This is a genomic window from Acidovorax sp. ST3 (assembly GCF_003231145.1).
GTDB lineage: Bacteria > Pseudomonadota > Gammaproteobacteria > Burkholderiales > Burkholderiaceae_C > Acidovorax.
The window spans coordinates 1-115,343 of sequence record NZ_QKVP01000003.1; the positions used below are offsets into that span (position 1 = coordinate 1).

At 65.8% G+C, this 115,343-nt stretch carries 95 protein-coding genes and 1 pseudogene (1 of these 96 running past the window's edge); 58 read left to right on the top strand and 38 right to left on the bottom strand.

The features are described 5' to 3' along the window. The 4 genes and pseudogenes from DNK89_RS09300 to DNK89_RS09315 form a co-directional block, all read right to left on the bottom strand. A pseudogene (locus DNK89_RS09300) lies at positions 1-145 on the bottom strand (electron transfer flavoprotein subunit beta/FixA family protein); the annotation flags it as partial. A 225-nt stretch (positions 146-370) separates the two neighbouring features. After that, positions 371-1,699, bottom strand: coding sequence for a mechanosensitive ion channel family protein (locus DNK89_RS09305; protein ID WP_110959866.1), 1,329 nt, complete (start codon positions 1,697-1,699; stop codon positions 371-373). An 11-nt stretch (positions 1,700-1,710) separates the two neighbouring features. Beyond that, entirely contained in the window at positions 1,711-2,496 is a 786-nt protein-coding gene (locus DNK89_RS09310; RefSeq protein WP_203422238.1) for an enoyl-CoA hydratase, read from the bottom strand. Positions 2,497-2,608: 112 nt separating this feature from the next. Continuing rightward, positions 2,609-3,562: a histone deacetylase family protein gene (locus DNK89_RS09315; protein WP_015015122.1), complete on the bottom strand. Its 954-nt coding sequence runs from the start codon at positions 3,560-3,562 to the stop codon at positions 2,609-2,611. 53 nt (positions 3,563-3,615) lie between these two features. Between DNK89_RS09315 and DNK89_RS09320 the strand changes: the two genes are divergently transcribed. The 6 genes from DNK89_RS09320 to DNK89_RS09345 all read left to right on the top strand — a co-directional run bounded on the left by DNK89_RS09320 (position 3,616) and on the right by DNK89_RS09345 (position 10,928). Then, positions 3,616-4,536, top strand: a complete 921-nt coding sequence (locus DNK89_RS09320) for a MoxR family ATPase (protein ID WP_015015123.1) — start codon at positions 3,616-3,618, stop codon at positions 4,534-4,536. Positions 4,537-4,539: 3 nt separating this feature from the next. Then, positions 4,540-5,583 carry a DUF58 domain-containing protein gene (locus tag DNK89_RS09325; protein ID WP_110959868.1) on the top strand — a complete coding sequence of 348 codons (1,044 nt, stop codon included), beginning with the start codon at positions 4,540-4,542 and terminating at the stop codon, positions 5,581-5,583. Between the two features lie 115 nt (positions 5,584-5,698). Beyond that, entirely contained in the window at positions 5,699-7,738 is a 2,040-nt protein-coding gene (locus DNK89_RS09330) for a DUF3488 and transglutaminase-like domain-containing protein (protein WP_110959869.1), read from the top strand. A 141-nt stretch (positions 7,739-7,879) separates the two neighbouring features. Continuing rightward, positions 7,880-8,992 carry a lytic murein transglycosylase B gene (gene mltB / locus DNK89_RS09335; protein WP_110959870.1) on the top strand — a complete coding sequence of 371 codons (1,113 nt, stop codon included), beginning with the start codon at positions 7,880-7,882 and terminating at the stop codon, positions 8,990-8,992. A gap of 176 nt (positions 8,993-9,168) precedes the next feature. Beyond that, positions 9,169-10,161, top strand: coding sequence for an ABC transporter ATP-binding protein (locus tag DNK89_RS09340; protein WP_110959871.1), 993 nt, complete (start codon positions 9,169-9,171; stop codon positions 10,159-10,161). Between the two features lie 5 nt (positions 10,162-10,166). Then, positions 10,167-10,928, top strand: coding sequence for an ABC transporter permease (locus DNK89_RS09345; RefSeq protein ID WP_110960358.1), 762 nt, complete (start codon positions 10,167-10,169; stop codon positions 10,926-10,928). Between the two features lie 60 nt (positions 10,929-10,988). Here the strand turns inward: DNK89_RS09345 and DNK89_RS09350 are convergent, their stop codons facing one another. Continuing rightward, the gene (locus DNK89_RS09350) at positions 10,989-12,332 is read right to left on the bottom strand and encodes a branched-chain amino acid ABC transporter substrate-binding protein (protein WP_110959872.1); all 1,344 of its coding nucleotides are present in this window, start codon (positions 12,330-12,332) and stop codon (positions 10,989-10,991) included. A 92-nt stretch (positions 12,333-12,424) separates the two neighbouring features. Between DNK89_RS09350 and DNK89_RS09355 the strand changes: the two genes are divergently transcribed. Further along, on the top strand, positions 12,425-12,814 hold the full coding sequence (locus tag DNK89_RS09355) for an Hsp20/alpha crystallin family protein (protein WP_099730807.1): 390 nt from the start codon (positions 12,425-12,427) through the stop codon (positions 12,812-12,814). A 156-nt stretch (positions 12,815-12,970) separates the two neighbouring features. Here DNK89_RS09355 and DNK89_RS09360 read toward each other — a convergent pair whose 3' ends face one another. The 5 genes from DNK89_RS09360 to DNK89_RS09380 form a co-directional block, all read right to left on the bottom strand. Continuing rightward, the gene (locus DNK89_RS09360; RefSeq protein WP_110959873.1) at positions 12,971-14,176 is read right to left on the bottom strand and encodes an ABC transporter permease; all 1,206 of its coding nucleotides are present in this window, start codon (positions 14,174-14,176) and stop codon (positions 12,971-12,973) included. Beyond that, entirely contained in the window at positions 14,176-14,955 is a 780-nt protein-coding gene (locus DNK89_RS09365) for an ABC transporter ATP-binding protein (RefSeq protein WP_110959874.1), read from the bottom strand. Before DNK89_RS09365 ends, DNK89_RS09360 begins: the two co-directional genes overlap by 1 nt. Further along, positions 14,952-16,349 carry an efflux RND transporter periplasmic adaptor subunit gene (locus tag DNK89_RS09370; protein WP_110959875.1) on the bottom strand — a complete coding sequence of 466 codons (1,398 nt, stop codon included), beginning with the start codon at positions 16,347-16,349 and terminating at the stop codon, positions 14,952-14,954. Before DNK89_RS09370 ends, DNK89_RS09365 begins: the two co-directional genes overlap by 4 nt. Before the next feature lie 54 nt (positions 16,350-16,403). Further along, positions 16,404-17,762, bottom strand: a complete 1,359-nt coding sequence (locus tag DNK89_RS09375; protein ID WP_203422239.1) for an efflux transporter outer membrane subunit — start codon at positions 17,760-17,762, stop codon at positions 16,404-16,406. Between the two features lie 296 nt (positions 17,763-18,058). Continuing rightward, positions 18,059-19,054: a helix-turn-helix domain-containing protein gene (locus tag DNK89_RS09380; protein WP_110959877.1), complete on the bottom strand. Its 996-nt coding sequence runs from the start codon at positions 19,052-19,054 to the stop codon at positions 18,059-18,061. Positions 19,055-19,273: 219 nt separating this feature from the next. Here DNK89_RS09380 and DNK89_RS09385 point away from each other — a divergent pair, with 219 nt between their 5' ends. From DNK89_RS09385 to DNK89_RS09410, 6 genes are read left to right on the top strand one after another with little or no spacing between them, the layout of a single operon-like run. After that, positions 19,274-20,482, top strand: coding sequence for an amino acid ABC transporter substrate-binding protein (locus DNK89_RS09385; RefSeq protein WP_110959878.1), 1,209 nt, complete (start codon positions 19,274-19,276; stop codon positions 20,480-20,482). A 4-nt stretch (positions 20,483-20,486) separates the two neighbouring features. Continuing rightward, complete coding sequence (locus DNK89_RS09390) at positions 20,487-21,365, top strand: branched-chain amino acid ABC transporter permease (RefSeq protein ID WP_110959879.1); 879 nt, start codon at positions 20,487-20,489, stop codon at positions 21,363-21,365. Next, positions 21,362-22,294, top strand: coding sequence for a branched-chain amino acid ABC transporter permease (locus tag DNK89_RS09395; protein ID WP_110959880.1), 933 nt, complete (start codon positions 21,362-21,364; stop codon positions 22,292-22,294). The genes DNK89_RS09390 and DNK89_RS09395 overlap by 4 nt, the downstream gene beginning before the upstream one ends. Further along, a complete protein-coding gene (locus DNK89_RS09400; protein ID WP_110959881.1) occupies positions 22,287-23,045 on the top strand; it encodes an ABC transporter ATP-binding protein in 759 nt (252 codons plus the stop codon). The genes DNK89_RS09395 and DNK89_RS09400 overlap by 8 nt, the downstream gene beginning before the upstream one ends. Further along, a complete protein-coding gene (locus tag DNK89_RS09405; RefSeq protein ID WP_110959882.1) occupies positions 23,042-23,752 on the top strand; it encodes an ABC transporter ATP-binding protein in 711 nt (236 codons plus the stop codon). The genes DNK89_RS09400 and DNK89_RS09405 overlap by 4 nt, the downstream gene beginning before the upstream one ends. A 51-nt stretch (positions 23,753-23,803) precedes the next feature. After that, the gene (locus DNK89_RS09410) at positions 23,804-25,255 is read left to right on the top strand and encodes an aldehyde dehydrogenase (RefSeq protein WP_110959883.1); all 1,452 of its coding nucleotides are present in this window, start codon (positions 23,804-23,806) and stop codon (positions 25,253-25,255) included. Between the two features lie 64 nt (positions 25,256-25,319). Here the strand turns inward: DNK89_RS09410 and tsaD are convergent, their stop codons facing one another. Beyond that, complete coding sequence (gene tsaD, locus DNK89_RS09415) at positions 25,320-26,360, bottom strand: tRNA (adenosine(37)-N6)-threonylcarbamoyltransferase complex transferase subunit TsaD (RefSeq protein WP_110959884.1); 1,041 nt, start codon at positions 26,358-26,360, stop codon at positions 25,320-25,322. 45 nt (positions 26,361-26,405) lie between these two features. Continuing rightward, entirely contained in the window at positions 26,406-27,566 is a 1,161-nt protein-coding gene (locus tag DNK89_RS09420) for a branched-chain amino acid ABC transporter substrate-binding protein (protein ID WP_060986569.1), read from the bottom strand. Positions 27,567-27,822: 256 nt separating this feature from the next. Here DNK89_RS09420 and DNK89_RS09425 point away from each other — a divergent pair, with 256 nt between their 5' ends. The 4 genes from DNK89_RS09425 (at position 27,823) to DNK89_RS09440 (ending at position 32,186) form a co-directional block, all read left to right on the top strand. Further along, positions 27,823-28,449, top strand: a complete 627-nt coding sequence (locus tag DNK89_RS09425) for an ANTAR domain-containing response regulator (protein WP_015015144.1) — start codon at positions 27,823-27,825, stop codon at positions 28,447-28,449. Between the two features lie 546 nt (positions 28,450-28,995). Further along, a complete protein-coding gene (locus DNK89_RS09430; protein WP_110959885.1) occupies positions 28,996-30,240 on the top strand; it encodes a CmpA/NrtA family ABC transporter substrate-binding protein in 1,245 nt (414 codons plus the stop codon). A gap of 63 nt (positions 30,241-30,303) precedes the next feature. Next, a complete protein-coding gene (ntrB, locus tag DNK89_RS09435) occupies positions 30,304-31,266 on the top strand; it encodes a nitrate ABC transporter permease (protein WP_110959886.1) in 963 nt (320 codons plus the stop codon). A 107-nt stretch (positions 31,267-31,373) separates the two neighbouring features. Next, positions 31,374-32,186 (top strand): ABC transporter ATP-binding protein, encoded by an 813-nt coding sequence (locus DNK89_RS09440; RefSeq protein WP_110959887.1) that lies wholly within the window; start codon positions 31,374-31,376, stop codon positions 32,184-32,186. Between the two features lie 203 nt (positions 32,187-32,389). On the opposite strand, the gene DNK89_RS09445 is transcribed toward DNK89_RS09440, so the two are convergent. After that, positions 32,390-32,827: a CBS domain-containing protein gene (locus DNK89_RS09445; protein ID WP_060985047.1), complete on the bottom strand. Its 438-nt coding sequence runs from the start codon at positions 32,825-32,827 to the stop codon at positions 32,390-32,392. Between the two features lie 538 nt (positions 32,828-33,365). Here DNK89_RS09445 and DNK89_RS09450 point away from each other — a divergent pair. Together DNK89_RS09450 and DNK89_RS09455 are read left to right on the top strand one after the other, a co-directional pair. Next, the gene (locus DNK89_RS09450; RefSeq protein WP_015015149.1) at positions 33,366-33,656 is read left to right on the top strand and encodes a DUF4148 domain-containing protein; all 291 of its coding nucleotides are present in this window, start codon (positions 33,366-33,368) and stop codon (positions 33,654-33,656) included. Between the two features lie 85 nt (positions 33,657-33,741). Beyond that, complete coding sequence (locus tag DNK89_RS09455; RefSeq protein ID WP_060984433.1) at positions 33,742-34,035, top strand: hypothetical protein; 294 nt, start codon at positions 33,742-33,744, stop codon at positions 34,033-34,035. A gap of 158 nt (positions 34,036-34,193) precedes the next feature. Here DNK89_RS09455 and DNK89_RS09460 read toward each other — a convergent pair whose 3' ends face one another. From DNK89_RS09460 to DNK89_RS09475, 4 genes are read right to left on the bottom strand one after another with little or no spacing between them, the layout of a single operon-like run. Beyond that, on the bottom strand, positions 34,194-35,213 hold the full coding sequence (locus tag DNK89_RS09460; protein ID WP_110959888.1) for a TRAP transporter substrate-binding protein: 1,020 nt from the start codon (positions 35,211-35,213) through the stop codon (positions 34,194-34,196). Between the two features lie 55 nt (positions 35,214-35,268). Continuing rightward, positions 35,269-36,570 carry a TRAP transporter large permease gene (locus DNK89_RS09465; protein ID WP_110959889.1) on the bottom strand — a complete coding sequence of 434 codons (1,302 nt, stop codon included), beginning with the start codon at positions 36,568-36,570 and terminating at the stop codon, positions 35,269-35,271. Then, complete coding sequence (locus DNK89_RS09470) at positions 36,570-37,082, bottom strand: TRAP transporter small permease (RefSeq protein WP_110959890.1); 513 nt, start codon at positions 37,080-37,082, stop codon at positions 36,570-36,572. Before DNK89_RS09470 ends, DNK89_RS09465 begins: the two co-directional genes overlap by 1 nt. Beyond that, positions 37,079-37,600, bottom strand: coding sequence for a gluconokinase (locus DNK89_RS09475; protein ID WP_238990753.1), 522 nt, complete (start codon positions 37,598-37,600; stop codon positions 37,079-37,081). Before DNK89_RS09475 ends, DNK89_RS09470 begins: the two co-directional genes overlap by 4 nt. 168 nt (positions 37,601-37,768) lie before the next feature. Here DNK89_RS09475 and DNK89_RS09480 point away from each other — a divergent pair, with 168 nt between their 5' ends. The 7 genes from DNK89_RS09480 (at position 37,769) to DNK89_RS09510 (ending at position 45,670) form a co-directional block, all read left to right on the top strand. Then, positions 37,769-38,806, top strand: a complete 1,038-nt coding sequence (locus DNK89_RS09480; protein WP_110959892.1) for a LacI family DNA-binding transcriptional regulator — start codon at positions 37,769-37,771, stop codon at positions 38,804-38,806. Between the two features lie 536 nt (positions 38,807-39,342). Then, positions 39,343-40,110 (top strand): 2-hydroxycyclohexanecarboxyl-CoA dehydrogenase, encoded by a 768-nt coding sequence (badH, locus tag DNK89_RS09485; RefSeq protein ID WP_110959893.1) that lies wholly within the window; start codon positions 39,343-39,345, stop codon positions 40,108-40,110. A gap of 37 nt (positions 40,111-40,147) precedes the next feature. After that, positions 40,148-40,930 (top strand): 2-ketocyclohexanecarboxyl-CoA hydrolase, encoded by a 783-nt coding sequence (gene badI, locus DNK89_RS09490; RefSeq protein ID WP_110959894.1) that lies wholly within the window; start codon positions 40,148-40,150, stop codon positions 40,928-40,930. Between the two features lie 20 nt (positions 40,931-40,950). Continuing rightward, complete coding sequence (aliB, locus tag DNK89_RS09495) at positions 40,951-42,108, top strand: cyclohexanecarboxyl-CoA dehydrogenase (RefSeq protein WP_110959895.1); 1,158 nt, start codon at positions 40,951-40,953, stop codon at positions 42,106-42,108. 68 nt (positions 42,109-42,176) lie between these two features. Next, positions 42,177-43,820 carry a cyclohexanecarboxylate-CoA ligase gene (gene aliA, locus DNK89_RS09500; protein WP_110959896.1) on the top strand — a complete coding sequence of 548 codons (1,644 nt, stop codon included), beginning with the start codon at positions 42,177-42,179 and terminating at the stop codon, positions 43,818-43,820. 57 nt (positions 43,821-43,877) lie between these two features. Then, positions 43,878-44,870, top strand: coding sequence for a tripartite tricarboxylate transporter substrate binding protein (locus DNK89_RS09505; RefSeq protein ID WP_110959897.1), 993 nt, complete (start codon positions 43,878-43,880; stop codon positions 44,868-44,870). Positions 44,871-44,893: 23 nt separating this feature from the next. Then, positions 44,894-45,670 carry an enoyl-CoA hydratase-related protein gene (locus tag DNK89_RS09510; protein WP_110959898.1) on the top strand — a complete coding sequence of 259 codons (777 nt, stop codon included), beginning with the start codon at positions 44,894-44,896 and terminating at the stop codon, positions 45,668-45,670. Between the two features lie 50 nt (positions 45,671-45,720). Here DNK89_RS09510 and DNK89_RS09515 read toward each other — a convergent pair whose 3' ends face one another. Beyond that, positions 45,721-46,218 carry a MarR family winged helix-turn-helix transcriptional regulator gene (locus tag DNK89_RS09515; RefSeq protein ID WP_110959899.1) on the bottom strand — a complete coding sequence of 166 codons (498 nt, stop codon included), beginning with the start codon at positions 46,216-46,218 and terminating at the stop codon, positions 45,721-45,723. Between the two features lie 316 nt (positions 46,219-46,534). Further along, on the bottom strand, positions 46,535-48,184 hold the full coding sequence (locus tag DNK89_RS09525) for a methyl-accepting chemotaxis protein (protein WP_110959901.1): 1,650 nt from the start codon (positions 48,182-48,184) through the stop codon (positions 46,535-46,537). Positions 48,185-48,672: 488 nt separating this feature from the next. On the opposite strand from DNK89_RS09525, the gene DNK89_RS09530 reads away from it, so the two are divergent. Beyond that, on the top strand, positions 48,673-49,887 hold the full coding sequence (locus DNK89_RS09530; RefSeq protein WP_110959902.1) for a nitrate/nitrite transporter: 1,215 nt from the start codon (positions 48,673-48,675) through the stop codon (positions 49,885-49,887). Between the two features lie 113 nt (positions 49,888-50,000). Here the strand turns inward: DNK89_RS09530 and DNK89_RS09535 are convergent, their stop codons facing one another. Continuing rightward, positions 50,001-51,758 carry a bifunctional protein-serine/threonine kinase/phosphatase gene (locus DNK89_RS09535; protein ID WP_110959903.1) on the bottom strand — a complete coding sequence of 586 codons (1,758 nt, stop codon included), beginning with the start codon at positions 51,756-51,758 and terminating at the stop codon, positions 50,001-50,003. A 333-nt stretch (positions 51,759-52,091) separates the two neighbouring features. On the opposite strand from DNK89_RS09535, the gene nirB reads away from it, so the two are divergent. The 7 genes from nirB (at position 52,092) to DNK89_RS09570 (ending at position 61,860) form a co-directional block, all read left to right on the top strand. Beyond that, positions 52,092-54,539: a nitrite reductase large subunit NirB gene (gene nirB, locus DNK89_RS09540; protein ID WP_110959904.1), complete on the top strand. Its 2,448-nt coding sequence runs from the start codon at positions 52,092-52,094 to the stop codon at positions 54,537-54,539. Between the two features lie 20 nt (positions 54,540-54,559). Beyond that, entirely contained in the window at positions 54,560-55,372 is an 813-nt protein-coding gene (locus DNK89_RS09545; protein WP_110959905.1) for a type IV pili methyl-accepting chemotaxis transducer N-terminal domain-containing protein, read from the top strand. A gap of 68 nt (positions 55,373-55,440) precedes the next feature. Then, the gene (gene nirD, locus DNK89_RS09550; protein ID WP_110959906.1) at positions 55,441-55,842 is read left to right on the top strand and encodes a nitrite reductase small subunit NirD; all 402 of its coding nucleotides are present in this window, start codon (positions 55,441-55,443) and stop codon (positions 55,840-55,842) included. Positions 55,843-55,969: 127 nt separating this feature from the next. After that, entirely contained in the window at positions 55,970-58,831 is a 2,862-nt protein-coding gene (locus DNK89_RS09555; protein WP_110959907.1) for a nitrate reductase, read from the top strand. 329 nt (positions 58,832-59,160) lie between these two features. Further along, the gene (gene ybiB / locus DNK89_RS09560) at positions 59,161-60,084 is read left to right on the top strand and encodes a DNA-binding protein YbiB (protein WP_110959908.1); all 924 of its coding nucleotides are present in this window, start codon (positions 59,161-59,163) and stop codon (positions 60,082-60,084) included. Next, the gene (gene cobA, locus DNK89_RS09565; protein ID WP_110959909.1) at positions 60,081-60,914 is read left to right on the top strand and encodes a uroporphyrinogen-III C-methyltransferase; all 834 of its coding nucleotides are present in this window, start codon (positions 60,081-60,083) and stop codon (positions 60,912-60,914) included. Before ybiB ends, cobA begins: the two co-directional genes overlap by 4 nt. 241 nt (positions 60,915-61,155) lie before the next feature. Then, the gene (locus DNK89_RS09570; RefSeq protein ID WP_110959910.1) at positions 61,156-61,860 is read left to right on the top strand and encodes a type IV pili methyl-accepting chemotaxis transducer N-terminal domain-containing protein; all 705 of its coding nucleotides are present in this window, start codon (positions 61,156-61,158) and stop codon (positions 61,858-61,860) included. A gap of 90 nt (positions 61,861-61,950) precedes the next feature. Here the strand turns inward: DNK89_RS09570 and DNK89_RS09575 are convergent, their stop codons facing one another. After that, a complete protein-coding gene (locus DNK89_RS09575) occupies positions 61,951-62,439 on the bottom strand; it encodes an acyl-CoA thioesterase (protein WP_015015165.1) in 489 nt (162 codons plus the stop codon). A gap of 118 nt (positions 62,440-62,557) precedes the next feature. On the opposite strand from DNK89_RS09575, the gene DNK89_RS09580 reads away from it, so the two are divergent. Beyond that, complete coding sequence (locus tag DNK89_RS09580) at positions 62,558-63,691, top strand: sterol desaturase family protein (RefSeq protein WP_015015166.1); 1,134 nt, start codon at positions 62,558-62,560, stop codon at positions 63,689-63,691. A 27-nt stretch (positions 63,692-63,718) separates the two neighbouring features. Here DNK89_RS09580 and DNK89_RS09585 read toward each other — a convergent pair whose 3' ends face one another. Then, positions 63,719-64,201: a DUF4124 domain-containing protein gene (locus DNK89_RS09585; RefSeq protein ID WP_110960359.1), complete on the bottom strand. Its 483-nt coding sequence runs from the start codon at positions 64,199-64,201 to the stop codon at positions 63,719-63,721. Between the two features lie 222 nt (positions 64,202-64,423). On the opposite strand from DNK89_RS09585, the gene DNK89_RS09590 reads away from it, so the two are divergent. The 3 genes from DNK89_RS09590 (at position 64,424) to DNK89_RS09600 (ending at position 69,546) form a co-directional block, all read left to right on the top strand. After that, positions 64,424-65,608 carry an ABC transporter substrate-binding protein gene (locus DNK89_RS09590; protein WP_110959911.1) on the top strand — a complete coding sequence of 395 codons (1,185 nt, stop codon included), beginning with the start codon at positions 64,424-64,426 and terminating at the stop codon, positions 65,606-65,608. A 314-nt stretch (positions 65,609-65,922) separates the two neighbouring features. Continuing rightward, positions 65,923-68,145, top strand: coding sequence for a TonB-dependent siderophore receptor (locus tag DNK89_RS09595; RefSeq protein WP_110959912.1), 2,223 nt, complete (start codon positions 65,923-65,925; stop codon positions 68,143-68,145). A 132-nt stretch (positions 68,146-68,277) separates the two neighbouring features. Further along, entirely contained in the window at positions 68,278-69,546 is a 1,269-nt protein-coding gene (locus tag DNK89_RS09600; RefSeq protein ID WP_110959913.1) for an NAD(P)/FAD-dependent oxidoreductase, read from the top strand. Between the two features lie 18 nt (positions 69,547-69,564). Here DNK89_RS09600 and DNK89_RS09605 read toward each other — a convergent pair whose 3' ends face one another. Then, a complete protein-coding gene (locus DNK89_RS09605) occupies positions 69,565-72,825 on the bottom strand; it encodes an EAL domain-containing protein (RefSeq protein ID WP_110959914.1) in 3,261 nt (1,086 codons plus the stop codon). A gap of 309 nt (positions 72,826-73,134) precedes the next feature. Between DNK89_RS09605 and rpsU the strand changes: the two genes are divergently transcribed. Both rpsU and DNK89_RS09615 read left to right on the top strand, forming a co-directional pair. Continuing rightward, entirely contained in the window at positions 73,135-73,347 is a 213-nt protein-coding gene (gene rpsU / locus DNK89_RS09610; protein WP_007833691.1) for a 30S ribosomal protein S21, read from the top strand. A gap of 213 nt (positions 73,348-73,560) precedes the next feature. Continuing rightward, complete coding sequence (locus DNK89_RS09615) at positions 73,561-74,007, top strand: GatB/YqeY domain-containing protein (protein ID WP_015015172.1); 447 nt, start codon at positions 73,561-73,563, stop codon at positions 74,005-74,007. Positions 74,008-74,096: 89 nt separating this feature from the next. Here the strand turns inward: DNK89_RS09615 and DNK89_RS09620 are convergent, their stop codons facing one another. Further along, on the bottom strand, positions 74,097-75,041 hold the full coding sequence (locus DNK89_RS09620) for a LysR substrate-binding domain-containing protein (protein ID WP_203422240.1): 945 nt from the start codon (positions 75,039-75,041) through the stop codon (positions 74,097-74,099). A gap of 124 nt (positions 75,042-75,165) precedes the next feature. Here DNK89_RS09620 and DNK89_RS09625 point away from each other — a divergent pair, with 124 nt between their 5' ends. Then, a complete protein-coding gene (locus tag DNK89_RS09625; RefSeq protein WP_110959916.1) occupies positions 75,166-76,275 on the top strand; it encodes a tartrate dehydrogenase in 1,110 nt (369 codons plus the stop codon). A gap of 86 nt (positions 76,276-76,361) precedes the next feature. Here the strand turns inward: DNK89_RS09625 and DNK89_RS24250 are convergent, their stop codons facing one another. Beyond that, positions 76,362-76,586, bottom strand: a complete 225-nt coding sequence (locus DNK89_RS24250; protein ID WP_153064276.1) for a hypothetical protein — start codon at positions 76,584-76,586, stop codon at positions 76,362-76,364. 73 nt (positions 76,587-76,659) lie between these two features. Here DNK89_RS24250 and DNK89_RS09630 point away from each other — a divergent pair, with 73 nt between their 5' ends. Next, on the top strand, positions 76,660-77,556 hold the full coding sequence (locus DNK89_RS09630; protein WP_110959917.1) for a LysR family transcriptional regulator: 897 nt from the start codon (positions 76,660-76,662) through the stop codon (positions 77,554-77,556). A 22-nt stretch (positions 77,557-77,578) separates the two neighbouring features. Here DNK89_RS09630 and DNK89_RS09635 read toward each other — a convergent pair whose 3' ends face one another. From DNK89_RS09635 to DNK89_RS09645, 3 genes are all read right to left on the bottom strand, one after another. Further along, positions 77,579-77,719 carry a hypothetical protein gene (locus DNK89_RS09635; RefSeq protein WP_238990754.1) on the bottom strand — a complete coding sequence of 47 codons (141 nt, stop codon included), beginning with the start codon at positions 77,717-77,719 and terminating at the stop codon, positions 77,579-77,581. A 382-nt stretch (positions 77,720-78,101) separates the two neighbouring features. Then, positions 78,102-78,527 carry a VOC family protein gene (locus tag DNK89_RS09640; RefSeq protein WP_110959919.1) on the bottom strand — a complete coding sequence of 142 codons (426 nt, stop codon included), beginning with the start codon at positions 78,525-78,527 and terminating at the stop codon, positions 78,102-78,104. Continuing rightward, positions 78,527-79,060 carry a helix-turn-helix domain-containing protein gene (locus DNK89_RS09645; protein ID WP_110959920.1) on the bottom strand — a complete coding sequence of 178 codons (534 nt, stop codon included), beginning with the start codon at positions 79,058-79,060 and terminating at the stop codon, positions 78,527-78,529. The genes DNK89_RS09640 and DNK89_RS09645 overlap by 1 nt, the downstream gene beginning before the upstream one ends. 242 nt (positions 79,061-79,302) lie before the next feature. On the opposite strand from DNK89_RS09645, the gene DNK89_RS09650 reads away from it, so the two are divergent. Beyond that, positions 79,303-80,064: an NAD(P)-dependent oxidoreductase gene (locus DNK89_RS09650; RefSeq protein WP_110959921.1), complete on the top strand. Its 762-nt coding sequence runs from the start codon at positions 79,303-79,305 to the stop codon at positions 80,062-80,064. A 116-nt stretch (positions 80,065-80,180) separates the two neighbouring features. Here DNK89_RS09650 and pmbA read toward each other — a convergent pair whose 3' ends face one another. Then, positions 80,181-81,623, bottom strand: a complete 1,443-nt coding sequence (pmbA, locus tag DNK89_RS09655; protein ID WP_110959922.1) for a metalloprotease PmbA — start codon at positions 81,621-81,623, stop codon at positions 80,181-80,183. 66 nt (positions 81,624-81,689) lie between these two features. On the opposite strand from pmbA, the gene yjgA reads away from it, so the two are divergent. From yjgA to DNK89_RS09670, 3 genes are all read left to right on the top strand, one after another. Beyond that, positions 81,690-82,361, top strand: coding sequence for a ribosome biogenesis factor YjgA (yjgA, locus tag DNK89_RS09660; RefSeq protein WP_015015181.1), 672 nt, complete (start codon positions 81,690-81,692; stop codon positions 82,359-82,361). Continuing rightward, entirely contained in the window at positions 82,354-82,959 is a 606-nt protein-coding gene (gene mog, locus DNK89_RS09665) for a molybdopterin adenylyltransferase (protein WP_110959923.1), read from the top strand. Before yjgA ends, mog begins: the two co-directional genes overlap by 8 nt. Positions 82,960-83,029: 70 nt before the next feature. Then, complete coding sequence (locus tag DNK89_RS09670; RefSeq protein WP_110959924.1) at positions 83,030-84,058, top strand: hypothetical protein; 1,029 nt, start codon at positions 83,030-83,032, stop codon at positions 84,056-84,058. A 42-nt stretch (positions 84,059-84,100) separates the two neighbouring features. Here the strand turns inward: DNK89_RS09670 and cysE are convergent, their stop codons facing one another. Both cysE and DNK89_RS09680 read right to left on the bottom strand, forming a co-directional pair. Next, positions 84,101-84,883, bottom strand: coding sequence for a serine O-acetyltransferase (gene cysE, locus DNK89_RS09675; RefSeq protein ID WP_110959925.1), 783 nt, complete (start codon positions 84,881-84,883; stop codon positions 84,101-84,103). A 36-nt stretch (positions 84,884-84,919) separates the two neighbouring features. Further along, positions 84,920-85,732 carry an RNA methyltransferase gene (locus DNK89_RS09680; RefSeq protein ID WP_110959926.1) on the bottom strand — a complete coding sequence of 271 codons (813 nt, stop codon included), beginning with the start codon at positions 85,730-85,732 and terminating at the stop codon, positions 84,920-84,922. A gap of 175 nt (positions 85,733-85,907) precedes the next feature. Between DNK89_RS09680 and DNK89_RS09685 the strand changes: the two genes are divergently transcribed. Next, the gene (locus DNK89_RS09685; protein ID WP_043565586.1) at positions 85,908-86,861 is read left to right on the top strand and encodes an inositol monophosphatase family protein; all 954 of its coding nucleotides are present in this window, start codon (positions 85,908-85,910) and stop codon (positions 86,859-86,861) included. 32 nt (positions 86,862-86,893) lie between these two features. On the opposite strand, the gene DNK89_RS09690 is transcribed toward DNK89_RS09685, so the two are convergent. The 3 genes from DNK89_RS09690 to DNK89_RS09700 are packed head-to-tail and all read right to left on the bottom strand — an operon-like array spanning position 86,894 to position 95,518. Next, positions 86,894-88,024: a two-component system response regulator gene (locus tag DNK89_RS09690; RefSeq protein WP_110959927.1), complete on the bottom strand. Its 1,131-nt coding sequence runs from the start codon at positions 88,022-88,024 to the stop codon at positions 86,894-86,896. Positions 88,025-88,048: 24 nt separating this feature from the next. Further along, the gene (locus tag DNK89_RS09695) at positions 88,049-92,923 is read right to left on the bottom strand and encodes a PAS domain S-box protein (RefSeq protein ID WP_110959928.1); all 4,875 of its coding nucleotides are present in this window, start codon (positions 92,921-92,923) and stop codon (positions 88,049-88,051) included. 48 nt (positions 92,924-92,971) lie between these two features. Further along, entirely contained in the window at positions 92,972-95,518 is a 2,547-nt protein-coding gene (locus DNK89_RS09700; RefSeq protein ID WP_238990756.1) for a bifunctional diguanylate cyclase/phosphodiesterase, read from the bottom strand. 200 nt (positions 95,519-95,718) lie between these two features. Between DNK89_RS09700 and mutS the strand changes: the two genes are divergently transcribed. After that, the gene (gene mutS / locus DNK89_RS09705; protein ID WP_110959929.1) at positions 95,719-98,337 is read left to right on the top strand and encodes a DNA mismatch repair protein MutS; all 2,619 of its coding nucleotides are present in this window, start codon (positions 95,719-95,721) and stop codon (positions 98,335-98,337) included. A 51-nt stretch (positions 98,338-98,388) separates the two neighbouring features. On the opposite strand, the gene DNK89_RS09710 is transcribed toward mutS, so the two are convergent. Beyond that, entirely contained in the window at positions 98,389-99,411 is a 1,023-nt protein-coding gene (locus tag DNK89_RS09710) for a S9 family peptidase (RefSeq protein WP_238990758.1), read from the bottom strand. Between the two features lie 486 nt (positions 99,412-99,897). Between DNK89_RS09710 and DNK89_RS09715 the strand changes: the two genes are divergently transcribed. The 8 genes from DNK89_RS09715 (at position 99,898) to DNK89_RS09750 (ending at position 111,154) form a co-directional block, all read left to right on the top strand. Then, positions 99,898-100,725 (top strand): proteasome-type protease, encoded by an 828-nt coding sequence (locus DNK89_RS09715; protein WP_015015191.1) that lies wholly within the window; start codon positions 99,898-99,900, stop codon positions 100,723-100,725. 84 nt (positions 100,726-100,809) lie between these two features. Continuing rightward, positions 100,810-101,631, top strand: a complete 822-nt coding sequence (locus tag DNK89_RS09720; protein ID WP_110959931.1) for an alpha/beta fold hydrolase — start codon at positions 100,810-100,812, stop codon at positions 101,629-101,631. Positions 101,632-101,816: 185 nt separating this feature from the next. Then, positions 101,817-102,638 carry a carotenoid biosynthesis protein gene (locus DNK89_RS09725; RefSeq protein ID WP_110959932.1) on the top strand — a complete coding sequence of 274 codons (822 nt, stop codon included), beginning with the start codon at positions 101,817-101,819 and terminating at the stop codon, positions 102,636-102,638. Further along, positions 102,635-104,158, top strand: a complete 1,524-nt coding sequence (locus tag DNK89_RS09730; RefSeq protein WP_110959933.1) for an oxygenase MpaB family protein — start codon at positions 102,635-102,637, stop codon at positions 104,156-104,158. Before DNK89_RS09725 ends, DNK89_RS09730 begins: the two co-directional genes overlap by 4 nt. A gap of 11 nt (positions 104,159-104,169) precedes the next feature. Next, on the top strand, positions 104,170-105,951 hold the full coding sequence (locus DNK89_RS09735; RefSeq protein ID WP_110959934.1) for a diguanylate cyclase: 1,782 nt from the start codon (positions 104,170-104,172) through the stop codon (positions 105,949-105,951). Positions 105,952-105,956: 5 nt separating this feature from the next. Beyond that, positions 105,957-107,750 (top strand): diguanylate cyclase, encoded by a 1,794-nt coding sequence (locus DNK89_RS24960; protein ID WP_110959935.1) that lies wholly within the window; start codon positions 105,957-105,959, stop codon positions 107,748-107,750. Beyond that, the gene (locus tag DNK89_RS09745) at positions 107,747-109,546 is read left to right on the top strand and encodes a diguanylate cyclase (protein ID WP_110959936.1); all 1,800 of its coding nucleotides are present in this window, start codon (positions 107,747-107,749) and stop codon (positions 109,544-109,546) included. Before DNK89_RS24960 ends, DNK89_RS09745 begins: the two co-directional genes overlap by 4 nt. Before the next feature lie 120 nt (positions 109,547-109,666). After that, positions 109,667-111,154 carry an FAD-binding oxidoreductase gene (locus DNK89_RS09750; protein ID WP_110959937.1) on the top strand — a complete coding sequence of 496 codons (1,488 nt, stop codon included), beginning with the start codon at positions 109,667-109,669 and terminating at the stop codon, positions 111,152-111,154. A gap of 69 nt (positions 111,155-111,223) precedes the next feature. Here DNK89_RS09750 and DNK89_RS09755 read toward each other — a convergent pair whose 3' ends face one another. The 3 genes from DNK89_RS09755 to DNK89_RS09765 all read right to left on the bottom strand — a co-directional run bounded on the left by DNK89_RS09755 (position 111,224) and on the right by DNK89_RS09765 (position 114,458). Further along, entirely contained in the window at positions 111,224-112,549 is a 1,326-nt protein-coding gene (locus tag DNK89_RS09755; RefSeq protein ID WP_110959938.1) for a diguanylate cyclase domain-containing protein, read from the bottom strand. A 180-nt stretch (positions 112,550-112,729) separates the two neighbouring features. Further along, the gene (locus DNK89_RS09760) at positions 112,730-113,623 is read right to left on the bottom strand and encodes a MipA/OmpV family protein (RefSeq protein WP_110959939.1); all 894 of its coding nucleotides are present in this window, start codon (positions 113,621-113,623) and stop codon (positions 112,730-112,732) included. A 10-nt stretch (positions 113,624-113,633) separates the two neighbouring features. Beyond that, positions 113,634-114,458 carry an undecaprenyl-diphosphate phosphatase gene (locus tag DNK89_RS09765; protein WP_056067100.1) on the bottom strand — a complete coding sequence of 275 codons (825 nt, stop codon included), beginning with the start codon at positions 114,456-114,458 and terminating at the stop codon, positions 113,634-113,636. 230 nt (positions 114,459-114,688) lie between these two features. On the opposite strand from DNK89_RS09765, the gene DNK89_RS09770 reads away from it, so the two are divergent. Further along, the gene (locus tag DNK89_RS09770) at positions 114,689-115,099 is read left to right on the top strand and encodes a DUF2306 domain-containing protein (RefSeq protein ID WP_015015202.1); all 411 of its coding nucleotides are present in this window, start codon (positions 114,689-114,691) and stop codon (positions 115,097-115,099) included. Between the two features lie 39 nt (positions 115,100-115,138). After that, positions 115,139-115,343, top strand: the 5' portion of a protein-coding gene (locus DNK89_RS09775; protein ID WP_060985379.1) for a DUF6622 family protein. 365 nt of this gene lie beyond the right edge of the window; the window shows 205 of its 570 coding nt (coding positions 1-205); it begins with the start codon at positions 115,139-115,141; its stop codon lies beyond the right edge, outside the window.

The following is a 115,343-nucleotide window of genomic DNA, read 5'->3' on the forward strand; positions in this document are numbered from 1 at the left end:
GGCGCACGGCCTCTTCAACGGCGATTTCGTCAAAGGGGTTCATGCTCATCTTCACGTTGGCGATGTCCACACCCGTGTTGTCCGACTTCACGCGGACCTTCACGTTGTAGTCCACCACGCGCTTGACAGGGACCAAGACCTTCATTGCTGCGGCTCCTAGAGAGTTGGTTGAATTGACGTTTACGTAAACTAGAACATTCTATGTCGCACTGCAGCGAAAGCGCTACGGAGCCACCACACAGACTGCACAATCACAAAAAAGAACGATCGTGCTTTTTGTGGATTATAGGCGAGTGCACAAGGCCAGTGTCTAGAGTGGGCTGTCGCCTGCGCTACCGGCCTCCCACCGGGACATCGGCGTGCCCCCGGCTCAGCCCGCAGAAGCGGGTGCTGGCGCGGGAGTCCCGCCCGGCGACATCGCAGCCGGGACTGCGCCATCGACCTGGACATGCATGACCCGCTGCGGGTAAGGGATTTCGATCTGGTGGGCCCGCAGCGCACTCAGGATGGCCCGGTTGATATCCGAACGCAGTCCCAACGACCCGTTTTCAGGGTCCGCAATCCAGAACCCCACGGTGAACTCCAGCCCATCGGCCCCAAAGGCCGATAGCGCCGCGCTGGGGGCCGGGTCGCGCAGCACGCGCGGGCTGACCAGGGCGGCATTGGTGAGCAACTGGGCCACCTGGTCCACATCGCTCTCATAGGCAACGCTGACCACGGTGGACATCCACACCCGGGGGTCGCTGAGCGACAGGTTCTCTATCCGTTGGGTAATGAGCATCTCGTTGGGCACGATGGACTCCCGGCCAGACGATGAGCGGATGACGGTGTAGCGGGCGTTGATCTGCGTGATGCGCCCCTCGAAGTTGTCGAGCTTGACGTTGTCACCAATGCGCATGCTGCGCTCAGCCAGGATCACAAAGCCACTGACATAGTTGGCAGCCAGCTTCTGCAGGCCAAAGCCAATGCCCACGCCGACCGCACCACCCAGCACCGACAGCGCAGTCAGGTCGATGCCCACCGACGACAGGGCCACCAGCAAGCCCACAAATACCAGCAGCGCCCGTACCGCATTGCTGACTGCCTTGCGCAGCGACAGCTCGGCCCCCGTGGCCGAGCGCAGCAGGCGCGACTCGATGGCCGCCGAGATCCACAAGGCAATCAGCAGCACCGCTGCGGCGGTGACCGCCCCTTCGATGATGGTGCGCACCGACAGCGTCGCCCCGCCCACCTTCCAGTGAATCTGGTCCAGCTCGTCCAGCACCAGCGGCAGCAGCCCGGTGACCCACAGCACCATGCCCAGCCACGCCATCCAGGAGATGGAGCGCTCGATGGGCCGCACCCAGGCAGCATCCGGATAGGCCACCTGCAGCACCTTCACGCCGATGCGAATGACCACCAGCGCTACCAGCACGGGGATCGCAATCTTGAACGCGGCCAGCGCCACCCAGTGGTGCAGCAGGGTGCGCGCGATGTAGGCCAGACTCAGTAGCACCAGCGGGAACAGCGCGCCATCCACAATCCGCACCCCAAAGAGGATGGAGCGCGGGTCGCCCCGGCGCAGGCCGCGCTGCAGCAGCGCCACCAGCCCCCAGGCCAGGCCCACGCAGACGACCAGAACGGCCAGCTCCACCAGCACCGTGGGGCTGAGAAAGGCCTGCACCCACAGGCCCACGTCGTCGAGCATCGGCTTGTCCATCGTGCCGTGCCTCAACGCTTCCAGGCGGGCTGGCGCTTCTCGGCAAACGCACGGGCGCCCTCCTGGGCGGCCTCGTCCATCATGTTGGTGGCCATGGTCTGGCCGGCCAGCTGGTAGGCTGCATCGATGCCCAGCTCGCGCTGCTGGTACACCAGCGCCTTGCCCATGGCCACAGCCACGCGCGGCTTCTGCAGGATAGATTGCACCAGTTGCTCGACCTCGGCATCCAGCGCATCGGCGGGCACGACGCGGTTCACCAGCCCTTGCGCCAGCGCGGTGGGCGCATCGATGAAATCACCGGTGAGCAGCATTTCCATCGCCCGCTTGGCAGGCAAGTTGCGCACCAGCGGCACACTGGGCGTGGCACAGAAAAGGCCGTAATGAATGCCGCTGGTGGCAAAGCTCGCGCTGTCGGCCGCCACGGCCAGATCACACTGCGCCACCAGCTGGCACCCCGCAGCCGTCGCCATGCCCTGCACCCGCGCAATGACGGGCACGCTGAGCTTGTGGATGGTCAGCATCATGCGGCTGCACTGCGCAAAGAGCTTCTGGTAGTAAGCCAGCTCTGGGTGGGCCGCCATGTCCTTGAGGTTGTGGCCCGCGCAAAACGCCTTGCCGGCTGCCGCCAGCACCACCACACGCACCGATTCGTCGCGGCCCGCATCGTCGAGCGCCTGCTGCAGTGCTGTGAGCATCTCGCTGCCCAGCGCGTTGAAGCGGGTGGGGTCGTTCAGGGTCAGGGTGACCACGCCGCGTGTGTCGCGGGCAATATGCAGCAGCTCATGGGAATTCGTCATCATTCTTCTCCAGTGTTTTGCACGACCGGCACCGCCGAGACTGGCGCGTCTCCAGGCCATCGCCACCAAGCAGGCGGCCTGTCAGAGCGCAGGTGCTCCAGGCTGAGAGGGCTTACAAGTCGGCTAGAACCCGCAGATGCGCCTCCACGCTGCGCGCCAGCGGGCCCATCACGTAGCCCCCCTCCAGGCAAGACACGATGCGCCCCTTGGAGTAGCGCCGAGCCACATCCTTCACGCGCTGGGTGATCCAGGTGTAGTCCTGCTCGGTCAGGCCCAGCTGGCCCATGTCGTCCTCGCGGTGGCCGTCAAAGCCAGCACTCACAAAAATCATCTCGGGCTTGAAGGCCTCCAGCCGGGGCATCCACATCATCTCGATGATCTCCCGGATGTCCATGCCGCGCGTGTACGCGGGCACCGGCACGTTGACCATGTTGGGGGCCGGGTCGTGGTCGCCGCTGTAGGGGTAGAACGGGTGCTGGAAGATGCTGACCATCAGCGCGCGCGGGTCATTGGCCAGGATGTCTTCGGTGCCATTGCCGTGGTGCACGTCAAAGTCCACCACCGCCACCCGCTGCAGGTTGTAGCGCTGCAGCGCATATTTGACCGCCACCGCCACGTTGTTGAAAAAACAAAAGCCCATCGCCTTGTCGCGGCAGGCATGGTGCCCCGGGGGGCGCACGGAACAGAATGCGTTTTCGACCTCGCCCGCCATCACCGCATCGGTGGCGGCCAGCGCGGCACCTGCGGCGCGCAAGGATGCCTTCCAGGTATGGGCGTTGATGGAGGTGTCGGTGTCGATCTGCGCGTAGCTCGGGCCGCCGGCCATCAGCTCTTCATTCAGCCGGTCGGACAGGCCGCGCAGCGCCGCAATGTGCATGCGGCCATGGGCCAGTTCGATGTCGGCCAGTGAGGCTTCGGGCGCCTCGTAGCGCTCCAGCGCATCCCCCACGCCGGTGACCAGCAAACGGTCTTCAATCGCATCCAGCCGCTCGGGGCATTCGGGGTGGCCCGGGCCCATCTCGTGCTTCCAACAATCCCGGTGGGTGAAATAGCCCGTCTTGCTCACAGTCTTGTCCCCGCGTCTCGCATTTTTTGCCGTTTTTCGGATAACGTCGTGCCATGAATGCACAGCACAAGATCAAATCGCTCCTGGATCAGCTTAACACGGTGATCGTGGGCAAAAAGGCCCAGGTTCAGGACTGCGTGGCCTGCCTGCTGGCGGGGGGGCACCTGCTCATCGAAGACGTGCCCGGCGTGGGCAAGACCACCCTGGCGCACGCGCTGTCACACACCTTCGGGCTGCAGTTCTCGCGCGTCCAGTTCACTGCTGACCTGATGCCCAGCGACCTGACCGGCGTGTCGGTGTACGAACGAGGCAAGGAAGCCTTTGTGTTTCACCCCGGCCCGGTGTTTGCCCAGGTGCTGCTGGCCGACGAGATCAACCGCGCCAGTCCCAAAACGCAGAGCGCCCTGCTCGAAGCCATGGAAGAAAAGCAGGTCTCGGTCGAGGGCGAAACCCGCGCACTGCCCCACCCGTTCTTCGTGATCGCTACCCAGAACCCGCACGACCAGCTCGGCACCTTTGCGCTGCCCGAGTCGCAGCTTGACCGCTTCTTGATGCGCATCTCCATCGGCTACCCCGACCGCGCCGCCGAGCGCCTGCTGTTGTCGGGCGACGACCGGCGCGACATGGTGAGCAGCCTGCTGCCGCTGCTTTCGGCCGAGGAGCTGACCGAGCTGCAGCGCCAGGTGCAGGCCGTGCACACCGCCGATCCGCTGCTCAACTATGTGCAGGACCTGATCGCCGCCACCCGCTCGGGCCGCTGGTTCTTGCAGGGCCTGTCGCCTCGCGCGGGCATTGCCCTGCTGCGCGCGGCCAAGGCCCAGGCCCTCATCAGCGGACGCGACTATGTGGCGCCCGACGATGTGCAGGCCGTGCTGCCGCAGACCATTGCCCACCGCCTGGTGCCCGTGGGCGACGCCGGGCGCGGCGCAGTCGAGCAGGTGCGCGCCATGGTCGATGCCGTGCCGCTGCCCTGACAGATGGAATCCGCCGCCCACCCTTCCCTCACCACGCCCACGGGCTGGCGCGGCCTGGCCGCGCGGCTCAGCCCCGCGGCACGCCTTCGCAGGCGATTCCAGCGCTGGTGGCAGGCACGCCTGCCGCTGTCCGACACGCTGCAGCTCACCCAGCGCAATGTCTACATACTGCCTACCAGCTCGGGCTGGATGCTGGCGCTCACGCTCGTGGTGCTGCTGGTGGCCTCCATCAACTACCAGCTCAACCTGGGCTACCTGCTGACCTTTTTGCTGGCCGGCAGCGCGGTGGTGGGTATGCACATTTGCCACGCCAACCTGCGCGGGCTGACGCTGCACCTGAAGGCCCCTGAGCCACATTTTCTGGGCACCAGCACGGCGTTTGAGATCCAGTTGTCCAGTGATCGCAAGTCGCCGCGTTATGGCATTGCCCTGGCCGTGCACGGCACCGGCAAGGCCGAGCACCACTGGGCCTGGACCGACGTGCCCGCTCAAGGCCAGGCCAGCGTGCAGGTGGCCTTCCAGCCCGGGCGCCGGGGGCTGCACCGCGTGCCCACCCTGACGGCCGAGACGCGGTTTCCGCTGGGCACCTTCCGCGTATGGACCTATTGGCGCCCCGCTGCCGAGGTGCTGGTGTACCCCGCGCCCGAGGTGCCGCCACAACCCCTGCCGCCGGGCGAGCCCCGCGCCGGGGGCACGGGTCATGCGCCGTCGCAGGGCATTGGCGAATTCGACGGCGTGCGGGCCTACCGGCGGGGCGACCCGCTCAAACTGGTGGTCTGGAAGAAGGCCGCCAAGTCGCTGGCCACTGGCACCGACGACCTGGTGAGCCGCGATGCGCAGCAGGCCCAGCGGCACGAGCTGTGGCTGGATCTGGCCCACGCCGCGCTGCCCAACCACGAGGCACGCGTGTCGCGCCTGACGGCCTGGGTGCTGCAGGCCGACCGCCTGGGCCTGGACTATGGCCTGCGCCTGCCCGGCACCGAGATCGCACCCGACACCGGGGCAACCCACCGCAGGCGCTGCCTGGAGGCCTTGGCGCTGTGTTAACCCGCCGCCGCTTATTTCAGTCCATATTGGCCTCAAGCGCATGTTCATATTGCCTCAGAAGCTATCAAATACATAGCAAAATGAAATCCATCGCCCTCCACCCCGCCGCGCAGCCATGAGCCTGCGCCAGACGCTCCACGCACTGCCGCGCGACGCGCGCGACACGCTGTTTCTGCTCGTCGTGATTGCGTGGGTCATCGCCCCGCAGGTCAACGTTTTGCCCGCATGGGCAAGCCTGCTGGCGGCCGGGCTGATGCTGTGGCGCGGCTGGCTGGCCTTCAAGGGCCGCCCACTGCCGACGCGCTGGGTGCTGGCCGTTCCGCTGGTGATCGCGGTGGCGGGCACGCTGTACACCCACCGCACCATCCTGGGCCGCGATGCCGGGGTGACGCTGATCGTGATGCTGCTGGCGCTCAAGATGCTGGAGCTGCGCGCACGGCGCGATGCGCTGGTGGTGTTCTTCCTGGGCTTCTTCACGATGCTCAGCAACTTCTTCTTCTCGCAGTCGCTGTTCACGGCCGCTGCCATGCTGGTGGCCCTGCTGGGGCTGCTCACGGCCCTGGTCAACGCACACATGCCCGTGGGGCGCCCTCCGCTGTCGCAGGCACTGCGCACCGCAGGCACCATGGCCCTGCTGGGCGCGCCCATCATGGCGGCGCTGTTCATGCTGTTCCCGCGCATGGCGCCCCTGTGGGGCATGCCCAGCGACACCATGAGCGGGCGCAGCGGCCTGTCCGGCGTGATGAAGGTGGGCAACATTGCCGAGCTGGCGCTGGACGACACGGTGGCCATGCGCGTGCGGTTTGACACCCCTGACGGCGCCGCGCCACCGCAGAGCGACCTGTACTTCCGTGGCCCGGTGTTCGGCACCTTCGATGGTGTCGAATGGCACCCGGTGTCGCCCCGCCCGGGCGATTATTCGCAGGCACGCGCCAACACTGTCGCCAATCTGCGCGTGCAAGGCCAGCCCGTGCGCTACGAGGTCACGCTGGAGCCTCACCAGCGCCCCTGGCTGCTGCTGCTGGATGCTGCGGTGGACAAGCCCGCCGTGGCCGGCATGGACACCTTCATGACGCAGGACCTGCAGTGGCTGACCACCCGCGCCGTGACGGATGTGGTGCGCTACAAGGCCGAAAGCTACACGCAGTTTGCCCACGGCCCCAGCACCCCCAACGCCGCTCTGCGCACCTACACCGAGCTGCCCACCGGTTTCAACCCCCGCACGCTGGCACTGGCCCAGCAAATGCGCAACGACCCCGCACTCAACCCCAACCCGGCGCAGGACAACACCGAGGCGCTGGTCAATGCCGCCCTGACCCGCCTGCGTACCGGCGGATATGTCTACACGCTGGAGCCCGGCGCGTACGGCCAGCACACGGCCGACGAGTTCTGGTTTGACCGCAAGGAAGGGTTTTGCGAGCACATTTCCTCGGCCTTTGTGGTGCTGATGCGTGCGCTCGACATCCCAGCTCGCATCGTCACCGGCTACCAGGGTGGCGACCGCAACCCCGTGGACGGCATATGGACCGTGCGCCAAAGCGATGCCCACGCCTGGGCCGAAGTCTGGCTGGCCGGCCGGGGCTGGGTGCGGGTGGACCCCACGGGTGCCGTGTCGCCCGGCCGCACCGGGGCCTTTCAGCGGCTGCGCGCTCCCCAGGGGGCCTTTGCCACCGCCATGGGCACGGTCATCAGCCCGGGCCTGGCGCAGAACCTGCGCGCCGTGTGGGAGGCCGTCAACAACAGCTGGAACCAGTGGGTACTCAACTACACGCAAAGCCGCCAGCTGGACCTGCTCAAGTCCCTGGGCTTTGAGTCGCCCAGCTGGCAGGACCTGACCATGGTGCTGGGCATCCTGATCATCGTGGCGGCCCTCGGGGGCATGGGCTGGAGCCTGTGGGAGCGCAGCCAGCACGACCCCTGGCTGCGTCTGCTGGCACGCGCGCGCCAGCGCCTGGCCCGCGCCGGGCTGGTGGTGCCCGACACCTTGCCGCCCCGGGCCATGGCCGAGCGGGTACAGGCACAATTCGGCGCACCCGCTGCGGCGGTGGCCGACTGGCTGCTGCGGCTGGAGCGCGTGCGCTATGCCCCCCACCCGGAGGCCGCGCTGGGCGACTTGCGTCGGGAGTTCCGCAGCATCGCCTGGCCGAAGCAGTGAATCATCCCCGGAGCGGCTGCGCCGCTTCCCCCCAAGGGGGACGATGCCCTCGATGAGGGGCGGCCCTTGCTTGGCATTCCTGGTCTTGGAGCGCGCCGGTATCGGGCGCTACAGGGAGCCACAACATGACGAACCATTGACATGAAGAAGACAGCACCATGGACCGCAGCAGCTATTTTTTTGATAGCTGCCTGTGCATTACCCGTCAGCGCAAAGCCCGAAAAACAACCCAAATCAGCAGCCCAAAAGGCTCACGCCAAAGCCGGCCAGGCCCCCCAGGGGCGGGCCAGTGCCAAGGCACCGGTGCTCTACGCATCGCGCCCCGAGGCCATGGAGTTTGCCGACGACCTGGCCACGCGCCGCGACCTGGACCGCGAATGGGTGCGTCAGGCCATCGGCCAGGCGCATTTTCTGCCCCAGGTGCCACGCCTCATGCTGCCGCCGGCCAAGGGAACGGCCAAGAACTGGCGCGTTTACCGCAGCCGCTTCATCGACCCCATCCGCATCCGTGCAGGCGTGCGCTTCTGGCAAGAGAACCAGGCCACGCTGGAGCGTGCCGAACGCGAGTTTGGCGTGCCCGCCGAGATCATCGTGGGCATCATCGGGGTGGAGACCATCTACGGCCAGCAGATGGGCACCTTCCGCGTGATGGACGCGCTGGCCACCCTGGCGTTCGACTTCCCCTCCGCCCACCCGCGCGCCAAGGAGCGCACCGAATTCTTCCGCCGCGAGCTGGAGCAGTTCCTGAGCCTCACCAACCGCAGCAACACCGACCCGTTTGAGCCACGCGGCAGCTACGCGGGCGCCATGGGTCTGGGCCAGTTCATGCCATCGAGCTGGGTGCGCTACGCGGTGGACTTCGACGGCGACGGCCGCGTGGACCTGTTCAAGAGCCCGGCCGATGCCATTGGCTCGGTGGCCAACTACTTCCGCGGCCACGGCTGGACGCCCGGCATGCCCACGCACTTTGGGGTGCAGTTCGACAATGCGCGCCTGCAGCTGGACGACCTGCTCGCCCCCGACATCCTGCCCACCTTCAGTGCCGCCAGCATGTTGGCCAAGGGCGCTGTGCTGGATGCCCAGGGCGTGCAGCACACGGGCCCGCTGGCGCTGGTGGAACTGCAAAACGGCAACGATGCGCCCAGCTACGTGGCGGGCACCGAGAACTTCTACGCCATCACCCGCTACAACTGGTCCAGCTACTACGCCATGGCGGTGATCGAGCTGGGCCGCGAGGTGGCGGCAGCGCGCTGATGGCGAACCCCTGCGCTGCTAACCAAACACCTACCGGCTGAACCCGGAGGTTTCTGCGGGCACGGAGCCCCTGCCCTGCACGCTTGCGCAAGTCAGTCCACAATGCCCGACTCCGACCGCTTGCACAGCGGCCCGGCCACGGCGGAACGCCCTGGCCCTCCAAGAGAACCTTCCCCATGCCTGCATCACCTTCTCCAGCACCCGACACGGACGCCATCGTCCGCGTACGCGGCCTGAGCAAAACCTACGCCGGCGGCTTTCAGGCACTCAAGAACATCGACCTGGACATCCGGCGCGGCGAGATCTTTGCCCTGCTGGGGCCCAATGGCGCGGGCAAGACCACGCTGATCAGCGTGATTTGCGGCATGAGCAATGCCACGGCGGGCACCGTCACGGCAGATGGGCACGACACGGTACGCGACTACCGCGCAGCCCGTGCTGCGATTGGCCTGGTGCCCCAGGAGCTTCACACCGACTCGTTCGAGACCGTGTGGGCCACGGTGAACTTCAGCCGAGGGCTGTTTGGCAAGGCCCCCAACCCTGCATACATCGAGAAGATCCTCAAAGACCTGTCGCTGTGGGACAAGAAGGACAACAAGATCCTTGCGCTGTCGGGCGGCATGAAACGCCGCGTGCTGATCGCCAAGGCGCTGTCGCATGAGCCCAAGATTCTGTTCCTCGACGAACCCAGCGCGGGCGTGGATGTGGAGCTGCGCCACGACATGTGGCGCCTGGTGCGGGCGCTGCGCGACGCGGGCACCACCATCATCCTGACCACCCACTACCTGGAAGAAGCCGAGGACATGGCCGACCGCATCGGCGTGATCCGCAAGGGCGAGTTGATCGTGGTGGAAGATAAGGCCGTGCTGATGCGCAAGCTGGGCAAGAAAGCGCTGGCCATCACGCTGCAGCAGCCTATGGAGCAGGTGCCCGCATCGCTCGCCCGCTGGCCCCTGGCGCTGAGCCAGGGTGGCACCGTGCTGACCTACACCTTCGACACGCAGCGGGAAGACACCGGCATCGCCGCCCTGCTGCGCGCCCTGACGGAGCACGGCATCGACTTCAAGGACCTGCATTCCAGCGAGAGCTCGCTCGAAGACATCTTCGTGAGCCTGGTGCACCAGGACATGGCCCCCACCCCTTCGGCCCAGAAAGCGATTCCTGCATGACCGGTGTGAACCTGCATGGCGTGCGCGCCATCTACCGCTTTGAGATGAACCGAGCCTTCCGCACCTGGATGCAGAGCCTCATTGCGCCCGTGCTGACTACCGCGCTGTACTTCATCGTCTTCGGCTCCGCCATCGGCTCGCGCATGGGTGACATCGGCGGGGTGAGCTATGGCGCCTACATCATCCCCGGCCTGCTCATGCTGTCACTGCTCTCCGAGAGCATTTCCAACTCGGCCTTCGGCATCTACATGCCCAAGTGGTCAGGCACCATCTACGAGCTGCTGAGCGCGCCGGTCAACTGGGTGGAGGTGCTGCTGGGCTATGTGGGCGCAGCGGCCAGCAAGTCGCTGCTGGTGTCGGTGCTCATCCTGTCCACCGCCCGGGTGTTCGTTCCGTACGAGGTGGCGCACCCGGTGTGGATGGTGGGCTTTCTGGTGCTTACGGCCGTCGCGTTCTGCCTGTTCGGCTTCCTGATCGGCCTGTGGGCCGACAGCTTTCAGAAGCTGCAGGTGATCCCGCTGCTGGTGATCACGCCGCTCACCTTTCTGGGCGGAGCGTTTTACAGCATCAGCATGCTGCCGCCGTTCTGGCAGACCGTCTCGTTGTTCAACCCGGTGGTGTATCTCATCAGCGGGCTGCGGTGGGCGTTCTACGGCCACGCCGATGTGCACATCGCGGTGAGCACCAGCATGACGCTGGTGTTCATGGCCCTGTGCCTCACCGTAGTGTGGTGGGTGTTCAAGACAGGCCACCGCATCCGGCGCTGAGCGCGATCACCCCAGTCGGCCCGGCCGCCCGGGGCGGACCCACGCATCAGTAGCGCTGCATCAATAACGCTGCATTTGGCAGCTGTGCGGCTGCTGCGCCTTCGCCGCTGCAATCTGCCGCACCACGCGGAAGCCGTAGCCCGAGCCTTCCACGTCGAACTTCACGCCGGGCGCGCCCTTCTTGTCCATCACGCCCACCGCCAGGGCCTGCTGGAACTGGTGGTCGGCCGCGCGCATGGTGCCGCCCTGGCCGGCCAGCTGCACGTTGGCCGATTCCATCTGGCGCGCAATGGCCACCACATCAGTGCTGCCCGCACGCTCGATGGACTGGGCCAGTGCCTCCACCATCAGTTGCATGCGCATGTGCACATAGTCGTCCTGCGGCTTGGGAAAGCGTGTACGAAAGGACTGGTAGAACGCCTCGCTCTGCGCCCCCGGCACGTTGGGCAGCCAGTCGGCCACGGCCACCACCTTGCCGACGCCGGCGTCGCCAATCGCAGCGGGCGCACCCAGCGCGTTGCCGTAGAAGGTGTAGAAGCTGCCCTCGTAGCCCACGTCCCGCGCGGCCTTGATCAGCAGCGTGAGATCGTTGCCCCAGTTGCCGGTGACCACGGCCTGTGCGCCGCTGCTCTTGATCTTGACGGCGTAGGGCGCAAAGTCCTTCACGCGGCCGATGGGGTGCAGCTCTTCGCCCACCACCGCCACATCGGGGCGCTGGGCAGCCAGCTGCTTCTTGGCCTCGCGCAGCACGGCCTGGCCAAAGCTGTAGTCCTGGCCGATGAGGTAGACGCTCTTCAAGGCCTTGTCCTCGCGCATCACCTCCATCAGCGCGGCCATGCGCATGTCGGCATGGGCATCAAAACGGAAGTGCCAGAAGCTGCACTTCTCGTTGGTGAGGATGGGGTCCACCGCCGAGTAGTTGAGGAACAGCACGCGCTTGTTCGGCTCGCGCTCGTTGTGCTTGTTGATGGCCTCGATCAGCACGGCGGCCGTGGACGACGAATTGCCCTGCAGGATGACCTGCGCACCATCGTCAATCGCGGCGCGCAGCGCGGACAAGGCCTCTTCGTTCTGGCCCTTGCTGTCGTAGCGCTCCAGCACCAGCGGGCGGGGGCCGCCGCTGCTGGCAGGCAGCTGCACGCCGCCGCGTGCGTTCACGCGCTCCATGGCCCAGTAGATATTGCGGTACACAGCCTCGCCCGTGTTGGCAAAAGGGCCCGACAGGCTTTCGATGAGCGCCAGCTTGACCGGCCTGGCCTGGGCCACGGCTGCCGAGGGCGGGGTCTGCGCTTGCGCGGCAGGCGCCAACGCCACGGCGCCTGCAAGGGCCACTGCGGCTGCCCAAACGGTGTGACGTAATGCCGCAGCGCCTGATTTCAAGCCCACAGATTGCAATTTATTCATGGCATTTTTCCCTTGAAATGCGGCGTGGCCGCACACACCTCTCTGCCATGCGGCGACCACGTCGAGAGCCGCGCAGTGTATAGGAGTTACCCATGATCTTCGCCCCCGTGATCCGCCGCGCAGCTTATGCCCAAGCCCCCCGTTCCGCCGACCTGGCGCTGCAACGTTTTCTGATGGGCGCGCTGGCACAGCCTGCCGCAGCACCCGCTGCGGGCTGCACCGTGACGCAGGACGAAAAGGCCACCACCTTGCAGCTGGACGTACCCGGCCTGGCCCGCGAACAGCTCTCGATCAGCATCGAAGGCCAGGTGGTGCAGGTGCAAAGCGTGGAAGGCGCACCGCGCAAGGTGCAGCGCGCGTGGGAGCTGCCCACCGAGATCGATGCCAGCGCCAGCACCGCCAAGCTGGAAAACGGCGTGCTGACCCTGACGCTGGTCCGCCTGGAGCCCGTGAGCAAGGCCACCACGCTGACCATTCACTGAAGCCAGCCGCTCCCAAGGCGATGGCGCATGACGGCCATCGCTATATTTTCAATAGCAATCAAGGCATGATGCACTAGCGCTTCATGCCTTTTTTGCTTGTTTTTTCTTCCAGGGCACCCGGTCAGACGCCATTCGGCAGCCAGCCCACGGCCTTGCTCACTCGTGCCGTAGCGCATCGATGGGGTCCATGCGTGCCGCGCGCCGCGCCGGGAAGTAGCCAAACACCACACCGATCCCGGCCGAAAACACAAACGACAGCAGGTTCACGCCAGGGTTGAACAGGTAGGGCACCCCCATCAGCCCCGATAGCGCCAGGGACGCGCCCGTGGCCAGCAAGATGCCGATGAGCCCACCCAGCGCGGCCAGCACCACGGCCTCAATCAGGAACTGCAGCAACACCTCGCGCTCCAGCGCGCCAATGGCCAGGCGCAGGCCAATCTCGCGCGTGCGCTCGGTCACGCTCACCAGCATGATGTTCATGATGCCGATGCCGCCCACCAGCAGGCTCACGGCTGCCACGGCGCCCAGCAGCGTGGTCAACACCTTGGTAGTGCCCGAGAGCGTGTCGGCCAGCTGCTTGGTGTCGAGCACGTTGAAGTTGTCTTCGTCCGAGTCCGACAGCTTGCGCAGCTCGCGCAGCAACTGCGTGAGGCTGGCCTTCACCCGCTCGGGGTCGCTGCCGTCCTTCATCGACACCAGCAGCGTGTTCACCCGCGTGTTGCCCGTCACGCGGCGCTGCAGCGTGCGCAGGGGCACCAGCACGGTGTCGTCCTGGTCGTTGCCAAACGCGCCCTGCCCTTTGGACGCGAGCACACCCACCACCTCGCACGAAAACGCCTTCACGCGCAGCTGGCCGCCCACGGCATCGGCGGTACCAAACAGCTCGCGCCGCACGGTCTCGCCGATCAGGCAGACGGCGGCACCCGCGCGCAATTCGGCGTCGGTAAAGACGCGGCCAGTGCGCACCGTCCAATTGCCGGTCTCCAGCCAGGCGTTGGTGCTGCCGATCACGCTGGTCGTCCAGTTGCGCCCGCCCACCACCGCCGTGGCGGCGGCACGCGCCTCGGGCGCCACGGCCAGGATGCCGCCGATCTGCTGCGCGATCATGTCGGCATCGGTGTCCTTGAAGGCCGGGGCGCCGGTGCCACCGCCGGGCCCCATGCGCTGGCCGGGGCGTACCTGCAGCAGGTTGGTGCCCAGGCCCGATATCTGGTTCTGGATGGCCAGGGTGGCGCCGTTGCCCAGCGTGACCATGGTGATCACCGCGCTCACGCCGATCACGATGCCCAGGATGGTGAGGAAGGAGCGCATGAGATTGCGCCGGATGGAGCGCAGCGCCAGCAGCAGGGTGTTGAGCAGCATCAGTGGCCTCCTGCGTCCGAACTACTGACCACAGCCGCTGCGTTCGATCCCGCGTCAGCATCCAACCCCTTGGGGTGCGGGTTGGCCGCATCGCTGTCCACCACACCATCCACAAACCGCACGATGCGCCGCGCGTACTGCGCCATGTCGGGCTCGTGCGTGACCATCAGCACGGTGATGCCGTGGTCGGAGTTCAGGCGCCACAGCAGTTCCATGATCTCGAAGCTGCGCTGGGTGTCGAGGTTGCCGGTGGGCTCGTCGGCCAGCAGCACATCGGGCTCGGTGACGATGGCGCGCGCAATAGCCACGCGCTGCTGCTGCCCGCCCGACAGCTCGGCAGGCGTGTGGTGCTCCCAGCCCTTGAGGCCCACCGCATCCAGTGCCCGGGCCGCCGCCGCGTGGCGTGCCGCTGCGGATTCGCCCCGGTACAGCAGGGGCAGCTCCACATTCTCTTGCGCCGAGGTACGCGCCAGCAGGTTGAAGCCCTGGAACACAAAGCCAAAGTAGCGCCGCCGCAGCCGCGCCCGCTCGTCGCGCGAGAGCGATTCCACGTGCACGCCTTTGAACAGATACTCGCCCGTGGTGGGCCGGTCCAGGCAGCCCAGCGTGTTCATGGCGGTGGACTTGCCCGAGCCGCTGGGGCCCATGATGGCCACAAAGTCACCCGGCGCGATGTCCAAGTCCACGCCCTTGAGCGCCTGAAAGGCCAGCGCCCCTTCGCCATAGACCTTGGTCACGCCGCGCAGGCGGATGAGGGGAGTGTCGCCCGCCACGCTCATGGCTTGGCCCCTGCCGCGCGCTGGTCGGTGATCACGGCCATGCCAGGGGTCAGGCCCTCGCCGCTGACCTCGGTATGGCGGCCGTCGCTGATGCCCACCTGCACATCGATGGGCTTGGCAGCACCGTCTTGCAGCACCCACACCTGCCGCGTCTTGCCCGCACCATCGCCTGCCTCTGCACCTGCACCCGGCTTGCGTGGACCCGAGCCCGAGCGGGGCATGCGCGGCATGAGCTGCGACATGATGCCGCCACCACTGCCGCTGCCCGATGCGGCAGGCTTGGCGCCACCCGCCCCGGGCTTCGCATCGCCCCCGGCAGCCTGAGCGGGCGTGAAGCGCAATGCCGTGTTGGGCACCAGCAGCACGTCCTTGCGCTCGGTGGACGTAATGGTGGCCGCCGCCGTCATGCCAGGGCGCAGGCTCATGTCGCTGTTGTTCACCTCCAGCCAGGTGATGTAGGTCACCACGTTGTCCGTCTTGGTGGAGCCAAACGACACGCGCGTGACCTGGGCCGGATAGCGGCGCGAGGGATAGGCGCTGACTGTGAAGCTCGCGTCCTGCCCCACCTTGACCGAGCCCACATCGGCCTCGTCCACGCTCACATCCAACCGCAGCCGCGTGAGGTCTTCGGCCACGGTGAACAAAGTCACCGCCTGCAACGATGCAGCCACTGCGTTGCCAGGCTCCACCGACCGGGTGAGCACCACGCCGTCGATGGGCGAGCGGATGGAGGCCTTGGACAGGTTGGTCTCGTCGGTGGACAGCGCAGCACGGGCGTCTTCCACCGTGGCACGTGCGCTGGTTTCGTCGGCGCGGGCGCGGTCCAGCGTGGCGCGGCCTGCGTCCAGCTCGGAGGCCGAGGGCACCTTGCCGCCGGACAGGCGGGCCACTTCTTCGAGCCGGCCCAGGTTGGCAATGGCCTCCTTGGTGGTGGCCACGGCCTGGGCCAGGCGGGCCTGCGCCGATGCCAGCGAGGCGCGCGAGCGCAGCACCTGTGCTTCGAGCTTGGCGGTGTCCAGCTCCACCAGCAGCTGCCCCTTCTTGACCTTGTCGTTCACATCCACCAGCACATTGCGCACCGTGCCCGACAACTCGCTGCCGATGGTGACCGAGCGCGTAGGCTGCAGCGTGCCGTTGGCCGACACGGTGAGTGTGAGATTGCCCCGGCGCAACTCTTCGGTGACGTAGGTGGGTGCGGTGCTGGCGCTCTGGCGCGATTGCCAGGCATACAAGCCACCACCCACTACGACAAGCGCCGCCACTCCCAGCCACACGGTGGTGCGCTGCCACCAGCGGCGGGGCCGGTCAGCGCCGAGCAAGGCGCTCAGGTCGGCGGGGGCTGCCTTGGCGGCCTTGGAGGCGGTAGAAGTCACGGAGGTTTCGGTATGGGGCATGGGATGTGATTCAGAAAATGGGGGGGCAGGCAGCGGGGCAACGGGGCGACCGGGTTACGGGGCCGGCTGCCAGCCGCCCCCCAGCGCCTTGTAGAGGCGCACATGGTCCGCCGCGACCGCAGCGGTGGTGGTGGCCACGCTCTCTTGCGTCGAAAGCAGCGTGCGCTGCGTCTCCAGCACCGCCTGAAAATCAATGAGCCCGCTGCTGTAGCGCTGCTGCGCCAGCAAGGCGGCGTTGCGGGCTGCGTCTGCGGCAGCGGTCAGGCGCTCCAGCTTTTCGCGGTCGCCGCGCAGGGCCACCAGCGCGTTCTCCACATCCTGCAGGGCCGTGAGCACCGTGGCTTCGTAGGCCACGCGGGCCTGCTCCAGCGCGGCAGACTGCACACGCAGCTGAGCGCGGGCGGCGCCCCCATCCAGCAGCGGAATGGACACGCTGCCCAGCAAGGCACTGGTCACGGCACTGCCACCCGATAACGCCCCCAGCGTGAGAGCGCGCAGGCCCAGCGAGCCGCCGAGGGAGAAGCTGGGGTAGCGCGCCGCATCGGCCTGCGACACGCGCGCCAGGGCGGCGGCAATACGCTGCTCGGCAGCGCGCACATCGGGGCGTTGGCGCAGCGTCTCCGCCGGTATCGCCAGGGCCAGCTCTGTGGTCGGTTGCGGTACCGGCGCGCTGGCGGCCAGGGTGGCGTCGAGCGCACCGGGCACCTGCCCCGTCAGCACGGCCAGGCTGTAGCGCGACTGCGCCAGGCTGGCTTCGAGCGAGGGGATCTGCGCGGCCGTCTGCTCGACCGCTGCACGGGCCTGCTCCGTGACGAGCGAGGTGGTCAGCCCGGCCTGCAGGCGCCACTGCGTGAGCTGCAGGGTCTCCTGCTGGCTGGCCAGGTTGCTGCGCGCAATGGCCAGGCGCTGCTGCAGCCCGCGCAGCTCGATGTAGTTGACGGCCACCTCGGCGGCCAGCGATACCTGCACGTCGGCCAGGCTGGCCTCTGCCGCGCGCGCATCGGCCTCGCTGGCGTTCACGCCGCTGCGCAGGCGGCCAAACACATCGGGCTCCCAGCTTGCATCGAAACCAGCCTGGAAGGTATTGCCCGTGCTGTTGCTCGCGCGGCTGCGCTGCGCCGAGGCGGATGCGCCCACGCTGGGCAGCAGCCCGGCCGATTGCACATCTACCTGCGCACGCGCCTGCTGCAGCGAAGCCTGGGCAGTGCGCACGCTGGTGTTGGCGCGCAAGGCTTGCTCGACCAGCGTGGTGAGCACTGCATCGTCAAGCCGCTGCCACCACTGGGCAAGGGATGTAGTTGCAGCCGCTTGCGAGGCACCGTTACCTCCCGAAGACCAAGCCGAAGGAACGGCCACCTGGGGCAAGGTGTCGTCGGTGGGTGCCAGGCTGGCACACCCGGTGGCGAGCAGCACGCACACAATCAGGGCCGTTTGCCTCCACGGCGCAGCGCGCACAACGTGCGCTGTGCGAGCAGTGGGAGCGCCTGGAGAGGCCGGTGGGAGAAAACGCATGGGCAATGGCTACGCAGGGGAAAACCCCATTGTGAGCAGCGATTGCGCAGCCAAGGTACCGACTGGGTCAAGCCCGCGTAAAGAATTGATGCAAGTCAACGATCACTGGGCGGCCGCGACGACGCAGCCTGCACCTCAAACACATGGGCCTGCAGTGCCGCACAACGGGCACAGCCCGCCTGTGGCCAGGTCGTCGGTCAGTGCGCGCGCAGCGACTCGTCGCGCAGCAACACCACCGGCGCAAAAGCCCGGGCCCGGTATTCGCTGGGGCTGCAGCCCACATGCGCGCGAAACGCCCGGCTGAAATGCGCGCTGTTGCTGAAGCCCCAGGACAGCGCAATGTCGGTGACCGAGCGCTGTGCGTGCGCAGGGTGGCGCAGGTCGCGCAGGCAGGCCTCCAGGCGGCGGCGCTGGATCATGGCGGCCAGGGTTTCTGCGTCGTCGGCCACCGCGTTGTACAGGTGCCGCTTGCTGCAGTTGAGCGCCTGGGCCATGCGGTCGATGGTGAGGTCTGGGTCGCCCAGATGGCGGTCGATGTACTGGCTGATGCGGTCACGCAGGGCCTCGCGCTGCGACAGCAGGCTTTGCTGGCCGTTGCGCTCCAGCAGCGACAGCTGCACCAGGTGCGTGATCACATCGGCCACACCGTCTGCGGCCGCGTCGGACATGGTGGGCAGCTCGGCAAACGCGGCGCGCATGGTGTCCCACGCGAGGCGCGACACGCCCGTGGTGCCCGAGAAGCGCTGCACCATGAGGTCGTCGAGCTTGAGCTTGCGCTCGGGCAGCTGTTCCTTGGGGATCATCAGCACCATCTGCCGCACGGCCTCGGGGTTGCTCACGGCGTAGGCGCGCGTGGTGTCGTACACGCTCCACTCGCCGGGCGACAGCCACACCTGGCGGCCGTTTTGCTCAAAGCAGGCCCGCCCTTCGAGCTGCGCCACCACCTTGATGTAGGCCCGGTCGCTGCCCCGGATGAGGCTGGGGGTGCGCACCACGCGGTGGCGGCTCACATCCAGCTGGCACAGGTTCACATAGCCCGCCTGGCCCGAGGTGATGTGGCCCGCAAAGGCATCGTCGCCAAACGCATCGGACTCCAGCCCGCCAATGAGGCGCCACACGGCATCGCCCCACAGGTGCAGGCGTTCGCGCGCGGGCACGGCGTCGGTGGATACCTCGGTCAATGATTGGGCCATGGTGTCTCCAGGCGGTTGGGCGCAAGCCGGATCGTTATGCCCCTGAATTATCCGGCGCCCCGTTACCCCGTGCCACCGAGGGAAATTCGGGTAAACCCGCTGCCGCCTGCACGCTGAGGCAAGCGTTTTGTGCACGCTCAGCGCAGCGCGCTGGGGCCCGTCTCCCTACGATTCTTGGCACGGCGTGCACCACGCACGCCCCATCCGAGGAGACACACAATGACAGCACACCAACCCTCCAAGCGCCAGTGGATCAAGGGCGCCGCCGCCACGGTCGGCACCCTGGCCGTGGCACCCCAGCTGTGGGCCCAGGGCAACAGCGCGGCATCCGTGCGCATCGGTTATGCCATTGCCCGCACCGGCCCCTGGGCGGCCGGTGCCCAGGTCAGCCAGGAGCCCAACTACCTGCTGTGGGCCGAACAGGTGAATGCAGCGGGCGGCCTGAGCGTGAAGGGCACCAAGCGCCCTATTGAACTCATCGGCTACGACGACCGCAGCGAGACCGAGACCTGTGTGCGCACCTACGAAAAGCTGATGGGCAGCGACAAGGTGGACCTGATCCTGCCGCCCTGGGGTTCGGGTGCCAACTTCGCCATCGCACCGCTGGCCAACCGCTTTGGCTACCCGCTGCTGGCGCCCACGGCGCTGTCGCGCAAGCTGATCGACATGAACCTGCCCTACTTCTTCTCGCTGCTGCAGCAGCCCGACAAGATGATGGGCGCGCTGGTGGACATGCTGGTGGCCAACAACGTCAAGACCATTGCCATCGTCTACATGGACGACCTGTTTGGCCTGGAAAACTTTGCCGCGCTGAACAACGCGCTCAAGAAGACCAGCATCCAGGTGGTGGAGCGCAAGAGCTACCCGCTGGGCGTGAAGGACCTGGCCCCCGTGCTGCGCGGCATCAAGGACCAGAACCCCGACGCGTTCATCGGCATCACCTACCCGCCCGACACCATCCTGGCCAGCCGCCAGGCGCGCGAGGTGGGGCTGAACCCCAGGTTCTTCTACGCCTCGGTGGGCACGGCCTTCCAGCTCTACAAGAACGTGATGCAGGCCAACACCGAGGGCGTGATCGGCATGGGCTCGTGGAGCGTGAAGACCAGCCCCGAGGCCAAGGCGTACTTCGACGCCCACGTGAAGAAGTTCAACAAGGAACCCGACCGCTGGGCCAGCGGCCACGCCTGGGCGGGCCTGCAGATCCTTCAGCAGGCCGTGGAAAAGGCGGGCCTGGACCGCAAAGCGCTGCGCGAGCACATCGCCAAGAACGAGTTCCAGACCATCCTGGGCGCCATCCGCTTCCAGGGCAGCGAGAACGCATCCATCCCCGGCACCGTGAGCCAGTGGCAAGGCAACGACTTTGAGGTGGTGTGGCCCAAGGACCGGGCCACGGCGCAGTTGAACACCAGTAAACCTGCGTGGAAATAACAAAGTGTCTTTGACCTCCTGGGCCGAACTGGTCGCCAGTGGCCTCATTACCGGCGGCATCTACGCGCTGGTGGCCATGGGCCTGAACCTGCAGTACGGGCTGATGCGCATCATGAACATCTCGCATGGCGAGTTCCTGATGCTCGGCGCCTTCCTCACCTGGTCGGCGCACACCCTGTGGGGCATCTCGCCGCTGCTGCTCATGCCGCTGGCCTTCATCGTGCTGTTTGCGCTGGGCGTGGTGGTGCATGCGCTGTGCTTCAAGCGCCTGGCCGCCCGCGCGCCCAATGTGGACGTGTTCGAGGCGCGCAGCCTGATGGTGGGCTTTGGCCTGATGTTCCTGGTGCAGAACACCGCTCTCTTGATCTGGGGCGGTGACCTGCGCGGGTACGAATACCTGGCCGACCCGGTGCAGATCGCGGGCATGCGCTTCACCGAGAACAAGCTGGTGCTGTTTGGCGTGGCGCTGGCGCTATCCGCAGGTTTGATCGCGCTGCTCAAGCTCACGCTGCTGGGCAAGGCCGTGCGAGCGCTGATGCAGTCGCCCACGGGCGCGCAGCTGGTGGGCATCAACACGCGGCGGCTGCACCCGATGATGTTCGGCATTGGCCTGGGCCTCTCGGGCGTGGCGGGGGCGTTGCTGTCGATGACGTATGAGATTTCTCCATCGATGGGCGAGCCCTACACCGTCACCGCGCTCATCGTCATCACGCTGGGCGGCTTTGGCAGCCTGGCGGGCAGCCTGGCTGGCGGCCTACTGCTGGGTGTGGTCGAGGCGCTGGGCATGCATTTCAGCAGCCCGTCTCTCAAGATGCTGCTGAGTTATGCAGTGTTCATCGGCGTGCTCATCTGGCGCCCCAACGGACTGTTCTCCAAAAAATGACCGCTCTCTATTCCAATAAGCCCTGGCTGGCGCTGGCTGCGGGGGTGGCGGTGGTCGCCACCCTGCCCTGGCTGGTGTCCGAGTTCATGGCATCGGTGCTGCTCAGCTGCCTGATGTACATCGCGCTGGCCACCAGCTGGTCGCTGTTCTGCGGCGCCACGCGTTACCTGTCGCTGGCCACATCGGCCTTCTTTGGTGTGGGTGCGTACACCAGCGCCATGCTGCTGGGCGTGCTGCCCTGGCCTCTGGTGATTCTGAGCGGCGCGCTGATCGCCACCGCCGTGGCCGTGGTGATGGGCGCGGCGGTGCTGCACCTGCGCGGCACCTACTTTGCGGTGCTCACCTTCGGCATGACGGAGCTGATCCGCCACGCCGTGACCTTTGTGGAAAAGCAGGTGTCCGGTACCGTGGGGCGCGTGCTCACGGTGGTGCCCAGCAACGAGACGGTGTACCTCACGGTGCTGCTGATTGCAGCGGGCGCCATTGCCACGGCGATTGCCATCCAGCGCAGCCGCTTTGGTCTGGCACTCTCGGGCATTGGTGCCGACGAGCAGCGCGCGCAAACGCTGGGCGTGGACACGCGCCTGGCCAAGATCGCGGGCTTTGGCATCACCGCCGCCTTTGCAGGCGCCGTGGGCGCAGCCATGGCGGTGCGCTGGACCTACATCGAGCCCGCAGCCGTATTCAGCCCCTTCATCGGCTTCCAGACCGTGCTGATCGCGCTGATCGGCGGCGCCACCAGCCTGGGCGGCCCCATCCTGGCGGCCATCGTGTTCAGCCTGCTGGCCGAAACGCTGCGCCTGCAGCTGCCCTATGGCTACATGATGGTGCTGGGCCTGCTGCTGATTTTGTGCGTGATGTACCTGCCCAATGGCCTGGCCACCCTGTGGCAACGGCGCAAACCTGCGGTGGAGGCACACCATGGCTGAAGCCCTGTTGACCATCGACGCCGTGACCGTGCGCTTTGGCGGCCTGACTGCCGTGGACGGCGTGAGCGCCACGCTGCACACGGGCGAACTCATCGGCATCATCGGCCCCAACGGTGCGGGCAAGACCACGTTCTTCAACGCCATCTCGGGCGTGCAGCCGCCCACATCGGGCACGCTGCACAGCGGCGCCGACAACCTCACCGGCAAGGGCCCGCACCACTACGCGGCCCACGGCATTGCGCGCACTTTTCAGACGCCGCGCGTGTTCCCCGACATGACGGTGCGCGACAACGTGCGCTTTGGCATGCAGTTCGCAGGCCGCCACCGTCAGGGGCCGGATGGCCTGCGCAGCGAAGGCGAGATCCTGGCCATGCTGGGCCTGGCCCATCTGGCCGACCGCCCGGCTGCGGACGTGACGCCTTCGCAGCAGCGCCTGCTGGAGATTGGCATGGCCCTGGGCACGCGCCCGCGCCTGCTGCTGCTCGACGAGGTGGCTGCGGGCCTGACCGAGGCCGAGGTGGACGCCATGGCCCAGCGCATCCGCCGCCTGCGCGACGACTGGGGCCTGACGGTGGTGTGGATCGAGCACGCGGTGACCACGCTGCTGAAGTACGTGGAGCGCGTGCTGGTGCTGCACCAGGGCCGCAAGATCGCCGACGGCACGCCCGCCGAGGTGGTGCGTGACCCGCACGTGATCGAAGCCTATCTGGGTGACGAAATGGCAACCCCCAGCGAAGGAGCCACGGCATGAGCGGCGCCCACCTCACCGTGCAGAACCTGACCACGGGCTACCACGGCTTTCAGGTGCTGCAAGACCTGTCGCTGCAGGCCGCACCCGGCATCACCGTCATCGTAGGCCCCAACGGCGCGGGCAAGACCACGCTGCTCAAGGCCCTGGCCGGGCTGCTGCCGCGCACGGGCACCGTGGCGCTGGACGGCACCGATCTGCCCGCGATGAACGCCACCGCCTGCGTGCAACGCGGCCTGGCACTGGTGGCCGAGGGCCGCCAGCTGTTCCCGCAAATGACGGTGACCGAGAACCTAGAGCTGGGCGGCTGGCTGGTGCCATCACGGGTGCGGGCCGAGCGGTTGCACCAGGCGTTCGAAGACTTCCCGCGCCTCAAGGAACGCGCCACGCAGCTCGCGGGCACCATGAGCGGCGGCGAGCAGCAGATGGTGGCCGTGGCCCGCGCGATGATGAGCGGCCCACGCCTTCTGATGCTGGACGAGCCCTCGCTGGGACTGGCGCCGCGCATGGTCGATGAGCTGCTGGCCATCGTGCAGCGCATTGCTGCGCAGGGCGTGACGGTGCTCATGGTCGAGCAGAACGTGCGCAAGGCCCTCCAGATCGCACAGTGCGGCTATGTGCTGGAGCGCGGACGCATCGTGGCGTCTGGCGCGGCCGCTGACCTGCTGCAGTCCGACGTGGTGCGCCAAGCCTATCTTGGCGTCGCTTGAATACCTTTCCCCCCTTCTTTTTCATCTGTTCTTCTTCAGGAGCTTTCATCCATGACTGCCATTTCCATGCTGATCAACGGCGAGCGCGTGCAAGCCACCGGCGGCGCCACGTTTGAGCGCCGCAACCCGCTCGATGGCTCGGTCGCCACCACGGCCCCCGCCGCCAGCGTGGCCGATGCCAAGGCCGCTGCCGACGCAGCCGCCAAGGCCTTCCCGGCCTGGTCCGCCCTGGGGCCCAACGCACGCCGTGCGCTGCTGCTCAAGGCCGCGCACGCGCTGGAGGCCCGCACGGCCGACTTTGCCGTGGCCATGGCGGCCGAGACGGGCGCATCCGGCATGTGGGCCGGCTTCAACGTGCACCTGGCTGCGGGTCTGCTGCAGGAAGCCGCCGCGCTGACCACGCAGATCGCGGGTGAGGTGATCCCGTCCGACGTGCCCGGCAGCCTGGCCATGGGCGTGCGCCAGGCGGCGGGCGTGGTGCTGGGTATTGCGCCGTGGAACGCTCCGGTCATCCTCGGTGTGCGTGCCATCGCCACGCCACTGGCCTGCGGCAACACGGTGATCCTGAAAGGCTCGGAGCTGTGCCCCGCCACGCACGGTCTCATCATCGAGGCGCTGCAAGAGGCTGGATTGCCCGCTGGGGTGGTGAACTTTGTGACCAACGCCCCGGCCGATGCCGGTGCGGTGGTCGAGGCCATCGTGGCCCACCCGGCAGTGCGCCGCATCAACTTCACCGGCTCCACCAAGGTGGGCCGCATCATTGCGCAGACCTGCGCCAAGTACCTCAAACCCGTGGTGCTGGAGCTGGGCGGCAAGGCCCCGCTGCTGGTGCTGGATGACGCGGACATCGACGCCGCCGTGGCGGGCACCGTGTTTGGCGCATTCGCCAACTCGGGCCAGATCTGCATGTCCACCGAACGCATCATCGTGGACAACGCCGTGGCCGACGAGTTTGTGGCCAAGCTGGGCGAGCGCGCCAAGGCCCTGCCCCTGGGCGACCCGCGCAAGGGCCCGGTGGTGCTGGGCTCGGTGGTGGACATGGCCACGGTGCACCGCTGCAACGCCCTCATCGACGACGCACTGGCCAAGGGCGCCAAGCTGGTCTGCGGCGGCAAGAGCGACAGTACCTTGATGCAGGCCACGGTGCTCGACCATGTCACGGCCGCAATGGACATCTACCGCGAAGAGTCGTTCGGACCCGTCAAGCCCGTGGTGCGCGTGAACGGCGTGGAGGAAGCCATTGCCTGCGCCAACGACAACGAGTTCGGCCTGTCGTCCGCCGTGTTCAGCCGCGATGTGGCCAAGGCCTGGAACGTGGCGGCGCGCATCGAATCGGGCATCTGCCACGTCAACGGCCCCACGGTGCACGACGAAGGCCAGATGCCCTTTGGCGGCGTGAAGAGCTCGGGCTATGGCCGCTTTGGCGGCATGGCCGGGGTGCGTGAGTTCACCGAACTGCGCTGGATCACAGTGCAGACCACTCCCCGCCACTACCCCTTCTGAAGTTCAAAAAAGATAGCTGCTAGCGCTTTCTGGACAAGCGCTAGCGGCCACTTTCACCTAAACATCAAACTGTGATCGCATCCAGCGGCCAGCGAGGCTTCACGTCAAACGCGTAGTCGGTATTGGCCTGCTGCTGCCCGGCCTGTAGGCGCATGGCTGCCGCCATGGCAATCATGGCGCCGTTGTCGGTGCACAGGTGCAGCTCGGGGTAGTGCACGCGCACCTTGGCTGCGGCGCAGGCCGCGTTGAGCTGGGCGCGCAGATGCCGGTTGGCGCCCACGCCACCGGCGACCACCACGCGCTTCAGGCCGGTCTGCTTGAGGGCGGCCAGGGTCTTCTTCACCAGCACTTCGACAATCGCGGCCTCGGTGCTCGCCGCCAGGTCGGCCTTGCGCGCTTCGAGTTCGTCGCCCAGCTTCTTGGCCTGCGTGAGCACGGCCGTCTTGAGTCCGGCAAACGAAAAATCCAGATCACCGCTGTGCAGCAAAGGCCGTGGCAGCTTGAAGGCCGTGGCACTGCCCTGCTCGGCCAGACGAGAGAGCGCTGGGCCACCCGGGTAGCCCAGGCCCATGAGCTTGGCGGACTTGTCGAATGCCTCGCCCGCAGCGTCGTCAATGGTCTCACCCAGAATCTCGTAGCGGCCCACGCCATCCACACGCATCAGCTGGGTGTGGCCGCCCGAAACGAGCAGGGCCACAAAGGGAAATTCCGGTGGGTCGGCACTGAGGAAGGGCGACAGCAAATGCCCCTCCAGGTGGTGCACCCCCAGCACCGGCTTGTTGAGCGCCGCGCCCAGCGCACAGGCCACGCCCGCGCCCACCAGTAGCGCCCCCGCTAGGCCCGGGCCGCGCGTGTAGGCCACCACGTCCACATCGGCCAGCGTCTGGCCGGACTCGGCCAGCACCTCTTTGGCCAGCGGCAGCACACGGCGAATGTGGTCGCGGCTGGCCAGCTCTGGCACCACGCCACCATAGGCCTGGTGCATCTCGATCTGGCTGTGCAGCGCGTGCGATAGCAGCGTAGGCACAGCATCGCCCGTAGAACGGACCAATGCCACGCCGGTTTCGTCGCACGAAGATTCAATACCCAGGATCAGCAAACTCATGCCCCGAGTGTAAAACCCGGGGCTGATCCGTCCTTGCAGGGCTGTTTACCAGCGGTCCGACCGCATGCGCAGTTCCCAGTTGCCGCTGCGCAGCTCGTACACCCCCACGGCGCCGTAGCGTTGCTCGCCCTTGTCGTCCCAGGTCATGGTGCCGATCACCGGGGCGTAGCCGTTGATGCTGTGCAGGGCCTTAGTGATGTCCTTGGGGTCGGCGGACTTGGCTTTCTGGATGGCGGCCGAGAGCACGTAGGTGCTGTCATAGCTGTAGTGGCCGCCGTAGGCTGGGGGCTTCTTGAAAGCGGCGATGTACTTTTCGAGGAAGGGCTTGCCGGTGGTGAACTCCTTGGCTTCCAGCACGGGCGATGTGGCGTAGAGCCCCTGCACGATGCCCGCGCCCTTGGTCATGTCGGTGGTCTTGATGGTGTCGCCACCCAGCAGGCTGACCTTGGTGTGGTCTACCTTCTTGAGCGATTCGAGCAGCGCCAGGGCCTGGAAGTCGTTGAGGGTCGAGACGATCACCTCCACATTGGCCGCCTTGAGTTCACCAGCCAGTTCGTCAAAGGCCACGGTCTTGTCGTCGAACGACTTGCGCACCACCACTTCTTTTTTCTCGGCCTTGAGCTGCGCGGCAGCACCGTCGGCCAGGCCCTTGCCGTAGGGCGTGCCATCGTCCAGCGCGGCGTAGCGATTGGCGCCCAGCTGCGTGGCGGCAAACGAGCCGATGGCGCGCGCCTGCAGGGTGTCGTTGGCCACCATGCGGAACGTGGTAGGGAACCCAAGCTGCGTGAACTTGGGGTTGGTCGAGATGGCGATCTGTGGAATGTCTTTGGCGGCATAGATGGGGGCGGTCTCGATGCTCACGCCCGAGTTGAGGTGGCCCACCACGGCCACCACGCCCGCATCCACCAGCTGCTGCGCCACAGCCTTGCCGGTGGTGGCGTCGGCCTTGTCGTCCACGGACACGACCTCCAGCGTCACGCGTTTGCCGTCCACGGTATAGCCGGACTTGTTGAGTTCATCCACCGCCAGCTTCACGCCGTTGAGCAGATCCTGCCCCAGGGCGCCCAGCGGGCCAGAGAGGGGCTGCGCTACACCAATTTTGATGGTGTCCGGCACCTTGCCGCATCCGGTCAGGAGTGCGGCAGTCGCCACTGCGGTCAAGGCCATGCTGGCCGAGAAGCGGCGCCGGTTGATGTGCTTGTTCATGCAAAAAACTCCATTTCAGTGTGACTGTGTGTGCAGATGTATATGCGACGCCCTGCTGGGCGGGCTACCGGGTATGCCCTCCCACGGTGTCAGTATTAGCAACTTTCAGGCCCTGTAACGGCGGCCAGTACCGCGAGGCGCAGCGGGCCTGTGGCCGGGATAACCCGGAGCGCAGGGGGGCTGCAAGGGCCCTCGGAGGGTGTGCACCACCCCGGCGCACCAATTTGTGGCGTAAAAATTGCTTATCCTCGCCGGTATGAATGAGGCTTTGCGCATCGTGGTGGTGGCCCCGGATCTGGCAGTCGCCGACCCTGACGACGAACACGCCGTGGAACAGGCGGAGCGGTCGCGGGCGCTGCGCATCGGGCTGCTGGAGAACAACTTCAACCTGGTGGCCACGCTGCCCGCCGATGTGTTCCTGAGCGAGCGCATCGCCCAGTTGCAGCCCGACCTGATCATCGTGGACGCCGAGAGCGAAGCCCGCGACGCGCTGGAGCATGTGGTGATGGCCACGCGCGACGAGCGCCGCCCCATCGTGATGTTCACCAACGATGAGGACACCTCGCACGTCAAGGATGCGGTGGCAGCGGGCGTGTCTGCATACATCGTGGCGGGGCTGGCACCCCAGCGCATCCGGCCCATCCTGGACGTGGCCATGGCCCGCTTCCAGCACGAACAGGCGTTGCGTGCCGAGCTGGCCGATGCCAAGACCGAGCTGCGCGACCGCAAGACCATCGACCGCGCCAAAGGCCTGCTGATGCAGCGCCAGGGCCTGACCGAACAGGCCGCCTACGAAAAGCTGCGCAAGACGGCCATGGACAAGGGCCTGAAGCTGGTGGATGTGGCGCAGCGCATGCTGGATGTGATGGATCTGCTGGGGTAAAACCAGAGAACTACCCCCTGAGCGGCTGCGCCGCTTCCCCCTTCTCTCGAATGACTGCGTCATTCGGGAAGGGGGACGATGCCCTCGCACGCAAGCAAAGCGCCGCATACGCGGCTCGGCGGCCATTGCTTGGCATCCCTCGCCTAGGCCGCGCCCAATTCCAAGGTCCCTCCCAAATGGTGCGCCGCACAAAGGCAGTGCGACCACCCTCATCGCAACACAAACGCTCCTACCGCAAGCCCCGCAGGCGTGTAGCGCTTATCGATCAAGCGCAAACAGCTATCCATTCCATAGCATCCAGCGCTCCAACATGGCGCAACACGCGCTGGCACGCGCTTTGCATTGCACAGTGCAAGACCAATGCAGGTCTGACCACTGACAGCACTGACCCAACGGCGGGCCGGTGCTGGCAAGGAGCCCCGGACCCGTTCCAAGCTCCACCACGGACAAAGGCGTCCCCACCCGCTCCCGGCGTTGCTTTGATGCAGCCAGCCAGGCGCGGTGTGAGGACGCCTTTTTTGTTTTTCACGCCACCAGGGATGCCCCATGACCGATCTGTTGAAAACCAGCCTCAACCGCCGCACCGTGCTGCAGGCCGCCACCGTGGGCGCTGTGGGTGTAAGCCCCGCGCTGCGCGCACTCGTCCACGCAGCGGGCTCCGACGCCCCCGAGAAGAAGGAAGTCAAGATCGGCTTCATCCCGCTGACCGACTGCGCCAGCGTGGTCATGGCCTCGGTGCTGGGCTTTGACAAGAAATACGGCGTGACCATCGTCCCCAACAAGGAAGCCAGCTGGGCCGGCGTGCGCGACAAGCTGGTCAACGGCGAACTGGACTTTGCCCACGTGCTCTACGGCCTGGTCTATGGCGTGCACCTGGGCACCGCCGGTCCCAAGAAGGACATGGCCGTGCTGATGAACCTGAACAACAACGGCCAAGCCATCACCCTCTCCAAAGCCCTGGCCGACAAGGGTGCGGTGGACGGCCCATCCCTGGCCAAGCTCATGGCCAGCGAGAAGCGCGAATACACGTTTGCGGGCACCTTCCCCACCGGCACCCACGCGATGTGGATGCACTACTGGCTGGCGGCTGCGGGCATCAACCCGCTGTCGGGCGCCAAGCTCATCACCGTGCCGCCGCCGCAGATGGTGGCCAACATGCGCGTGGGCAACATGGACGGCTTTTGCGTGGGCGAGCCCTGGAACCACCGCGCCATCATGGACGGCATCGGCATCACGGCCAACACCACGCAGGACATCTGGAAGGACCACCCCGAGAAGGTGCTGGGCACCACGGCCGAGTTCGTCAAGAAGTACCCCAACACCACGCGCGCCGTGATGATGGCCGTACTCGAAGCCAGCCAGTGGATCGATGCCAGCCTGTCCAACAAGATGAAGATGGCCGAGACCGTGGCCGGCAAGGCGTATGTGAACACCGGTGTGGACGCCATCAACCAGCGCATCCTGGGCCGCTACCAGAACGGCCTGGGCAAGACCTGGGACGACCCCAACCACATGAAGTTCTTCAACGACGGCGCGGTGAACTTCCCCTATCTGTCAGACGGCATGTGGTTCCTCACCCAGCACAAGCGCTGGGGCCTGCTCAAGAGCCACCCCGACTACCTGGCCGTGGCCAAGGAGGTCAATCAGGTCGATCTGTACAAGTCGGTGGCCAGCGCCATGAAGATCAGCGTGCCCAAGGATGTGCTGCGCACCAGCAAGCTCATCGACGGCGTGGTGTGGGACGGCAAGGACCCCGCCAAGTACGCCGACGGCTTCAAGATCAAGGCCTGACGGCAACCCTGCCCCAGCGCCCGCCCGGCCACCCCGCAAGCAAGCCCTGCACAGGAGAAAACCATGGTCAGTGCCGTCTTTCACTCCCCGTTGGATGCAGCCCCCGTGGCCGCACAGAATGCTATGAATACTGTAGCTGCAAGCGCAACATCCACTAGCGCAAGAAGCCCAAAAGCCGCAATATCTGCCCCCAAGGCACCTGCAGCACCCGCCACGGCGGCCACTGGCCGCGACTGGTCGGCCCTCTCGCGCAGCTTCTGGCTGGCCGTGCTGCCGCCGCTGTGTGGCCTGGGCCTGCTCGTCGGCCTGTGGGCGGTGGTCTCCACCACCACGGGCGGCAGCATCCCCAGCCCCAAGGACACCTGGCTGCAGGCGCTGGAGGTGTTCAGCAACCCCTTCTACCGCAACGGCCCCAACGACCAGGGCGTGGGCTGGAACGTGCTGATGAGCTTGCAGCGCGTGGCCATCGGCTTTGGCATGGCGGCACTGGTGGGCATTCCGGCGGGCTTCGTGATCGGGCGCTTCAGCTTTCTGTCGCGCATGTTCAACCCGCTGATCAGCCTGCTGCGCCCTGTGTCGCCCCTGGCCTGGCTGCCGATTGGCCTCTTGGTCTTCAAGGGCGCCAACCCGGCCGCCATCTGGACCATCTTCATCTGCTCCATCTGGCCCATGATCATCAACACCGCCGTGGGCGTGCAGCGCGTGCCGCAGGACTACATGAACGTGGCGCGCGTGCTAAACCTGAGCGAATGGAAGATCGCCACCAAGATCCTCTTCCCCGCCGTGCTGCCCTACATGCTGACCGGCGTGCGCCTGGCCGTGGGCACCGCGTGGCTGGTGATCGTGGCGGCCGAGATGCTGACCGGCGGCGTGGGCATCGGCTTTTGGGTGTGGGACGAGTGGAACAACCTCAACGTCAAGAACATCATCATCGCGATCTTTGTGATCGGCATCGTCGGGCTGCTGCTGGAGTACGCACTCATCAAGCTGGCCACCGCATTTACGTTCGAAGAGGTCAAAACTTGACCCACCCCTGAGCCGCGCCTGCGGCACGTCACCCCCTAAAGGGGGCACCACCCGTGGCCCGGCAAAGCCGGTTCCACGGTGGTCCTCGAAAAAACCAGGAGTTCCTAATGCATGCCTCTCTCACCACCAAGTTCATCGAGATCCACGGCGTCGAGCAGACCTTCAAGACGGCCAAGGGCTTGTTCCCGGCGCTGCGCGACATTCACCTGACGATTGCCAAGGGCGAGTTCGTCGCGCTCATCGGCCACTCGGGCTGCGGCAAGTCCACCCTGCTCAACCTGATCGCGGGCCTGACCACGCCCACCAATGGCGCGCTGCTGTGCGCCAACAAGGAAATCAAGGGCCCGGGGCCGGAGCGCGCGGTGGTGTTCCAGAACCACTCGCTGCTGCCCTGGCTCACCTGCTTTGACAACATCTACCTCGCGGTGGAGCGCGTGTTTGGCGCCAAGGAAAGCAAGGCCCAGCTCAAGGCCCGCACCGATGCCGCGCTGGCGCTGGTGGGCCTGACCCACGCGGGGCAAAAGCGCCCCGGCGAAATCTCGGGCGGCATGAAGCAGCGCGTGGGCATTGCCCGGGCCCTGAGCATGGAGCCCCAGGTGCTGCTGATGGACGAGCCCTTCGGCGCGCTCGACGCCCTCACCCGCGCCAAGCTGCAGGACGAACTGCTGGAGATCGTGGCCCGCACCCAAAGCACCGTGGTCATGGTGACCCACGATGTGGACGAGGCCGTGCTGCTGTCCGACAAGATCGTGATGATGACCAACGGCCCGGCCGCCACGATTGGCGAGGTGCTGAGCGTGGACCTGCCCCGCCCCCGCAAGCGCGTGGAACTGGCCGAAGACCCGCAGTACGTGCACTATCGCAAGGCGGTGATCGACTTTCTCTATACGCGGCAGGGCCACGTCGAAAAAGCTGCCTGAGCGGCCAGCTCAGAAACCGCGCAGACCACCAAAAGGAAAGGGCACTGACCAGATCGGTCGGTGCCCTTTTTGTTCAGGTACCCATGCCAGGGCCTTAGCACCCCCGCAAGGGGCGCCCCGTCGCGCTGGGTGCGTCCCCTTCCCGAACGGCACAACCCTTCAGAGAAGGGGCAGAAGGCGCATAGCGCCTCGGGGAGCTGCCCTCAATGGCTCCCGGTGATGTAGTTCTCCAACTGCTCAATGATGAATTTCTGCTCGGAGATGATGTCCTTGACCAGGTCGCCAATGGAAATCATGCCCACCAGCTTGCCGTTGTCCACCACGGGCAGGTGGCGCAGGCGGTTGTTGCTCATGAGCTGCATGCACTGCTCGCTGGTCTGGTCCGGGCGCACAAACATCACAGCGGTTGTCATCACATCCTTGACCTGGGTGACGGCCGACGTGCGCCCCATGAGGGCAATTTTGCGGGCGTAGTCCCGCTCGGTGAAGATGCCGACGATGGACGCGCCCTCGGTCACGATGAGCGCACCAATGCCCTTATCGGCCATGAGCTGGAGGGCATCCAGCACGGAGGCAGCAGGGCTGATGGTGTGGACGGTGGCGTCGGGTTTGGACTGAAGAATCTTGGCGACTGCGGTCATGGAAACCTCCCTCGTGAAAACGGAAACAGGCACAGAGAGATTTCAGCCCATAAGCCCCGTGGGCGCAACCCACGCAAGCCCCATGTGCGGCGCTTTTTGAGCGTGCTGTTGCGCGGCGAACGCAACGGATGTTTCCGCGCCGTTGCATAGCGCACGCCGCGAAACAAACTGAAAAGAAGCGAAACCGCGGCGAGACGACGCCCCCGGGCTGCCCCGGCACGATGGAGCCCATGTTCACCGCACCGACCACGCTCCTCTTTTCGACATCTGCCGCGTGCCAGCGCCCAGCGGTTTCCTTGGCTAGCCGCCAGGGTTCCAAAGGCCGGCAAACACGGCAGACAGCCCGAAAGATTGTTTCCAATACTGGAACAGTTAGTTCGCGACTCAGTGGTTTTTCTCTGAACAGCACCGGCGTACAGTTCATCCCATCGATGAGCCGAACCCGCAAGGCGACTCACCGAACCCGGTGCGAAGCGAGTCGTTTCTGATCTTCACCCGGTTTTTTTGAGACGCTTTTTTAACTTCAAGGATTTCCATCATGAACAACACCGCACGTTTCCTGTCTATCGCCGCTGTCGCTGCTTTCGCCTCTTTTGGCGCCCAGGCTGACGAAGCCGACGCTTCGCAATTCGCCACCCAATTCCAGACCAGCCGCACCCGCGCTGAAGTGATCGCTGAAGCCACCACCGCCGTGCAAATGCGCAGCCAAGAGCCCGCTGGCTCCCGCGTGGTGACCTACAAGTCCACGGCTGACCGCGCTGCCGTGCGTGCTGAAGCTGCTGCACAAGCCATGCGCACTGGCCGCGTGGGCCCCGCTGAAGGCGGCTGATTCAACCCGTTGAATCCACCACGTCACCCACCGCGTATTCCAGACACATCGTCCCCAATTTTTTGAATTTCACAGGAGTTTCATCATGAACAACGCTGCCCGTTTCCTCTCCATCGCTGCTGTGGCTGCTTTCGCCTCTTTTGGTGCCCAGGCTGACGAAGCCGATGCTTCGCAATTCGCCACCAAGTTCGAAACCAACCGCACCCGCGCTGAAGTGCAAGCCGAAGCCGCTACCGTGGCTCAAACACGCAGCATCGAACCCGCTGGTTCGCGTGTGGTGACCTACAAGTCCACCGCTGACCGTGCTGCTGTGCGTGCCCAGGCTGCTGAAGCCGTGCGCACCGGCCAGATCTCTTCCGGCGAAATCGGCTCCCTGTAATTGGATCGGCCTGCACTCCGGTGCAGGTGGAAGATTGCAAATGCCAAAAGGCCGAGGCCCCAACAGGGGCCTCGGCCTTTTTCATGGCGCTTCGCTACACGGATGGGTCGAAGCCCGCCATCGACAGCTCAAAGGCTGCCAATGGCGTCCACCCCGACTTACTTGCCAGCGCGCGCCTGGGCCACGGCTCCCTGCACTTCCTTCCACAAACCCTCACCCACGTTGGCGGCAATGCTGGCGTTCACAGCACTGAGCTTTTCGCGCATGCGGTTGGCTTCGGCGGCGGGCAGTTCGTTGACCTGCATGCCCTTGCCCTTGAGGTCGGCCAGCGCCTTGTCGGCCTCGGCACGCGTGTCCTGGCGCTCGAAGTCGCGGCTCTTCTTGGCGGCATCGAGCAGCACCTTCTGCTCGGCTTTCGACAGGCCGTCCCAGTACTTCTTGCTGACCAGCACGATCCAGGGGCTGTAGACGTGGTTGGTCACCGTGAGGTACTTCTGCACCTCATAGAACTTGCTCGACAGGATGGTGTTGTAGGGATTCTCCTGGCCGTCCACCGTCTTGGTTTCCAGCGCGGTGAAGAGTTCGGAGAACGGCAGCGGCACGGCATTGGCGCCCAGGGTCTTGAAGCTGTCGAGGAACACGTTGTTCTGCATCACGCGCAGCTTGATGCCGTCCATGTCTTCCAGCTTGTTGACCGGGCGCTTGCTGTTGGTGAGGTTGCGGAAACCGTTCTCCCAGTACACAAGACCCACCAGACCCTTTTCCTGCAGCTTGTCCATCACCTTCTGGCCCACGGGGCCGTCCAGCACCACATCGGCTTCCTTGGCGTTATTGAACAGGAACGGCGTGTCCCAGATCGCCATCTCTTTGGTGATGCCCACCAGCGTGGCGGTAGAGCCCACCATCATCTCCTGCGCGCCACCGATCAGGGCCTGCTGCATCTGTACGTCCGAGCCCAGCGCGGCGGCACCGATGGCTCGAATCTTCATCTTGCCGCCCGAAGCCTTTTCCACTTCCTGGGCAAACAGCTTGGTGGCCCGGCCCTGGTTGGAGTCCTCATTCAGACCGTAGCCAAAACGGATGATGCGCGGCTTGAAGTCTTGGGCTGCGGCCTGGAACGAGCAGGTGATGGCTGCGACCGACAGAGCGGTCAGCAGGGTGCGACGGAAAGTTTTCATGGTTGTCTCCATTGGCAAGAAAAACGGGAAAGAGGAACAAGCAAACAGCTAACGGCTAGCGCAGCCAGACGACGGGCGCAGTCACGATCTGCGGGAAGACCACCAGCAACGCCAGGATCAGCACGTAGGTGATGAGAAACGGGTTCACGCCCTTGATGACGCTGTGCATCGAGATGCGCCCTACCCCGGCGACCACGTTGAGCACGGTGCCGACCGGCGGGGTGATGAGGCCGATGGCGCCGTTGAGCACGAACATCAGACCGAAATACACCGGATCGATCCCCGCCTTGACGGCGATGGGCAGCATCACGGGCGCAAAGATCAGGATGGTGGGCGTAAGGTCCAGCGCCGTGCCGATGAGCACCAGCACGATCATCATCACGGCCATCAGCAGGCGTGGGTTCTCCACCAGCGGGCCCAGCCAGTTGGTGAGCACGTTGGGCAAGTCGGCCAGCGTGATCATGTAGCTGGCCACCTGGGCGCCAGCACACAAAAACATCACGATAGAAGTCGTCTTGGCTGCGCGCACCAGCACGCCATAGATGTCGGCCAGCTTCATCTCGCGGTGCACGAACAGCGCCACCACCAGGGCGTAGAACGCGGCCACCACGGCGGCTTCCGTGGGGGTGAACACCCCCGTCTTCATGCCGCCGATGATGATGAGCGGCATCAGCATGGCCCAGAAAGCGCGCACCGTGGAGCGCAGGCGGTCCTTGATGGGCAGGGGCTCGCCCTGGGGCAGGTCCATGCCGCGCAGCACCCAGCGCCAGGCAAAGATGAGGCCCACACCCATCATCAGCCCCGGCACGATGCCCGACACAAACAGCGCCGAGATCGAGGTGTTGGTCGTCACGCCATAGATCACGAACGGCATGGACGGCGGGATGATGGGCGCGATGATGCCGCCCGAGGCGATCAGCCCGGCAGACGTGTTCATGGGGTAGCCCTGCTGCCGCATCATGGGCAAGAGGATGGTGGCCAGGGCTGCCGTGTCGGCCAGGGCCGAGCCGCTCATGCTGGCCATGAGCACCGCAGCGCCAATGGCCACATAGCCCAACCCGCCCCGGATGTGCCCCACCCAGGCCTGCGCCATGTCGATGATGCGGCGGCTGATGCCGCCCGAGTTCATCAGCTCACCGGCCAGGATAAAGAAGGGCACGGCCAGCAGCGGAAAGCTGTCCACCCCCGCCACCAGGTTCTGGGCCAGCAACTGGGCGTCCCAAAAATCGAGCACCCATGCCATGCCCGCGCCTGTGAGCACCAGGGCAAGGCCCATGTTCATGCCGGTGCCCATCAGCACCAGCATGCCCAGCGAAAAGACCACAAAGGCCAAGGCTTCAGGCGTCAGTCCGAACATCACTCCACCTCCGCGCCGTGGCCCAGGTCCAAGGGCTTGCGTTGAATCAATTCCATGGTCGCCATCACCCCGATGGCCACCGCACACAAAAAGGCTGGCAGAGGCAGCAAGGCCGCCGGGTAGGCCATGACCACCGAGCGGCTGCCCATGCCCACCACCACCTGTTGCCAGGCCCCCCAGGCCAGCATGGCGCAGGCGGCGATCACCAGCAGCCGGATCACGGCCGTGAGAACACCAAAGGCCACCGGGCGTTGGGCCAGCAGGCCTGCCAGGCTGGTGAAGGCCATGTGTTCACCAGCCGGATAAGCCGCTGCGGCACCGATGAACACCATCCAGACGAACAGCAGGCGCGACAGCTCTTCGCTGGCCGCAACGCCACTGCCAAAGCCGTAGCGCAGCACCACGTTGATGAACACGGCCACCGCCATCACGCCCAGACAGCTGGCCATGAGCACCTGGGAAATCCGTGCAAAGCGGCTCTGCGGCACGGCTTGATGTGCGGGGGAACTCATGCAGTCTCCTTCGTGGCCAGCCAGGCCGAGGCTTGCTGTTGCAGCGTGGGCAGGTCCAGCAATGCATCCAGGCGCAGCACGCCCGCCTCGCCCACAGGGGATTCCAGCGTGGCGAACTGGCTGTCCACCAAGGCGCTGGAGAAGAAATGGGTGCCCGCACGGGCAGCCACGCGTTGGCCTGCGCTCGCGCGGTCGATCTCCAGAAAGACGAAACGCAGCCCGGGGCAGGCGTTGCGCAAGCGGTCCCGGTAGACCTTCTTGAGCGCCGAGCAGGTCAGCACCACGCCCTGGGGCTGGGCTTGCAGCAGTTGCCCCAAGGTGGTCAGCCAGCCTTCCCGGTCGGCATCGGTCAGTGCAATGCCCTGGCGCATCTTTTCGCGGCTCGTGGGGCTGTGGTGGTCGTCCCCTTCGATCAGGGGCAGGCCTTCGGCCTGAGCCAGGGCCAAACCCAGGCTGGACTTTCCGCAGCCCGCCACGCCCATGACGACCACAAAAGCGGGTGACGCTTGAAAACTCATATTGGTAGCGCTATCCAAACAATCCATAAAAAAGGCACCCGGTCTGGATGCCGCACAAACTGTGGCAAGCTGAGCAACTTGATCCAAAATGGCTGGCGTTGCCTTGCCCAAGAGTTCGGACAGCGCTATCCTAACCAGATCCACCCCCAGCCCCATGAGGGTTAACCCTTGAACAAACCCGCGACAAAACCCGACGCCAAACGCCGTTCCAGCGGCCGCATCACGCTGAGCGACGTAGCCAAGGCCGCCGAGGTCAGCCCCATCACCGCGTCCCGCGCCTTGCGGGGCGAGCGCGGGGTGGCGCAAGAACTGGTGCAGCGCGTGAAGGCCGCGGCAGAGCAGCTGGGCTATGTGCCCGACCCCGCCGCCCGCGCACTGGCATCACAGCGCAGCGTGCAGGTGCCGGTGCTGGTGCCGCTGCTGTCCAACGCGCTGTTTGTGGACGTGCTGGAGGCCGTGCACCGCACCCTGTTCCCGCAGGGCTACCAGGCGCTGATCGGCGTGACGCACTACGACCCGCAGGAGGAAGAGCAACTGCTGCGCACTTACCTCGCGCACCGCCCGGCGGGCCTGCTGGTCACCGGCTTTGACCGCACCGAGGCCTCGCGCCACCTGATTGCCGCCAGCGGCGTACCTTGCGTGCACCTGATGGAAATGACCTCGGCACCGGGCGTATTCTGCGTGGGGTTTTCGCAGCAGGACGCGGGCCACAGCATGACGGCCCACCTGCTGGCACGGGGCTACCAAAAGATCGCCTTTGTGGCCGCCCAGCTGGACCCACGCACCATGCAGCGCGCCGAGGGTTACCGCCGCTGTCTGCGCGACGCAGGCCTGTACGACCCCAAGCTGGAACTGCTGAGCCCGCAGCCTTCTTCGATGCGGCTGGGTGGCGAACTGCTGGAAGAGCTGCTGCGCACCCGCCCGGGTGTCGATGCCGTGTTCTTCTGCAACGACGACCTCGCCCAGGGTGGCCTGCTGGCCGCGCAGCGCCTGGGTCTTTCGGTGCCCGGCCAGGTGGCAATTGCGGGCTTCAACGACCTGGCAGGCAGCGACCAGATGCTGCCGCCGCTAACCACGGTGCGCACACCCCGCGCTGCAGTGGGCGAGGCCAGCGCACGCATGCTGCTGGCGCTGATGCGCGGCGAGGTGCCAGAGCACAACTCGGTCAATCTGGGGTTTGAGCTGACGGTGCGCGAGAGCACCTGACGCCACCCTCCGCGGCGCCCACCCGAAGCCACAGCGCCGCCCAGACCTACGCCCAGACCCGGCGGCAGCGCGGCCGCCCGTCTCGCGCAGGCAACCTATTCCCTCACTATCGCTCAGGCCAGGGTGAGCGCCGTCGCACGTCACAACCGTCGCGTACGCCCCTCTTTTGCCCCCTCTGAACTCACACCTCCCACCGGCTCAGCGGACGGGACGAGCCCTGCCAGTCACGCAGCGCACGCCGTCGCGGCAGCACCTCCTACCCAGCATGCAAATCGGAGTCAGCACACAGAGTCAGAGTCACCTCAATTTAAGACAATATATTTTCACAAAAGTAACGAAAAGCTTTTAACAAAGATGCTCTCATCGACACATAAATTTAGTATGTTTTGGGAAAATCCGGGTTAACACTTACCTCATCACAAACGACAACTGTTTGACACATCCAATTTGCATCACTACGATAGGCAAATATGTTGTCTTAATTGCCTTCTGCTGTTGTAGCAGGGGGTGTTCCCCGAACTACTCAGGAGAGAACCATGCGCAATCTGAATGGAAAGACCGTGATCGTGACCGGCGGCGGCGGCGGCATTGGTGGGGCTACCAGCCGCCGCTTTGCCGAAGAAGGCGCCAAGGTGGCTGTGTTCGACATGAACCTGGAGGCTGCGCAGAAAGTGGTCGACGGCATCCAGGCAGCAGGGGGCGTTGCCCAGGCCTTCCAGTGCGATATCACCCAGCGCACCCAAGTAGATACCGCCGTGGCAGCGGCCGAAGCTGCCCTGGGACCCATCGATGTGCTGGTCAACAACGCCGGCTGGGATGTGTTCAAGCCTTTCACCAAAACCGTGCCAGCCGAGTGGGACAAGCTCATTGCCATCAACCTGACGGGCGCACTGCACATGCTGCACGCTGTGTTGCCCGGCATGGCAGAGCGCAAGACCGGCCGCATCGTCAACATCGCGTCCGATGCGGCGCGCGGTGGTTCGTCCGGCGAGGCGGTGTACTCCGCGTGCAAGGGAGGGCTGGTGGCCTTGTCCAAGACGCTGGCCCGGGAGCACGCCCGCCAGAACATCACCGTCAACGTGGTTTGCCCCGGCCCCACCGACACCGCACTGCTGGCCGGTGTGGCTGAAGGCGCCCGCGACCCCGCCAAACTGCTGGAAGCGTTTCGCAGCGCAATCCCCCTGGGCCGCCTGGGCCAGCCCGATGACCTGGCCAGCGCCATTGCGTTCTTTGGCAGCGATGACGCGGGCTTCATCACCGGCCAGGTCATCAGCGTGTCGGGCGGCCTGACCATGCACGGTTGATCCCCGGATACCTCCTTACCTTTACCGAGAGAACACCATGAATTTCGAAGACATCCTGTACGAAGTGCGCAACGGCGTGGCCTGGATCACCATCAACCGGCCCGACAAGATGAACGCCTTTCGCGGTCAGACCTGCGACGAAATCATCAAGGCGCTGAACAAGGCCGGCTACGACCGTGATGTGGGTGCGATCGTGCTGGCCGGCGCTGGCGATCGGGCTTTCTGCACTGGCGGCGACCAATCGGCCCACAGCGGCAACTACGACGGCCGCGGCACCATTGGGCTGCCTATGGAAGAGCTGCACACCGCCATCCGCGACGTGCCCAAGCCCGTGATCGCCCGCGTGCAAGGTTTTGCGATCGGCGGCGGCAACGTGCTAGCCACCATCTGTGACCTGACCATCTGCTCCGACAAGGCGCAGTTCGGTCAAGTCGGTCCCAAGATGGGCTCTGTAGACCCCGGCTACGGCACCGCCTTCCTGGCCCGCGTGGTGGGCGAGAAGAAGGCGCGCGAGATCTGGTACCTCAATCGCCGCTACAGCGGCGCCGAGGCCGTGGCCATGGGCCTCGCCAACTTCTGCTTCCCGCACGACCAACTGGATGCGGAAGTGCAAAAAATTGGTGAAGAGCTGTGCGAGCGCAGCCCCACCGCGCTGGCCATTGCCAAGCGCAGCTTCAACGCAGACACCGCCCACCAGGCCGGCATTGCGGGCATGGGCATGTATGCGCTCAAGCTGTACTACGACACCGAAGAGTCGCGAGAAGGCGTGAACGCTTTGAAAGAAAAGCGCAAGCCCGAATTCCGCAAGTACGCGAAGTAAGCAAACGCCGGAGAAGAACGATGAACCCCAACCCGTACATCAACGAAGACCTCCAGGCGTTGGCTGAAACAGTGCGCCGCTTTGCGCAGGAGAAGGTCGCGCCTGGCTTTTTGGAGCGCGACAAGACCCGGGTGCTGGACCGCGCCCTGCTGCGTGAAATGGGCTCGCTCGGGTTCATCGTGCCCGAGTTGCCCGAGCAGTTCGGCGGACTGGGCATGGGGTGTCTGGCTGCAGGCGTGATCCACGAAGAGATTGCCCGCGCCGATCTGAGCTTCTCGTACCTGAATCTGCTGGCATCACTCAACGCGCAGATTCTGTCCAAGTATGGCAACCCTGACGTGGTCGGCCCCTGGCTGCAGAAGCTCATTCAAGGCGAAGCGATCTGCGCCATCGCCCTGACCGAGCCGCGTGGCGGCTCCGACGCCGCCAACCTGCGCCTGAAGATCGACCGCGATGGCGACCATTACGTCATCAACGGTGAAAAGACCTCCATCTCGGCCGCCGACCAGGCCGACATCACCGTGGTGTTTGGTCGCACCGGCACACCCGAGCAGGCCGCGCATGGGGTGACCGCCGTGCTGGTGCCCATGGATACACGCGGCATCACCACGAACCGCTTTGACTGCCATGGCCAACGCGCCATTGGCCGCGGCTCGATCTTTTTCGAGAACGTGCGCGTCCCCATCAGCCACCGCCTGGGCGACGAGAACAAGGGCTTCGTGCAGGTAATGCACGGCTTTGACTTCTCGCGCTCGCTCATCGGTCTGCAATGCCTGGCCGTGGCGCGCGTGGCGCTGGAGGAAACCTGGGAATACATCACCCAGCGCCAGGCCTTCGGCCAGCCGCTGTCGGCGTTCCAGGGCGTGACGCATCCGCTGGCGCAGTACGACACCGAGGTCGAAGGCGCTCGCCTGCTGTGCCTGCAGGGCCTGTGGCTCAAGGACAAGGGCCTGCCGCACACCGCCGAAGCCGGGATGGCCAAGTGGTGGGGCCCCAAGCTGGCCTACGACGTGATCCACCAGTGCCTGCTGTGCTTTGGCCACGGCGGCTACGACCGCGGACTGATGGAGCAGCGCCTGCGCGACGTGCTGGGCTTCCAGATCGGAGACGGCACGGCGCAGATCATGAAAACCATCATCGCCCGCGCCCGAGCCGGCCGCCAGTTTGTGCCTGCCTGAGCGCCCCCAAGTCACCACAGCTCACCGCAAGCCACGGATCAACCACAACAACACCAGGAGACAAGACCATGGAATTTGACGCTGTACTGCTCCCCCCGCGCCGCACGCAGCGGGTGGCCGAAGGCCACTGGCGTGACCGTACCATCAACGATGCGCTCGACGCCTGCGTGGCCGCCTGCCCCGACAAGCTGGCGCTGACCGCGCTGCAAGTGGAAACGGGAGCCACCACCCGCTTTACCTACCGCGAGTTGGCGAGCATGGCTGATCGCATTGCCGTGGGCCTATCGCGTCTGGGCGTGGGCCAAGGCGACATCGTGGCGTGCCAGTTGCCCAATTGGTGGCAGTTCACGCTGACCTACCTGGCCTGCTCGCGCATCGGTGCAGTGATGAACCCGCTGATGCACATTTTCCGCGAGCGCGAACTCTCGTTCATGCTGCAACATGGTGAGGCCAAGGTGGTGATTGCGCCCAAGACATTCCGGGGCTTTGACTTTGAGCACATGATCACCGCCCTGCAGCCCAGCCTGCCCCACCTGCAGCACGTGATCGTCGTGGGCGGCAGCGGCGCCAACAGCTTTGAGGCCCTGCTCAGTGGACCCGAGTGGGAAAAGCAGCTGGATGCCCAGGCCGTCGTGATGGCCCACCGACCCGGCCCTGACGAGATCACCCAGCTGATCTACACCTCAGGCACCACGGGCGAGCCCAAGGGCGTGATGCACTCGGCCAACACCGTGATGGCCAACATCATCCCGTACGCCGAGCGCTTGCACCTGGGTGCCGACGACGTGGTGTTGATGGCGTCGCCCATGGCACACCAGACGGGCTTCATGTACGGCCTGATCATGCCCATCCTGCTGCAGGCCAGTGCCGTGCTGCAGGACGTTTGGGAGCCCACCAAGGCCATTGCACTAATCAATGCAGAGAAGGCCAGCTTCACCATGGCCTCCACGCCATTCCTCACCGATCTGGCCCGTACGGTGGCCGACAGCGGCGTAGCCGTACCCAGCCTGCGCACCTTTTTGTGCGCCGGCGCGCCCATCCCCGGTCCGCTGGTGGAACAGGCGCGCAAGGCGCTGGGCGCCAAGATCGTCTCGGCCTGGGGCATGACGGAGAACGGCGCTGTCACGCTCACCCGTCTGGAGGACGACGATGAACGCTCCTTCAACACCGATGGCTGCCCACTGCCTGGCGTGGAGATCAAGGTGGTGGATGTGGACGGCAACGCCTTGCCGCCAGGCGAGCCCGGCAAGCTGCTGCTGCGCTCATGCTCCAACTTTGGCGGCTACCTGCACCGCGCACACCTGAACGCCACCGACGCCGACGACTGGTTCGACACCGGCGACCTGGCCCGCATCGACGAGCGCGGCTACCTGCGCATCACCGGCCGCAGCAAGGACGTGATCATCCGCGGCGGCGAGAACATTCCGGTGGTCGAAGTCGAGTCGCTGCTCTACCGCCACCCCGCCATCGCCATGGCGGCCATCGTGGCCTACCCCGACGAGCGCCTGGGCGAGCGGGCCTGCGCCGTGGTGGTGCCCAAGCCCGGGCAGACCATCGACCTGCCAGGCCTGGTGCAGTTCCTCAAGGACCAGAAGATTGCCGTGCAGTACATCCCCGAGCGCCTGATCGTGCGAGACGTGATGCCAGCCACACCGTCCGGAAAGATCCAGAAGTTCAAGCTGCGCGAAATGCTGCGCGAACAGGTTGCCTGAAGGTTGCCACCGTTTTCCCGTCGATCACTACACAACAAACCAGCAGGAGACAACGACATGCTTACACGCCAACCTTCCCCCATCCGCAGACGCCTCATCCAGTCTGCCGCCCTGGCACTCTGTGTCCAGGGCGCCATCGGCACGGCGCATGCGCAGGCCTGGCCCACCAAGCCGGTCAAGATCGTGGTCGGCTTTGCCCCAGGCGGCACCACCGATGTGATGGCACGCGTCATGGCCCAGTCGCTCACCGAAGCGCTGGGCCAGCCGGTCGTGGTGGACAACAAACCTGGCGCCAGCGGCAACGTGGCAGCGGCCGAAGTGATTCGCGCACCTGCAGACGGCCACACCTTCCTGATTGCGCCTACTTCGTTCGAAACGGCCAACCCTTTCCTCTTCAAGCAGAGCATTGCCCCGGCCAAGGACCTCACGCCCATCGCGGGCGTGGGCCGCAGCCAGATGTACCTGGTGGTCAAGCCCCAGTCCACCTTCAAGGACGCCAGGGAGTTTGTGGCCTATGCCCGCGCCAACCCGGGCAAACTGTCGTACTCCTCCGCAGGCCCCGGCACGCCACCGCACCTGGCGGGCGAGCTGTTCAAGAAAGTCACCGGCGTGTTTGCAACGCACATCCCTTACCGGGGCGCAGCCCCTGCATTGCAGGATGTGATGGCCAACCAGGCGGACTATGTCTTTGACCCAGGCATTGCCTTCCCGCACGTGCGCGCAGGCAAGGTACGCATGCTGGCCGTGGCGGGGGCCAAGCGGTCGTCGTTCTTCCCGGATGTACCCACGCTGGCAGAGCTGGGCTTCAAGGGTGCGGAGCTGGACATCTGGTTTGGTATGTGGGCCCCCAATGGCACGCCTGCAGACGTCACGGCCCGCATGGCCCGGGAGATCGCCAAGGTGCTGGCCCTGCCCAGCACCAAGAACCGATATGAATCGCTGGGCGCCGAGCCCGTGGGCCTGGACAACGCCGAGTTCCGCACCCTTCTGACCGAAGAGACCAAGCTGCTGTCTGGCCTGATCCAGGAAGCCAAGATCAACATCGACTGACCCGGCCACCCGCCACACCCACCATGAATGATGCTTTGGTACTGATGGAAACCCGGGGCCGGGTGGGCGTGATCACGCTCCACAGGCCCCAGCAGCTCAACGCACTCAACGACGCCCTGATGGACCAGCTGGGCGCCGCCCTGCTGGCCTTCGATGCGGAAGACGATGTCGGCGCCATCGTCCTCACCGGCAGCACCAAGGCATTTGCGGCCGGTGCCGACATTGCAGCCATGGCCGACTGGTCGTTCATGGATGTGTACCGGGGCGCCTTCATCACCCGCAACTGGGAGACCATTCGCCAAGTGCGCAAACCGGTGCTGGCGGCCGTGGCAGGCTTTGCCATGGGCGGCGGCTGTGAGCTGGCCCTGGCCTGCGACATCATCGTTGCCGCTGAATCAGCCCGGTTCGCGCTGCCTGAAATCAAGCTCGCCATGCTGCCGGGCGCGGGGGGCACGCAGCGCCTGCCGCGCGCCATCGGCAAGGCCAAGGCAATGGACATGTGTCTGTCGGCCCGCATGCTTGATGCGCAAGAGGCCGACCGCTATGGCCTAGTCTCACGCGTTGTACCCGACACGGAGTTGCTGGACCGCACGCTCACCCTCGCGGCGCAGATTGCCGGCTTCTCGCTGCCCGCACTCATGGCCATCAAGGCATCGATCAACCGCGCCTGGGAAAGCCCGCTGACCGAAGGCATTCTATTTGAGCGCCATGCGCTGTACGAACGCTTTGCCAGTGCCGATGCCCATGAGGGCATGCACGCATTCCTCGACAAACGCGCCCCAGCGTTCGAACACCGCTGAGCTGAAGGCCCAGGTCGCCCCCAACCGGCAGGGGGAAGTCCTTAGCAGGCTCAGCCCTCGGACTCCGCGCCAGTATCCAGGCGCTGCATGTTGTCCAGCAGCTTGAGCAGGTAGTGCAGCGTGTGGGTGATGTCTCCCACCGAGAATTCGTCCAGCGCCCGCTCGTAATAGGCATCGATCTTGGGCCGGGCCTTGACCAGCCACGTCATGCGTCCGGACTCGGTCATCTTGATCAGGCGGGAGCGGCGGTCCTTCTCATCGGTCTCCATACAGATGTGGCCATCGCGCTCCAGGCGTCCAATCACCCCCGCGAGGTTCTGGCGGCTGACCAACAGGTAACGAGCCAGCTCGTTCACCCCCATACCCTGCTGCGCTTCTTCGCGCGAAAGGGCACCCAGCACCGCCCATTGCTGCGTGGTCAGCCCCTCGCTCTCCACCGCTCGCGAACCGGTTTTATGCAACAAGTTCGCACATTGATACAGCCGAAAAAACAACCGGTTAGCCAGCTCCATGCGGGCGATCTGTGCTTTGGAATCAGGGTGGTGCATGCGTGAGTTTTTAGTGGGTTATGCAGACTGCAACCGCGCGGCAATCAAGTCAACATATTGTCTCACTTCAACATCCACCCCGCACCACTCCATCACGATCAACCCAACCACCGGTTTTGTCTCTTGCCCTTTGAACTGAATGAGTCCATGCACCCGGTGCGCAACACAGTCATTGGCGATCTGCCGCTGATCGAAATCCACAACCCACCGAAAGCGGTCGCGCAACGGGCCAACGCCCTCGGCACTAGGAACGGGCGGACCATAGGGGAGACAACACCGTCATCGCGCGCTGTAGCGCGTGTGGTTGATTGGGCCCTCAGGCCGCCGCCAGGGCCCTGCTGCTGGATGAGGCCTTCATCTCCTTGCGCAGCGCCACCGCATCGCGCGACTGGGTGGGTGCCGACGCGTCGATGCGGAACACCTGCACCGTCTCGGTCATGGTCTGCGCCTGGCCATTGAGCTGCATGGCCGATGCCGCGTTCTCTTCCACCAGCGCGGCGTTTTGCTGCGTGATGGTATCGAGCTGCGCCACGGCCGAGTTGACCTGCGAGATGCCGCTGAGCTGCTCATTCGACGCGCTGTGGATCTCGCCAATCAGCGTGTTGACCCGGCGCACCAGCTCCAGCGACTCGGCCATGGTCTTTTGCGCTGCATCGGTCTTTTCATGGCCTTCAGTGACCTTGGTGGCCGAGTCATCGATGAGCTGACGAATCTCCTTGGCGGCCGAGAGCGTGCGGTGCGACAAGCTGCGCACCTCTGAGGCCACCACCGCAAAGCCACGCCCCTGGTCGCCAGCACGGGCCGCCTCCACCGCTGCGTTCAGCGCGAGGATGTTGGTCTGGAAGGCAATGGAGTCGATCAGCTGCGTGATCTCGCTGATGCGGCCGGACGCGGCCTGGATCTGCTTCATGGTGTCGGCCACACCGTCCACCGCGCTGCTGCTGCGCTCAGCGACCTGGGTGGCCTGCGTGGCCAGCACCGAGGCCTGGCGCGCGGATTCTGCGGTCTGCTTGACGGTGCCGGTGATCTCTTCCATCGACGCGGCGGTCTGCTGCAGGTTGCTGGCCTGCGCCTCGGTGCGCGACGACAGGTCCTGGTTGCCCTGGGCAATCTCGCGGGTGGAGACCTGCATGTGCTCGCTCTCCTGTCGCGCGTCGCGCACGATGGACAGCAGGTTCACGTTGAGCTGCGCCAGCGCCTTTTGCAGCTGGCCCACGGTGTCGCTGCGCGTGGCCGATATCTTCTGGGTAAGGTCACCCGCCGCCATGCGGTTGGCCCACAACAGCATTTGCGACAACGGTGCCACCGTGACCTGGTGCAGGTAGACCGCCATGCCCAGCGCCAACACCACCACCCCGAGCCACGCCGCCCCCGAGGCCAGCGACAGCGTGTGCCCCCCCAGCAAGGCCGCGCACCACGAAGCCACCACCAGCAGCAGGGTGCACGCCATCATCTTGCCCATGGGCCCCAGTGCCAGGGCACGGCCCACGCGGCCCCAAAGCGTGTCTTTGACCAGCTGACCAGCCGACAGCCGGTGCACCAGCGTGCCGGCTTGTTTTTCGGCCTGCATCTGCTTGTACAGCGCATCCGCCGCCTGGATCTGCTCGCGCGTCGCTTCGGTGCGTACCGACATGTAGCCGGTGGGCTGGTCGCCCTGCATGAGTGGAGTGACATTGGCCATCACCCAGTAAAACGTGCCGTCCTTGCGCCGGTTCTTGACCGGGGCCGACCAGGGGATGCCTTTGGCGATGGTCTCCCACATGTCGCGATAGGCCTCCTCGGGCATGTCGGGGTGTCGCACGATGTTGTGGGGCTGGCCCAGAAGCTCTTCCTTTTCGTAGCCGCTGACCTCAATGAACATCGGGTTGCAGTACAGGATGCGGCCCTTGAGGTCCGTGGTGGACACCAGGGTCTGGCCCTTGGGAAACGCATATTCGTGCTGGCTGACCGGCAAATTGACGCGCATGGGAGCCCCATTTCTTGGGTGCCTTGTCGCTCCAGAACCGGGCAACTCGGCAGTGGAAAAGTCAGGAACATCCTATGACGAATGCCGGGGATTTGAAACAGATAAATAGCGCCGCCATCGCGAATTCACCAGCCTGGTGCGCCACACCAACACTGTGCAGCGCCCTCCGCTGCAATGCACCAATGTGAACAACAGAGAGACCGCTCGCTTCAGTTTTGATAGCTGCAGAGGCTTATCCAGTATTCACAGCACGGCTGGCGGTAGCCCTGGCGACGCCTTTGGCGGCACTGGCATAGCCATTGCTTGCCACTAGGCGCGGCCAACGCTGGCCGCGTGTCAGCCCGGTGCAATGGCGGATTGGGCGAACAGGACGTTGGCGTCTTCATGGAGTGCGTTGGGGCTGGTCAGCCCGCGCGGTCCGTGTGGACGCCTTTTTGTTTTCTGGCCGGGCGAAGGGGTCACCCCCTCAGCCCTTTGCACTCACACCCATGCATTACTTCAGAGAGTTCCTCAAATCCGGCCACGCACCCACGCTGTGGGCGTCGTTTCTGTACTTCGGCTTTTCGTGCGCGGTGTGGGTCATCAACGGTGCGATGGCGCCGTTCATCCGCGAGAGCTTCCAGCTCTCCCCCACGCAAATGGGGATGATGCTGTCCATCCCCATTTTTGCGGGCGCGCTGATGCGGTTTCCGCTGGGCATCCTGGCGCAGTACATCGGGCGCAAGCGCGCCACGCTGGTCGAGATGGCAGGTATCTTTGTGGCCATGGGCTATGGCTACCTGTTCGTGCACACCTTCAACGACCTGCTGGCGCTGGGCATTCTGCTGGGCGTAGCGGGGGCGAGCTTTGGCGTGGCGCTGTCGCTGGGCTCGGGCTCGTTCCCACCGCGCTTCAAGGGGCTGGCCATGGGCATCGTGGGCGCAGGCAATGTGGGCACGGCGGTAGCCGCACTGCTGGCGCCCGCTCTGGCGCAGCAATTTGGCTGGCAGGCGGTGTATGGCTTTGCCGCCGTGAGCGTGGCTGTGCCCGCCGTGGTGATGGCGGTGTATGCCAAGGAGCCCCCCGACCTCGCGCCCCACGCCACATTCCGCGAGCACATTGCCTGCCTGTTTGAAAAAGACGGCTGGGCGTTCAGCCTGATCTACGCCGTGACGTTTGGCGGCTTCATCGGCCTGACGGCCTTTTTGCCCAGCTACTTCTACGACCAGTTTGGCGTGAGCAAGGTGCAGGCGGGGCAGCTGACCATGCTGGCGGCCTTTCTGGGTGCCGCACTGCGGGTGATGGGCGGCTGGCTGTCGGACCACTGGGGCGGCGTCAACACGCTCACGGGCGTGCTGGCCATCACCGCCGTGAGCATGGTGCTGTGTGGCCTGGCCGAGAACTCGCTGCCGGTGACGATGCTGCTGTTTCTGGTGTGTTTTGCTGCACTGGGCGCGGGCAACGGCGCGCTGTTCCAGCTGGTGCCGCTGCGCTGGCCGCTGTCCACGGCGGTGGCGGGCTCGATGATTGGTGAGATCGGCGCGCTGGGCGGCGGCCTCATCCCCAACGGTATGGGCTTTTCACGCCAGTACACCGGCACCTACCTGTGGGGCTTTGTGGGCATTGCGGCGTGTGCCGCTGCCATGCTGGTGCTGCTGCGGGTGATGCAGATCCGCTGGACCCGCACGTGGGCGGAGAAAGGTGGACGCGCGCGCGGCGCGTGAACGGCGTAGCCGTTAGGGCGCGGCAGCACCTTGCCGCATTTCAAGCCAAGTAGGCGCCCAGCGCAATTTCCTCATACCTTGATAGCTATATTTCTAATAGCAAATCAATCGCCTCACCTCGGCAAAAACAGCAGCCAGTACACCAGCAACAGGTTCACCAGCACGCTCACCGCCAACGCGATCTTCCACAGTGCCGTGGCATCGCGTTGCATCAGCGGCTGTGGGCCCGGGGCGGACAAGGGGCGTGACGCACCCCGTTCCAGCGCCAGCAGCAACTCCTCGGCGGTTTCAAAGCGCTGCGTGCGCTGGCGGGCCACGGCCTTCAAGGCGATCTGGTCCAGCCAGATGGGCACGCTGGGGTGGTGGCGGCTGGGCGCCACCGGGTCGCGGTGGTAGCGGCCCAGCTGGTACTGCACCACCTCGCCATAGGGCAGGCGCCCGTGGCTCAGCAGCTGGTACAGCGTGACACCCAGCGCAAACAGGTCGCTGCCCGCATCGGGCAACTGGCCGGCCGGGTCGCCGTTCTTCTCGTAGCCGGGCCACTGCTCGGGGTTCATGTAGCTGGGGGTGCCTGCGTGCAGGCGGCGCGTGGCCTCGGGCTCGCGGCCTGACAGGGCCACGCCCAGGTCCAGCACACGCAGCACGCCGTCGTCGCCCAGGTGCAGGTTGTCGGGCTTGATGTCGCGGTGCACCACGCCTTGCCGGTGCAGCCAGCCCAGCACCTGCGCCGCCTGCATCACCACCGACACGACCTGGGGCACACCCAGGTGCTGGCGGGCACGCAGGCGCTGGCCCAGGGTCTGCCCCGCATGCCAGTCATAGAGCAGATAAAACGCACTGGCACCGGGGCCTGCACCGCCCTGCTCGGGCGGCCAGGTGTTCAGGCGCGCCAGGTGCACCGCCGCGTGGCCGGACTGCATGCGCCGGGCCACCCAGGCTTCGTGCGCCAGCGTGGCGCGCTCCTGCGCATCGTGCGCGCGGGCGGGGACCAGGGTCTTGAGCGCATACAGCCGCTGGGTGGCCGGGTCGCGCACCTGGTAGATGCGGTGCACGCCGCTGTCGGCCACCAGCGCGGTCACCACCAGGCCGTCCACCGGGTCGCCCACCTTGAGCAGTGGCAACACCGGCAACTGCAGGGCACGGCGGGACTCGTCCTGCAAGGTGGCCTCCAACGCGCCCTGCACCCGCACCACCAGTGCGGTCACGTTGTCGGTGCTGCCCCGGCGCAGGGCTGCGCGCGTGATCTCGTCGCTCAGTGCCTGAGCGCTCGCGTCCGCCCGCAGCAACTGGCGCAACTCGCGCTCGGGCAGGCTGCCGTGCACGCCGTCGGACAGCAGCACCAGCAGGTCGCCGCTGTGCAGTTCGCCCTGGCTGTAGTCCACCACCACATGGTCGTCCAGCCCCATGGCGCGGGTGAGCTGATGCGCAAAGTCGCGCTGCGCCATCACATGGTCGGTCGTCAGCAGCTGCAGCCGGCCGCCCCGCAACAGATAGGCGCGCGTGTCACCCACATGGGCCAGCGTGTACGACTGGCCGCGCAGCACGATGGCGGTGAGCGTGGTCAGGCCCACGGCGGGCTGGCGGCGCCGGTTCATCGACGCAAGCCAGCCGTTGTGCGCGCTCAGGATGCGGTCCAGCGCCACGGTGGTGTCCCAGGTGTCGGGCGTGGCGAAGTAGTCGTTCACCAGCGTGTTCACCGTGGTCTGGGCGGCTTCGCGCCCGTTGCCTCCGGTGCTCACTCCATCGGCAATGGCAGCGATGGCGCCACGTTCGCGGTCGCGCCCCTGCCCCTGCAACAGGGCGGCAAAGTCTTCATTGACTTCGTTGCGCCCAGCCTGCGAGGTGTGGCCGATGTCCAGTTCAAAACTCATGCACCAGCTCCATGCAGGTTCCATGCCCAAGCTGGTGCATGCATGCACTGCTGCGCGCAGCCCGGTCCACGGCTGCCACCCCCAAGCGCATGCTGCGCAGGGCGGGCCCCTGTGCTTTCACCCCAGATCAGTGCACAAACTCTGGCACGGCCATTGCTTAACCAAAGCAACGGCCCCAAGGGGCCACGCAATTCAGCGGTGCAACGGCGCACCAAGGGGTTGTATGGACGAAGGCGTCCCCACATGCGGTTTCGATGGAAGGTCGGAGCTGCATCGTGTGGACGCCTTTTTTGTTTTTGGCATCGCCTAGGCGATGGAACCGACGGAGTCACGATGAAAAAGCTCAAACTGGTGATGGTGGGGAACGGCATGGCCGGTGTGCGCACGCTGGAAGAGCTGCTCAAGATTGCCCCCGATCTGTATGACATCACGGTCTTCGGGGCCGAGCCGCACCCCAACTACAACCGCATTCTGCTGTCGCCCGTGCTGGCGGGCGAGCAGACGATTGACGAAATCATCCTCAACGACTGGCAGTGGTACGCCGACAACCACATCACGCTGCACACCGGCTTCACCGTGACCGATGTGGACCGCGTGCGCCGCGTGGTCACCGCCACCAGCAAAGACGGTGATGTGATCACCGCCGAGTACGACCGCCTCATCATGGCCACGGGCTCCAACCCCTTCATCCTGCCCGTGCCCGGCAAAGACCTCCAGGGCGTGCTGGCCTACCGCGACATTGCCGACACACAGGCCATGATCGACGCCGCCGCCACATACAAGCACGCCGTCGTCATCGGCGGCGGCCTGCTGGGCCTGGAGGCTGCCAACGGCCTCATGAAGCGCGGCATGACCGTGAGCGTGGTGCACGTGATGCCCTCGCTGATGGAGCGCCAGCTCGATGACGTGGCGGGCAAGATGCTGCAGAAGTCGTTGGAAGACCGAGGCATGCGCTTCTTGATGGGCGCACAGACGCAGGAACTGGTGGGCAACGCCGAGGGCCGCGTGAGCGCCGTCAAGTTCAAGGACGGCACCGAGGTGCCCGCCGACCTGGTGGTGATGGCCGTGGGCATCCGCCCCAACACCGCGCTGGCTGAAAAGATGCGCCTGCACGTAAACCGGGGCATTGTGGTGAGCGACACGCTGCAAACCACCACCGACGCGCGCATCTACGCCGTGGGCGAATGCGCCGCGCACCGGGGCATTGCCTATGGTCTGGTGGCCCCGCTGTTCGAGCAGGGCAAGGTGCTGGCCAACCACCTGGCCGAGTTCGGCATTGGCCGCTACCAGGGCTCGCTCACCTCCACCAAACTCAAGGTGACGGGCATCGACCTTTTTTCAGCGGGCGACTTCCAGGGCGGAGAGAACACCGAAGAGATCGTGATGAGCGACCCCTTTGGCGGCGTGTACAAAAAGCTGGTCATCAAGGACGACAAGCTGGTGGGCGCCTGCCTGTATGGCGACACCGTGGACGGTAGCTGGTACTTCAAGCTGCTGCGCGATGGCCGCAGCGTGAGCGACATCCGCGACAAGCTGATGTTTGGCGAGAGCAACATCGGCGACGTGGGCCACCAGGGCCAAAGCAAGGCATCGGCCATGGCCGACAGCGACGAGGTGTGCGGCTGCAATGGCGTGACCAAGGGCGCCATCTGCAAGGCCATCAAGGACAAGGGCCTGTTCACGCTGGATGAAGTGCGCAAGCACACCAAGGCCAGCGCATCGTGCGGTTCGTGCACGGGCCTGGTCGAGCAGATCATCATGTTCACCGCCGGTGGCGACTACAGCGCCACGCCCAAGACCAAGGCCATGTGCGGCTGCACCGACCACGGACACCAGGCGGTGCGCGACGCGATCCGTGCCAACAAGCTGTTGAGCATTGGCGATGTGTTCAAGTTCATGGAATGGAAGACGCCCAACGGCTGCGCCAGCTGCCGCCCCGCCGTCAACTACTACCTCATCAGCACCTGGCCCAAGGACGCCAAGGACGATCCGCAAAGCCGCGCCATCAACGAGCGCAGCCACGCCAACATCCAAAAAGACGGCACCTACAGCGTCATCCCCCGCATGTGGGGCGGCGAGACCACGGCCGACGAGCTGCGCCGCATTGCCGATGCGGTGGACAAGTACAACATCCCCACCGTCAAGGTCACGGGCGGCCAGCGCATTGACCTCTTGGGCGTGAAGAAGGAAGACCTGGTCAACGTGTGGAAGGACATCGGCATGCCCAGCGGCCACGCCTATGCCAAGGCGCTGCGCACCGTAAAGACCTGTGTGGGCAGCGAGTGGTGCCGCATGGGCACGCAGGACAGCACGCAGATGGGCAAGGACCTGGAGCGCGCCATGTGGCGCATGTACGCCCCGCACAAGGTCAAGTTCGCGGTGAGCGGCTGCCCGCGCAACTGCGCCGAGGCCGGCATCAAGGACGTGGGCATCATCGGCGTGGACAGCGGCTGGGAGATGTACATCGCTGGCAACGGCGGCATCAAGACCGAGGTGGCGCACTTCTTCACCAAGCTGAAAACTGCCGAAGAAGTGCTGGAGTACACCGGCGCGTTCTGCGAGCTGTACCGCCAGGAAGGCTGGTACCTGGAACGCACCGTGCACTACGTGAGCCGCGTGGGCCTGGACTATGTGAAAAAGCGCATCCTCGAAGACCACGAAGGCCGCAAGGCACTGTGGGAGCAGCTGCAGTTTGCGCTGGACGGCGAGCCCGACCCCTGGTTCGAGTTTGACAAGGCGGCCGTGGACACACGCCAGTTTGCCCCGCTGACTGCCGCCTGAAGCGCCCGGAGCCCCACATCATGCAACGCCGCACCTTGCTGACCGCCGCGGGCTACACCACGGCCTGGAGCACCCTGGGCATCATGTCGCTGGGCACTGCCCAGGCCCAGGTCACAGACCTGAACGACGCCATCAACAAGGCAGGCCGCCAGCGCATGCTGAGCCAGCGCATGGGTAAGGCCTGGCTGGCGCTGGCCCACAAGTCCGACACGCCCGCAGCGCGCGCCGTGCTGGACCAGTCGCTGGCGCTGTTCGAGCGGCAGCTGGCCGAACTCAAGGCCTATGCGCCCTCGCCCACCATCCGCGACACCTACGTAAAGCTGGAATCAGCGTGGGCCGACCATAAGGCCACGCTGCTGGGCACCGCCCCGTCGCGCGACGGCGCGGCCGCCCTGCTGCAGGCCGACGCCAAGGTGCTGGCGCTGGCCCACCAGGGCACCGTTCAGTACGAAGCCGCCTCGGGCAAGCCCGTGGGCAAGCTGGTCAACGTGGCAGGCCGCCAGCGCATGCTGAGCCAGCGCATGGCCAAGTTCTGCCTGTCTGCCATGCTGGAGGTGGACACCTCCACCGCCACTACCGAAATCGCCAAGGCGCGCGACGAGTTCATCAGCGCCACCGAGCTGCTGCGCAACGCGCCGCAGGCCACCAACCGCATCCGCCAAGAGCTTTTGCTGGCCGACGGCCAGTGGGTCTTTTTTGACGCTGCGTTGCAGCGCCTGGGCACCAGCAACAACACCTTCCGCCAGGTGTCGGAAGTGTTTGTGAGCAGCGAGAACCTGCTCGCCAGCATGGACCGCGTGACCGGCCTGTATGCCGCACTGGGCAGCAGCTGACAGCCTGCCCTGCAACGGCCCCACACGCGCCCCCGACATCCCACCGAACAACACCAAGGACCATTCCCATGACCACCAACAACCCAACCCCTGAATGGAAGCTGATCTGCCGGGTGGACGACATCCCCGTGCTGGGCTCGCGCCGCGTGGCGCGCCCCCAGGGCCTGGACGTGGCCATCTTCCGCAACGACGCCGGTGGTGTGTTTGCGCTGCTGGACCGCTGCCCCCACAAGGGCGGCCCGCTGAGCCAGGGCATCGTGTTTGGCACGCATGTGGCGTGCCCCCTGCACAACTGGACCATTGGCCTGTGCGACGGCCAGGCCTCGGCGCCCGATGAGGGCTGCACGCCGAAGTTTGCCGTGAAGGTGGAAGACGGCGCGGTGTACCTGAACGCGGCCGAGCTGGCAACGGTGGCAACCGATCTGACGCGCCCCATCGCCGGGCCTGCGCGTAGGGCGGTGGGTGTGTGAGCCGTGCAGGGTGTTGCGCCCAGGGCGCCGCATGCGCCCCCCGGCAAGGACACGAAACACTATCAAAACAATAGCTGACAGCGCAATATGCACTAGCGCCTGAGGCCAAAATAGCCCAAAACACGCCATGCAAGAAACCCAATCCACCTGCCCCTACTGCGGCGTAGGCTGCGGCGTGATCATCGAATCCGAAGGCGCACAAATCACCGGCGTGCGCGGCGACCCCACCCACCCCGCCAACTTTGGCCGCCTGTGCACCAAGGGCTCGACCCTGCACCTCACCGCCACCAGCCCCGTCACCCTGCAAACCCGCCTGCTGCACCCCCTGCAACGCGCACAGCGCAACGAAGCCGCCCTGCCCGTGACCTGGGACGCCGCACTGACGCTCGCGGCCGACCGGTTCGCCCACACCATCGCCCAGCACGGCCCCGACGCCGTGGGCTTCTACGTCAGCGGCCAGTTGCTGACCGAGGACTACTACGTCTTCAACAAACTCGCCAAGGGCCTGATCGGCACCAACAACATCGACACCAACTCGCGCCTGTGCATGAGCAGCGCCGTGGCGGGCTACAAGCAAACGCTGGGCGCCGACGCGCCGCCCGCCTGCTACGACGACGTGAAACACGCGCAGTGCCTGTTCATTGTGGGCAGCAACGCGGCCTGGGCGCACCCCATTTTGTTTCGCCGCATCGAAGACGCACGCGCTACGAACCCTGGAATGAAGGTCATCGTGGCCGACCCGCGCCGCACCGACACGGCCGGCATGGCCGACCTGTTCCTGCCCATCCAGCCTGGCAGCGACGTGATGCTGTTCAACGGCATGCTGCACCTGATGCTGTGGGAGGGCTGGACCGACGCCGAGTACATCGCCGCCCACACCACGGGCTTCGACGAACTCAAGGCCCTGGTGCGCGACTACACGCCCGAGCGCGTGGCGCAGACCTGCGGCATCAGCGTGGCCGACCTGACCACTGCGGCAAGATGGTTTGCTGGCCTTGACGGCCAGGGGTTCGCCACCCGCAAACCCACCCTGAGCCTGTATTGCCAGGGCCTGAACCAGAGCAGCAGCGGCACGGCCAAGAACGCTGCGCTCATCAACCTGCACCTGGCCACCGCACAGATCGGCAAGCCCGGCGCGGGCCCCTTCAGCCTGACGGGCCAACCCAACGCCATGGGCGGGCGCGAGGTGGGCGGCCTGGCCAATTTGCTCAGTGCCCACCGCGATCTGGCCAACCCGCAGCACCGCGCCGAAGTCGCCGCGCTGTGGGGCGTGGCCGATGTGCCCAGCAAGCCGGGCAAGACGGCGGTGGAGATGTTCCAGGCCGCTGCCGACGGCGAAATCAAGGCCCTGTGGATTGCCTGCACCAACCCCGCGCAAAGCATGCCCGACCAGGCCACCGTGCGCCGCGCGCTGCAGCGCGCCGAGTTTGTGGTGGTGCAAGAGGCCTTTGCCACGGCAGCCACCTGCGACTACGCAGACCTGCTGCTACCCGCCACCACTTGGGGTGAAAAGACCGGCACAGTGACCAACAGCGAGCGCCGCATCTCGCGCGTGCGCACTGCCGTGCCTGCGCCCGGCCTGGCGCGCCACGACTGGGCCATTGCAGTGCAGTTCGCGCACCAGCTGGAGGCGCGCCTGCGGCCCGGCGCGCCGACGCTGTTCCCGTACGCCACCGACGCTGCCGACGCAGGCGCAGAGGCCGTATGGAACGAACACCGCGAGAGCACGCGCGGGCGAGACTTGGACATTACCGGCTTGTCGTGGGAGATGCTCGAAGCCCAGGGCCCGCAGCAGTGGCCACTGCCTGAAGGCGTCACCACCGGCAAGGCACGCCTGTACCAAGACGGCGTCTTCCCCACCGCTGATGGCCGCGCGCGTTTTGCCGCCCACGCATGGCAGCCCACCGCAGAGCCCCGCGAGTCGCGCTACCCCTTCAGCCTGACCACCGGCCGCCTGCGCGACCAATGGCACGGCATGACCCGCACAGGCACGCTGGGCCGTCTGTTTGGCCATGTGGCCGAACCCAGCCTGCAGATGCACCCGCAGGACATGGAGCGGCGCAAGCTGGCCAGCGGCGACCTGGTGCACGTGACCAGCAAGCGCGGCTCCATCGTGGTGCCCGTGCAAGCCGACACCACGATGGGCCTGTCGCAGGTGTTCATGGCGATGCACTGGGGCAGCGAGTTTTTGAGCGGCGTGTCTTCCACCGGCGAACGGCTGGCGGGCGTGAATGCGCTCACCACCTCGGCGTTCTGCCCCACCTCCAAACAGCCCGAGCTGAAACACGCCGCCGTCAAGGTGCTCAAGGCCGAACTGCCCTGGACGCTGCTGGCCATGGCTTGGCTGCCCCCCGACAAAAGCCATGCCACACGCGAAGCGCTGTCTGCCCTGATGGCGCAGTTCCCGTTCGCGAGCTGCGTGCCCTTCAGCAACAACACCCCGCTGGATGAGCCCGGCCGCGAGCGCACCGGGGTGCTGCTGCGCGCCGCCGCCCACGAGGCGCCGCCCGATGCGCTGATGGCCCAGATCGAAGCCCTGCTGGGCATGGCAGGCGCCGACACGCTGCGCTACGCCGACAAAAAACGCGGCCAGCGCCGGGCCGCACGGCTGGCCCGCCAGGGCGACAACACCACGCTCGAAGGCATCGTGCTGGCAGGCGACACCAGCGCCGAAGGCTGGCTCAAGACCCTGCTGCAGGAAGAACTGCCCGCACAGACCTACGGCCGCCTGCTGCTGGTGCCCGGCGCCAAGGCGCCCGTGGCCGTGCAGTCGCGCGGCAAGCCGGTGTGCACCTGCTTCAACGTGACGGACACCGCCATCACCGCCCAACTGGCGCACTGCCACGGCACTGACGATGACCGCCTGGCACAACTGCAAGGCCAACTGCGCTGCGGCACCAACTGCGGCTCGTGCGTGCCCGAACTCAAGCGAATGGTGAGATCCACGGGACCGCTGGCATCCAAACCGCTCGCGCAGGCCGTCATATAACCAAAAGTTCTCTTGCTTGCAGGAAAATAGCCCTCGAACCAACAAACCCCACCAGGACTTGTGCAACAGGGCTCCAGCTAGGCGCTTTCGGCGCAGACAGTACGCCTGTACGGCAAGCCGAGATAACGACGCCAGTGTGGTGTTGCACGCTATCTGGCACATGAAAACCGATGGATTTTTGGTCAGGGCAAGGCGCAAACCACAGCGATACCCGGAGGTATCGCGAGGATTTGCAACGCAGCCCTGGCCGAAAAGACACGGTTTGAAGTGCCGGATAGCGTGCAACACCACACTAGAGCCCTGTTTCACAAGTCCCGCCACCAAGAACCATGGCAATCGCCCAGTACATCAAGGAAATCGGACGCGGCGCGCGCGGCGCCAAGCCGCTGTCGCGCGAGCAGGCTGCCGACCTGTTCGGCCAGGTGCTGGACGGTGCCGTGACCGACCTGGAGATCGGCGCCTTCTGCCTGGCCATGCGCATCAAGGGCGAGACGTCCGAAGAGATGTGCGGCTTTCTGGATGCCACGCACAGCCGCCTGGCGTTGCTGCCCGCCACCGACCGCCCACTCATCGTGCTGCCCAGCTACAACGGCGCACGCAAGCTGCCGGTGCTGACGCCCCTGCTGGCACTGCTGCTGGCGCGCGAAGGGCTGCCCGTGCTGCTGCACGGCATGCGCACCGAGGCGCGGCGGGTTTTGGCATCGGATGTGCTCGATGCGCTAGAAGTACCTGCCCTGATAGCTCCTGAAAAGATAGCAAATGGCACGGTGCGCCATATCCACACCCAGCACCTGCACGCGGGGCTGGCGCGCCTGCTGGCCGTGCGCGAGGTGGTGGGCCTGCGCAACCCGGGGCACAGCGTGGTCAAGCTGATGAGCCCTTGCGCGGGGCCGTCGGTGGTGGTCACCGCATACACCCACCCCGAATATTTCGAGATGCTGCAGACCACCTTCCGCACTCTGGGCATGAACGCCTTGCTCTCGCGCGGGCTGGAGGGCGAAGTCGCGACCGACCCACGCCGCACGCCGCGCTACGACGGCTTTGTGCGCGGCGAACACACGGTGCTGGAGGCGCAGCAACCGGGCACCGCCAGCGAGGTGCCGGGCCTGCCCGCCGAAATCGACGTGGCCACCACGGCCACCTACACACGCCAGGTGCTGGCGGGCGATTTGCCGATTCCACCTGCCATCAAGCGGCAGGTGGAACACATCTTGCACGTTGCTGGTCAAACTGCTTCGGAGACATCCCCATGACCCGCCCCACGCCTTCCACCACACCGCCCACAGCCCCACCGCACCTGGGCACCGGCGGCAGTTGCACGCTGGTGGGCGCAGGCCCGGGTGACCCGGAGCTGCTCACCCTCAAGGCGCTCAAGGCCATCCAGGCGGCCACGGTGCTGCTGGTGGATGACCTGGTGAGCGATGCCATCGTGGCCCATGCCTCGCCGACGGCGCGCATCGTCTATGTGGGCAAGCGCGGCGGCTGCAAAAGCACACCCCAGGCCTTCATCGAAAAGCTCATGCTGATGGCCGTGAACGAAGGCGAGAACGTGGTGCGCCTCAAGGGTGGCGATCCGTTCATCTTTGGCCGCGGCGGCGAAGAGGTGGAGCACCTGCGTGCCGCAGGTGTTGAGGTCACCGTCATCAACGGCATCACCGCAGGGCTCGCAGGGCTGACTTCGCTGGGCGCACCGCTCACGCACCGCGAGCACGCGCATGGCGTGGTGTTTGTCACCGGCCACGCCAAGCCCGGCGATGCGGGCACTGACTGGCGCCAATTGGCCGCCACGGCGCGCGACGCCAAGCTCACGCTGGTCATCTACATGGGCGTGAGCGGCGCCGCCACCATCGAGCAGGAACTGCTCACCGGCCTGCCCGCCGACACGCCTGTGGCCGTCATCCAGCACGCCAGCCTGCCGCACCAACGGCATGCCATCACCACCCTGGGCGAGCTGCACGCCACCATCACCCGCGAAGGGCTGGCCAGCCCTTCGGTGATTGTGGTGGGCGATGTGGTGCGCGGCGTCGCGCTGGCCGTGCAGGACGCGGACGCAGCGCCGTTGCAGGCCCGGCGCGCGGGCTGAGCACACACAACGACCTCCACAATTCCACCGGCCCGATTGCCCGCTTCGCAGGTCGGTAATTCACTGTGCACGGGCGCAAAACAAGGCGATCCAAGGCATGTCTACGCGCTGCGCCGTCGCGTGTTTCATTCAGCACGGGCTCCCTCTACACAGCACCGCATTGGGTCACGCGCCTGCATGCACATTGGCCCGGGTATTGCTTGAAAGCATGCATCTGAATGCAACCCGCACAAGGAGCACCATGGCAGCCTTTCCCGTCCCTGCACGCACCTCCAGCCTGCCCACGCTGCCGTCTTCCGCACAGGCTTCCTCGCGCGACGCGGGCATGTCACTCGTCAACATCGCAGCACGCCAGCGCATGCTGTCTCAACGCATGGTGCTGCAAACCGTGCTGGCCGCACGCGGCAGCGACCTGCACCTGAAGGCCGCGCGCAGCTCGCTCACGCTGTTCACCGACAGCCAGGCGCGGCTGGTGGACACGCCGCGCCATCTTGATGCCACCAGCGCCGAGATCATCCGCAAGGCCTACCACGGCCCCCAGGGTGTGGGCGCCACCATCGACGCGTTTGCGCAGCAGGTCGGCACAGCGCTGGACCTGGCCGAGCGCCAGAGCCCGCGCGTGGAAGACGCGCTGGCCCGCTTGGTGGAAACCACCGACGGCGTGCTCGACGCACTCAACACGGCCACCACTGCGTTCGACCAGGTGAGCAAGGCGCAGTCCGAAACCTTGATGAAAGAGCTGGCCGGCATCGTGGCCTCGATCCAGACCGTGGCGCGCGAGGCCAAGGTGGTCAGCTTCAACGCCCAGGTGATGGCAGCGCGTGCCGGGCAGCACGGGCGCGAGTTTGCAGTGGTGGCCAATGTGTTGTCGGGCATCACCAATGAGATCGATGGCCTGTCATTGCAGGCCGTGTCACTGGCCGGTCGCAGCCGCAGCGCGGCCTGAGCGGCAGAGTGTGGGCGAGAAAAGGAGAAGGCCCGGGGCGATGGACCCAGGGCCTTCGATGGCGTCCATTCAAGGCGCCCCCTCAACGCACTACTGCCCGGCAGTTTCGCGCACCTGTTGAAACCGCTGCGCCAGCTCCTTGCGCAGCGTCTTGCGCATCAACGCAGCGTCCCAGCGGCGGCGCTCGTCGGGTGTGGAGGGCGTCAGTGGCGGCACCTGCACGGGCTTGCGCGCCTCGTCCACGGCCACCATGGTGAAGAAGCAGCTGTTGACGTGCCGCACCACCTGCGAACGGATCTCTTCGGCCACCACCTTGATGCCGACTTCCATCGACGAGCTGCCCGTGTAGTTCACGCTGGCCAGAAAGGTCACCAGCTCGCCCACATGGATGGGCTGCAAGAACATCACCTGGTCCACGCTCAGCGTCACGGTGTAGCAGCCCGAATAGCGGCTGGCGCACGAGTACGCCACCTGGTCCAGCAGCTTGAGGATGGCGCCGCCGTGCACGTTGCCCGAAAAGTTGGCCATGTCGGGCGACATGAGCACGGTCATGCTCAGTTGGTGTGAAGGGATGTTCATGCAGCGATTTTAGAAAGCCATGCGCGCTGCGTCGCGTGCAAGTTGAGCCCCTGGCACTGCGGGTGGCGGCTTCGCTACACTCGCGCAGCACCCGCAGACCGGGTGCGAGGAGGAACCGATGATCGAACTAGAAAAACTCAACGAATTCACCGAAAGCCATGGCGCATTGCGCACCGGCAAGGGACTGGTGTCGGGCGTGATTGCGCTCACGCTGGCCATCCTGTGCTTTTTGGGCGTGCTGGCCTTTCACTTTCCCGAGTACCTCACCACGCCGCAGCTGCGCAAGAGCTACGACGTGACGGTGATCCGCAACATCATGCTGGTGGCCATGGCGATTGCGGGCGGCATCTCGCTGGTCAACATTGTGTTCAACCGCGCCCGCTGGCTGGCCACCTTTGCGTTTGCCATCGTGGCGATCACTGCGCTGCTGGGCGGCCACAAGGTGGAGGTGGACCCGAACTTCCCCGACAACACGCCCTACATCGGCCTCGACTGGTTCATCCTCGACCTGCTGGGCAGCTCGCTGATCTTCATCTTCATCGAGAAGCTGTTCGCTCTGCGCAAGGACCAGCCCATCTTCCGCGCCGAGTGGCAGACGGACTTTCACCACTTCATCGTCAACCACATGGTGGTGGGCTTTGTGCTGTTGGCCACCAACCTCATCGTGCACAAGTTCTTTGGCTGGGCGGCCAGCGACGGCATTCGCGGCTGGGTGCAGGGCCTGAACTTCTGGGTGGCGCTGTTCCTCATCATTCTGGTGGCCGACCTGGTGCAGTACTGGACGCACCGCGCCTACCACGAGGTGCCGTTGCTGTGGCGCTTGCACGCCGTGCACCACAGCGTCAAAAGCATGGACTGGATGGCCGGCTCGCGCCAGCACATCCTGGAGCTGCTGATCACCCGCACGTTGGTGCTGGCCCCCATCTATGTGCTGGGCTTCAGCAAGGAAGTGATCGATGCATACATCGTGGTGGTGGGCTTCCAGGCCGTGTTCAACCACGCCAATGTGAGCGTGCGCCTGGGGCCGCTGCGCTACGTGCTGGTCACGCCCAACTTCCACCACTGGCACCACAGCCAGGACCAGGAGGCGCTGGACAAGAACTACGCTGCGCACTTCGCGTTTCTGGACTACCTGTTTGGCACTGCCGTCAAAAGTACCAAGCTCTGGCCCGAGCACTACGGCGTGCTGGGCGACTACGTGCCCAACGGCTTTGTGAAGCAGTTCAAGTTTCCGTTCACCTGGAAGGGGTGAGGGCTCCTCATTGACTGAGACGCTGTCTCAGGGCATCGCCGCCAGCTCTCGCTCCAGCACCCGCAGTTGCTCCCGCAGCGCCTCGGTCCGTTCTTCACACGCGGCCTTGGCATCGGCGGCCTTTTCCGCGCCCTCCTGCACAAACTGGTTGCCTGCCGGCAGGTTGCCGCGCCGTAGCGGGCCCGCCGTGGCCACGGCGCCGGGCGGGGCCGAGCATTCACGCTGGTTGCGCTCGACAGCGGCGCGGGCCTGCGGGATGCCCTGGGTCTGCAGGTAGTTCTTGCGCTGCCAGGTGGGGCCAAATGCGCCCTCGCCCACGGGTGCTGCTAAGGGCTGCACCGGGGTGGCGCCACGGGTAGTGGGGCGCACGTCGATCTTCTCGCCTTCCCCCACACAGGGTGCGTCCTGGAACGACACCTTGCCGTTGGCATCCGTGCATTTGTTGATGGCCCACGCCGGGGACAGGCAGCCCAGCGCCAGGGCACAGAGGGCGTAGCGGATCAAAGTCATGGTGTCTTCCTTGGCAGGTCCATGCCGCATGCTACCGCGATGCGAGGAGCGGTCGGCAGGCAACGCCAAGTGCAGTGGCAGACAGCGCCGCTGGAGGTAGGCACCTGTCCCTAACATGACGCCTCCCCGGTACAAACCCGGTGCGCGCGCTGCGTGCTGCCCTCCTACCATCGCCGCTCGCTGGGGCCGCTGTGGCCCGTTCTGAGCAGGAGACACCGCGTGATGACCACCCCGAATGTGAATGTTGCACTCGCCGAGCAGCGGCTGCCCCTGGCGCGTCGCCGCAGCCTGGTCTTAGCGCTGGCGGGGGGCGCCGCCCTGGCCAGCCTTCCCGCGCGCGCACAGTCCACTGCAGGCGGCAAGGGAGACATCCTCATCGGCCGATCTACCGCGCTGTCTGGCGGCATGGCGCCGTTCCTGTCGCCCATCCACGAGGGGCAGGAGGCCGCTGTGGAGGACGTCAATGCCAAGGGCGGCATCGGTGGCCGCAAGATCCGGCTGGTGTCGCTGGACGATGGCTTTGACGCCCGCCGTGCGCTGGACAACGCCAAACAGCTGAGCGAAAAAGACGGCGTGCTGGCGCTGTTTGGTGTGGCCGGGACCTCGCAGGTGATGACGCTGCTGCCCTACCTGGCGCAAGCCAAGCTGCCGCTGATCTCGGTGTACACGGGCAGCCCTGCCGTGCGCGCGCAGCAGCACCCCTACCTCTTCACCACCCGCGCCAGCTATGCCGACGAGCTGGTGAAGATCGTGCGCAACCTGGTGGCCGTGCAGACCTCGCGCATCGCCGTGGCCTACGAAAACAACGACTTCGGCAAGCTGCTGCTGCCCCTGGTGGAAAAGACGATTGCCGCCGAGGGTGCTGCGCTGGCTGGCTCGCACGCACTGGCCTCTTCGGGTGAAGACGCGAACGATGCTGCCAAGGCCCTGGCCACACAAAAGCCGCAGGCCGTGCTGCTGGTGGCGGCAGGCCCGTCCGTGGTGGCCTATGTGCGGGCCAACCGCGCGCACCTGGGCGTGCCCATCTATACCTTGTCGCTGGGCGCAGGCAGCGCCGTGCTCAAGGCGCTGGGCGACGACGCGCGTGGCCTGGCCGTGGCGCGCACCGGTCCGTCCCCCACCAAGCCCACCATTGCGCTCACGCGCGACTTCCAGGCCTCCATGAAGCGCCACGACAAGCCGGCGGACTACGACCGCTATACCGGCTACATGGACGCACGCGTGCTCATCGAAGGCCTGCGTGCTGCGGGCCCCGGTGTCACACGCGCCAGCCTGGTCACGGCCATGGAGGGCCTGGGCAACCTGGACCTGGGCGGTTTCAGCTACCAGTTCAGCCCGCAGAACCACCATGGGTCCAACTATGTGGACATTGCGGTGGTGGGCACGGGCGGGGTGTACCGGCAGTGAGAGCCACGATTCGCTGGCGGCTTCGGCGCCAGCGGGTCTGCAAGACATGGCACACAGCGTGGCCGTGCCGCAGTGACCACCACAGCGCCACACAAAGGCATCACCCCAGCTACCGGGTGCAGCGGACTGCATCCCACCCGGTGCGTTGTGCCGCCAGAACAACAAAAACCCGCACCTTGGGGCCATATCTGCCACGTTTTTGCGAATAGTTCGCATTTGTATTTAAAATTTTACAAATTCCAGCCAGCCGTGCATCCCGTCGGAGGATGCGTTGCCAGCCAGCCTGCCAACGCATTTCCCCCAGGAGCCCTCTCATGCACGCACCCTGCAGACACCTTGTCTGTGCCCTCCATCCGCTGGCGGTGGCCGCCTTCCTCGCAGCCAACCTAGCGGGCACCGCCAGTGCCCAGACCACCGCCGGGTCACCCGCAGATACCACCGAGACCTCCCCTGCAGGCGCCACCAGCACCGACCAGGTGGTGGAGCCCAAGGCGCTGGACAGCGTCACCGTGTCGGGCGCGCGCGAGAGCGCGTCCACCCGCCTTCAGCTCACACCGCGTGAAACGCCGCAGTCCGTCAGCACGGTGACGCGCGCGCAGATCGAGCGCCAGTCGCTCACCAGCATCGACAGCGTGCTGCGCAACGTGAACGGCATTGCCGTGAGCTTCTACGACACGCAGCGCCCGCTGTACTACGCGCGCGGCTTCCAGATCACCGACTTCCAGACCGACGGCCTGCCCAGCTACAGCAGCAGCACCAACCAGGAGTTCGACACCGCGCTGTACGAGCGCATCGACATCGTGCGCGGCGCCAATGGCATCCAGACCGGTGTGGGCGTGCCTTCGGCCACCATCAACATGATCCGCAAGCGCCCGCAGCGCGAGTTCGCGGCGTCTGTAGCGCTCACCGCCGGGTCGTGGAACCTGTACCGGGGCGAGCTGGACATCAACGCACCGCTCAACAGCGACGGTAGCGTGCGCAGCCGCCTGGTCGTGGCCCCGCAGAAAAAGGAGAGCTTCCGCGACCGCTACTCCGAGGACAAGACCGCCCTGCTGGCTGCGGTGGAGGCCGACATCGGCCCGTCCACCGTGGTGTCGGTGGGCTACCAGCGCCAGTCCAACGACCCCAAGGCGCCGATCTGGGGCACCATCCCGCGTTTTGCCACCACGGGTGTGCCCATCGACCTGCCGATCTCCACCAGCTTCTCGCCATCGTGGACACGGTGGGAGCGCACCTCCGGCACGCTGTACGCCACGCTGGACCACCAGATCAACGACGACTGGAGCCTGAAGGCCGCACTGAACCACACCAAGGGCGACACCTTCCGCCTGAGCACCTACGGCTATGGCGCCACCACCAGCCAGGCCCCCTTCATCAACCCGGTGACTGGCGCAGGCACGACCCTGTATGCCTCCGTGAGCGGCGGCAGCGAAACGCAGGACACGGTGGACGCCTACCTGTCGGGCAAGTTCGAACTGGGCGGCCGCAAGCACGACCTGGTGGTGGGCATGAGCTCCACCCGCACCGCCACGCGCACCGATGGCTACACCTCGGTGGCGGGCTGGAGCTACGTGATCCCCAACATCTACACCTGGGACGGCAACGCGCCTGCACCCACCTACTCCAAGACAGGCGCCTGGCGCACGCAGATCACGCAGCAGACCGGCCTGTTCGCCTCGGCACGCTGGCGCGTGACCGATCCGCTGTCGGTGCTCACCGGCCTGCGCCTGACCGACTGGCACCGCCACTCCGACACCTATGGCACCACAGGCGCCTATGCGGGCCGCTCTGCCATCCAGGACGAGAACCGCAAGGTCACGCCCTTCATCGGCGCCGTGTACGACATCACACCCACGCTGTCGGCCTATGCCAGCTACGCGCGCATCTTCAACCCGCAGAACTACAAGGACCGCAACAACACCCCGCTGTCGCCCGTCATCGGCAGCAATGCCGAGGCCGGTCTCAAGGCTGAGCTGTTCGAGCGCCGCATCCAGGCGCACTTTGCGGTGTTCCAGACCAAGCAAGATAACTTCGGCGTGCGCGACGGTGCCATCACCACACCGCTGCCCGACGGCACACTGCCCTATGTGGCCGTGAATGGCACCAAATCCACCGGCTTCGAGCTGGAGTTTGCGGGCATGGCCACCAAGCAGTGGCGCGTGAGTGCGGGCCTCACCCGCGCCAAGGTCACGCGGGCACCCACCGACCTGATCTACGCCAACATGCCCGACTACCTGCTGCAACTGGGCACGGACTACCAGCTCTCCGGCGCCCTCGCGCCGCTGTCGGTGGGCGGCAACCTGACCTGGCAAAGCGCCATCGAGGGCTTCAACATCCCGCACCCCAGCGGCACGGTGACGGTGAAGCAGTCGCCCAAGGCCATCCTCAACCTGCGTGCGTCCTGGCAGTTCAACCCCAAGGTGAGCGCCACGCTGGCGGTGAACAACGTGACCAACCAGAAGTACTGGGCCAACCTGGACTACGGCAACTATGCCGACCCGCGCAATCTGAGCGTGACCTTGCGCGCAGCGTTCTGACCGGCCGACCAGCAACACAAGAGGGAGAGAGGGAGCGACCGGGGCTTGCGCCGCAGCGGCATCGCGCCGTGCGGGGCAGGCCCCGGGTCAGCCGGGGGACAATCACGCCTTTGTCCCTTTTGATGCCTCCCCGTGTCCCTTCCATTTTTTGACGCCATCATCATCGGCGCCGGCGCTGCCGGCCTGTTCTGCGCGGGCCAGGCGGGCCAGCGGGGCCTGAAGGTCTTGCTCATCGACCATGCGGACAAGGTGGCCGAGAAGATCCGCATCTCAGGCGGTGGGCGCTGCAACTTCACCAATCGCGACCTGGACCCAGCCGCGCCGCACAAGCACTTTGTGGGGCAGAACCCGCAGTTCTGCCGCTCGGCGCTGTCGCGCTATACGCCTGCGGACTTCATCGCGCTGGTGCAGAAGCACGGCATCCCGTTTCATGAAAAGCACAAGGGCCAGCTGTTTGCCGACCGCTCGGCCGAGGACATCATCGCCATGCTGCTGGCCGAGTGTGAAGCGGGCGGCGTGACCCGCTGGCAGCCCTGTGGCGTCAAAAAAATAGCCTTTTTGGCCTCAAGCGCTAGTGAATCATTCCGGGGCAGCTATCAAATTGATACCGATCGCGGTCCGGTGTCGGCGGGTGCGCTGGTCATTGCCACGGGCGGCCTGTCCATCCCCAAGATTGGTGCCACCGACTTTGGCTACCGTCTCGCCCAGCAGTTCAACATCCCGCTCGTCGAGCGCAAACCGGGCCTGGTGCCGCTGACCTTTGACGGCGCGGGCTGGGCGCCGTATGCGCAGCTGGCCGGGCTGGCGCTGCCGGCGCAGATCAGCACGGGTGCCAAGAAAGCCCGCATGGCGTTTGACGAAGACCTGCTGTTCACCCACCGGGGCCTGTCGGGCCCGGCGGTGTTGCAGATCTCCAGCTACTGGCAGGAGGGCACGCCCCTGGCCATCAACCTCGCGCCCACGGTGGATCTGCCCGCCGCGCTGGCGCAGGGCAAGGCCCGCTCGCGCAAGCTGGTGTCCAACGAACTGGCCACCCTGGTGCCCAGCCGCCTGGCCGATGCCTGGGCCAGCCGCGAGGCCGACTGGCAGCGCCCCATCAACGAAGCCAGCGACAAGGCCCTGGCACGCCTGGCAGAGCAGCTGGCGCGCTGGGAGCTGACGCCCACGGGCACTGAAGGCTACAAGAAGGCCGAGGTGACGCTGGGTGGCGTGGACACCAAGGCGCTGTCGCAGCAGACCATGGAGTGCAAGGCCCAGCCGGGGCTGTACTTCATTGGCGAAGTGGTGGATGTGACAGGCTGGCTGGGCGGCTACAACTTTCAATGGGCCTGGGCCAGCGCGCATGCCTGCGCGCATGCGCTGCCACTGCCGCAGGCAGAGCCTGCTGGCGCTGCGCACTGACGGACCCGTAAAAGTCCATCAGGCCAGCACAGCGGCCTCCCGCACCGGCGCGCCCGAGGGCTGGTGCTGGCAGGCCCAGGCCTCCAGTTCCGGCACGGGCAGCGGCCGGCTGAAGTGGTAGCCCTGCAGTTCCTCGCAATCCAGCGCACTCAGCACCTGGGCCGTGGCCAGGTCTTCCACGCCCTCGGCCACGATGCGCAGCCCCAGTGTGTGGCCCAGCGCGATGATGGCGCGGGTGATGGCCATGTCGGCAGGGTTGGCGAGCATGTCGCGCACAAAGGATTTGTCCACCTTGAGGCGGTCGATGTCAAAGCGCTTGAGGTAGGCCAGGCTGGAATACCCAGTGCCAAAGTCGTCGATGGACAGTTGCACCCCCAGCGCCTTGAGCGCCGCCAGTTGCTGCTCGGCCGCATGGGCGTTGTCCATCAGCTGGGATTCGGTGATCTCCAGTTCCAGCCGGTGCGCGGGCATGCCGGTGCGCAGCAGCAGCGCCTCGATGTCGGTGACCAGCGCGGGGTCGGACATCTGCGCAGCCGACAAGTTGACCGAGATCGACACCCGGGCCAGCGGGTGCAGCGATGCGGCATCGCCCACGCCCGCGTCCAGCACCAGCTGCTGCCAGCGCACCCACTGCTCGCACGCCTGTTGCAATACCCAGCTGCCGATGGCGCGGATCATGCCGGTCTCTTCGGCGATGGGGATGAACTCGCTGGGCGGTATGGAGCCCAGCACCGGGCTGGTCCAGCGCAGCAGCGCCTCCACGCCCAGCAGCTGGGCACCCTGGGCGCTCAGGCGGGGCTGGTAGTGCAGGCTCAGCTCGTGGCGCTCCAGCGCGCGGCGCAGTTGCTGCTCCATGGTCTGGCGAGCCACGGCGCGCTGGTCGGTCTCCATCGAATAGAACAGCGCCATGTCGCGGCCGGTGGTCTTGGCCTCGTACATGGCTGCGTCGGCGCGGCGCATGAGTTCGTCGATGTCGCTGCCATCCTCGGGGTAGACGGCGATGCCCACGCTGCAGGACACATTCAGCTCGTGCCCTTCCACCGGATGGCTCTGGCGGATGAGCGGGATCAGCCGCCGCTCTACCAGCTGCTGCACATCCTCGCGCCCGGCCACGTCGCGCATCACCACCACAAACTCGTCGCCGCCCAGGCGGCTCACGGTGTCGCGGCTGCGCACGGCCTGCGTGAGGCGCGCAGCCACCGAGCGCAGCAGGCCGTCGCCAATGTGGTGGCCCAGCGTGTCGTTGATGGCCTTGAAGCGGTCCAGGTCGATGAACAGCACCGCGACCTTTTCGCCGGTAATGGGGGCCTGCGCCAGCGCCATCTGCAGGCGCTGCACGCACAGTGAGCGGTTGGGCAGCTCGGTGAGCACATCGTGGTGCGCCAGGAACTGGATGCGCTCCTCGTTGAGCTTGCGGTCGGTGATGTCGATGGCGATGCCGATGTGGTTGGCCACCGCACCGCCCTTGCCCTCGCGCACGGCTGACACCATGAGCCAGGCCGGGTAGGTCTCGCCCGAGCGGCGGCGAAACCGCACCTCGCCCTGCCACGACTCCTTGTCGAGCATGGTGCGCTGGATCTGCGCGGACAGCGGCTCAGTGCCCGACTCTTCCAGCAGAAAGCCCAGGTCCTCGCCAATGACCTCGTAGAAGTCGTAGTGCGTGCTGCGGCAAAACGCCTTGTTCACGCTGATGATCTGCTGCTCGGCGTTCATGATGATGATGCCCTCGGACGAGGCCTCGAACACCTTGGCCCACAGCTCCAGGCGCTGCTCCATCACCTTGAGCACGTTGATGGGCGTGAAAGCCGTGAGTACCGAGTCGCGCCCCTGGAACTGCAGGCGCCGCGCCGACAGCACGGCCCACGAGGGCTCGGGGCTGCCCTTCCAGCGCACTTCAAATTCATCGACCGAGCCCTGGTCCGCCAGGCGCTGGAAGAAGCGCGCGCGCACGCCGGGCTCCAGCCCCACGGCCCAGGGGTCGGTCTTGCGGCCACCCAGCCAGTGGGCGGCGGGCGCATTGGAGTGCAGCACCTCGTGCTCGGGGATGGACGTGACGACCATGGGGATGGGGAAGGCCTCCACCAGCTCGCGCTGCGCCTCGGCCGCGCGGGCGCTGGCGGCCAGCTCCTGCTGCAACAGGCGGTCGCGGTCGAGCTGCGACAGCATCTCGTTGAACGCAGTGACCAGGCGGCCGATCTCGTCGCGGCTGTTCCACTGCGCGCGCAACGTGTGGTCGCCGCTCTTGCGCACCTCGTCGGCCACACGGGCCAGCTGCTGCAGCGGCTTGGCGATCTGGCGCGCGACCAGGGTAACGAGCGAAAGGATGCAACCCAGCAGCACCAGCGCCGTGCCCAGGTGCAGCCACATGCGGGCAAACAGGCTGTCGGCGCGCTGGTTCAGCAACCGCTCCAGGTCCACAATGCCCACCGACCACGCATCGCGCAGCGCGCCCAGCACCTGGGCCTCCTGCACACCCACTTGCGCCACCGTCAGGCGCGACTCGCCCGATGCAATGCCCTGCAGCAAGGCCTGAAAGCCCTCCTGCGCCGCCTTGAGCGCCTCGCGCTGGCGCACCAGCGCGGCCCGCATCTCGGGTGAGCCCGCGATGAACGCCTGGTTGTAGTCCGACTCGATGCCCAGCATCACCGCATCCAGCCGCCCCACCAGCGTCAGCAGCTCGGACGACCATTGCGGCCCGCGCCGCGAGGGCGCCGCGTTCAGGAAGCTGACGGTGTCATGCACCGCCTGCAACAGCTCGGGAAACCGCAGCACCACCAGCGACATCACGTAGTAGCTGTCCAGGTCCGGGTCCAGAATCAGGTTGGACTGGTTGCCCACCGTGGTGAGCAGCTCGCGCCCCTCGCGCAGCAATTGGCTGCGCTGGCGGGTGAGCGTCTGCGGATCGACGGTGGGCGAGCCCCCCGGGGGCGGCCCCGCCAGCTGCTGCAGCGCCACGCCAAACCGCTGGGCGACATCGGCGGTGCGCAGCTGCTCGTCGTGGGCCGCGCGCACCGCCTCCAGCCGGGTGAGCACGTCGGCCACCAGGGGCGGCTGCTGCGACGCGTCCAGAAACTGCCCCATCAGCCCATCGCGCACCACCGCCGCATAGGTCGTGCCCACCACTTCCTTGCGCGTGAAGTCGATCGCCAGGTACTTTTCGTGGATCAGGATGCTGGAGACGTAGATCACCGCCGTCAGGTCCAGCAGATAGATGAGCATGAGCTTGCGGCCCACACTGAGCCGGCCCAGCCAACCCGATACGCGGTGCATGAATGCCATGGTGTCTGCGGCGGGGCTGCCTGGGCGGATGGCCAGGGCTCCCCACCGGTGATTAGGAGTGTTACAACATGAAGCAACTTCCGCGCCATTGCGGTGCAGTCCGTCTGAAAGCAGCCCGCCCAGCGCCCTGCCCACAGGCAGACGCCCACCCCTTGCGCCATGGGCGTGGATAAAGGCTATAATCTCCGGCTTTGCTGGCAATGCCCCGTCGGCCAAATACTAGTTACAGACGGGGAAACCGCTTTGTACGGACTTGAGGCCCGATCTCCCCAAGCCCCTCTGCAGGCACCATTTGGAAAACATTAGCTAATGACTACGATCCGCGTAAAAGAAAACGAACCCTTTGACGTTGCCCTGCGCCGCTTCAAGCGCACCATTGAAAAGCTCGGCCTGCTGACCGACCTGCGCGCCCGTGAGTTCTACGAAAAGCCCACCGCCGAGCGCAAGCGCAAGAAGGCTGCTGCCGTGAAGCGTCACTACAAGCGCGTTCGCAGCATGCAACTGCCCAAGAAGCTGTACTAAGTACCGCTTTGGCACCGTCCTGATACGGAGTGCCGACAAACCCGCGCTAGGGACGCCAAGCGCGGGTTTTTGTTTTTGGGGTTTGCCAAAAGGCTTTCTGGCGTCGTTGCAACGCCTTGCCGTAGCAGCACTACTGTCTGCGGCGTTGACGCCTAGCCAGAAAGCCTTTTGGCCAACCCCTGTTCTTGTCTAAAACCAACCAAGGAAGCCGCCATGAGCCTCAAGGACCAGATCACCGAAGACATGAAAACCGCCATGCGCGCCAAGGACAGCGAGCGCCTGGGCACCATCCGCCTGCTGCAGGCCGCGATGAAGCAAAAGGAAGTGGACGAGCGCATCACCCTGGACGACGCCGCCGTCGTGGCCATCGTGGACAAGCTGATCAAGCAGCGCAAGGACTCCATCACAGCGTTTGAAGGCGCGGGCCGCCAGGACCTGGCCGACAAGGAAAAGGCCGAGATGGCCGTGCTGCAGGCCTACCTGCCCGAGCGCATGTCGGCCGAAGAAACGCTGGCCGCCGTCAAGGCCATCGTGGCCGAAGTGGGCGCCTCGGGCCCCGGCGACATGGGTAAGGTGATGGGCGTGGTCAAGACCCGCCTGGCGGGCAAGGCCGATATGGGCCAGGTGTCGGCCGCCGTGAAAGCGGCACTGGCGGGCTGATCGCCCCTGCGGTCGTGCCCACGGCACAACCGGTATCTTTTTGATAGCTGTCAGCGCATGTGAGACGTGCGCTGACAGCTATTTTTGCTTCAAACCGAGGCGTTTGCGCCCACACCGGTCTTTGCGCTGCGCGACGCCCACCCGTCGCGAAAGAGCGCCTGCAAAAACTCCACGCACACCCGCACTTTGGCCGAGCGCTCCAGCCGCGTGGGGTAGACGGCCCACACATTGGCTTCTTGCTGCCACTGCGGCAGCACCTGCACCAGGCGCCCGGTCTGCAGGTGCGCGCCCACATCCCACAACGAGCGCAGCACAATGCCGCGCCCATCCACCGCCCACTGCACGGCCATCTCGCCGTTGTTGGCCGACAGCGGGCCACGCACCTTGACCGACTCTTCCTGCGCACCGCTGCGCAGGCGCCACACGCCAAATGGATGGTCACGCTCCTTGATCACCAGGCAGTCGTGCGCGGCCAAGTCGGCCACCGTGCGCGGCGAGCCCTTGCGCTGCAGATAGGCAGGCGCTGCACACAACACGCGGTGGTTGTCGGCCAGGCGGCGGGCGATCAGGTGCGGCGCAATTTCGTCGCCCACGCGCACGTCCAGGTCAAACCCTTCGCCCGCCACATCCACCAGCCGGTCGAACACTTCCAGGCGCACCTGCAGCCCCGGGTGCTGCTCCACCAACCGCGACAGCGCGGGCGCCACGATCTGGCGGCCAAAACCGAAGCTGCTGCTCACCCGCAGCAGTCCGCGCGGCTCGCTGCGCGTCACCGCGACCTCCTGCATCAGCTGCTCCATGTCGTCCAGAATGCGCTGCGCCCAGTGGAAGACGCGCTCGCCCTCCTCCGTCACCGCCACGCGGCGGGTGGTGCGGTGCAGCAGCTTGACCTGCAGGTCCTGCTCCAGCAGGCGAACGCGCTTGCTGACGTACGCGGGTGAGGTGCCCAGCTCGGTGGCGGCGCCGCCAAAGCTCGCCTTGCGCACCACGGCCGTGAACACGCGCAGGTCTTCCGCTGCAGGATTTTTATGCACGAAGTGTGAAAGATGAAGCCACAGTTGGCGGATTGTAGTTATCGGCAGCGCTGGGAACAATGCACGCCATACCGCTGGCTGCGCCCTGCAGCCGCATCCCCGACGCCATTGCAAGGACCGCTTGATGACCTCTTCCGCCCCCGCCAAAACCTACCGTATCGCCCTCATTGCCGGAGACGGCATTGGCAAGGAGGTGATGCCCGAAGGCCTGCGCGTGGTGTTGGCCGCTGCCAAACGCTTTGGTATCGCCCTCGAAACCACCACCATCGACTGGGCCAGCTGCGACTACTACGCGGCCCACGGAAAAATGATGCCGGACGACTGGAAGGCGCAACTGTCAGGCATGGACGCCATCTTCTTCGGCGCCGTCGGCTGGCCTGCCACCGTGCCCGACCATGTGTCGCTGTGGGGTTCGCTGCTCAAGTTTCGCCGCGAGTTCGACCAGTACATCAATCTGCGCCCGGTGCGTCTGTTCGAAGGCGTGCCCTGCCCCCTGGCCGGTCGCCAGCCGGGCGACATCGACTACTACGTGGTGCGCGAGAACACCGAGGGCGAATACACCTCGCTGGGTGGCGTGATGTACGAAGGCACCGACCGCGAGATCGTGATCCAGGAGTCGGTCTACTCCCGCCACGGCGCCAACCGCCTTTTGAAGTTCTCCTTCGACCTGGCCCAAAGCCGCTCCAAAAAGCACGTCACCCTGGCCACCAAAAGCAACGGCATCGCCATCAGCATGCCCTGGTGGGACCAGCGCGCCGACGATGTGGCCAAGGGCTACCCCGAGGTCACGCTGGACAAGCAGCACATCGACATCCTTACCGCCCGCTTCGTGCTGCAGCCCGGCCGCTTTGATGTGGTGGCCGCCACCAACCTGTTTGGCGACATCCTGAGCGACCTGGGCCCCGCCACCACCGGCACCATTGGCCTGGCCCCCTCGGCCAACCTGAACCCCGAGCGCCACTTCCCCAGCCTGTTCGAGCCCGTGCACGGCTCAGCGCCCGACATCTACGGCAAAAACATCGCCAACCCGATTGCCATGATCTGGTCGGGTGCGCTGATGCTGGACTTCCTCACCCACGGCCAGGGCGCAGGTCGGCAGGCGCACGATGCGATCGTGAGTGCCATCGAAGAGACGATCAAGAGCGGTCCGCGCACGCCCGATCTGGGCGGCACGGCGAGCACGACGCAGGTGGGTGAGGCCATCGCGGCGAGAGTGAGTGCACAGACTGAATGACGCCTGGCGGCCAATCACTCCTGAATTAATAGCTACCAGCGCATGAAACACCTGCGCTATACGCTCATTCCATTCAAAAATGGCTCTCACCCTCCTCCTGGAGGCACCTTGAACTGCTCGGTGACGCGCTGCTCGGCACGCGCCGCAGCAGCCGCCAAACGGTCTCTGGCGTTGCGCGCGCCCGCCATGGCTCCCTGCAGGGCGCGCAGAACAAAGACCACGGCAACCGATCGCGCGGGTCGCTGGCGGCCCACCAGGTGGGGATTGGAAACGGCTCTGGCGGCGGTGGTGGAGGACTGCGGGTGTTTCATGGCCCCGCAATGCTCTCGCCGGGCTTACCATCTGTAAAGTTGAATTCAATGACGATTCACTTCACAAATCCTGATGCGTAACCTGAACCTCGACCAGCTGCAGACCCTGATCGCCATCGCCGACCTGGGTACTTTTGCCGCCGCCGCGCAGGCGCTGCACTTGGCGCCGCCCACCGTGAGCATGCACATCAAGGAACTGGAATCGCGCCTGGGCGCCGAGCTGGTGGTGCGCGGGCGGCGGCAGGCCGACCTCACCCCCGCAGGCGAGGTGTTGGTGCGCGAGGGCCGCCAGTTGCTGCTGGCCAGTGATGACCTGGTGGAGCGCGTGCGGCGCCACGCATCCGGCCGCGAAGGCATGGTGCGGGTAGGCGTGTCGGCGGGCGTCAGCACCCGGCTGCTGCCACGCATGCTGGAGGCGCTGGCAGCGCGCAGCCCCGGCGTTGAAATCCGCCTGGAGGCCGTGGGCTCGGCCGAGTCCATGCAGCGCCTCAAGGCGGGCACGCTGGACATTGCCATCGTCGCCAGCCCCCAGCCCCCGCTGGCCGAAGTCAAGCAAACACCCTGGCGCAACGACCCCATGGTGGCCCTGCTGCCCGCCGCGTGGGAGGCACCCGACCGTATCGGCCCCGACTGGCTGGCTAGCCGCCGCTGGGCATCCTTTGCGCCCGCCACGCAGATGCACGGGCTGATCGCCAACTGGTTTGGCCAAGCGGGGCATCACCCGCGCCCGTTTCTGGCGCTGAGCTACCCCGGCGCCCTCAAAAGCCTGGCCGTGGCCAGCCAGTGTGCCGCCTTGCTACCGATGGAAGAGGTGGAAGACCTGCAGGGCACGCCCGGCGTGCAGATCCGCCCCCTGCAGCCGCCGCTGATGCGCCCCATGGCCGTGGCGCACCGCCACCAGCCGCCGCCCTCGCCCGCCGTGGAGGGCGTGCTGGAGTTACTGGCGGACTTTGAAGATTTCGCAGAGTGATGGTGGAGCACACCGCGCGCCGTCACGCGGGCGGCAAGCCCTGGGCGCCCTGGGCAGGCCGGGCAGAAGACCCGGCAGCAAGCCGCTGCAGGTAGGGCTGCACGAACAGGTACAGGCCCGTCAACAACAGCAGCGCCAGCGGCGGCAGGGGCGTATAGGTCACCCAGTCCGGCGGGTGGCCTCCCCTCTGAGCACGGACCACAAAATTGGCGATGACGGCCAGGGCGTGTCACCCTCCAATTCCCCCACGCGAAAGCCATCCAGGCCGTGCAGTGCTAGGCGCCCTGAGTGCCGTGTAGCCCCGCTACACAAGCGAAGGACAACGACGCAATGCGCGGCCTGGATGGCTTTCCTTTCGGGCTGGCTGCGCAATGCGGCGTCTGCTTTGTCAGGTGGCTTGCCAATAGCCAGCTATTGGCTGCGCCCCCCTTCGCGCATCCATCCGCATTGCGCGGCCAGCGCGCGGGGGAATTGAAGGGTGGCACGCCCTGGCGCGAATGCCATCGACACCCAGCGATGAAACCGCCGGATGCCCACACCGGCGCTCATTGCGCACCTCCAGCGGCCAGCTGGATCATCTTCCAGCCGTTGCCCGCCGGGTCGCGAAAGCCTGCGTCCACGTTGCCGTACCGGTCCACGGGCTCCTGTGTGAACTCCACACCCAAGTCCCGCAGTCGGGCATAGTCCGCGCGGCAGTCCGCCACATGGAGCACCAGCGCAGGCATGGCACCTTTGGCCACCATCGCGCGCAAAGTTTGCGCTGTGGCTTCATCATGGATCGGTGGGCCGGGCCTGAACAGGCCCAGCTGAAAGCCCGGCTGGTCAGGGTACTGCACCGTCAGCCAGCGGTAGGGCCCGTTGCGCACGTCCGTGTGCACGCGAAACCCGAGTTTGCCCACGTAAAACGCGAGCGCTTCGTCCTGGTCGTCCACATACACGCCCACCACACCAATGCCTTGGTTCGTCGTCATCAGATCTCCTGGTTCGTTGCTGATGTCGGCTTTGTACCTGCGGCCTGGCGGCGGCGCTTCTCCGAAACTGCGGTGATGAGGTCGGGACGTTGCGCAGCCTTCAAAACGCAGGCGGGCACCTTGTCCCGTGGCTCCACAGTGGCCTGGGCCTGCTGGCGCACCACACTGGGGCTGTGCCCCGTGATGTCACGGAAGGTGCGCCCAAAAGTGCCCAGGCTCTCCCAGCCGGTGGCAAACGCGATCTCAGTGATGGGCAGGTCCGTGTCGCGCAGCAGCGTGGTGGCTTGCTCGATGCGGCGTGTCAGCAGGTAGCGGTGGGGCGGGATGCCAAAGGCCTGCCGAAAGGACCGGGCGAAATGCGCCTCCGAGACGCCGCTCACCTCCGCCAGCCGCTGGACTGGCCAGGCCTCGTGCGACGCAGCGTCCATGTGGTCCTTGGCGCGCAACAGGCGGCGCAAAAGCGCCGGGTCTTGGGGCGCAATCGGGTGGGCGGCTTCGCCTTTGACTGGGGGCTTCGGGGGCACGGAGGGCATGGTGGGTGCAGCATATCGCCTGTCTGGCGGCACTCCTGCACCGCCGGTACAGAGGCAGGCAAGACTTGCGAGGCACCACAGGTGAACACAAGCACCGTGAACAAAGTCACCGTCTTCGCGATGGGCCTCACCCGCTGCGGGTGCTGCCGAGACAAGGGCATGGAATCATCGCGGCATCGCCCGTCGATGGCCGCCCGGCCGTCGGCAGCCCCCATCATTCATCTCTTCGCGAACCATCCACCATGAAGCGTCTTCTCATCCTGGGAGCCACGGGCTCCCTCGGCCGCCACGTGCTGCAGCAGGCTGTGGCAGCCGGCCACCAGGTATCGGTCATCGTGCGCAACCCCGCCAAGCTGCCCCCGGACCTGCGGTCACGCATCACGGTGCACCCTGTGGACCTGGGCACGGTAGCCACCGGCGCTTTGGCCGACTTGGTCCGGGGCCACGAGGCACTGATCAACTGCGCGGGGCTGGTCACCGAAGGCCGCGCTTTTGTCGAGCTTGTGGACCGCGTAGTTTCCAGTGTGGAATCCCTGGCGCCTTCCGAGCGGCCGATCTGCTGGTTCATGGCGGGCGCCGCCGTGCTCGACATCGGCCAGACAGGCCGCCGGGGGGTTGAACTGCCCAAGGTGCGCGACACCTATTGGCCGCACCGGAAGAACTTTGAGCGCCTGAACACGTCCCCCACTGACTGGCGGCTGCTGTGCCCCGGGCCGATGGTGGACCAAGCCGCGCTCGGCATCGACCGGCTGCGCATTGCTGCGGACCAGCTGCCGGTCGCTGTGCCGTCCTTTGCAGGCAAGCTCCCCAGCCCGCTGTTGCTGCTGCTATTTGCGTCAAAGGTGCCGCAGATGATCGTGCCCTATGCCGATGCAGCGGCGCTGATGCTGGCCCATCTTGTGCCCCGGGACGCGATGTCCCGGCACCGCGTCGGCCTCGCTCTGCCCGTGGGCATGCGCGGCAAGAAAGACACCTGGGCGGCCAAACCCCGCAGTGCCAGCTGACGCAGACCTCCATGAAAAAAGGCCCTCGCAGTCACGAGGGCCTGGGAGGCAGGAAAGCTGCCGAAACTTGCCTCACATCAGCAACTTGCAGCATCCGCCTGCGGCAGCCATAAAGATCAGCTCCCCGCCACCTTCATGCGGTTGACCAGGATGGAGCCCACCGTCTTGGCACCGTAGTTGTAAGCATCTGCGCCCACGGCCTCGATGCCCTTGAGCATGTCTTTCAGGTTGCCCGCGATGGTGATCTCGTGCACGGGGAAAGCGATCTTGCCGTTCTCCACCCAGAAGCCGCTGGCGCCGCGCGAATAGTCGCCCGTCACGTAGTTCACGCCCTGGCCCATCAGCTCCACCACAAACAGGCCGGTGCCCAGCTTTTGCAGCATGGCGTCCAGGTTGTCGCTGGCCTGCGTGAGGCGCGAGGTCATCACCAAGTTGTGCGAACCTCCGGCGTTGCCCGTGGTCTTCATGCCCAGCTTGCGGGCCGAGTAGCTGCTGAGGAAGTAGCCCTGCACACGGCCACCCTGTACCACCTTGCGCGGCGCCACGCGCACGCCTTCTTCGTCAAACGGCGAGCTGCCCTTGCCACCCAGGATGAACGGGTCTTCCAGGATGTCGATGTGCTTGGGGAAGACCATCTTGCCCAGCGAGTCGAGCAAGAAGCTGCTCTTGCGGTACAGCGAACCGCCGCTGACAGCCTGCACAAAACCGCCCAGCAGGCCCGCGGCCAGGGTCGATTCAAACAGCACGGGGCATTGCGTGGTAGGGATCTTGCGGCTGCCCAGGCGGCTCAGCGCGCGCTGCGCGGCATAGCGACCCACGGCCTCGGGCGATGCCAGGTCGGCCGCGTTGCGCATGGAGCTGTACCAGGCATCGCGCTGCATCTCGCCGTTCTTGCCGGGCAGGGATGCGATGGGCGCCACCGAGAAGCTGTGGCGCGAACTGGCATAGCCGCCGCGAAAGCCGCGCGTGTGGGCGCTGAAGAAATGGCTTTGCTGGGCCGACACGCCTGCGCCTTCGCTGTTGGTGATGCGGCGGTGTGTCTTGAACGCCGCGGCTTCGCAGGCCTTGGCCATCTCTGCGGCCTCTTCGCTGGTGATGGCCCAGGGGTGGAAGAGTTGCAGGTCGCGGTGCGTGTCTGCGGGCGCGATGTCGTCGGCATCGGGCAGGCCCGCCACGGGGTCTTCGGCGGTGAAGCGGGCGATGTCGTAGGCAGCCTGTACGGTCTGCTCGATGGCCTTGGTAGAAAAGTCCGACGTGCTGGCGTTGCCCCGGCGGTGGCCGATGTAGACCGTCACGCCCAGCGACTTGTCGCGGTTGCGCTCCACATTCTCCAGCTCGCCCTTGCGCACGCTGACCGACAGGCCGCAGCCTTCGGACGCCTCGGCGCCTGCGTCGGTGGCGCCCAGCTTCTTGGCATGCGCCAGGGCGCGGTCCACCAGCTCTTCAAAAAACGGGCGGCTGTAGCTGAAGCCGCTGTCAGGGGTGCGAGAGGAGGCGGCTGCGGGCGCGGCGGCCAGCGCGCCAGGGGTGCGCGGGGCGCGATTCGAGGGTTTGTTCATAGCGGCAGCTATGATACTTGCCACTGTGGCGCGCTCTGCGCCACTCGTTTTTTGCCCCCACCACCCATGTCACGCAAACCCAAAAAAGGCTACTTTGTGCGAGGCCAGTTCGTTGCCGAAGGCAGTGAACTGGACATTCAGCTCAAGGCCGAACTCAAAGGCACGCCCGATGCCAGCCGCACCGATCTCAAGCGCGAGAGCGATGAACTGCAGGACCTGGGCAAGGAGTTGCTGACCCTGCGCGCCGACCTGTTCGACGCCGTGGGCCTGCCCGACAAGCTGGTGGAGGCGCTGGCCGAGGCCAAGCGCATCACCAACTTTGAAGGCAAGCGCCGCCAGATGCAGTACGTGGGCAAGCTCATGCGCAAGCTCGAACCCGAGCTGGTGCAGGCCGCCCGACAGGCCCTGGAAGAGCAGCACAAGGGCTCTGCCACCGAAAAGCTGCAGCTGCACCTGGCCGAACAATGGCGCGACCGCCTGATCGCCGATGACGACACGCTGGCCGCCTGGATGGCCGAGCACCCCACCACCGACACCCAGCAGCTGCGCGCGCTGATCCGCCAGGCGCGCAAGGACGCACAGCCCGCAGGCAAAGAGGCCAATGTCCAGGTCTCGCAAGGCCTGGCGCCCCGCAAGGGCCGTGCGTACCGCGAGCTGTTCCAGCTGGTGCGCGAGCACCTGGGCGGCACCGGCACGGCAGATGCCGGCGACACCGACGAGGACAACGACGATGAGTGAAGCCGTCCACGACGCCGTCAAGATCGGCATCGTCTCCATCAGCGACCGCGCCAGCACTGGCGTTTATGAAGACAAGGGCCTGCCCGCACTGCAGGACTGGCTCACGCGTGCGCTGCACAACCCCATCACCTTCGAGCCGCGTCTGATCCCCGATGAACAGGCCGGCATCAGCGCCACGCTGATCGAGTTGGTGGACGCCGGTTGCGCGTTGGTGCTGACCACGGGTGGCACCGGCCCCGCACTGCGCGATGTAACGCCCGAGGCCACGCTGGCTGTGGCGCACAAGGAGATGCCCGGCTTTGGCGAGCAGATGCGCCAGATCAGCCTGAAGTTCGTTCCCACGGCCATCCTCTCGCGCCAAGTGGCAGTGATCCGGGGAAACAGCCTCATCATCAATCTGCCCGGCCAGCCCAAGGCGATTGCCGAGACGCTGGAGGGGCTCAAGGACGCCGACGGCAAGCAGATCGTGCCTGGTATCTTTGCTGCAGTGCCCTACTGCATCGACCTGATCGGCGGGCCTTACCTGGAAACACGCGATGAGGTGTGCAAGGCGTTCCGGCCCAAGACGGCGATTCGCGCACCGCGCACATCCAACTGATCGCCGGACAGCCCGACACTGTGGCGCTATACGCTTTCTCAGTACGCATCGGTAGCAGTGCGGACCTGCTATGAAATACCTCTGGCTTGTCCATCTGCCGCTGCTGGTCCTGCTTGGCTACCTGTACTGGCGAAACCGCAGCATGAAACAGCGGCAGGATGCGCTGGTGCAAGGCCTGAAGGGGCAGCACTACTGGCGCATCAATCTGGCACGGCCTGGTTTCTATAAGAGCTGGCTGCGCATCATGCCGTTTGAAGCCAAGGGTGTGCTGATTGACGACGGCGAGACACTGCGCATCAAAGGTTTCTGGCTGAAGGGCCACCGCCCATTCGAATCGTCTATCGACAAGGCCAGCGCCAGCGTGCAATGGCTTGGTAACCGGCACCTGCGCGCGGGCAACCTGTATTGGGCCGAGCTGAACACCCCGCGCGGGGCGCTGTTGTTTTGTGCGGATACCGGCATGTACGCGCTGCCTTCGCGCGAGGCGCTGTCAGACATATTTCGCAGCGCCTTCCCGGACTACGCACTTGACGAGCAACAGACCACGGACTTTGCCCTGGAGAAGAACCCCCGCAGCATCAGCATGGTGGCCGCGTTCTTCGCGCTTTTCCTTTTCAGCCTGATCGACACCTTCGTCATCAGCCGCTTCGAACTGACCGATGCGCAGTTGCTGAACATGCTGGTAAGCCCCCTGCTACCACTGGGCGCAGCTGCTGGGGCCGGCGTTCTGCTGCTGTCGTGCTACCTCTTCATGAACCGCGGGGGAGTCCCCGCCCGGGAATCCATGGTGGTGGGCACCTTCGTCGCCCTCGCGGCGCTGGGCGCTGCACTGCCCGCCGCCAAGCGCGTGGACCAATGGCTTGCAGACGGACCGACGCAGGCCTATACCTACCGCGTGACTTCCGCCATGCGGCTGGAACCGGTCGACCCGTCCCTGGGCCTGCCCCGCATGTACTTCCCGCGCGCACGGGAGTACTGGGATCAGTTTCCCCCAGGCAGTGACTACCAGATACCTTTTCTGCGGGGCCCTCTGGGACTATGGCAACTCGACCATGCCGCTTTTGATCCGCCGCTGATCGCCTTCTACGAGAAGCGATAGCCGCAGGTGTCGCGGCGGCCCAGCACCCAACTCGCTGCAGGACTACTTGCCCACCAGCTCGTTGAGCTTGCCCGCCTCGAACTGTTCCTTGATCGCCGCGTCGCAAGGCACGCAGTCCTTGGCCTGCTGGTTGGCGGCCGAGAGTTTTTCGATCGCCTGCCACAGCAGCGCAATCTGATGCTCTTGCGATGAGGCGTTGTCGATCAAGCCGCGCATGGCCTGCGAAAGCGGGTCGTCTTCCTGCGTGATGCCGTAAGCGGTGAACTTGCGCGCCGGCTGGGATTCGGTCACGTCGGCGCTCTGCCCCTCTTTGGACGGGATGATGCGCGCCGGGATGCCCACCGCCGTGGCGCCTGCAGGCACCGGCTTGATGACCACGGCGTTGGAGCCGATCTTGGCACCATCACCCACCTCAAAGCCGCCCAACACCTTGGCGCCCGCGCTCACCACCACGTCCTTGCCCAGCGTAGGGTGGCGCTTGGTGCCCTTGTACAGCGAGGTGCCGCCCAGGGTCACACCCTGGTAGATGGTGCAGCCGTCGCCGATCTCGGCGGTCTCGCCCACCACCACGCCCATGGCGTGGTCGAAGAACACCCGCTCGCCGATCTTGGCGCCGGGGTGGATCTCGATACCGGTGAACCAGCGCGCAAAGTGCGAGATGAAGCGGCCCAGCCACTTGAGGCCGTGGTGCCAGCACCAGTGCGCGGGGCGGTGCAGCCAGATCGCATGCAGGCCCGGATAACAGGTGATCACCTCCCACGTGCTGCGCGCGGCAGGATCGCGGTCGAGGATGCACTGGATATCGGAGCGCAGGCGGGCGAACATTGGTTGTTATGGTTATTTGTAAATGGGCTGCACAGTCTATCGTTTCGCCTGCGCCGTCTCGATCATGGCTTTGGCGACACCTCTCAAGATGTGGATTTCCTCAGGGCTGAGCTGCGCGCGGTTGAAAAGCTGGTTAAGGCGGGGTATTAGCTTCTTGGGCGCGGCCGGGTCCAGAAAGCCGATGGAGGTGAGCGCCTGCTCCCAGTGGCTCAGCATGCCCGCCACCTGCGCCGCATCGGCCAGCGTGCGCGGCGGGGTCGCGTCCTGCACCGCAAATCCGCCCAATGCCTGGCGCCACTCATAGGCGATCACCTGAATGGCGGCTCCCAGGTTGAGCGAGCCAAAGCCGGGGTTGGTGGGAATCGACAGCGCTACATGGCAGCGGTACACGTCTTCGTTGGTCATGCCAAACCGCTCGGAGCCGAAGAGAAAGGCCACGCCGGCTTGCGGGGCCGCGCACGGGTCTGCAGGCGTGTCGCCGGATGGATTTGAAGGGTTTTGGGCCTCTTGCGATAGTGCTTCATGCCTGAGCAGCTCACTTTTTAATAGCATTTCAAAGTGGGCACGTGGCGCGGCCGTCGGCGGGCCGAAGTCGCGGGGCGTCATGGCCGTGGCGCACAGGTGGCTCATGCCGTCCAGTGCTTCGTCCAATGTGGCGACGATGCGAGCGTTGTTCAGCACGTCGAGGGCGCCGCTGGCGCGCTGGATGGTTTCCTCGCGCCGCAGCACGTTGGCCCAGCGTGGAGCGACCAGCACCAGGTCGTCAAACCCCATGGTTTTCATGGCACGGGCGGCGGCGCCCACATTGCCGGCGTGGCTGGTGTTGATCAGGACAAAACGGGTCTTCATGGACGGGCGGGGCGAGAGGGAGAAAGCGGCCGGTTAGGCAAAAAAGGGCTCTGCGGGTAAAATCCTGCCCTCTATTGTCGCCGCCCGCATCGCCGGGACGGGTCGGACCTCCCCGCTCATCCTGTACGCAGACGCTCGCGCCACCCTGGCCGTGCGCTGCCAACCACCACAATTTATGTCGTCTACTCTGCACCCCATGCTCAACGTGGCCATCAAGGCTGCACGCGCCGCCGGCGCCATCATCAACCGCGCGGCCCTGGACGTGGAATCGGTGCGGATCTCGCAAAAGCAGATCAATGACTTTGTGACCGAGGTGGACCACGCCTCCGAAAAGATCATCATCGAGACGCTGCTGACGGCATACCCCGGCCACGGCATCCTGGCGGAAGAGTCGGGCAAGGAATACGGCGCGAGGGATTCGGAGTTCGTCTGGATCATCGACCCGCTGGACGGCACGACCAATTTCATCCACGGCTTCCCCGTGTACTGCATCAGCATTGCGCTGGCCGTGAAGGGCAAGATCGAGCAGGCCGTGGTGTACGACCCCACCCGCAACGACCTGTTCACCGCCACCAAGGGCCGCGGAGCCTTCCTGAACGAGCGCCGCATCCGCGTGAGCAAGCGCACCCAGCTCAAGGACTGCCTGATCTCCACAGGCTTCCCTTTCCGCCCGGGCGACAACTTCAAGAGCTACCTGAACATGATGGCCGACGTGATGCAGCGCACCGCCGGCCTGCGCCGCCCCGGCGCCGCTGCGCTGGACCTGGCCTATGTGGCTGCGGGCTTCACCGACGGCTTCTTTGAAACCGGTCTGTCGATCTGGGACGTGGCAGCGGGTTCGCTGCTGGTGACGGAGGCCGGCGGCCTGGTGGGCAATTTCACGGGCGAAGCCGACTTCCTGGAGCAGCGCGAGTGCCTGGCGGGCAACCCCCGCGTGTACGGCCAGCTGGTGCCCATCCTGGGCAAGTACAGCAAGTTTGCGAGCGCTGGCGACAAGGCGGCTGTGCGCCAGGCGGCTGCAGCCGATGCGCCAGCCACCGAGACCCAAGACACTAACGAAGGCGCGGATGCAGCAGAACCAGCCGCCCCGCAGGCCGACGCCGCCAAGGGCGAAGACGCGCCGTTCTGATCTTCCGTGCCCTCGCCCTTTGGCGCGAGGCGCTAGGCGGGGTCTGGATATTTCTGCGCAATGCTGCGGAAGTCTTCCGCAATGTCCACAAACGCATCCACCATGTCAGGGTCGAAGTGGGTGCCCTTGCCCCGCACGATGGTGCTGCAGGCCTGGTCGTGCGAAAACGCGGGCTTGTACACCCGCTTGCTAATGAGCGCGTCGTACACGTCGGCCACGGCCATCAGGCGGGCCGACACCGGGATGGCATCGCCCGCCAAGCCCTGTGGATAGCCGGAGCCGTCCCACTTTTCCTGGTGGCTGTAGGCGATCTCCTTGGACACGCTCAAAAACGCCACACGCATGCCCAGGCGCCGCTCGGCTTCTTCGATCGCGTCGCGGCCCAGCGTGGTGTGGGTCTTCATCACCTCAAATTCTTCCACCGTGAGCTTGCCGGGCTTGAGCAGGATGCTGTCGGGGATGCCGATCTTGCCGATGTCGTGCAACGGGGCCGACTTGTAGAGCAGCTCGATCATGCGGTCGTTGAGCAGATGCTCAAAACGCGGGTGGTGGCGCAGGCGCTCGGCCAGCGTCTTCACATACAGCTGGGTGCGGCGGATGTGGTTGCCGGTTTCGTTGTCACGCGTCTCGGCCAGCGAGGTCATGGCCATGATGGTCACGTCCTGGATGGCCTGCACCTCCAGCGTGCGCATGGCGACCTCGCGCTCCAGATAAGCGCTTTTGTCGCGCAGGAAGTCGGCCGTGGCCTTGAGCGCCAGGTGCGTGTTGACGCGGGCCAGCAGGATGGGCGGGCTGATGGGTTTGGTGATGTAGTCCACCGCGCCCAGCGCCAGCCCCATGCGCTCGTCGTCGGTATCGGAGCGCGCCGTGAGGAAGATCACCGGGATGTCGCGCGTGGCGGGTGCCTCCTTCAGGCGGCGGCAGACCTCGTAGCCATCCACCTCGGGCATCATGATGTCCAGCAGGATCAGGTCGGGCGGCGTGGCCGACTGGGCAATCTTGAGCGCCTTCTCGCCATGGTTCGCCACCTTGACCAGGTAATGCTCGCGCAGCAGGCTGCCCATGAGGGTGAGGTTTTCGGGCGTGTCGTCCACCACGAGCACGGTGGCAATCGGCTTATCTACCAAGGTCGCCGGGCTGGAGGCAAAAGGCGCGTTGTCCATGCAAATGTCCTGCGTAAGTGCCGTTCAGGGGGATTCGAGGGCGGTGGATTCGGAGCCAGGCACCGCAGCCATGGCCTCCAGTGCCTGCTCGAAATCAAAGTTCAGGGTGTGCTTTTCAACAGCCTGGAAAGCGCTCCCCAGGGCCGCCTTGAGCAACACGCCATTGTGTTGGAAAAACTCGGTGGCTGCAGGGTCGTCCTGCTCCAGCAAGTGGCGCAAATGGTGTTCGGCCTCGGCGGGTGTCATGCACGGCCCGGATGCTCCCTCAGAGGGCGGCACACCGGGCCCCGGTTCCGCTTGCCCCTGCACCGCTTGCAGCACCCAGTCCTGCAGCCCCTGCAGCAGCGGCTGTAGCGCAGCACGCAGCTCCGCCAGCAACGGCACGATGGCCTCGTTGCCATGGCGAAAACGCAGCGCGTGCTCCAGCGCCTGCGCGCGGTCCGACACGGCCTGCGCGCCAATGTTGGCGGCCACCGACCGCAGCGTGTGGGCCAGGCGCTCGGCCAGCGCTACGTCATGCACCGCGAGGGCGCGCTGCAGCTCTGGCAGCACCGGGGCCTGCCCTTGCACAAAGCGGCGCAGCATCTCGGCATACAGACCCGTCTTGCCCAACGCACGCTGCAGGCCCAGGTTTGTGTCCAGGCCCGGCAGATCAGGAACATCCACCGGGAGCCAGCCTGCTGCCGTTGCACCAGCAGCCCCTGCCGCCAACGATGCCGCCACTGGCGCCGCATTGCTGCGCGCGGGTGGTACCGCGGCACCCAGCCCCTCGCGGGGGCGGATCCACCGGGCCAGCGCGGCCCACAGGGCCGCAGGCTCGATGGGCTTGGCCACATGGTCGTTCATGCCGGCCGCAAAGCAGCGCTGGCGATCCGCCTCCATGGCGTTGGCCGTCATGGCGATGATGGGCAACTGCGCATAACGCGGGTTGCCGCGCAGCAGGCGCGTGGCCGTCTCGCCGTCCATGACGGGCATCTGCATGTCCATGAGCACGGCGTCGTAGTGCTTGCGCTCAATGTGGTCGATAGCGATCTGCCCGTTCTCGGCTACGTCGACGGCAAAGCCTGCGTCCAGCAGCAGCTCCATCGCCACCATCTGGTTGAGCTCGTTGTCCTCGACGAGCAGCACGCTGGCGCCCCGGATGTCCAGGGGCAGCTCGTCGGCCGCAGGGGCGGGGGTGACCGCACGGCGTCGCTCCGAGCCCGATGCCTCCAGCGGCTGCATCAGGGTGTCGAACAGCAGCGAGGCATTGACGGGCTTGATGAGCACGGTTTCGATGCCCTGCGCACGTGCGGCCCGCATCACGTCCTCGCGCCCGTAGGCCGTCACCATCAGCATCTGCGGCACCTTGGGCATGCCCAGGCTGCGGATGTGGCCGGCCAGCTCCACGCCATCCATGCCCGGCATGTGCCAGTCCAGCAGCAACAGGCCAAAAGGCTGCTGATGGGTCATGGACTCGCGCAGCCGGTCCAGCGCCTCCAGGCCCGAATGCGCCTGTTCCACCACAAAACCCATGGCTTGCAGCATGTCGGACAGCACCGTGGCCGCCGTGTGGTTGTCGTCCACCACCAGCACCCGGGTTCCCCGCAGGTCGGGCGGTGGGAGCAGCACCCGCGCCGGCGCGCCGCGCTCCAGCGGCACCGACACCCAGAAGGTGGAGCCCTTGCCAAAGCGGCTTTCCACACCCACCTCGCCACCCATCAGCTCGGCCAGGCTCTTGCAGATCGCCAGCCCCAGGCCGGTGCCGCCGTAGCGGCGCGTGGTGGAGGTGTCCGCCTGCTGGAAGCTCTGGAACAGGCGCGCCATCTGCTCGTCGGTGAGCCCGATGCCTGTGTCACGCACCTCGAAACGCAGCCGCACCTGGTTTCCCATCTCCTCCAGCAAACGCACGGCAATGCTGATCTCGCCCGACTCCGTGAACTTGATGGCGTTGTTGGCGTAGTTGATGAGGATCTGGCCCAAACGCAACGCATCGCCCACCAGGTTGGGGGGCACGTCGCTGGCCACATCGCAGACCAGCTCCAGTCCCTTGGCTCCGGCCTTGTAGCCCACCACATCCGACACGCTTTCCAGCATCCGGTCGAGCAGGAACGGCTGGCGCTCCACCACCAGCTTGCCCGCCTCGATCTTGGAGAAGTCCAGGATGTCGTTGATGACGCCCAGCAGATGCTGGCCCGCCTGCTGGATCTTGCTCACATAGTCATGCTGGCGCGGGCTCAGGCCCGACTTGAGCGCCAGATGCGACATGCCGATGATCGCGTTCATCGGCGTGCGGATCTCGTGGCTCATGTTGGCCAGGAAGTTGGACTTGAGCGCGGTGGATTCCTCGGCCAGCTCCTTGGCGCGCCGCAGTTCCTGTTCAGCGCGCTGGCGGTCGGTGATGTCCACAAACGTACCGATGGTGCCGCCCGCCGTGCCATCCGGGCGCGCAAAGCCATGCAGCCAGAACAGCGTGTGGTGCAGTTCGCCGTCGGCATAGGGCAGGTCCACCTCACGGTGCACCTTGCGCTCGCCTTCCATGGCCTGTACCGCGTCCTGCTCGAAGCGGGTGCGGGTCTCTTGCGGCAGGTAGTCCAGGTCCATCACCGTCTTGCCGATGAGCGCCTCGCGCGTCACCCCGAAGGCCTGCTCGTAGGCACGGTTCACCCCGATGTACCGCCCGTCTGCCCCTTTGTAGAACAGGGGCACTGGGATGGCATCGATCAGCGCCTGCTGGAAATCCAGCTGCCCTGCCACCTGTTCCTCCAGGAGCTTCTGATCGTGGATATCCACGTTGACCCCCACCACCCGCACGGGCTGGCCCTGGGCGTTGCGGAAAATGCGTGCAGCCTCCAGGAACCAGCGCACCTCTCCGTCCGGGCGCACGATGCGCCAGGAGTCGCGCAGGTAATCCTCGGTGCCAGCCAGGCAGCTGTCGAAATAGGCGCCCGCCTGGTCGCGGTCCTCGGGATGCAGGCAGTTGAGCCAGAAGTCCCGTCCGTCGGGCTGGGTGCCGGGCGGCAGGCCCATCATCTGCGCCAGCTTGTCGGACCAGACGATTTCGCCAGTGATCAGGTTCAGATCGAACACCCCGATCTTGCCCGCCTCCTGCGCCAGCTCCAGACGCTCCTGGGCCTGCTGAATGACTTGTTCTGCGCGCCGCTGTTCGCTGACGTCTTCAATCACCCAGATCGAGGCGGTGCCAAAGTCGTCCATCTTAAGGCTGCGGCCCGCCAGGCGCGCCTCAAACCGGGTGCCATCCAGCCGGTACAGCGTCGCGGTCTCGCGCAGCGCCTGGCCCGACGCCAATGCGGGCGTTACGCGGGCGGTGAACAGGTCGGCATGGCCCGCACCACCGAACAGCACCGACACCCCGCGCCCCAGCAGCTGGGATGCCGTGCCGCCCATGAGGTCCACAAACGCCGGATTGAACTGGCGGAACTGCCCATCGCACACCAGCACGATGGGCGGCGCGTTGTCAAAGATGGCGGTCTGCTGCTCCAGCAGTTCGTTGAGCAGGCGCTCGCGGCGCTCCAGTTCCTTTTGCGCCTGGATGCGCTCGGACACGTCCTCGTGCAAACCCACAATACCGATGCGCTTGCCACGCCCGTCAAACACAGGGGACAGCGTGGCCTCGTCGTGGTAGATGCTCCCATCTTTGCGCCGGTTGACGAACTGGCCTTGCCAGGATTTGCCCGAGAGCAGTGCCGACCACATCAGCTGGTAGGTCTGCGCGGGCGTCTGGCCGCTGGCCACCAGCGAGGGCTTTTTGCCCCGCACCTCGTCGAGCGAATACCCGGTGTTGCGCTCGTACTGGGGGTTCACCCAGTCGATGCGGCCCTCGCCATCGGTGATCACCACCGACACGGGGCTGCTCTCCAGCGCCGTCCCCAGCACCCGGAAGCGCTCCAGCGCGCTGGCCACCCGCGCGCGGCTGCGCAGCAAATCCAGCAGCAACAGGCCCAGCAGGCAAAACAACACAAAGGCCACGGCCCCGATGCGTGCGCGTTGTGATGACGTCATCAAGGCGCTGATGTCGTCCAGCGCCACCAGTTGCCACTCACCGGTCGGGTCGTGCCAGTCAATGGCCCGGCGCTCGACCGCATGGGACACGCCGTTGATCTGCACCTCGCCCGCATCGGCTGCAAACGGCAACGCAGACGCCACGCCGTTGTCAAAGTGGCGGCCGAACTGGCGCGTGGCCCGGATGGCGTCGATGCGCGCCTGCGTGAGCGGCGGTGCCACCGCAAACTGCCATTCGGGCCGGGTGGCGGCAAAGGCCACCCCCTGCGGCGACAGCAACACCATGGGCAGGCCCGCGCGCTTGAGCAGCAGGTCCACCGGCTCGAAGCCCACCTTGAACATGACCACGCCGATGATGTTGCTCGAAGGCGTGTCGCTTTCGTACAGCGGCGCCGCGTAGTACAGCCCGCGCTCCTGGGTGTTGCTGCCAATGGCCGCATACACGCTGGTCGCGCCCTGGATGGCCTGCTGGAAATAGGGGCGAAACGCGAGGTTCAAGCCCGTGGACCGTTCGCCCGGCGTCTCATGGGCCACCACGGTGCCGTCTGCCGACATGACATACACGCCCTGCACCAGAAAGCGCCCCCGCGCCACGGCCAGGCGGGACAGGGCTTCGGGGTGATCGGGAGGCAAGCGGCCCAGCGCCATGTCCTTGAGCAGCGGCTCGCTCAGCCCCATCAAAGACACGGCCCCCAGCATGGAGCCACCGGTGGTCTGTGCTTGCAAGGTGTCTGCCGTCTGCTGCAGCAGACGCGAGCGCTCGGCAGACCGCTCGTCGGCACGCCAGTGTTGCGCCCCCTGCACCACCAGCACTGCGCCCACCAGCGCGAGGACTACGACCAGCAACAAGCCACGCAGGCCTGGCGCTTTGCGGTCCAGAAGCTTGTCAAACCACATGCCTACGCCCTTGCCACGCGGGCTCCCTGCCCAGTGGATCCGTTACTGTCAGCCTGCGGGGTCCAGCAATGCATCGATAGTCTCCGCCGGCCCGGGCCTTCCAAACAGATACCCCTGGAACCCCTCGCACCCATGCAGCCTCAGAAAACTCAGCTGCCCCGTCGTCTCCACCCCCTCGGCCACCACCTCCAGGTCCAGGCTCTTGGCCAGCGCCAGGATGGTCCGAACTATCGCCGCGTCGTTCGGGTCCGTCAGCACGTCCCGCACGAAGCTCTGGTCGATCTTGACCTGGTCCAGCGGCAGGCGCTTGAGGTAGCTCAGGCTGGAGTACCCGGTGCCGAAGTCGTCCAGCGCAAAGCCCACGCCTTCGCTTTTGAGTTGCACCATGCGTGCGATGGTGTCTTCGATGTCGCCCAGCAGCAGGCTTTCGGTGAGTTCGAGCTTGAGTTGCCGGGGGTCTGCGTTGTGGTTCTTCAAGGTTTGCAGCACTTCGGCCACGAATCCGGGTTGGCGGAATTGGCGGGCGCTGACGTTGACGGAGATGGACAGGTGGGCGGTGTCCGGGTGCTGGCTCCAGCGCTGCAGTTGTTCGCAGGCGGTCTGGAGCACGTATTGGCCCAGGGGGAGGATGAGGCCGGTCTGTTCTGCCAGGGGGATGAAGTCGGCCGGGCTGATCATGCCGCGCTGGGGGTGGCGCCAGCGCACGAGGGCTTCTGCGCCCAGGAGGCGGGCGTGGTGGTCGACCACGGGCTGGTAGTGCACGAGCAACTCGCCCCGGGCCAGGCCCTGGCGCAGGTCGGCTTCGAGGTTGGAGCGGGCGTTCACCGCTGCCTGCATGTCGGGGTCGAAGAATCTCTGGGTGTTGCGGCCTGCGGCTTTGGCCTGGTACATGGCCAGGTCGGCACGCTTCAAGAGTTCGTCCACGGTGAGGCGTTCGTCGCCAAAGAGGGTGATGCCGATGCTGGGGGTGCTGTAGTGCTGGGCGCCGTCCAGGTTGAAGGGCTGGTTCAGGCTGGCCAGGAGTTTTTCTGCGACGGTTTCTGCCTGGGTGGCGGCGTTTTGCAGGTCGGGGGCCAGGGCTTCGAGCATGACGACGAATTCGTCGCCGCCAAAGCGGGCGACGGTGTCGGCTTCGCGCACGCTGCCCACCAGGCGGGCGGCGACCTGGGCCAGGAGTTGGTCGCCCATGTCGTGGCCCAGGGTGTCGTTCAAGTCCTTGAAGTTGTCGAGGTCGATGAACAGCAGTGCGCCGAGATTGCGGGTGCGCTGGCAGGCGGCGATGGAGCGTTGCAGGCGGTCCAGGAGCAGGCGGCGGTTGGGCAGGCCCGTGAGCGCGTCGTAGAAGGCCAGGCGTTCGATTTCTTGCTCGGCCAACTTGCGGTCGGTGATGTCCATGGTGAACCCATGCGACACCACCGAGCCATCCGCCTCGCGGTGCGGAATGGCGTTCGTCATGTGCCAGCGCACGCTGCCGTCCGGCATGCGCACGCGGTACTCACACTGCCAGGGCACCAGCTTGCGCACCGACATCATGGCCGAGCGCTGAACCAACGGCAGGTCTTCGGGCACCACGCGGTGCATGAGCACTCCATGGTTGGCCGTGACCTCGTGCGGTTCCACCCCCATGAATTCGCGCACGGCATCGCTGATGTACTGCACGCTGGTGCCGCCGTCGGAATGCAGCCGGTATTCGTAGATGAAGCCGGGAATGCGGCTGGCAATGCGCTGGATGAACAACAGCTGCTCACGCAACTGCTCTGCAGCGCGGTGCTCGTCTGTCACGTCCTGCACCACGCCCATGACCACCTGCACGCCGTCACGCGGCAGCGTGCGCTGCACGCGCGAGCGCATCCAGCGCACTTCGCCGTCCGGCCGACGCCAGCGGTACTCCACGTCCAGCCCGGACCCACGCTCGCGGATCTTGTCGAACACGTGCCGATCTTCCGGCAGGATGCCGCTCACCGCGCGCTCGGGGTCCACCCATTCCTGTTGCTCAAACCCTGCGATGTCGCACAGGCCGGGCGACCAGAGCAGCACGGTTTCGCCCGGGTCTTCAATGCGCCGCCAGTGGCCGGTGCGCGCCAGACTCTCCATGGTGTTGAACACATCGGTCTGTTCGCGCAGCTCGCGCCGCACTTCTTCCAGTGCGCGCTCGGACGCTGCCAGCGACACCCGCAGGTTCTCGGCCTCCGAGGCATCACGCACCGTGACCACGATGCTGTCGTTCGTCACGCGCCGGGCCGACAGGTCCCAGGCCAGCAACAGCCGGCCGGGCTCGCGCACCACCTGGCGGCACTCCAGCGGTGCACCCACGCGCACCACGCCGAGCAACTGGTCCATCAAGAGTGTGTTGGCCAGCAGGTCAAACACCTCGGATGCATCCACGCCCGGGTGCCGTACTGCGCCCAGCCCCGGCATGCGCCGGGCCGCAGCGTTGGCCGCCAGCAGCAGCAATCGGCCGTCCTGCAGACGAAACTCCATGAGCGCCACCGGCACTGCATCCACCAGCGCTTGCAGGCGCGCCTGCGCCATGGGCTCGATGAGGCCGTCCCCGGCAGGGGCGAGGAGGTCGGACAGCAGTTCGGACGAAATCACGGTCGCTCTGAAGCCTCTGAATCCTGGGGTTGAAACACCAATGCGCAAACGGAGGATGGCTCCGTTCAGGGTCAAGCTGCCAGCATACAGCCAAGAGTATGTCAAAACGTAACATCTTGGCAGAACGCAGTGGAATTCACCAAGGGGAAACCCGATGACCGAACTGCTACAGTCCACGCCTCATTCCTGCCACCCCCTGCATGTCCGACACGCTCGAACACCACACCCCCATGATGCAGCAGTACCTGGCCCTCAAGGCCGGGTACCCCGAGACGCTGCTTTTCTACCGCATGGGCGACTTCTACGAGGTCTTCTGGCAAGACGCCGAAAAGGCCGCGCGCCTGCTCGACATCACGCTCACGCAGCGCGGCCAGTCGGGCGGGCAGCCGGTGGTGATGGCGGGGGTGCCGTTCCACGCGCTGGAGAACTACCTGGCGCGCCTGATCAAGATGGGCGAGTCGGTGGCGATTGCCGAGCAGGTGGGCGAGGTGGGCGCCAGCAAGGGGCCGGTGGAGCGCAAGGTGGTGCGCGTGGTCACGCCCGGCACGCTGACCGACACCGAGCTGCTGTCCGACAAATCCGAATCGCTGCTGATGGCCGTACACCAGGCGCCCCGCGCGCGGTGCGGCCTGGCCTGGCTGAGCGTGACGCAGGGCCGCGTGTTCCTGGCCGAATGCGCGCTGGACGAACTGGGCGCCTGGCTGGCGCGCGTGGCGCCCAGCGAGCTGATCTACAGCGCGGGCGTGACCGAACGCTTTGAGCAACAACTGCAGGTGCTGCGCCAAGGCGGCGCCTTCACCTGCCCGATGAGCCTGCGGCCCGACTGGCAGTTTGACAGCGCACTGGGCGAGCGCAAGCTGCTCGAAAACCTGGGCGCCGCCAGCCTGCAGGCCTGGGGTGCGCAAGACCTGGGCGAGGCCCACGCCGCCGCCGCCGGGCTGCTGACCTATGCCGAACACACGCAGGGCCGCGCACTGACCCACGTGCACAGTGTGCAGGTGCAGCGCAATGACGACCTCATCGACCTGCCCGCCACCACGCGCCGCAACCTGGAGCTGGTGAAGACCCTGCGCGGCGACGATGCGCCCACGCTGTTCTCGCTGCTGGACACCTGCATGACGGGCATGGGCAGCCGCCTGCTCAAGACCTGGCTGCTGGAACCCCGCCGCGACCGTGCCGAGGCACGCCAGCGCCTGTCGGCCACCACGGCCTTGCGGGGTGCGGGCGGCGCAGGCGGCGGCGCGGGCCCCTGGTCCACGCTGCGTGGCGAACTCAAGGGCGTGAGCGATGTGGAGCGCATCACCGCCCGCATTGCGCTGCGCCAGGTGCGCCCGCGCGAGCTGGTCGCGCTGGGCAAGACGCTACAAAAAGCAGAGCTGCTTGCGCTCAATGGACGGGCACCAGAGCCCTTTTTGATGCAAATCTTCAGCCATCTGCAGCCACCCGAGGGTTGCATGGCATTGCTGCAGGCCGCGATTGCCGAAGAGCCAGCTGCCCTGGTGCGCGACGGCGGCGTGATCGCCAACGGCTTCGACACCGAGCTGGACGAGCTACGCGCCATCCAGACCAATTGCGACGCCTTCTTGCTCGACCTGGAAGTCCGCGAGAAAGCCCGCACCGGCATCCCCAACCTGCGCGTGCAGTTCAACAAGGTGCATGGCTTCTACATCGAGGTGACCAGCAGCCATGTCGAGAAGGTGCCCGACGACTACCGCCGCCGCCAGACGCTGAAAAACGCCGAGCGCTTCATCACGCCCGAACTCAAGGCGTTTGAAGACAAGGCCCTGTCGGCCAGCGAGCGCGCGCTGGCGCGCGAGAAGTGGCTGTACGAACAGATCCTGGACCAGCTGCAGCCCCACATTCCGCAGCTGACCCGTCTGGCACAGGCGCTCGCAACCCTCGATGTGCTGTGCACGCTGGCTGAGCGCTCGCTCACCCTGAACTGGTGTGCGCCCCAGTTCGTACCCGAACCCTGCATTGAGATCGAGGGCGGCCGCCACCCGGTGGTGGAGGCGCGCCTGGCCGAGACATCGAGCGGCAGTTTCATCGCCAACCACACGCGCCTGAACGCCAACACGCGCATGCAGGTCATCACTGGCCCCAACATGGGCGGTAAATCGACCTACATGCGGCAGGTGGCGCTGATCGTGCTGCTGGCCAGCATGGGCAGCCATGTGCCCGCGGCTAGTTGCCGCCTGGGGCCCATCGACGCCATCCACACCCGCATCGGCGCGGCGGACGACCTGGCCAACGCGCAGTCCACCTTCATGCTGGAGATGACCGAGGCCGCGCAAATATTGCACGCTGCCACGCCCCACAGCCTGGTGTTGATGGACGAGATCGGCCGGGGCACCAGCACGTTCGACGGCCTGGCGCTGGCCAGCGGCATTGCCACCCACCTGCACGACAGGACCCGCGCCTTCACGCTGTTCGCCACGCACTACTTCGAGCTGACCGAGCTGCCCGCCAAGGCACGCCACGCCGTCAACATGCATGTGAGTGCCACCGAAAGCGGCGCGGATATCGTGTTCCTGCACGAGATTCAGCCCGGCCCGGCCAGCCGCAGCTACGGGATTCAGGTGGCCAAGCTGGCGGGCATGCCATCGCCCGTGCTGCACCACGCCCGCCATGCGCTCGCGGCGCTGGAAGAGCGCGCTGGCGAGGATGAGTTGCAGGTGGACCTGTTCGCCGCCCCCGAGGTGCCCGAGAGCGTGGTCGCCAGCCCGGTGGAAGCCGCGCTGGCCGGCATCAACCCCGACGCGATGAGCCCCCGCGAAGCGCTGGACGCGCTGTATCAGCTCAAGAAGATGCTGGGCTGACCCAAGGACGCCCCGCCGGGACAGCCTCGGGGGGCATACAAGCAGTTGGTTTCACAAATCCTGCACCACGCCCGCGAACTGCCCCAGCATAAAAGTGATGAACGACGGCACACACTGCACGTGCCCGGCCACGGGTTGTGCGCGGCATTCAGTCAAGTTCACCAGATCTCCAGCGCCCCTTTGCTGCATGGCACGCAGGGTGCTGACCGAACTCGCATAGGGCACGGTGCGGTCATCGCGGCCGTGGTAGAGGCGCACAGGCACGGTGGGTTTCCAGTCGTGGACGCTGCTCATGTCGGCAACATAACCGGTGTCGTCCGCCAGGTACCGATCAATGAAGCGGGTGTCGTAAACCACGTCAGCATCACCAGGAATCAGCGCACGCAGCAGCAGGCGCCTTACCTCGCGCTGCACACTCCCTCCCAGGTAGCGCAGAAAGCCCGGATTAATCAGCGCGCCCAGCACGGGCTGCTCTTGTCGAACCAAGTCCACCAAACCATCCATGGTGGTCTGTACGTTGTAAGGCCCCGCGCCTGGCACCACCATGCGAAGCTGCTGCAGGTGGGGCGAACCGCTCTCCTGCATGGCGCGGTGCGCGGCCATCGTTACGTAGCCCCCCTCCGAATATCCGGTCAGAAAAAGCTGTCCGTTGTCAGCCACATTGGCATTGCCGCGCCAGGTGCGAGCAGCGGTCAAAAAATCCAGCGTAGCAGCGGCGGACGGCGCCGACAGCAGGTACGGATGCTGCGTGCCTTTGGAACTTCCAAACCCCACATAGTCAGGGGCCAGCACGATGTAGCCGAGCGACGCCAGCACCACGGCCACCTCGGACGCCACTGCGTTGTTGCTGGGGGCTTCGGCGTCGCGAAAAATGGTGCCGTGCTGGTAGCTCAGCAGCGGGCTTTTCGCGCCCACCGGCTTCTGTGGCACGCTGACCATGCCGGACGCGCGTACCTCCCGGCCATCGGCATCGGTAGTCAAATAGTCCAACCGGTACGAAGTGACGGCATAGCGCGGTACCACGTCTTGTGCCAGAGACTCTTTGGCGGCCAGCGCTGCACTGATGTCAGTCACGGGAACTGTACTCAGCAATGCTGCCGACTCAAGTCGCCCGGCGCGTTCGGTCACAGGGGGAGACACGGGAGGATTAGGGCCACCTCCGATGTTGTCGCTGCCACCACCACAGCCCACCAGTGCAGCCACTAGGGCGAAGGTCGGAGCACAACGCACTCCACAGGAAATCAAGGTGTTCAACACGGTATGCCCTCTGGGAAGGAAGTAGAGCGCCGGATCATAGGCGTGACGTGTATCTGCTACCCATGCAGGAGGAGCTCCCACCGCCGTGCGACGCATTGACCACGGCAGCCAAGTAGAGAGGCTACAAGCGCCTCGTTCTGGTGTTTCTGAAGCCTCTGCGTTGCCGGGCTGCTTTGGCCCGTGCGCTGACTAACACTATTTTTGCAGCAACGGCAGACATGGCCGCCTGGCGGGGCGCAAGGCCTCGGATTCGCGGGCGACTAAACTCGCGGGTTCTCTCCTTCCAACGAACCCCATTGTTCCATGACGTACTGCGTCGCCATCAAACTCAACGCCGGGCTGGTTTTCCTGTCCGATTCCCGCACCAATGCCGGCCTGGACCAGATCAGCTCGTTCCGCAAGATGATGGTCTATGAGAAGACGGGCGACCGCTTCATGGTGCTGCTGTCGGCGGGCAACCTGTCCATCTCGCAGTCGGTGCGCGAGATCCTGCAGACCGAGCAGATCAAGGACAGCGAATCGGGTGAGGCCATCACGATCTGGAACGCCAAGAGCATGTTTGACGCCGCCCGTGTGCTGGGCGCTGCCGTGCGCCACGTGCACGAGCGCGACGGCGCCGCCCTCAAGCGCTCAGGCGTGGACTTCAACGTGTCCCTGGTGTTTGGCGGCCAGATCAAGGGCGAGGGCATGCGCCTGTTCCAGGTCTACTCGGCGGGCAACTTCATCGAGGCCACATCAGAGACCCCTTACTTCCAGGTGGGCGAATCCAAATACGGCAAGCCCGTGCTCGACCGCGTGCTCACGCCGGAAACCCCGCTGGACGAGGCCGCCAAGTGCGCTCTGGTGTCGATGGACAGCACGCTCAAGTCCAACCTCTCGGTGGGCCTGCCCCTGGACTTGGTGGTGTACGAGGCCGACCGCTTTGCCACCGACAAGGTGATCTGCATCGACGAGAACAACCCCTACTTCCGCATGCTGCACGACAGCTGGGGCCAGAAGCTGCGCCAGGTGTTCGACAGCATCGAAGACCCGGCCTGGAGCGGCGGCGCGACCGAAGTGCCGATCATGGTCACCCCCTCGCGCAGCAAGCCGCTCAAGAAGATCACCAACCACACCGACCGGCTGATCTGACGCTCTGCTGCGGGCCTGCGCGCCCGCTGCATCCCGGCCGCACGCGTCTTTGCTGGTCGGCCCTGCTGCCCTGCCACCACCTCCATGCTGCCCATCGTTTTCTCGCACGCCAACAGTTTTCCGGCCAGCACCTACCGCGTGCTGTTCCAGCACCTCAAGACCCGGGGGTTTGAAGTCAGCGCGGTCGAGCGCTATGGCCACGACCCCAAGTACCCAGTAACCAGCAACTGGCCCCACCTGGTGCAGCAACTGGCCGACTTTGCCGGCCCCGAGGTGCAGCGCCTCGGCCAGCGGGTGTTCCTGGTCGGCCATTCGCTGGGCGGGTTCCTCAGCGTGATGGCGGCAGCGCGCCACCCCGAGCTGGTGCGCGGCGTGCTGCTGATCGACTCACCGCTCATTGGCGGCTGGAAGGCCAACGTGGTGGGCGTGGCCAAGCGGACCCAGGTGGTGGGCTCGATATCGCCAGGCCGCGTCAGCCGCCAGCGCCGCTTCAGCTGGGCCAGCAATGAAGAAGCGCTGGAGCACTTCCGAAAGAAAAAGGCGTTTTCCCGCTGGCACCCCGAGGTGTTGCACGATTACATCACCCATGGCCTGCAGGACCAGGACGGCAAACGCGTGCTGGGCTTCGACCGCGCGGTGGAAACGGCTATCTACAACACGCTGCCCCACAACCTGGGCCGGCTGCTGAGCAAACACCCGCTGCAGTGCCCGGCCGCCTTCATCGGCGGGCGCGACTCGGACGAGATGAAGCAGGTCGGGATGGCCATGACGCTGCGTGTGACCGAGGGCCGCACCATGATGCTGGACGGCAGCCACCTGTTCCCCATGGAGCAGCCCGTGGCCACGGCGGCCGCCATCGAGGCGGCCCTGCTCAACCTGGCCGCGCTCACCCCCCTGCAGCGCTGAGCCGCTACCGAGGACCTGTTCAAAGAGACCCCGGCCAGGGGCGCCGGGTTCTGCTTACCACCAAATTCAGACGTTGGGGGGCGAATAAGCAGCCGCCAGAGCCCCTGGATCAGGGGAAACAGGGGACACACACCACGCACCAATCCCCTACACTGGTGAAATTGTTACAGCGTGATACACCCAACATGTCTGCACCGCCCTCGACGGCCGGGCGCTTACCCGCGCTCAGCTTTGCGCTTCTTGCCGCTTTTGTCATCGCCACAGCCGTTCGCACCCACAACGACACCACCATCGCCATCGTCATCGCCTCGGTGCTGATGTTTGCCTGCTGCTGGGCCAGCGCCGCGCACCTGCTGGGCACCCGCGCAGCGCTGCAGTTTGTGTTGATTGCGGTCACGCTGGGCTGGTTTGCGGAGCAGATGGGCTCCAGCCGGGGCTGGTTTTTCGGGCACTACACCTACACCGACGTGCTGGGCCCCCGCCTGCTGGATGTGCCGCTGGTGATCCCGATGATGTGGTTTGCGCTGACGTACGCGGGCTATGTGATCAGCAACCTGATTGTCTGGCAATCTGCGGTGGACGGCGCACCCGGCCTGGGCAATGCCGCCATGCTGTCATTTCTGGCGGCCATGATCGTGACTGCGTTCGACTTGGGCGCAGACCCCTACTTTGTGTACACCCTCAAGGCGTGGATCATGGCCAAGACCGATGGCGCCTGGTTTGGAGAAACCGTGCAGGGCTTTTTCGGCTGGGTGTTTGTGGCTTTTGTGATCGTCTTCGGCTTTCGCATGTCGGTGCGCCAGCGCCCGCTGCAGCCCGCCAGCCCCTTCCTGCGGCGCCACGCAATGGTGCCGCTAGCCATCTATGCAGCGGGCATGGTGTTCCAGATGATTCTGGGCAACCCGGTGGAGATCCGGACCATCGCCGCTTTCGCAATGGGAATTCCGCTGCTGTGCGCGCTGGCGGGCTTCCAACGCTGGCGCGCTCCGGGTAAGGTCGCGCCATGACCGGAACCCACCCCAGCCCCCACCTGCCAGCTGCTGACCTGGCCCCCATGCAGCACCACGCCGATCCGCTGGCCGACGAGACCATTGCCAAAGTCCTGGGGCCGTGGCCCCCCGGCGACGTGGCCGCCGACGCCCCGCAGTGGGCACACATCAATACGGTCAACCTGCTGTTCAGCCAATGGGCCGACAACGCCACCTTGACCCATTGGCAAGCAACAGAAGGCCCGGTGCAGGTGGGAGAAGGTGACAAAGCCGCCAAAGGCTATGTGACTGCCGAGATGGCCGAGGCGCTGAACCACTACGTGCAGTCGGCGCAGGTGCTCCCCCCCTGGGCTGACGCCCGCAAGATCGAGCGCGCTGAAAAACTGTTCATGGACCACGGGGCGCTGTCATGCATCCTGCTGTTCTGCGCCAGCCTGCCCGAGTGTTATGTGGTGCCGGACCTGTCGAGCGTGCTGCACACCACCGGCCAGCTGGAGCAGAACACCGAATACCGCATCCGCTCCACCGCCGCAATGATCTTCCCGGTGATGCTGCATGGCGGCCTCAGCCAACGTGGCGCCGGCGTGGCGCAGGTGCTCAAGGTGCGGCTGATCCACGCGACGGTGCGCAATCTCATCCTGCACGGCAGCCCCGAACACGCCATGGCGCAATGGCAGGCGGGTGGAGACGGCCTGGTCGTGCCTGGCGTCGCCCCCGCAGGCGGGGGACGGTCCATGATGTACCAGACGCTCTATGCACGCGGCTGGAACCTCGCCGCCAAAGGCCTCCCTTGCAACCAGGAAGAGCTGGCCTACACGCTGCTGACCTTCGGCTACGTGTTCCTGCGCAGCCTGCGCCGGCTGGGTCTCCGACTACCCGCCCACGACGAGGAGGCCTACCTGCATGCCTGGAACGTGGTGGGCCACGTGCTGGGCATTGACCGCTCCCTGATGGTGGAGACCATGGCCCAGGGCGATGCGCTGATGGCGCTCATGCAGGCGCGCGGCCGCGCCGAGCCGGTCACACCCGACCCGCGCCCGGCGCTGGGCCAGGCACTGATGCAGACCATGGCCAACGCGCTGCCCCGGCGCATCGTCAAACCCTTCCCGCAACTCATGACCCGCTACCTGTGCGGGCGCGAGACTGCCGAGGACCTGGGGCTGAACCAGCCTGTGCCCTGGCTGTCGGCCCTGCTGTTCTGGGGTGTGCTCCTGCTGGCACGTTTGATCGATACCGTGGTCGGCATGCTGATGCCGCGTTTTTCGATCGTGCGCATGCTGACCCGGGCCCTGGGTTACCACTTCATGAGTCGGGTGCTGATGAGCCAGACGCGCCCATTGCAGTTGCCCACGGAACTGCTCAACCAGGTGGACACCGTGGTGCACAGCTGGAGCGACGACCCCAACGCCCCCGGATGGCTCAACCGCATCGAGGACCGGCTGACCACCTCCGGCAGCTGGAGTCACGGCCTCGCCAGCAAGGCCCAGTCAACACAAGCAGGTGCAGCAGGCCAGGCACCTCAAGCCACCACGCCATAGCCCCATCGCCCATGCCTCCCGCGCTGCGCAACCTCCCGATACTGACCCGCCTGTGGCGTGCGGGTTGCGGCGTGGCGAGCGTGGTGCTGTGCCTGCTGGTGCTCACCGCATTGCCCGGCCAAGTGCAGGCAGGCGAGCCTTTGGTGCTCACACACGACAGGCCGGAGGTGGACGCCTGGGAAGCCATCACACTCCAGGCCGACCCCACCTACCAGCTCTCGGTCGAGGACATGTTGAACCGCCTGGGCGAATTCAAACCGCCGGTGCGCCCTGGCAACTCGCTGGGCGTGCACAAGGCGGCCATGTGGCTGCACATTCCCATCGTTGCGCGCGAGGCGCAGAGCACGTCCTGGGTTGTCAGCCTCGGCTACAGCTCGCTGAGGGCCGACCTGTATCTGGCCCAGGGAGGCAAGGTGCTGCAGCAGGCCCGCGCACGCCAATCCGATCCAGCGCAACTGGCAGGCCGAACGCCCGCCATGGCCTTCGACCTGCAGCCCGGACAACAGTACGACCTGCTGGTACGCGTGCAGGCCACGGGCCCGCTGATTCTGCCCATCACGGTCAGCGAAATGCCCATTCACCTGCGCCACGCCTTGGGTGAGCAGATCCTTCAAGGGCTCCTCAACGGACTGGCTTTTTGCCTGCTTGCGTACAGCCTGATTCAGTGGGTCACGCAGCGTGACCGCATGTTCGGCTTCTATGCACTGGTCGTGCTGGGCAGTGCGGGCTTCTCGCTGCAGTTCTTTGGTATTGGCCCGCAGTATCTGTGGCCCAACAACCCTTGGATGGACCGGTACTCCGGCCCAGCAGCCGGGCTGATGGCGCTGACCGGGTCGTTCCTCTTTCTCGGCCACACACTGGCTGGAGACAACCCCAACAGCCGGTATGCGCGCACCATGCGCGTGGGTGCAGGCATCACGGCAGCGGTCTGCATTGCCTTGGTGCTGGGCTGGTTGACTGTGCCGTTTGCGATTGCGTTCATGAGTCTTGCGGGCGCACTGCCCTCGTTCATCAGCCTTCCAGCAGCTCTGGCGCGCGTGCGGCAGAAAGACCCCATTGGCGCCACCTTGCTGGTGGCCTGGATCGCCTTTGGCATCGCTGCCGGTATGATGGTGTGCCTGGTGCAGGGCTGGGTATCTGCCAACTTCTGGACACTGCACTCGTTCCAGATCGGCGCCACCCTGGACATGCTGCTTTTCTTCCGCGTGCTGGGCCTGCGCGCCCGGGCGGCCCAGATTCAGGCCCAGGAGGCCATGCGCGAGCGCGATCTGATGCAGTCGCTGGCCAACACCGATCCGCTCACCGGTCTGAGCAACCGGCGCGGCCTCCAGCACGCGTTGCACGCCGCGCTGGCCCACTGCTCACCCCAGCGGCTGGTTGCGGTCTACCTGATGGACCTGGATGGGTTCAAGCCGATCAACGACGCGCACGGCCATGATGTGGGGGACGACCTGCTGGTGGCAGTGGGCCACCGCCTCCAGGCCAATGTGCGTCACCAGACAGACCTGGTCGCGCGGCTGGGCGGGGACGAGTTCATCATCATGGCCCGCGACTTGGCTACGCCCGAGCAGGCCGAGGACCTGGGCCGTTCGCTGCTGCGGGCCTTTGAGCATCCGCTCACGCTGAGCCATTTGCGCATCCAGGTGGGTCTGACCATCGGGTACGCGCTCGCGCCGCTGGACAGCGACGATCCGCAGGGCCTTCTTCGGTATGCAGATGCAGCGATGTACGCAGGCAAGCAACGCGGCAAGCACTCGGTGCAGCGCATCCCTGCCACGGCAGCACTGGCATGACGACGATGCATCGCAACGCCCTGCCCCCTGGTCGGCCCACACTCCCACGTCCTCTGCTGTGGCTGCTGGTACTGGCAATCTGGCACGTGCTAGCCCTGCCCGCCACCGCGCGGGCCACAGCCCCCAGCCCGCTCGTGCTGCCCGCCGATGCGCGCCCGGTCAACGTCTGGTCAGTAGCCACCCTGCTGGCCGACCCTTCACAGCAATGGGGCGTGCAGGACGCGCTGGCACGTCTGCCCGAGTTCGCAGAGCCTCCCAGCCGGGGCGGCAGCCTGGGTGTGCGCAAGGAGGCCATCTGGCTGAGGGTGCCGCTGATGTCGCGCGTGGCGTCGGGCAATGAATGGATCGTGAACATCGACTTTGCGGTGCTCAATGAAGTCGACATCTACCTCACCAAGCAAGGCCAGCTGATTCAGCACGCGGCGCTGGGCAACTTGCGGCCTTACTCCGAGCGCCCGCTGCGCGGCCGCACCCCGGCGATGACGCTGGACCTTGCGGCGGACACGCCCTATGAGCTGCTAATCCGCGTACAGACTTCAGGCGCAATGATCTTGCCCATCACCCTGAGCAAGGCGCCCTATCTGGTACACCGGTCTCTGCGCGAGCAGATGTTCCAGGGCGTACTGGCCGGGCTGGCCCTGTGCCTGGTGGTCTACAGCTTTACCCAATGGGCCAGCCAGCGCGAAAAGCTGTTTCTCTACTACTGCATGCTGGTGATGGGCAGCGCCGGGTTCTCGCTGCAGTTCTTCGGTGTGGGGACCCAATTCCTGTGGAGCGACCAGCTCTGGATCGAGGTCCACGCCGCGGGGGCGGCAGGGCTGCTGGCCATTGCGGGCTCGTTCCTCTTCATGGGCCATGCGCTCATGGGCCACATGCCCCACAGCCGGTTCCTGCGGGTGATGCAGGTGGGCGCAGTGCTAAGCCTCCTGCTGCTAGCGGCCTTCCTCGTGGATCTGATCAACACCCGGACCACCACCGCCATCATCAGCGTGCTGGGCCCCCTGCCCTCGCTCATCAGCCTGCCTATTGCCGTAGCACGTGCACGCCGGGGGGACTCCGTCAGCACCACGTTGCTCGCAGCCTGGGTCGCGTACTTCACGGCAGCCGTGACCATGGTGTGTCTGGTGCAAGGCCTGCTGCCGGTCAACTTCTGGACGCTGCACTCCTTCCAGCTCGGGGCGGCTGCCGACATGCTGCTGTTCCTGCGGGTGCTGGGCCAGCGCTCTGCCGCCTTGCGCCACGCGGCGGCCGAGGCGCTGCGCGAGCGCGACACCATGCGATCACTCGCCTACACCGACTCGCTGACAGGACTGTGCAACCGGCGCGGTATGCAGATGGCGCTGCAGTCGGCGCTGGCACAGGCCAAATCCCAACGCATGGTGGCCCTCTACCTGATGGACCTGGATGGGTTCAAACCGGTCAACGACACGTATGGCCACGATGTAGGCGATGACCTGCTGGTGGCCGTGGGCCACCGGCTGCAGGCCAATGTACGGCAGCACACCGACCTGGTAGCGCGCCTGGGCGGCGACGAATTCATCGTCATGGCACGAGAGCTGGCAACGCCTGAGCAAGCCCATGAATTGGGGCGTGCCTTGCTGCATGCGTTTGAACAGCCATTCCGGCTGGGCCACCTGTCCATTCAGGTGGGTCTCACCATCGGCTACGCACTCGCACCGCTGGACAGCGACGATGCACAGCATCTGGTCCGACTGGCGGATGCAGCCATGTATGCAGGCAAGGAGAACGGCAAGCACTGCATACGCCGCAATCCTGGCGAACTGGCGCTGAGCTCATGACCTGCACGCGTTTGGTTGGCTTCAACATGTACTGCCCGGCTCTTGCGAGCTGGTGGCGCACGGCGTGCCTGCTCGTGGCGCTTTGCCTGCTGCAGGGATCATTCCCAACCCATGCGCGGGCTACCGCCCTTGAACTGCGGGATGACCTGCTCTCCATCGAGGCCTGGCCTGCAGTCACCGTGCTGCCAGACCCCTCCGGCACCTTGCTCGTGAATGATGTCCTTGCGGAATTGGCCCGCTTTCAAACCCCACCCGGCACCAGCGGCACCCTGGGCGTGCGGGCGGAACCGGTGTGGGTGCGCATCCCGGTCACCGTGCCCGTAGCCTCCAACGGCCTGTGGGTGCTGGACATCGACTACCCCGTGCTGCAACGCATCGAGGTGTACCTGGCTGCAGACGGCCATGTGACCCAGCAGGCCACGCTGGGCAGTCTGCAGCCCTATACCCAGCGCCCGCTGCGCAGCCGCACGCACGCCCTGCCATTGACCATGCTGCCAGGGCACGCCTACGACCTGCTGCTGCGTGTGGAAACCCGGGGTGCCATGGTGCTCCCTATCACTCTGAACAAACCCACCACCTGGCACAGCAAGGCACTGAACGAGCAAATGCTGCAAGGCATCCTTACCGGGCTGGCGCTGTGCCTGCTGATCTACAGCCTGGCGCAGTGGCTCAATCTGCGCGACATACTGTTCATCCAGTACGCACTGCTCATCACGGGCAGCCTGTTGTTTTCTCTGCACCTGTTTGGCCTGGGCACCCAATACCTGTGGCGCGATATGCCCTGGGTGGAGCTGCATGCCGCCAGCCTGGCCGCGCTCACGGCCACGTGCGGCTCCTTCCTTTTCATCAGCCAGGCCCTGGCCGGTGACCGGCCCCGCAGCCGGCTGCTTCGCAGCATGCGGGGCGGCGCTGTGCTGTGCGTGGTGCTGGCGGCCCTCTATGCCCTCGACCTGCTCAGCACCCGCGCAGTGACTGGCATCGTCAGCATCCTGGGGCTGGTGCCTGCGCTCATGGGCATCCCGGGGGCTGTGCGCCGCGCACGGCTGGGAGACCCGGTCGGCTCTACCCTGCTGCTCGCCTGGCTGGTGTACTTTCTGGCGACTGCCACGGTCATCGGCGTGATCCAGGGATGGGTACCTGTGAATTTCTGGACGCTGCACTCCTTCCAGTTTGGCGCCACGCTGGACATGCTGCTGTTCATGCGTGTGCTGGGCCTGCGCACCAAAGCCCTGCGCCTAGAGGCACTGGACGCCAACCGCGAGCGCGACGTGATGCGATCGCTGGCCCACACCGATCCGCTCACCGGCCTGCCCAACCGGCGCGGGCTCAACATTGCGCTGGCATCCGCCCTCTCGCGCTGCAGTGCCGAAAAAATGCTTGCGGTGTACGTGATGGACCTGGACGGGTTCAAACCCGTCAACGACCAGCATGGCCACGACGTGGGCGACGAGCTGCTTGTGGCCGTGACCCGGCGCCTGCAGGGCCATGTGCGCCAGAGCGACCTGGTGGCGCGCCTGGGCGGGGACGAGTTCGTGGTGATGGCCGGACAGTTGCAGAGCATGCAACAGGCACAGGAGCTGGGGCACAAGCTGCTGGACGCGTTCCGTTCGCCGTTTTCGCTGAACAACGTGCAGGTGGAGATCGGTTTGACCATTGGGTACGCCATCGCACCGCACGACAGCACCGACGCCATCGGCCTGCTCAAGCTGGCCGACGCCGCCATGTACAGCGGCAAACAGGGCGGCAAGTTCTGCCTGCGGCGCAACACGGGCGATCTCGCACTGTCCTCTACCTGACGGCCCAGCCCCGCAGGCACGGATGCAGGCAGACAACATGCGGCTGCCATTTCCCTCTGGTCAAAGCGATCCGGCTCCGGTACACCCGGGGCTTCGCAACTTCCTGAAGGATCGCTCGCCATGGCCCATCGCAAAAGTTCGGCCCGCCTCGCCAAAGACGCACGCGTTGCACACTTTTTATCTTTGGCGGCAAAACAGCCGGCATTGAGCGCTGCGCAGGCCAGCGCACCCGTACTCACCTGGGAGGCGGTGGCTGCGCTGGAGGCACGGATCGTCGGGCGCATCGTGCTGCCCTCCAGCCCCGACTACAACGCAGCGCGGCAGGAGTCGAATCCGGCCTTCCAGTCGTACCCGGAGATCATCGTCTTTTGCGCCTGCGAAAACGATGTGCTGGAGTGCTTGGCCGTGGCCCGCACCTACGGCGTGTGGGTGGCCGTGCGTTGTGGTGGCCACAGCACGGCGGGCTACTCGGTCAACAGCGGCATGGTGGTGGACCTGAGCGACCTGCAGGGCGTGGTGCTGGACCCTGCGCGCGAACGCGTGCACGTGCTGCCCGGCACCGACTTCGATCACTTCAACGGCGCCATGAACCACTCGGGCTGGCATGTGCCCACGGGCGCCTGTGGCAGTGTGTGCGTGGGGGGCTTTGTGCAAGGCGGCGGTTACGGCTACACCTCGCGCGCGTTCGGCATCCAGAGCGATCTGGTGGACTCCTTCCGTGTGGCGCTGGCCAACGGCACCATCGTCACCGCCAGCGCGCAGGAGCACCCCGACCTCTACTGGGCCCTGCGCGGCGGCACGGGCGGCAACTTTGGCGTGGTGCTGCAGGTGACCTACCGCATGCAGCGGCTGGACCAGGTGTGGGCCTGGGCCATCAGCTGGGACGCCGTGCACGCGGCCCAGGTACTCACGCTGATGCAGGCTGGCTACATGAAGACCGGTGCGCCCGACGCCTTGGGCTACATGATGAACCTCGGCTTCCAGAACGGTGTGCCCGTGTACATGGTGCAAGGCATGTTCTGCGGCAGCCGCGAGGAAGGGCTGGCAGCCATTGCACCGCTGATGGCCATTCCCAGCGCGCAGCTGCTGGTGGACAAGACCGGCACCTACCCCGACATGAACGTGTGGCTGGAAGACCACCCCTACACCCTGCCCGACAACCTGCCGGACGGGATCGCCGAAACCAAGGCCAGCGGATACATCAATACCCGGCTCTCGCCCGCCGACTGGCAACGCATCATCGACTACTTCAAGACGTCGCCCAACCCCTGGTCACTGGCTTACCTAGAGCCCTACGGCGGCGCCATCAACCGCTACCCGGTGGGCGACAGCGCCTTTGTGCATCGCAATGTGGACGCTGACCTGGTGGTGGATGTGTTCTGGCGCAACCCGGCCGAACGCGCCCAGATGGAAGCCTGGCTCGACGGCTTCATGCAGCTGGTGCGGCCGTTCCTGAACGGCCACGTGTACCAGAACTATCCGGATGCGCGGCTGACCGACTTTGCCTCGGCCTACTGGGGCCCCGCCTACCCGCAGCTTCAGCAGGTCAAGGTGGCCTACGACCCTGGCAACTTCTTCCACTTCCAGCAAAGCATTCGGCTGCCGTAACGCGCCAATGCGGTGATGCGGTGAGGTGATGCACCTGCCCCGAGGGGGCACGCTAAGAGGCCCGTTAGATCAGGCCGTCTGCGCGTAATGCAGGCGACCCTTGCCTGCCCGCTTGGCTGAGTACATGGCCTGGTCGGCGCGGTTCATCAGCGCGTCGATGTCTCCCTCCAGCGGGGGGTACACCGCCACACCAATGCTGGCGCCAATGCGCAGCTCGCGTCCGTCCACCGTCATGCCCTGCTGCAGGGCGTCGATGATGCGGTGGCCGATGGTATCGGTGACCTCACGCGTCACCTCGCGGTCCAGCATAACCAGAAACTCGTCGCCCCCGAGCCGCGCCATGGTGTCGCCCGCACGCACCGTGCTGGCAATGCGCTGGGCCACGATGCGCAGCACCTCATCGCCCGCGCGGTGGCCTTCGGCGTCGTTCACGTGCTTGAACCCGTCGAGGTCAATGAACAACAGCGCCACCGACCCGTCGGTGTGCCGCGCATGCAGCAGCGACTGCTCCAGCCGCCCCTGGAAAGCAGCGCGGTTGAGCAACCCGGTCAGCGAGTCGTGGTTGGCCAGGTAGTGCTGCTGCCGGGCGATCTGGATCTTGGCGGACACATCCTGCACCAGCGCCATGATCGAGGTCACCTGGCCGTCTGCGTCGGTCAAGGCGGAGTTGAACCACTCGCAGTGCACCTCAGTGCCATCGCTGCGCACAAAACAGGTCTCGGCCCGGTTCTGCGACTCCTGGCCGGACTGCAGCCGCTGCAATGCCTGCTGCAGGCTGTCGTCCATCGATGCGGGGGCCAGCAGGTCCGTCAGCAGCCGCCCCTCCAGCCCCGCCACATGCAGCCAGCCCAGCAGTTGCACCGCGCGCTGCGAGCAATGCAGCAGCTGCAGCTGGTGGTCCATCTCCACCACGGCCAGGGGGCTGTTCTCCATGTGGGACGACAGGCGCTGGTTGGCAGCGCGCAGCGCATTCATGGTGACCTGCAGCTCGTGCACGTCCAGCGCCGTGGTGATGAAACCGTCGATCATGCCTTGCGGGTTGTGCCAGGGCGTCAGGCAGATGGTGCGCCACTCGTCAAAGCCGTAGGGCGTGCGCAGCATGCGCTGGTACTGCACCCGCTCGCCGCTGAGCACCCGGTTCACAAACGGCATGAAACGGGCGCAATCCTGCTCGCCATAGACCTCCACCAGCGTCTTGCCGACCAGTTCCTCCGGCACGGTGCCGAACCAGCGCGCGTATTCGTCGTTCACATAGATCATCGACAGGCTGCGGTCGATCACAGCCATGGTGGCGCCCGCGCTGCGGGTAATCACATCCAGCAGGTCTGCCTTGGACCACACCTTCTGGCGGGCGGTCTCCGGGTGCGTGGACAACTCAGGCGCTTCTGGCGTCATGCGGCAATACCCCAATGGGGGAGAGGATCAGCGAAGAGGCGGCCTCGCATACCCTGAGAGATACCCTGAGAGGGTGATGGAACAGGGTGCGACCGCCTGGGCGTAACTGTCTGTGAGCGGCAGCTTAGCACTTTCGCCAGCCGCTCCCTCTCCCAGCCAACCCTTGCCGCCGGGGACGGCCTAGCGGCAGCAGCGGTAAGCCAGCCCCACCGAAACCGAGTAACCCACCGGCTGCACGGTCAGCGGACTGCGGCGCGCATCGCCCTGCAGCTGGGACACCCGGGCCGCGCCCAGCACCACCCAGTGCCGGTTGAGCGCCGTCATCACCTCCACCCCGGCATCGACGCTGTACAGCCCACCACGTGGCTCGAACGCGGGCAAGGGGCTGTTGCTGCCCGCAGGCACCCCAAAATGGCCTCGCAGGTAGGTGCGGTCCCCAAAGCTCGCGCCCGCCCCAAAGCTGACCTTGGTCTGCTCCGTCACGGGCCAGGTGTAGCCAATGCTGGTGGACCACTGCGCGCCGCCGTCGCGGCCCAGGATGTCTTGCGAGACCCCGGCGCCCACGGCCCAGCGGTCGGTGATGGCATAACCTGCACTGATCCGGGCCCGCAGGGTGGACCGCACCGACGGCAGCCCCACCAGAATGGGTGCATCCGAGCCATCGCGGCCCTTGTCGATGCGCAAGGCTGCGCTCAGGCTGAAGCGGTCGCTCTGCGCCAGCGTGGCGCTGGCGCCGGACTCGCGGGGCCCCAGGCCATGGCCCATGAAGGCGCTGCCACGCGAGGTGCTCAGGCGAAACCGGCCGTACTCGATGGCCCAGGCGGGACGCAGGCTGTTCTTGCGGCCGTCGCCACCCGCATAGTCGGGGCTGCTGCCCACGATGGCGCCAATCGCGTAGTTGAATTTGGGCGCAACGACCTGCTGACTCTCTGCCTTGTCGGACACAGCGGTGTCCGTGCCGGGAGTCTCCGGCAAGCCCTGGGCGCCCACCCAGGGGCTGACACACAAGCCCGCGAGCGCTATCGCCCGCAAGGAAATCAAGGAAGCGGAGAGCCGACCGGTAGTGAAACGCATGGCCCGATTATCAGTCGGCCCACTGCACCCAGCCCGTCCACGCGGTCACCAGAACAATGACACCGAACACGATGCGGTAATAGGCAAACGGCACAAAACTGTGGCTGCTGATATAGCGCAACAACCAGCGCACACACAGCCAGGCGCTGAGAAAGGAGAACACCAGCCCCGTGGCGAACAGTGGAATATCGGCCGCCGACAGCAGCGCGCGCTCCTTGTACAGGCTGTACACCCCGGCCCCGATCAGGGTAGGAATGGCCAGAAAGAACGAAAAATCGGTGGCCGCCTGGCGCGACAGGCCCAGCAGCATGCCCCCGATGATGGTGGCCCCGCTGCGGCTGGTGCCCGGAATCATCGCCAGGCACTGCACCAGACCGACCTTGATGGCATCCAGCGGCGTCATCGCGTCCACGCTATGGATGCGGGTGGCCGAGGGCGGTCGCCGTTCGGCCCACAGGATGATGAAGCCGCCAATGATGAAAGTGCTGGCCACCACCACGGGCGTGAACAGGTGCGCCTTGATGGCCTTGCCAAACAGCAGCCCCAGCACCACGGCGGGCACGAACGCGATGAACACGTTGAGCGCAAACCGCTGCGCCTGGCGCTCGGTGGGCAAGGCCACCAGCGTGGAGCGGATCTTGGCCCAGTACACCAGGATCACCGCAAAAATGGCGCCCGTCTGGATGGCAATGTCGAACACCTTGGCCTTGGCATCGTCAAACCCCAGCAGCGACCCGGCCAGGATCAGGTGCCCGGTGGAAGAGATGGGCAAAAACTCCGTCAACCCCTCGACCACCCCCATGATGGCGGCCTTGACCAGCAATACAACGTCCACGCGCACTCCTTGCAAATAGGTGCGGGATTATCCGCCGGGCGTGCTGGCGCAGCGGGCGGCGGGGCCCTTCTGTCACCTGTGCGGGCCGCTTTCAGCGCAAAAACGGCCCGCAACTCACGCCACGCCCGTGCATTTCACGGCCCGAAGGCTGCATTTCGTCGCAAGGCACTGGCTGCCTCTGGGGGCTCCCGGCACAGTCCACCCCATCGAACCCGCCAGGAGCCCCCACCATGCAAATCACGCCCGTCATCGCCATCCACATGGCCGCCGCACTGGCGGCCGTTGCCATCGGCCCCATTGCCCTCTGGGCCCGCCAAGGCGCCACGCAGCGCCCCCGCATTCACCGCGCGGCGGGCTACGCCTGGGTGACCCTGATGGTCGCCACTGCCGTGTCGGCTCTCTTCATTTCCGGCGGCGGTGGGCCCCGCCTGGGCAGCTTTGGGCTCATCCACCTGCTGATCCCGGTGACGCTGGGGATGCTGGTCATGGCCTTTGTCTATCTGGCCCGCCGCAACGTCGTGGGCCACCGCAAGATGATGCAGCGCACCTACATCGGCGCCTGCGTGGTCGCCGGGGTGTTCACGTTGCTGCCAGGGCGTTTTCTGGGCCACACGGTCTGGTCCGCACTCGGACTGATCTGACCCCCCTCCCCTCCCTTCATTGTTTACAGGACGATCACCATGCTGCTCAACCTCCTTGTCCAACAACCCCAGATGCTGGGTCGCATCATCGAAAACACGCCCTACTGGGTCTGGGCCCTGCTGGCCGGGCTGCTCTGGCTGGGCGGCAGCCAGCTGCTGGCCCGCAACGTGAGCCTAGTGCGGGCCATGGTCATGCCAGTGGCGATGACCGGTCTGTCGGTGTACGGCATCGCCTCGGCCTTTG

Coding starts and splice junctions, on each gene's coding strand:
- DNK89_RS09305 (WP_110959866.1), bottom strand. CDS start 1,699: ATGGACAAGCCGATGCTCGACGACGTGGGCCTGTGGGTGCAGGCCTTT.
- DNK89_RS09310 (WP_203422238.1), bottom strand. CDS start 2,496: ATGACGAATTCCCATGAGCTGCTGCATATTGCCCGCGACACACGCGGC.
- DNK89_RS09320 (WP_015015123.1), top strand. CDS start 3,616: ATGAATGCACAGCACAAGATCAAATCGCTCCTGGATCAGCTTAACACG.
- DNK89_RS09325 (WP_110959868.1), top strand. CDS start 4,540: ATGGAATCCGCCGCCCACCCTTCCCTCACCACGCCCACGGGCTGGCGC.
- DNK89_RS09330 (WP_110959869.1), top strand. CDS start 5,699: ATGAGCCTGCGCCAGACGCTCCACGCACTGCCGCGCGACGCGCGCGAC.
- mltB (WP_110959870.1), top strand. CDS start 7,880: ATGAAGAAGACAGCACCATGGACCGCAGCAGCTATTTTTTTGATAGCT.
- DNK89_RS09340 (WP_110959871.1), top strand. CDS start 9,169: ATGCCTGCATCACCTTCTCCAGCACCCGACACGGACGCCATCGTCCGC.
- DNK89_RS09350 (WP_110959872.1), bottom strand. CDS start 12,332: ATGAATAAATTGCAATCTGTGGGCTTGAAATCAGGCGCTGCGGCATTA.
- DNK89_RS09355 (WP_099730807.1), top strand. CDS start 12,425: ATGATCTTCGCCCCCGTGATCCGCCGCGCAGCTTATGCCCAAGCCCCC.
- DNK89_RS09360 (WP_110959873.1), bottom strand. CDS start 14,176: ATGCTGCTCAACACCCTGCTGCTGGCGCTGCGCTCCATCCGGCGCAAT.
- DNK89_RS09365 (WP_110959874.1), bottom strand. CDS start 14,955: ATGAGCGTGGCGGGCGACACTCCCCTCATCCGCCTGCGCGGCGTGACC.
- DNK89_RS09370 (WP_110959875.1), bottom strand. CDS start 16,349: ATGCCCCATACCGAAACCTCCGTGACTTCTACCGCCTCCAAGGCCGCC.
- DNK89_RS09380 (WP_110959877.1), bottom strand. CDS start 19,054: ATGGCCCAATCATTGACCGAGGTATCCACCGACGCCGTGCCCGCGCGC.
- DNK89_RS09385 (WP_110959878.1), top strand. CDS start 19,274: ATGACAGCACACCAACCCTCCAAGCGCCAGTGGATCAAGGGCGCCGCC.
- DNK89_RS09395 (WP_110959880.1), top strand. CDS start 21,362: ATGACCGCTCTCTATTCCAATAAGCCCTGGCTGGCGCTGGCTGCGGGG.
- DNK89_RS09400 (WP_110959881.1), top strand. CDS start 22,287: ATGGCTGAAGCCCTGTTGACCATCGACGCCGTGACCGTGCGCTTTGGC.
- DNK89_RS09405 (WP_110959882.1), top strand. CDS start 23,042: ATGAGCGGCGCCCACCTCACCGTGCAGAACCTGACCACGGGCTACCAC.
- DNK89_RS09410 (WP_110959883.1), top strand. CDS start 23,804: ATGACTGCCATTTCCATGCTGATCAACGGCGAGCGCGTGCAAGCCACC.
- tsaD (WP_110959884.1), bottom strand. CDS start 26,360: ATGAGTTTGCTGATCCTGGGTATTGAATCTTCGTGCGACGAAACCGGC.
- DNK89_RS09420 (WP_060986569.1), bottom strand. CDS start 27,566: ATGAACAAGCACATCAACCGGCGCCGCTTCTCGGCCAGCATGGCCTTG.
- DNK89_RS09425 (WP_015015144.1), top strand. CDS start 27,823: ATGAATGAGGCTTTGCGCATCGTGGTGGTGGCCCCGGATCTGGCAGTC.
- DNK89_RS09430 (WP_110959885.1), top strand. CDS start 28,996: ATGACCGATCTGTTGAAAACCAGCCTCAACCGCCGCACCGTGCTGCAG.
- ntrB (WP_110959886.1), top strand. CDS start 30,304: ATGGTCAGTGCCGTCTTTCACTCCCCGTTGGATGCAGCCCCCGTGGCC.
- DNK89_RS09440 (WP_110959887.1), top strand. CDS start 31,374: ATGCATGCCTCTCTCACCACCAAGTTCATCGAGATCCACGGCGTCGAG.
- DNK89_RS09445 (WP_060985047.1), bottom strand. CDS start 32,827: ATGACCGCAGTCGCCAAGATTCTTCAGTCCAAACCCGACGCCACCGTC.
- DNK89_RS09450 (WP_015015149.1), top strand. CDS start 33,366: ATGAACAACACCGCACGTTTCCTGTCTATCGCCGCTGTCGCTGCTTTC.
- DNK89_RS09455 (WP_060984433.1), top strand. CDS start 33,742: ATGAACAACGCTGCCCGTTTCCTCTCCATCGCTGCTGTGGCTGCTTTC.
- DNK89_RS09460 (WP_110959888.1), bottom strand. CDS start 35,213: ATGAAAACTTTCCGTCGCACCCTGCTGACCGCTCTGTCGGTCGCAGCC.
- DNK89_RS09465 (WP_110959889.1), bottom strand. CDS start 36,570: ATGTTCGGACTGACGCCTGAAGCCTTGGCCTTTGTGGTCTTTTCGCTG.
- DNK89_RS09470 (WP_110959890.1), bottom strand. CDS start 37,082: ATGAGTTCCCCCGCACATCAAGCCGTGCCGCAGAGCCGCTTTGCACGG.
- DNK89_RS09475 (WP_238990753.1), bottom strand. CDS start 37,600: ATGAGTTTTCAAGCGTCACCCGCTTTTGTGGTCGTCATGGGCGTGGCG.
- badH (WP_110959893.1), top strand. CDS start 39,343: ATGCGCAATCTGAATGGAAAGACCGTGATCGTGACCGGCGGCGGCGGC.
- badI (WP_110959894.1), top strand. CDS start 40,148: ATGAATTTCGAAGACATCCTGTACGAAGTGCGCAACGGCGTGGCCTGG.
- aliB (WP_110959895.1), top strand. CDS start 40,951: ATGAACCCCAACCCGTACATCAACGAAGACCTCCAGGCGTTGGCTGAA.
- aliA (WP_110959896.1), top strand. CDS start 42,177: ATGGAATTTGACGCTGTACTGCTCCCCCCGCGCCGCACGCAGCGGGTG.
- DNK89_RS09505 (WP_110959897.1), top strand. CDS start 43,878: ATGCTTACACGCCAACCTTCCCCCATCCGCAGACGCCTCATCCAGTCT.
- DNK89_RS09510 (WP_110959898.1), top strand. CDS start 44,894: ATGAATGATGCTTTGGTACTGATGGAAACCCGGGGCCGGGTGGGCGTG.
- DNK89_RS09515 (WP_110959899.1), bottom strand. CDS start 46,218: ATGCACCACCCTGATTCCAAAGCACAGATCGCCCGCATGGAGCTGGCT.
- DNK89_RS09525 (WP_110959901.1), bottom strand. CDS start 48,184: ATGCGCGTCAATTTGCCGGTCAGCCAGCACGAATATGCGTTTCCCAAG.
- DNK89_RS09530 (WP_110959902.1), top strand. CDS start 48,673: ATGCATTACTTCAGAGAGTTCCTCAAATCCGGCCACGCACCCACGCTG.
- DNK89_RS09535 (WP_110959903.1), bottom strand. CDS start 51,758: ATGAGTTTTGAACTGGACATCGGCCACACCTCGCAGGCTGGGCGCAAC.
- nirB (WP_110959904.1), top strand. CDS start 52,092: ATGAAAAAGCTCAAACTGGTGATGGTGGGGAACGGCATGGCCGGTGTG.
- DNK89_RS09545 (WP_110959905.1), top strand. CDS start 54,560: ATGCAACGCCGCACCTTGCTGACCGCCGCGGGCTACACCACGGCCTGG.
- nirD (WP_110959906.1), top strand. CDS start 55,441: ATGACCACCAACAACCCAACCCCTGAATGGAAGCTGATCTGCCGGGTG.
- DNK89_RS09555 (WP_110959907.1), top strand. CDS start 55,970: ATGCAAGAAACCCAATCCACCTGCCCCTACTGCGGCGTAGGCTGCGGC.
- ybiB (WP_110959908.1), top strand. CDS start 59,161: ATGGCAATCGCCCAGTACATCAAGGAAATCGGACGCGGCGCGCGCGGC.
- cobA (WP_110959909.1), top strand. CDS start 60,081: ATGACCCGCCCCACGCCTTCCACCACACCGCCCACAGCCCCACCGCAC.
- DNK89_RS09570 (WP_110959910.1), top strand. CDS start 61,156: ATGGCAGCCTTTCCCGTCCCTGCACGCACCTCCAGCCTGCCCACGCTG.
- DNK89_RS09575 (WP_015015165.1), bottom strand. CDS start 62,439: ATGAACATCCCTTCACACCAACTGAGCATGACCGTGCTCATGTCGCCC.
- DNK89_RS09580 (WP_015015166.1), top strand. CDS start 62,558: ATGATCGAACTAGAAAAACTCAACGAATTCACCGAAAGCCATGGCGCA.
- DNK89_RS09585 (WP_110960359.1), bottom strand. CDS start 64,201: ATGACTTTGATCCGCTACGCCCTCTGTGCCCTGGCGCTGGGCTGCCTG.
- DNK89_RS09590 (WP_110959911.1), top strand. CDS start 64,424: ATGACCACCCCGAATGTGAATGTTGCACTCGCCGAGCAGCGGCTGCCC.
- DNK89_RS09595 (WP_110959912.1), top strand. CDS start 65,923: ATGCACGCACCCTGCAGACACCTTGTCTGTGCCCTCCATCCGCTGGCG.
- DNK89_RS09605 (WP_110959914.1), bottom strand. CDS start 72,825: ATGGCATTCATGCACCGCGTATCGGGTTGGCTGGGCCGGCTCAGTGTG.
- rpsU (WP_007833691.1), top strand. CDS start 73,135: ATGACTACGATCCGCGTAAAAGAAAACGAACCCTTTGACGTTGCCCTG.
- DNK89_RS09615 (WP_015015172.1), top strand. CDS start 73,561: ATGAGCCTCAAGGACCAGATCACCGAAGACATGAAAACCGCCATGCGC.
- DNK89_RS09625 (WP_110959916.1), top strand. CDS start 75,166: ATGACCTCTTCCGCCCCCGCCAAAACCTACCGTATCGCCCTCATTGCC.
- DNK89_RS24250 (WP_153064276.1), bottom strand. CDS start 76,586: ATGAAACACCCGCAGTCCTCCACCACCGCCGCCAGAGCCGTTTCCAAT.
- DNK89_RS09630 (WP_110959917.1), top strand. CDS start 76,660: ATGCGTAACCTGAACCTCGACCAGCTGCAGACCCTGATCGCCATCGCC.
- DNK89_RS09640 (WP_110959919.1), bottom strand. CDS start 78,527: ATGACGACGAACCAAGGCATTGGTGTGGTGGGCGTGTATGTGGACGAC.
- DNK89_RS09645 (WP_110959920.1), bottom strand. CDS start 79,060: ATGCCCTCCGTGCCCCCGAAGCCCCCAGTCAAAGGCGAAGCCGCCCAC.
- DNK89_RS09650 (WP_110959921.1), top strand. CDS start 79,303: ATGAAGCGTCTTCTCATCCTGGGAGCCACGGGCTCCCTCGGCCGCCAC.
- pmbA (WP_110959922.1), bottom strand. CDS start 81,623: ATGAACAAACCCTCGAATCGCGCCCCGCGCACCCCTGGCGCGCTGGCC.
- yjgA (WP_015015181.1), top strand. CDS start 81,690: ATGTCACGCAAACCCAAAAAAGGCTACTTTGTGCGAGGCCAGTTCGTT.
- mog (WP_110959923.1), top strand. CDS start 82,354: ATGAGTGAAGCCGTCCACGACGCCGTCAAGATCGGCATCGTCTCCATC.
- DNK89_RS09670 (WP_110959924.1), top strand. CDS start 83,030: ATGAAATACCTCTGGCTTGTCCATCTGCCGCTGCTGGTCCTGCTTGGC.
- cysE (WP_110959925.1), bottom strand. CDS start 84,883: ATGTTCGCCCGCCTGCGCTCCGATATCCAGTGCATCCTCGACCGCGAT.
- DNK89_RS09680 (WP_110959926.1), bottom strand. CDS start 85,732: ATGAAGACCCGTTTTGTCCTGATCAACACCAGCCACGCCGGCAATGTG.
- DNK89_RS09685 (WP_043565586.1), top strand. CDS start 85,908: ATGTCGTCTACTCTGCACCCCATGCTCAACGTGGCCATCAAGGCTGCA.
- DNK89_RS09690 (WP_110959927.1), bottom strand. CDS start 88,024: ATGGACAACGCGCCTTTTGCCTCCAGCCCGGCGACCTTGGTAGATAAG.
- DNK89_RS09695 (WP_110959928.1), bottom strand. CDS start 92,923: ATGTGGTTTGACAAGCTTCTGGACCGCAAAGCGCCAGGCCTGCGTGGC.
- mutS (WP_110959929.1), top strand. CDS start 95,719: ATGTCCGACACGCTCGAACACCACACCCCCATGATGCAGCAGTACCTG.
- DNK89_RS09715 (WP_015015191.1), top strand. CDS start 99,898: ATGACGTACTGCGTCGCCATCAAACTCAACGCCGGGCTGGTTTTCCTG.
- DNK89_RS09720 (WP_110959931.1), top strand. CDS start 100,810: ATGCTGCCCATCGTTTTCTCGCACGCCAACAGTTTTCCGGCCAGCACC.
- DNK89_RS09725 (WP_110959932.1), top strand. CDS start 101,817: ATGTCTGCACCGCCCTCGACGGCCGGGCGCTTACCCGCGCTCAGCTTT.
- DNK89_RS09730 (WP_110959933.1), top strand. CDS start 102,635: ATGACCGGAACCCACCCCAGCCCCCACCTGCCAGCTGCTGACCTGGCC.
- DNK89_RS09735 (WP_110959934.1), top strand. CDS start 104,170: ATGCCTCCCGCGCTGCGCAACCTCCCGATACTGACCCGCCTGTGGCGT.
- DNK89_RS24960 (WP_110959935.1), top strand. CDS start 105,957: ATGCATCGCAACGCCCTGCCCCCTGGTCGGCCCACACTCCCACGTCCT.
- DNK89_RS09745 (WP_110959936.1), top strand. CDS start 107,747: ATGACCTGCACGCGTTTGGTTGGCTTCAACATGTACTGCCCGGCTCTT.
- DNK89_RS09750 (WP_110959937.1), top strand. CDS start 109,667: ATGGCCCATCGCAAAAGTTCGGCCCGCCTCGCCAAAGACGCACGCGTT.
- DNK89_RS09755 (WP_110959938.1), bottom strand. CDS start 112,549: ATGACGCCAGAAGCGCCTGAGTTGTCCACGCACCCGGAGACCGCCCGC.
- DNK89_RS09760 (WP_110959939.1), bottom strand. CDS start 113,623: ATGCGTTTCACTACCGGTCGGCTCTCCGCTTCCTTGATTTCCTTGCGG.
- DNK89_RS09770 (WP_015015202.1), top strand. CDS start 114,689: ATGCAAATCACGCCCGTCATCGCCATCCACATGGCCGCCGCACTGGCG.